This window comes from Streptomyces sp. NPDC045955 (assembly GCF_056430805.1).
Genome location: NZ_JBWKKY010000001.1, coordinates 443362 through 555166, shown reverse-complemented (window position 1 = coordinate 555166; position 111805 = coordinate 443362). Strand labels below are relative to the sequence as shown.

Genomic DNA, 111805 nt, shown 5'->3' with positions numbered 1-111805 from the left:
AAGACAGGGGATCGGCCGACAAAGCCGACTGGCATGATGTCCACCATCGGGCTCGGCGCCGTGTTCAGCCTGGGGGTCGTCTTCACGACGTTCATGCTCATGGACAGCTGGGGCGGCGCCTCCGGGGTGTTCGGTTCCGCCGTCTCGATCATCGTGGGTGGCCTCGCGCTGATGCGCGAGCGGCAGAGGATGCAGACCGCGATCGCGGGCCTGGCCGTGACGGCCGTCGCCGTGTCCCTGATCGCCGGGGACGACCTGCCGCAGGAACCCGCGCCCATCACGGCGCTCGCTCTGTCGGTGCTCGTCGGCTCCGCGATCAGGACGCTGCCGAGGGGGCCGGCTGCCGGGATCGCCGTGGGCGGCGTCGTGGTGACCGGGGTCACCTGGTTGAACGGGTGGACCGGCGTGACCCTGGCCACGACGGGGATGATCGCCGCCCTCGTGACGGGGCTGGTGCTGCGCGGTCACGCCCGCAACGAGCGCGCCAACGCCCCGGCTCCGCAGTGCCTCCGGGCCAAACCGCCGCGACCGGGGCAGCCGTCGGCGCGGACGACCGGGAGGACCAGGGCGGACACGCCGTGCATGGGCGGTCCGTCGGGCTCCAGGTCCCAGCGGTCGAGGAAGCCGGCCGTCAGGTCCGGCAGTTCCTCGATGAAGGCGCGGCCCGCCTCGCCGTTGTACTTCTCCTGTGACGCTGCCAGGTCCCGGGGGATGTCGATCACTTTCGGCACGGTAGTGGGGTGCGCCCGGGCGCGGCATGCGATTTACGCGGCATGCGATTCAACAGGCGTGACCTCGCCTCAGGGCTCCAGGACCACCTTTCCGATCGTCCCCCGGCTCTCCAGCGCGCGGTGCGCGGCCGCGGCCTCGCGGAGCGGGAAGCGTTGTACGGCCGGGGTCAGACGGCCGGCGGCGGCCTCGGTGAGGGCGCGCAGTTCGAGGGTGCGTACCGGGTCGGGACCGCCGGCCTTCTGGAGCATCACGGGGCCGAGGACCTGCTCGGAGACGCCCTCGACGAGGTAGGGACCGCCCTCGTGGATGCCTTCCGCGGACCAGCCGAAGACGACGTGCTTGCCGCCGGGGCCGAGCAGGGCGACGGCCTCGCGGGCCACGTCGCCGCCGACGCCGTCGAAGACCACGGTCGCGGCCCGGCCGCCGAGGTGGGCCCGGACCTTCGCGGGCCAGGACGGGTCCTTGTAGTCGACGGCGAGATCGGCGCCGCCCGCCTGCACGCGGGCGACCTTCTCGGGCCCGCCGGCGAGGCCGACGACCGTGGCGCCGGCGTTCCTGGCGTACTGCACGAGGAGCGTGCCGATGCCGCCGGCCGCGGCCGGGACGACGACCACCGAGTCGGGGCCGAGTTCGGCGAACTGCAGGATCCCCATCGTCGTACGGCCCGTGCCGATCATGGCGACGGCCTCGGCGAAGTCCAGGTTCCGCGGGATCTCGTGCAGGCGCTCGACCTCGGTGACGGCCAGTTCGGCGTAACCGCCCGGGACGAACCCGAGGTGGGCGACGACCCGCTTGCCGAGCCACAGGTCCGCGACGCCCTCGCCGAGCGACTCGACGACGCCGGCGACCTCGCGGCCGGGGATGGTGGGCAGGGGCGTCGGCTCGGGCGCCGGACCCTGCCCGCCCTCGCGCAGGGCGGTGTCCAGGAGGTGGACGCCCGCCGCCCGTACGGCGACACGGACCTGGCCGGGGCCCGGCCGCGGGTCCTCGACCTGCTCGTAGGTGAGGTTCTCGGCCGGGCCGAAGGCGTGCAGGCGGATGGCGTGCATGGGAGCTCCTTGGTCGGGTTGTCCGGTGTCCCAGTGGGGTCGTGCGGTGCGCCCAGCCTTCAACCTCAAGCTTGCTTGAGGTCAAGCTCCCGCCGGCCGAGTGCCAACGACACCGCCGTCAGGGCGCTGTTGAAGGAGACCTCCGACAGCACACCCGGGGCCGCGACCTGGTCGCCGGCGAGGTAGACACCGTCGCCCCGGTCCACGGAGGGCCGGTCGCGCCAGCTGGTGCCGGGCAGGTCGACCGCGCCCGTACGGCCGTTCGCGACGGCCTCGCGCCGCCAGGTGACGCGCTCGCGCCAGCCCGGGAAGCCCAGGTCGAGCAGCTGCTCGCCACGGGCGGTGCCGTCGGCCTTGGACTCGTGCGGGGCGATGGGGATCTGCCCCTGGATGAGCTGCTGACCGGCCGGGGCGAGGCTGCGGTCCTGGGCGGTGAACCGTTCGAGCCAGCCCGGCGCGTCGAGGTCGGACACCGCGAACGCGTCCCCGCGCCGCGTCCGTACGGCGAGGTCGACGAGGACGGTACGGCCGCTCGGCCAGGTCAGGGAGTCGTCGCCGAGCAGGCGCCGGGCGGCGTCGAGGGAGGTGGCGACGACGACCGGCGTGTCGGTGGGGAGCGTGTCGACGCGGGAGAGGGTCTCCATCCGGACGCCCAGGTTCCAGGCGCGGGCGGCCATCCGGTCGATGAGGGTGGCCCAGCCGCCGCGCGGGTAGTGCGCCTCGGGCGGCAGCTTGGTGGCGCGGCGCAGCCGCTCCTGCACGAACGCGGCCGACAGGGAGCCGGGGTCGTGGTGGAAGAGGGCGACGGCCGAGTAGTGGGCGGCGGCCCGGGCCCCCTCCTCGCCCGCGATGCCGGTCGCCCAGGTCAGGAAGTCGACGTCCACGGGCGCCTGTTCGGAGGTCCGGCGCAGCAGCTTCAGCATCGGGAAGGGCGGGGTGCGGCGCAGCACGCCGTGGTGCCGCAGCCGTAGCCGGGCGGCTTCCAGGGGTGGGATCGGGGCGAGCGGCCCGATCAGGTCGCGCTGCTTGAGCCAGGCCCAGTGCGGGCCGCCGTTGTAGAGGGCGTGCGGGCCCTCGTTCGTGCGGTAGGGGCCCTCGGCGGTGCGGGCCCGTCCGCCGAGGGTGTGGTGGGCTTCGTGGATGGTGACCTTGGCGCCCGCCTCGGCGGCGGTGATGGCGGCGGTCAGTCCGGCGAAGCCGCCGCCGATGACGGTGATGCGGTGCATGGCTGGGGGTCTCCTTGGACTCGACGACACTCTTCGGCACGCTTCTGGGAGTACGACCGTTCGACGGCCCCGGAATGTGACATGGCCCCTTACCGGGCAGGTCAGAGGCTGTTGTCAGTGGGGTGATGCAGCATGGGCGCATGGCGAGGAGTGCGGCGGGCGGCAGGGGTCCGGGCGGTACGGGAGCGGGCCGTACGCGGGTGAAGGCGGCGCGACGACCGGAGATCCGGCTGCCCGCGCTGGAGCCCTTCACAGGCGGCGGGCTGGAGCCGGACGGGGACTACGACGGGCTGGAGTTCCGGGAGGCGGATCTCGCGGGGCAGGACGGGGCGGGGGCCCGCTTCCTTGACTGCGCCCTGACGGAGTGCGCGCTGGACGAGGTCCGGCTGCCGCACGCCTCCGTCCTGGACTCGGTACTCACGGGCGTCCGGGGCGTCGGCACGCATCTCGCCGAGGCGACCCTGCGCGACGTCGAGCTGATCGACGCCCGCCTCGGGGGCACGCAGATGCACGCGGCGGTGCTGGAGCGGGTGCTGATCCGCGGCGGCAAGATCGACTGTCTGAACCTGCGCATGGCCCGGCTCAGAGACGTCGTCTTCGAGGGCTGCGTCCTGGTCGAGCCGGACTTCGGCGGTGCCCGCCTGGAGCGCGTGGAGTTCGTGGACTGCGCGCTGAAGGGTGCGGACCTGCACGCGGCGACCCTCAAGGACGTCGACCTGCGCGGTGCCGTGACACTGGAGATCAGCCGCGGCCTGGACCGGCTGGCCGGGGCGGTGATCAGCACGGGCCAACTGCTGGACCTGGCACCGGTGCTGGCGACGCAGTGGGGGATCAGGGTGGAGGGCTGATCACCCGCTCAACTCCCGTACCAGCCCCAGGTTCCCGCCCGTTCCGGGCAGTCGTAGGACTGGTGCAGTGCGATCAGGGCGTTGATCAGGCGCGGGTCCACCTCGTGGCTCAGCAGCCGGTAGTCCTCGGCCACCGCGCGGAAGACGAGATGGGCGCGGCGTGAGGTGTCGCGCCAGATGATGCGGCGTGGCGGTCCGAAGCCGTCGCCGTCTCCCGCCAGAAGGGCCCAGATCAACAGCAGCAGGTACACCGGAAAACCAACAGGCCACCACAGCGCCCACCACACCAGACGGCCCTCGTACCCCTGGAGGGCGGGGCCGGTCACCGGTTCGACGGTCCAGCGCCTGCGGCCCCAGCGGAAGGCGCGGCGGCGCCGCAGCGTGATCCGCCCGAGCGGCGCGCCGTGGGGATCCTGCACCTGGTACACCGCCGGACGCCCGCTCAGCCGGGACCCCAGGGCCTGCTCCGTGACCACGCGGGCGACCGGCGTGCCGTCCTCGGCCCGCAGATGGAAGGCCCGCAGCGAGCGGAGCCGGTCGGGAGCGGGGCTGTCGGGGTCACGGCACAGCCGGACGGAGGTGCCCTGCCCCATTCCGTCGCCGCTGACGACGGCCGGTGGGTGCACCCTGTAGTCCAGCCCGTAGGTCACACGCCCCGGCGTCATGCTCCCGCTCTCCCCGTGTGTGTCAGGTACCGATCACGGCCAAGGGTGTCACCGCGGTCGTCGGCTCCGTCAGGAGACCCTGGGGAAACGCGCCTGGAGCGTCCAGATCGCCGGGTTCTCGGCGAGGTCGTCATGCAGGTCGGTGAGGTCGGCGATCAGGTCGTGCAGGAAGTCGCGGGCCTCGCGGCGCAGTTCGGAGTGGGAGACGGTGAGCGGGGGCTCCTCCGCGCGCATCCAGTCGGCCTCGATGTCCACCCAGCCGAAGCGGCGCTCGAACAGCATCCGGTCGGTGGACTCGGTGAAGTCCAGCTCCGCCCGCTGCGGCCGGGACGCCCGCGAGCCCGCCGGGTCCCGGTCGATCCGCTCCACGATGTCGCACAGCGCCCACGCGAAGTCGAGTACCGGCACCCATCCCCAGGCTGTGGACACCTCGTGGTCGGTCTTGGTGTCCGCCAGGTAGACGTCACCGCAGAACAGGTCGTGCCGCAGGGCGCGGACGTCCGCGCGGCGGTAGTCGGTCTGCGGCGGGTCGGGGAAGCGGTTGGAGAGGGCGTAGCCGATATCGAGCACGGAGGTGATGGTGTCACGCGGCCGTAGGATCGCGATCGTGGCCCGATCTGTACGTCTTGTCCCCGCGCTGACCGCCGTTCCCGTCGCCCTGGCCCTCACCGCGTGCGGCGGAGTCCACGGCGGCCCGGGCGGCTCCGGCGTGCGCGACCCGTACCTCCCGAAGGCCGGCAACGGCGGCTACGACGTCACCCACTACAACCTGCGCCTCGACTACGCCCCGGACGCACACCGCCTCACCGGTACGGCCACCCTGACAGCCCGGGCCACCGAGGCCCTCTCCGCCTTCAACCTCGACCTGCTCGGCCTGGAGGTCGGGAAGGTCACGGTCGGCGGCGAGACCGCCCGCTGGAACCGTGCCGGGCAGGAGCTCACCGTCCGGCCGCGCGAGGATCTCGACCGGGGTGAGACGTTCCGCGTGACCGTCGCCTACTCCGGGGCGCCCGAGACCGTCACCGACCCGGACGGCTCGCAGGAGGGCTGGCTGCGCACGAGAGACGGGGCGCTCGCGCTGGGCGAACCCACCGGGTCGATGGCCTGGTTCCCCGGCAACCACCACCCCTCCGACAAGGCGGCGTACGACCTCACGGTGACCGTGCCGCGCGGGCTGCGAGCCGTGTCCAACGGGGAGCTGCGCGGCGAGACGACCGCGCGGGGCCGGACGGCCTTCCGCTGGCACACCGCCGAGCCGATGGCGAGCTACCTCGCCACGCTCGCCATCGGCCACTACGACATCTCCCGCTCCGCCGCCCGGAAGGGCCTGCCCGCGTACACGGCCGTCGACCCGGCGGAGAAGGAGGCAAGCCGCCCGGTCCTCGCGCGCCTCCCCGAGGTCCTGCGCTGGGCGGAACGGCGATTCGGCCCGTACCCCTTCTCCTCGACCGGCGCGATCGTCGACCGCGCGCCCGGCATCGGCTACGCCCTGGAGACCCAGAGCCGTCCCGTCTTCCCCGGCGCCCCCGACATCACCTTCCTCGTCCACGAACTCGCCCACCAGTGGTACGGCGACTCCGTCACGCCGGAGAGCTGGCGGGACATGTGGCTCAACGAGGGCTTCGCGACGTACGTGGAGTGGCTGTGGGAGGAGGACCACGGCGGCGAGACGGCGCAGGAGACCTTCGACGCGCTGTACGACCACGGGGAGAAGACCTACGAGGATCTCTGGTCCTTCCCGCCGGCGAAACCCGTGGACGCCGCGCACCTCTCCGGAGCCCCCGTCTACCAGCGCGGCGCCATGGTCCTCCACAAGGTCCGCCAGGCGGTGGGTGACGAGGTGTTCGCCGACATCCTCCGGGGCTGGGCGGCGGACCGTCGCCACGGGAACGCCGACACGGCCGACTTCACGGCGTACGTCGAGAAGCGGGCGCCCGGGAAGGACTTCGACGGGATCTGGGAGGACTGGCTGTACGGGGAGGGGAAGCCGGAGCGGGCCTGAGGGCGCGCCAGGGGGCCCTAGGACGCCGGGTCGGGGACGTATCGGGGGCGGGCCGGGGCCGGGGACGGGGAAGCCCCCGGGCCGGTGGACCGGCGCCGGGGGCTTCTGCCCCGTGTGAGGGCGTCCGTCAGACGTTCACGCCGAAGTCCTGGGCGATGCCGACCAGGCCCGAGGCGTAGCCCTGGCCGACGGCGCGGAACTTCCACTCCGCGCCGTTGCGGTACAGCTCGCCGAAGACCATGGCCGTCTCCGTGGCCGCGTCCTCCGACAGGTCGTAGCGGGCGATCTCGGCGCCGCCGGCCTGGTTGACGATGCGGATGTAGGCGTTGCGCACCTGCCCGAAGTTCTGCGAGCGGTTCTCGGCGTCGTAGATGGACACCGGGAAGACGATCTTGTCGATGTCGGCCGGGAGGGCGGCGAGGTTGACGTTGATCGCCTCGTCGTCGCCGGCGCCCTCACCCGTGCGGTTGTCACCGGTGTGGACGATCGAGTTGTCCGGGGTCTGCTTGTTGTTGAAGAACACGAAGTGGGCGTCCGAGTAGACCTTGCCCTGCGTGTTGACCGCGATCGCGGACGCGTCGAGGTCGAAGTCCGTGCCGGTGGTGGTGCGGACGTCCCAGCCGAGGCCCACGGTGACAGCGGTCAGGCCCGGAGCCTCCTTGGTGAGCGAGACGTTGCCACCCTTGGACAGGCTTACAGCCATTGTTGGGAGTCCCTTCCCTCGTTTACGTACGGCAAAGAAGCTACAGCTACCCCCATGAACGTGGAGAGGGGTACGCGAGGTTCCAGGTCCTTTACTTTCTTTACGCGCGATTATTCGGGTGACGTGGACCGGTCAGGAGCGGGAACATGGAGGGCATGTCTGGTCCCCACGTCATCCGCGGCTCCGTCTCCCTGCCCGAGGCCGAGCTCATCTGGCGTTTCTCACGGTCGTCGGGGCCGGGCGGGCAGCACGTCAACACCAGTGACTCGAAGGTCGAGCTCAGCTTCGACCTGGCGAGGACCGAGGCGCTGCCCGAGGTGTGGAAGAAGCGGGCGCTGGAGCGGCTGGCCGGGCGCCTGGTCGACGGGGTCGTCACCGTGCGCTCCTCCGAGCACCGCTCCCAGTGGCGCAACCGCGAGGCCGCCGCCGTACGCCTCGCCGCGCTCCTCGCCGAGGCGACCGCACCCCCGCCCAAGCCCCGCAAGCCGACCCGGATCCCCCGGGGCATCAACGAGCGGCGGCTGCGCGAGAAGAAGCAGCGCTCGGAGACCAAGCGGGGGCGCGGCGCCCAGAACTGGAACTAGACCAGCTCAAGCACCCCTACCGTCTGGCCCCCGCTGGTCTCCCCGTTCGGGCGGAAGCCGAGACCCAGGTAGAAGTCCGCCGGGCCGTCGGGGCCGGGATGCCAGGTGACGTAGAGCTGCTTGGTGCCGCGCCGGCGGAGTTCCTCCGCGACGGACTCGACGGCGAAACGGCCGTAACCCCGGCCCTGCGCCCCGGCCGCGATGTTCAGCCGCCACAGGCCTGAGCGCAGCACGCTGCCGTCCTCGTACCAGTCGATGTCGAGGAAGGCCATGAGGAACCCGACCGGGCGGTCGCCGTCGACGATCAGGCGTGGCCAGGCGACGCCGGGATGCACATAGGCCTCGGCGAGGGACTTCACGACCGGGGCGACCGCGTGTTCCTGGTCGGGGCGAACGCGGATGCCGAGCGCGGCGTCGAGGTTCCTGGCGGTGATCTCTTCGAGGCGAGGGCCCGTCGTTGTCATGCGCGCACCCTAGGCACGCCGATCACCCCGGGCCACCGGATTTCCGCCTCACCCCAGGTGCCGGTACCGCCCCCGGAAGTACGTGAGCGGCCCGCCCTCGGCGCTCGGCACGCGGGCCGTCAGGACGCGGCCGATGACGAGGGTGTGGTCGCCGGCCCGGACCCGCTGCTCGGTGCGGCACTCCAGGACGGCCAAGGCGCCGCCGACCAGGGGCGCGTCGGTGTACTCGCCGCGTGTGTACGGGATGTCCGCGAAGAGCAGACGGTCGCTGACGCGGCCCTTCATGGCGAAGCGGCCCGCGATGTGCCGCTGGCTCTCGGAGAGGACCGAGACCGCCCACAGGGGCTGCTCGTCGAGCAGCTCGTCCATCCGGGAGCCCTCGCGCAGGCTCACCAGCACCAGGGGCGGATCCAGGGACACCGACATGAAGGCCGTGGCCGTCATGCCCACGTCCTCGCTGCCCGGCGCCGAGGGGTCGTCCGGGTCGAGCGGCGGCTCCTGCGCGGTCACCAGGACCACGCCCGAGGCCAGCCGGGACATGGCGGCGCGGAACTCGTCGTTGCTCACCCCCTCAGCATGCCCGGAGGCGGGCGGCGGAATGATCGCGGACGGGACAGTGGGAGTGTTCGGCACACCCGAAACGCTAATCTCCGTCTCCGGCGCCCCGCATCGGGCTCCCGCCCGATCACGGTCTTAGGACCTCCGACGGGCTTCAGGCGGACTCCCCACGGGCTTCCGACTGACTCCTGACGGGTTTCCGGCGGGCTCCCGGCGGGCGCGGGGGAAATATAGGTGCGCTCCTGGCAAAGTTTGCGTTCGGTAGCCGCACGTGAAGAACGCAGAAACTCCACTCAATTGTTCAGGTTTGCCTGTGACTTGAGTCACAAGGGGCAGGAATTGTTGACCCTGTGTACCGAGTGGGCAGCGCGCTGTGATTCAGTGGCTGGGAAGCTGCCAGGACGATACGCCGATGAGAACCCTTGATTCGCTGCGAGGTCTCGGGGGGAGGGCGAGCATGGAGACCGAGTCGGAGCCCTACGTCCGCCTTGCCTCCCTGCGGCAACTGCACCAGGTCATGGCCGACATGAACACGGCCCGCAGCCTGGCGGACACACTGCAGACCGTCGCGGAGGGCGTCGTCGCCGCCCTCGGGTACGAGCTGGCGTGCGTGAACCTCGTACGACCCGACGGCGACCTCGTCGTCGCCGCCTTCGCCGGGAACCCGGCCGCCGAGGCCCTCATCACCGGCCGTGTCGGCTCACGCGAGTCCTGGGAACGCCGCCTCGGCATGGGCGAGCACTGGGGTGACCTGGTGTTCATACCGCACACCGAGGGCTGGGTCCTCGACGACGACGACGTCCCGCAGTGGTACACCGACGGCCCCGCCCCCCGCTTCGAGGACGAGTGGCATCCGGCCGACCGGCTCTTCGCCCCGATGTACGCGCCCGGCCCGCAGGGCAGCGCGGCCTGCGGCGAGCTGATCGGCGTGCTGTCCGTCGACCGGCCGCGCAACGGCCGCCGCCCCGGCGCCTGGGGCCGCGAGGCGCTCCAGATGTACGCCTTCCAGGCCGCCATCGCGATCAGCAACGCCCGGCTGCGCGCCAACATGCAGCGGGCGCTCGTCCGGCTGGAGCGTGAGCAGCAGGCGCTGCGGGCCAGTGAGGAAAGCTTCAGGCAGGCCTTCGAGTACGCCCCGTCCGGCATGGCCATCGCAGAGATGGGCGGCGACCAGCACGGCCGCATCCTGCGGACGAACGACGCCCTGTGCCGGCTGCTCGGCCGCCCCGCCTCCGCGATGCGCCGCTACTCGTTCTCCGACCTGGTCCACCCCGAGGACATAGGCACCCTCCTGCGCACCTCCGCCGAGGGCGGACGGGCCGAGCTGCGCCTCGGCCGCCGGGACGGCACCTACGTCTGGGTCAGCCTGCGCAACAGCGTGGTCGCGGACGCCGCCGACGGCCCGCGCTTCCTCCTCACCCACGTCGAGGACATCGAGGAGCGCAAGCGCCGCGAGCTCCAGCTCGCCCACCGCGCCTCCCATGACTCGCTCACGGGCCTGCCGAACTCCGCCGAGCTGCGCTCCCGCCTGTCCGCCCGGCTGTGCCAGCGCGCCGCGCCGCCGCACCCCGGCATCGTCGAGTCCCATGACGCGGCCTTCGGCCACCCCGCCTTCGACGCGATCGGCCACGCCTTCGACGCCGGGCCGAGCACCGAGCCGTTCGACGCCTACGACCACCATGTGCACACCGTCGCCCCGGACGGCGACCACGACGACGGCACCAAGGGCCTCGCCGTCCTCTTCTGCGACCTCGACGGCTTCAAGTCGATCAACGACCGGTTCGGGCACAACGCGGGTGACGCGGTGCTCATCGAGGTCGCCCGCCGGCTGAGCAACGGTGTCCGCGACGGCGACACCGTCGCCCGGCTGGGTGGCGACGAATTCGTCATCCTCGCCGACGGGCTCGGCCGCGCCGACGCGCAGGACCTCGCGGTCCGCCTGCGCAACGAGATCATCCAGCCCATCCGTGCCGAGGGGCGGGCCGTCCGGGTCGGCGCCAGCTTCGGCATCGGATGGGCACACTGTGGAATGACGGCGGACGAAGTGTTGAAATCCGCTGACGAGCGGATGTACGTCGAGAAACGATCTCGTCCCAAACAACACAGACGCGCCGGGTGATGCCCAGGTCAGCGAGTTGATGCGGTCTGAGTCACCCGTTTGGGTCTCTGGGAGCGGGTAGGCTCGCTTACTCACCCGTGTACCGCATGCACCGCACCTGACTGAGGAGACCAAGGGATGACGCCCGGCAACAACGGCGCGAGCACGCCCGAGGACGACGACCCGTTCGGCTATCTCTACGCCGACGGGCAGGCCAACGGGGCCCAGCCGCCGTCCGGGGGCTACGGCTACCCGAACTCCGTCAACCGGGTGCGGGCGGTCGGCACACGCCAGTACGGCCAGCAGCCGCAGGCGAGCCAGACCGCACCGTACGGCCAGGTCCCGCAGCAGAGCGCTCCCGGCCGGCCGAACGCGCACTACGCGGCACCGGAGACACTGCCCGGCGGCGCGCCCACCGCGCAGCAGCAGGTACCGGGCGGCGGCGGTGGCGGCCGGGGTGGCCGCGGCCCCAACACCAAGGGCCTGCTGATCGGCGCCATCGCGGTGGTCGCCGCGGTCGTCATCGGCATCGGCGTGGCCATGCTGGGCGGCGAGAAGGACAAGGACGAGCCCGACAACCAGGCCAACCCGGGGCCGACCCAGTCCCAGGCGTCGAAGCCGAGCCCGTCGAGCAGCAAGGGCGGCGAGAGCCAGGTCGAGCTTCCGAAGACCGACGCCAAGACGCTGCGGCTCGGGCCCGGCGTTTCGACGGCGTCGGACATCAAGGGCGCGAAGGCCGACGGTGGCGTCTATGTGACGGGCTTCAACCACGTCGGAGCGACCGTCACCTGGACCGTCGACGGCATCAAGAAGGCCGGCACCTACCGGCTGTACGTGCGCTATGGCATCCCGGGCGTGGACGCGAACGCCACGCTGGTCGTCAACGGCAAGCCCCAGGACCGGCCCGTCAACATGAAGAACTTCGGCAACCTGCCCAAGGGCGACTGGGAAAAGGGCTGGCAGGAGACATGGTCCAACGTCAACCTGTCCGAGGGCACCAACACGATCGAGCTCGCCTGCAACGAGGGCAACCAGTGCGACGCGAACCTCGATCAGCTCTGGCTCCAGAAGTGACGGCCCCGCTCAGGCGGCACTGACCTCCCCCGAAACCGTCACCTTCCCCAGCAGCTCCTCGTACACCCCCCGGTCGAACTCCCCGGCCACCGGTGCTGCCACCGTCGCCGCGGACAGCGCTGTTGCCCGGGCCAGGCGGTCCGGCCAGGGGAGGTGTTCGACCAAGCCCGACAGCAGGCCCGCGACCGCCGAGTCGCCCGCGCCCGTCGGGTTGCCTCGTACGGAGGCCGGTGGGGTGGCTCGCCAGCGGCCGTCTCGGGTGGCGGCGAGGAGGCCTTCCGGGCCGAGGGACGCCACGACCGCGGCCGCGCCCCGGCGGCGGGCATCCTGCGTGGCGCGCAGGGGCTCGTGGGAGCCGGTGAGTTCCGCCAGTTCCTCGGCGTTCGGCTTGATGATGTCCGGGCGGGCCGCGACGCCCCGGCGCAGGGCTTCGCCGCTCGTGTCCAGGAGGACCGGGACACCGGCGGCACGGGCCGTACGGACCAGGCCGGCGTACGCACCGACCGGCACGCCCGAGGGCAGGCTGCCGCACAGGGCCACCGCCGAGGCGGATCGCAGCAGGTCCTCGTAGGCCTCCTGGAAGGCCGACCATTCGGCGGGCGTCACCATCGGGCCCGGTTCGTTGAGCTGCGTCGTGTCGCCGGTCCGCTCGTCGACCACGGCGATCGTGCGGCGGGTCGCGCCCGAGACCGGGACCAGCGCGTCCACCACGCCCGGCGCCGCCGCGAGCAGCTCCTGCACGACCCGCCCCGTCGCCCCGCCCGTGAAACCGGTCACCGTCACCTCGTGCCCGAGCGCGGCGAGCACCCGGGCCACGTTGACGCCCTTGCCGCCGGGGCGTTCCGTCACCTCGGAGACGCGGTGGGAGGCGTGCGGCCGGAGGGACCGGACGCGGTACGTGATGTCGAGAGCGGTGTTCAGCGTGACCGTGAGGATCACCTGGGCCGACCTCCCCCGAGAATGCGCTTGCCGCCGAACGTTCAGTTAGTCCGATCATGCCAAAGAGACGGCGGTCGGCCCAGTCCTGGAGTCGGCCACCGTCTCCCTACCGCGGGACGGATCAACGCAGTTGGGGACCGACCACCCATTCGCCGCGGCGCATCACGCCCTTGAGCTCGTAGTCCGCGTCCAGGAGCACCAGATCCGCGTCCTTGCCGGGCTCCAGGGAGCCGATCCGGTCGTCCATGCCGAGGAGCCGGGCCGGGGTGGCCGAGAGGGCCGTCACCGCGTCCTCGACGGACAGGCCGTCGACCGTGACCGCCCGCTTGAACGCGCGGTCCAGGGTGAGCGTCGAGCCGGCGATCGTGCCGTCCGTCAGCAGGCGGGCCACGCCGTCCGCGACCTCCACCTCCAGCGGGCCCAGCCAGTAGCGCCCGTCGCCGAAACCGGCCGCGTCCATCGCGTCCGTGATGAACGCCACCCGGTCCGCGCCCGCGCGGTGGAACGCCAGCTGGAGTGCGGCGGGGTGCAGATGCGTGCCGTCGTTGATCAGCTCGACCGTGATCCGGTCGTCCTCCAGGAGCGCGGCGATCGGGCCGGGGGAGCGGTGGCCGAGCGGCGGCATCGCGTTGAAGAGGTGGGTGGCGACCGTCGCGCCCGCGTCGATGGCCTCGACCGTCTGCTCGTACGTCGCGTCGGTGTGGCCGATCGCCGCGATCACGCCGTGTTCGGCCAGGAGGCGTACGGAGTCGGTGCCGCCGGGCAGTTCGGTGGCCAGCGTGACCATCGCCGCCCTGCCCCGGGCCGCGTCGATCAGTTTGCGGACTTCCGCCGGGTCCGGATCGCGCAGCAGTGCCTCGGAGTGCGCGCCCTTGCGGCAGGGGGAGATGAACGGGCCCTCGAAGTGGATACCGGCGATCTCGCCCTGCTCGGCCAGCTCGCTCAGCAGGCCCGCGCGCTGGGTGAGGAAGTCCATGTCACCGGTGACGGTCGAGGCGACCAGGGTGGTCGTGCCGTGCAGGCGGTGGGTGTGGATGCCCTTGAGGATGTCCTCGATCGACCCGGAGGTGAAGGAGGCTCCGCCGCCGCCGTGGTTGTGGATGTCGATGAAGCCGGGGATGACGTAGTGGCCGTTTACGTCGATGACCTGGGCGTTGTCGGGGGCCGTGTGGGTGATGCGGGTGCCGTCGATGGTCAGCTGGCCGTTTTCGATGGTGCCTGTGGGGAGGACCACGGTCGCGCCGGTGAGGACCGTGGGGTGTCCGGCCGTGGCGGGGTGCGGGTGCGTTGGGGCTGATTGCGCAGTTCCCCGCGCCCCTGGGGGCGTTGCCATCAGGTGGTTACCTCCGAACGGTCGGTCGACAGCAGAAGATCCCAGGCCAGCAGGCCCGCCCCCAGACAACCGGCGCTGTCCCCCAAAGCTGCGGGGACGATCGACGGCTGTTTCTGGAAGGTGATGCGGCGACGGATGGCTTCCCGTAGCGGCGTGAACAACGTCTCCCCCGCCTCCGCCAGCCCGCCGCCGATGATCAGGGTGCGGGGATCCAGCAGGGTCAGGGCCGTGACCAGGCCGTCGGCCAGAGCGTCCACGGCGTCCTGCCAGACCGCCTGAGCCCTCGGATCGCCCGACTCGACGGCCTTCGCGCAGTCCGCCGCGTCCGCGCCCGGGTCGCCGGAGGCCGTCGCCCAGGACTCGCTCACCGCCGCCGCCGACGCGAAGCGCTCCAGGCAGCCGCGCTGGCCGCAGGGGCACGGTGTCCCGCCGGGGCGCACGACGATGTGGCCGATCTCGCCCGCGAAGCCGTGCGCGCCCGCCTCGACCCGGCCGTCGACGCCGATGGCGCCCGCGATGCCGGTGCCCAGCGCCACGAACAGGAACCGGTCCGCGCCCCGGCCCGCGCCGATCCGGCCCTCGGCGAGGCCGCCGGTGCGCACGTCGTGGCCGAGGGCGACCGGGATGCCCAGCCGTTCCGCCAGCAGGTCGCGCAGGGGGACGTCGCGCCAGCCGAGGTTCGCGGCGTAGGCGGCGACGCCCCGCGCCTCGTCGACGATGCCGGGGACGGCCACGCCGGCGGCCGACGCGGGCGTGCCGAACCGCTCGGCGCCGTGGGCGCGCAACTCGGCGGCGAAGCCGAGAATGCCCGCGACCACGGCGTCCGGTCCGTGTTCGCGTCCGGTGGGGCGGCGGGCCCGGTGCAGCAGCTCGCCCTGCGGACCGGCCAGAGCGGCCTTCATCCCGGTGCCGCCCACGTCGAGGGCGATGACATGTCTCACGTGAACAGTGTGACCCGGGGACCCGCGAGAGGTCTAGTCCACTCGCGTGGTGTAGACCTTGTTCCGATTATCGAAAGCTTTCGTCGGCGGTCACGCCAGGGTTGGGGAAGAACAGCGGTGCAGCGGCGGTGGATGGCAGGAACGATCGCGGTGGTGTCCGCACTGGGCATGACGGCGGTCCTCGGCGGCTGTGGCGTGACGGGCGGCTCGGCCGACGTGACCCTGAAGCTGGTCGCCGCGGACTACGGCGACAGTGCGGCCAACAGCTCCAAGAAGTACTGGGACAAGCTCGTCGAGGAGTACGAGGCCGACCACCCCGGGGTGAAGATCGACGTCAGCGTCTACTCCTGGAACGACGTCGACCGCAAGGTCAGGGAGATGGTCGCCGCCGGTGACCCGCCGGACATGGCGCAGATCGGCGCGTACGCCGACTACGCGGCGCAGAACCAGCTCTACAAGGCCGACGACCTGCTCTCCATACCCGTGCAGGCCGACTTCGTCGGGCAGCTGGCCTCCGCGGGACAGGTCAAGGGCGTGCAGTACGGCATGCCGTTCGCCTCCTCCACCCGCGTGCTCTTCTACAACAAGACCCTCTTCGCCAAGGCCGGCATCACCCCGCCCAAGACCTGGGACGACCTGGCCGACGACGCCGAGGCGCTCAAGGACGAGGGGGTGCGGTACCCCTACGCGCTGCCCCTCGGCCCGGAGGAGGCTCAGGCCGAGACCCTGCAGTGGATGCTCAGCGGCGGGGGCGGCTACACCGACAGCGTCGACAGCTACGGCATCGACTCCCCGGAGAACATCGACACCTTCTCCTGGCTGAAGAACGAACTGGTCGCCAAGGACCTGACCGGGCCGGTCGCGCCCGGCGAGCTGAACCGGGCCGCCGCGTTCGCCGCCTTCGCCAAGGGCGAGGTCGGCATGCTCAACGGCCACCCTTCCCTGATGAAGATCGCGGCCAAGCATGGTGTCGAGTACGGCATGGTGCCGACCCCGGGCAAGGAGGGGCCGAGCAAGTCCACGCTCGGCGTCGCCGACTGGATGACGGCCTTCCGGAAGAACGGCCACCGTGACCAGGTCGGCGACTTCCTCGACTTCGTCTACAGCGAGAAGAACGTGCTGGCCTTCTCCCGCGAGTACGACCTGCTGCCGGTCACCAGCTCCGCGTCCGCGACCATGGCCGCCTCCGGCCGGGACCGGCACCTCAGGCCGTTCCTGGAGGAGCTGGTGGCCTCCGAGCTCTACCCGGTCGGCAAGACCTCCTGGGCCGACGTCAGCGCCGAGGTGAAGAAGCAGATCGGCAAGGCCGTCGCGCCCACCGGGAGCCCCTCGGGCGTCCTGGGCCACCTCCAGGCGGCGGCGACGCGGGCGGAGAGCGCGGAGTAGACCCGCTGTCGGTGGCGGGCGTTACGGTGCCTGGCATGGACGAGGACACGGGCGGCGAGGGGCTCGGGCGCAGGGAGCGGGACATCCTGGCGCTCGAACGCCGTGGTTTCTCCGGGCCCGGCGCGAAGGAACGGGCCATACGGGAGGAGCTGGGCCTCGCCCCGGTGCGCTACTACCAGCTGCTCAACGCCCTGCTGGACGACCCTCGGGCCCTGGCCCACGACCCGGTGACGGTGAACCGGCTGCGGCGGATACGGGAGACGCGCCGGGCAGAGCGCTAGGACCCGTCAGCCGAGCCGGTCCGCCAGGTCACGCAGCAGGCGTACGACACCCTCCGGGCCGTTCACCACCACGTCCGCCCGCTCCCTCAGCTCGGTCACCTCGTCGCTGCCGCTGCACACCAGCAGGCCCGGGGTGCCGTCCGAGCGGAGCGTGTCGACGGCCGAGTAGGCGGGCAGATCGCCCAGGTCGTCGCCGGCGAAGAGGACGGACCCGGCGCCGATCTCCCGGGCGAATCCCGTGAGGGCGGCGCCCTTGTCCATGCCGGGCGGGCGCAGTTCGAGGACCATGCGGCCGGGCTCCACGATCAGGCCGTGGCGGCCGGCCAGGCCGGCGAGCGGATCGCGCAGGGAGTCCAGCGTGGCCTGCGGGTCGGCGGCCCGGCGGGTGTGCACCGCCACCGACCGGCCCTTCTCCTCGATCCAGGTCCCCTGCGACGCGCCGAGCCGTTCGAGGAGCTCGGGCAGTTCGGCGCGGACGGCGGCGACGCCGGGATGCGGCTCGGGGGCGCTGACCTCGCCGGTGCGGGCGTCCCAGCGTTCGGCGCCGTAGTGGCCGAGGACCACGAGGTGTTCCAGGCCCGGGACATCCGCGAAGCCGCCGTTGCGAACCGCGACCTCGGCGGGCCGCCCGGTGATCACCGCCACGGCGGCGACCTTCGGCGCGAGCGCGGCCAGCGCGGGTACGGCGTCCGGGTGGGCCCGGGCCTGCTCGGGGTCGGCCACGATCGGCGCGAGCGTCCCGTCGAAGTCGAGGCCGATCAGCGCCTGGCCGGGGCGGGCCAGGAGGGCGTCCAGACCCTCCTGGCCCGCTTTCGTCGTGGGAGGGGGCAGCGGCTGCGACGCCGGCGTGGTGCTGCTCATCCGCCGCTCAGCCCCTCAACGCGTCGAGCTGGTCCAGGAACCACCGCGCCGGCGGCAGCGCGGTCGCCGCCGCTGCCAGCCGCTTGCTGCGCTCGGCCCGTTCCTCCGGGCGCATCGACAGCGCCTCGTGCAGGGCAGCCGCCGTCCCCGTCACGTCGTACGGGTTCACCACGATCGCGTCCTCGCCCAGCTCCTCGAACGCCCCGGCCTCCCGCGACAGCACCAGGGCGCAGCCCTCGTCGGAGACGACCGGGACCTCCTTGGCGACGAGGTTCATGCCGTCCCGGATGGGGTTGACGAGGGCCACGTCGGCCAGCCGGTACGCGGCCAGGGAGCGGGCGAAGTCGTCCTCGAGGTTGAGGACGACCGGGGTCCACCCCGGCGTCCCGAACTCGGCGTTGATCTCCTCCGAGACCCGCTGCACCTCGGCCGTGTACTCCCGGTACACCGCGAGGTCCTGGCGCGAGGGATACGCGAAGGCCACGTGCACCACCCGCTCGCGCCATTCGGCGTGGGTCTCCAGCAGCCGGCGGTAGGCCAGCAGGCCGCGCACGATGTTCTTCGACAGCTCCGTGCGGTCGACCCGGACGATGGTGCGGCGGCCCTCGCCGATCTCCTCCCGGAGCGCGGCCATCCGCTCCTCCACGTCCTGCTCGCGCGACCGCTTCCGCAGGAAGTCCGCGTCGGCCCCGAGCCCGTGCACGCCGATCCGCGTGCCCCCGAGCCCGCCGGCGAACTGCTCGGCGCACGCGGTGAACGCGTCCGCCCAGCGCTGCGTGAGGAAGCCCAGCCGGTCCGCGCCCAGCATGCCGCGCAGCACCTGCCCGGCCACGTCGTCCGGCAGCATCCGGAAGTACTCGGGCGGCGCCCACGGCGTGTGCGAGAAGTGGCCGATCCTCAGGTCCGGGCGCAGCGCGCGGAGCATGCCCGGCACCAGCGTGAGGTGGTAGTCCTGCACCACGACCGCCGCGCCCTGCGCCGCCTCCTCGGCCAGCGCCTCGGCGAACGCCCGGTTGTACGTCTCGTAGGACGCCCACTGGCGCCGGAACTCCGCGTCGAAGACCGGCTCCAGCGGCGTCTGGTAGATCATGTGGTGCACGAACCACAGGACCGAGTTGGCGATGCCGTTGTACGCGTCCGCGTGCACGTCGGCCGGGATGTCCAGCATCCGCACGCCGTCCTCGCCGACGCCCCGCCGGACCGCCTCCCGGTCGCCGTCGGACAGCGCCGAGCACACCCACAGCGCGTCCGCGTCCGAGCCGATCGCGGACAGCCCCGAGACCAGCCCGCCGCCGCCCCGCTTGGCGTTCAGCGAACCGTCATCGCCCACCGCGTACGAGACCGGACCGCGGTTGGACGCCACCAGCACCTGTGCAGAGCCGTACGTCGAAGCCATACGCCACAACCTAGCCCGGCCCGGAAACGCTCAAACGTACGGCCCCGCCCCACCCGGCCGAAAACGACCCCGGTCAGGCCGCTCTCCGCGCCTGGTACTCGGCGATCTCCACCATCGGCGGACGCTCCTCGGTGTCCACGGAGTACGTCCGCGGCTCGAAGCCGTCGCCGCCTCGCTCGAACTGCGTCAGGGACGGCCGGATCAGATGCCCGCGGGCCAGCCTCAGCTGGGCCGTGCGGTAGATCGCGGCGGCCATCCGGCCCAGCGCCTGCCCGTCCTGGTGCCGGTGCTTGCGCACGCCGATGTCCACCTGGGCGAGGGCGTCCAGGCCCACCAGGTGCAGCGCATCGACCAGCATGCCCAGCTCGACGCCGTACCCGACGGGGAACGGCAGCTGCTCCAGCAGCGAGCGGCGGGCCGCGTACTCGCCGCCGAGCGGCTGCACGAACCCGGCCAGCTGCGGCCAGTGCATGTTGAGCAGCGGGCGGGCCATCAGCTCCGTGACCCGGCCGCCCTGCCCGGCTGCCGCGCCGAGCGGACGGTCGTACATGCCCTTCACCAGGGCGACGTCCGGGTCGGTGAGCAGTGGGCCCACGATCCCGGAGACGAAGTCGGACGAGAAGTCCCTCAGGTCCGCGTCGACGAAGCAGACGATGTCCCCGCGCGTGACGAGCAGCGAGCGCCACAGCACCTCGCCCTTGCCCGGGACGGCGGGGATCCGCGGGATGATCTCGTCGCGGTGCACCACCGTCGCACCCGCGGCGGCGGCCACCTCCGACGTGCGGTCGGTCGACCCCGAGTCGACGACGACCAGCTCGTCGACGAGCGGCACCTGCCGCATCAGGTCGTGACGGATGATCGCGGCGATGTCACCGACCGTCTCCTCCTCGTTGAGCGCGGGCAGCACCACACTCACCGTCTGGCCGGTGCGCTGCTTGGCGGCCAGGATCTGGTGGAGCGGACGATCGGTCGCTGACCAGGAACGGGTGCTCAGCCAGCGCTCGACTTCTTCCAGCACCGTGGCGGCTCCTCTGCGTACTCTCGGCGGGACGGACTGTGACCCATCTCGCGGTTCGGACGACTATCTCAACTGTCCTGGTCGTCGGTTACAGTCTTGAACAACGCGGATGACCATCGCATGTCCGGGGTCAGCCGTTGTTTACAACCGAATACAGCTCATCCAGAGGGGCAGAGGGATACGGCCCGATGAAGCCCCGGCAACCCTCCAGCCGATACTCGTAGGTCACTGTCGACCGCTCCGCGAGGCTCCCGGCTCGGGAAGGTGCCAAATCCGTCTCACGGCGAGATGCGTCGTGAGGAAGATGAGGAGAAAGGGCCTCGCCTCACATGGCTGTGCAGACTGTTGCAAGCACCACCGACTCCACCGTAGACCTCGGCCCCGCCGCCGCCCTGAGCTGCCGCGAGTGCGGTCACCGCGTACCCCTCGGCCCGGTCTTCGCGTGCGAGGAGTGTTTCGGCCCGCTGGAGATCGCCTACGACTTCTCGGCCTACGACACCGAGGAACTCCGCAAGCGGATCGAAGCGGGACCCGCGAACATCTGGCGCTACGCCCCGCTGCTGCCGGTCCCGGCCGACGTGGCGACCAAGCCGAACATCAACCCGGGCTGGACCCAGCTCGTCAAGGCCGACAACCTCGCGCGCGAGCTGGGCGTCGAGGCGGGCAAGCTCTTCGTCAAGGACGACTCCGGCAACCCGACGCACTCCTTCAAGGACCGGGTCGTCGCCCAGGCCCTGGAGGCCGCCCGCGCCTTCGGCTTCACCACGCTGTCCTGCTCCTCCACCGGCAACCTCGCCGGCGCCGTGGGCGCCGCGGCGGCCCGGGCCGGCTTCCGCTCCTGCGTGTTCATCCCGCACGACCTGGAGCAGGGCAAGGTCGTCATGGCCGCGGTCTACGGCGGCGAGCTCGTCGGCATCCAGGGCAACTACGACGACGTGAACCGCTTCTGCTCCGAGCTGATCGGCGACCCGGCCGGCGAGGGCTGGGGCTTCGTCAACGTCAACCTGCGGCCGTACTACGCGGAGGGCTCCAAGACCCTGGCGTACGAGATCTGCGAGCAGCTCGGCTGGCAGCTGCCGGATCAGATCGTGGTGCCGATCGCCTCCGGCTCACAGCTCACGAAGATCGACAAGGGCCTTCAGGAGCTGATCAAGCTCGGGCTGGTCGAGGACAAGCCGTACAAGATCTTCGGCGCGCAGGCCGAGGGCTGCTCTCCGGTGTCGACGGCGTTCAAGGCCGGCCACGACGTCGTACGCCCCCAGAAGCCGGACACGATCGCCAAGTCGCTGGCGATCGGCAACCCGGCGGACGGGCCGTACGTGCTGGACATCGCGCGGCGTACGGGCGGTGCGGTGGAGGACGTCAACGACGAGCAGGTCGTCGAGGCGATCAAGATTCTCGCCCGGACCGAGGGCATCTTCGCGGAGACCGCCGGTGGTGTGACCGTGGGTGTGGCGAAGAAGCTGATCGAGAACGGGGTGCTCGACCCCTCGAAGACGACCGTGGTGCTGAACACGGGGGATGGTCTGAAGACGCTGGATGCGGTGGCCGGGACCGGGCTTACTGCGACCATTCGTCCCAACCTTGATTCGTTCCGTGAGGCTGGGCTCGTCTGATCGTTGTCTGCTGCGGGCCGGTGGGGGTTGGTCGCGCCCACGCGGCGGAGCCGCACATCGACACAGCCCCGCGCCCTGGGGCGCGCCCCAGCCGTAGCTGCAAAACAAAACCGGAGGTCACATCCCGATGAGCGTCACCGTTCGTATCCCCACCATCCTGCGCACCTACACCGGCGGGCAGGCCGAGGTCGCCGCCGAGGGAGCGACCCTCGGCGAGGTCATCGCCGATCTGGAGAAGAACCACACCGGGATCGCCGCCCGGGTGCTGGACGACCAGGGCAAGCTGCGCCGGTTCGTCAACGTGTACGTCAACGACGACGACGTGCGGTTCGAGCAGGGGCTGGACACGGCGACGCCGGACGGTGCCGGGGTGTCGATCATTCCCGCCGTCGCGGGTGGCTGAACCGGTCGACCGGCTTGATTATTACCTTCGGTAACGGCGGTCACTGAGAGTTCATCGAATTGCCCCCTCCGTGAGAGAAGCGGAGGGGGCAATTCTGTGTGATTGAGCGCGGTACAGTTGGGGAACGCAGCGCCGATCTCCTGATCGGGAGCCCTTATTTCCTGCCGCACGCCCGACAAGATGTAGCCAAAGTGTGTGCGTCTTTCGCGGCTTTTGTTCTTTTTGTGCGGCCCGACTTGCCCTGAAGTCTGGCGAATTCTCCCCACATTCCGGATCCTGCGCGTCCAGAATTCTCGTCCGATTGACCTGTTGCAGACGGCAGTTGGACAGATACATTCAGCCGCGGTCGACGCGTTCCGGCGCACGCCCCCAACCGTGGGGGGTGAGGTCTGACCCGGGTCCGCGAAGTGTGGATCTGTGCAAGGGCCAGTAATAGGGGAGTTAGGCATGGCTCAGGGCACCGTCAAGTGGTTCAACGCGGAGAAGGGGTACGGCTTCATCGCGGTCGACGGTGGTGCGGATGTTTTCGTCCACTACAGCGCGATCCAGATGGACGGCTACCGCACCCTGGAAGAGGGCCAGCGGGTCGAGTTCGAGATCTCGCAGGGTCAGAAGGGACCGCAGGCCGACATGGTTCGCGTCTCTGCCTGAACGCGCACCACGACCAAGCGCAAGCGACCGGTCTTCTCTGAAGGGCCCGCACCCCCGGGGTGCGGGCCCTTCGGCCTGCTCGGCGTCAGCGCGGTGCCGGGGGCGCCGGTCGCGCTCCGGACCCGCTCGTCGTCGCCCGGCTCGGTCGAGGAAAGACCTCGAGCCACCGGGCCGCGCCCTGCCGATCGGACGTCGCGGCGTCGCTCTCGTCGTCGGCGCGCGCCGTGGGGCCTGGCATTTCTGTGCTCGCCCGGTTCGCCGCGATGCTGCCCGTGGCCTGTGGGCCGAGTCGCGTGCGGCCTGTTCGCCGGAGGCTGAGTGCCCGGCCGAACCGTGGGAGTCGCTTGCACTCGCCATGCCCGAGTGCTAATCATTGCGTTAGCACTCTGAAGGTGAGAGTGACAACGTAAGGACCGGGTCGGTGAGGCCCGCAGGCCGGGTGGGAAGGAACCACGAGGCCGGCGAGCCGTCCGTCGCGGGCGCGGGCGCGGTCCGAAGTAATCACCCCCAGTCCTGGAGGGACCACTTCACATGGCCAAGATCATCGCGTTCGACGAGGAGGCGCGGCGCGGCCTCGAGCGCGGCATGAACCAGCTCGCGGACGCCGTCAAGGTGACGCTCGGCCCCAAGGGCCGCAACGTCGTCCTCGAGAAGAAGTGGGGCGCCCCCACGATCACCAACGATGGTGTGTCCATCGCCAAGGAGATCGAACTCGAGGACCCGTACGAGAAGATCGGCGCCGAGCTGGTCAAGGAAGTCGCCAAGAAGACGGACGACGTCGCCGGTGACGGTACGACCACCGCGACCGTTCTCGCCCAGGCCCTGGTCAAGGAAGGCCTGCGCAACGTAGCCGCCGGCGCCAACCCGATGGCCCTCAAGCGTGGTATCGAGCGCGCCGTCGAGGCCGTCTCCGCCGCCCTGCTGGAGCAGGCGAAGGACGTCGAGACCAAGGAGCAGATCGCCTCCACGGCCTCCATCTCCGCCGCCGACACCCAGATCGGCGAGCTCATCGCCGAGGCCATGGACAAGGTCGGCAAGGAAGGCGTCATCACCGTCGAGGAGTCCCAGACCTTCGGTCTGGAGCTGGAGCTCACCGAGGGTATGCGCTTCGACAAGGGCTACATCTCGGCGTACTTCGCCACCGACATGGAGCGTATGGAGGCCGTCCTCGACGACCCGTACATCCTGATCGCCAACTCGAAGATCAGCAACGTCAAGGACCTGCTGCCGCTCCTCGAGAAGGTCATGCAGTCCGGCAAGCCGCTGCTGATCATCGCCGAGGACGTCGAGGGCGAGGCCCTGTCGACCCTGGTCGTCAACAAGATCCGCGGCACCTTCAAGTCCGTCGCCGTCAAGGCCCCCGGCTTCGGCGACCGCCGCAAGGCGATGCTGCAGGACATCGGCATCCTCACCGGCGGCGAGGTGATCTCCGAGGAGGTCGGCCTCAAGCTGGAGAACGCCACGATCGACCTCCTGGGCAAGGCCCGCAAGGTCGTCATCACCAAGGACGAGACCACCATCGTCGACGGTGCCGGTTCCGCCGAGCAGGTCCAGGGCCGGGTCAACCAGATCCGCGCCGAGATCGAGAACAGCGACTCGGACTACGACCGCGAGAAGCTGCAGGAGCGCCTGGCGAAGCTGGCCGGCGGCGTGGCCGTCATCAAGGCCGGTGCCGCCACCGAGGTGGAGCTCAAGGAGCGCAAGCACCGCATCGAGGACGCCGTGCGCAACGCCAAGGCGGCCGTCGAGGAGGGCATCGTCGCCGGTGGTGGCGTGGCCCTGCTGCAGGCCTCCTCGGTCTTCGAGAAGCTGGAGCTCGAGGGTGACGAGCTGACCGGCGCCAACGCCGTGAAGCTGGCGCTGGAGGCCCCGCTCAAGCAGATCGCCGTCAACGGTGGTCTCGAGGGCGGCGTCATCGTCGAGAAGGTGCGCAACCTGCCCGTCGGCCACGGCCTGAACGCCGCGACCGGTGAGTACGTCGACATGATCGCCGAGGGCATCATCGACCCGGCGAAGGTGACCCGTTCCGCGCTGCAGAACGCCGCCTCCATCGCCGCGCTGTTCCTCACCACCGAGGCCGTCATCGCCGACAAGCCGGAGAAGGCCGCCGCGCCCGCCGGCGGCGGCATGCCGGGCGGTGACATGGACTTCTGATCGACCTGGTCGATCAACGTCCTTGCCGAGGGCGGCACTTCCTGTTCCGACAGGAGGTGCCGCCCTCGGGCGTGTCCCGGATCACAGCGCGGACGGGATGGAGGGGCGGGTCCGGGTGGTTGGACCGTACGTCTTATGCGTATGCACATACTGTCCGGTATCCGAAGAGGAGCACCCCACGTGACCGTCGACGCCTCCGCCGCCTCCCGCGCCGCCGAAATCCTGTCCCGGCCCGTATCGCTGGGCGGCCTGACCGTCCCGAACCGGATCGCGATGGCGCCGATGACCCGCATGTTCTCCCCGGGCGGCGTCCCCGGCGACGACGTCGTCTCGTACTACTCCCGCCGCGCCGCCGCCGGAGTCGGCCTGATCGTCACCGAGGGCACCTACGTCGGCCACGAGTCGGCCGGGCAGAGCGACCGCGTGCCGCGGTTCCACGGTGAGGAGCAGCTCGCGGGCTGGGCGAAGGTCGCCGATGCGGTGCACGCCGCGGGCGGCACGATCGTGCCGCAGCTGTGGCACATCGGCATGGTCCGCAACCAGGGCGAGCCGCCGGTCGCGGACGCCCCGGCCGTCGGCCCCTCCGGCCTGCGCATCGGCGCCACCGAGCCCACCGGCAAGGCCATGACCCAGGCCGACATCGACGCCGTCATCGGCGCGTTCGCCGAGGCCGCGGCCGCCGCCGAGCGCATCGGCTTCGACGGTGTGGAGCTCCACGGCGCCCACGGCTACCTGCTCGACCAGTTCCTGTGGGAGGGCACCAACCGCCGCACCGACGCCTACGGCGGCGACCCGGTCGCCCGTGCCGCGTTCTCGGCGGAGATCGTCGCGGCCGTCCGCGAGACCGTCTCCGCCGACTTCCCCGTCATCTTCCGCTACTCGCAGTGGAAGCAGGACGCCTACGACGCCCGCCTCGCCGAGACGCCCGAGGAGCTGGAGGCCATCCTGACCCCGCTCGCCGCGGCCGGGGTGGACGCCTTCCACGCCTCCACCCGCCGCTACTGGCTGCCCGAGTTCGACGACTCCGACCTCAACCTGGCCGGCTGGACCAAGAAGCTCACCGGCAAGCCCGCCATCACCGTCGGCTCGGTCGGCCTGAACGGCGACTTCATCAAGGCCTTCCAGGGCGAGGGCGCGGAGATCGGCGACCTCGACAACCTCCTGGACCGCTTCGAGCGCGACGAGTTCGACATGGTCGCCGTCGGCCGCGCCCTGCTCCAGGACCCGGAGTGGGCCGAGAAGGTCCTGTCGGGCCGCTTCGACGAGCTGGCGCCGTACGACCCGGCGGCGCTGAAGACGCTCAGCTGACACCCGTCACCTACGGCTCTGGATCTGCTTGCGTCAGTCAAGGACACTGACTGAGCGCCTGTTCACTTCCCGCGAGGAGATCCATATGACGACGACCGAGTCCCGCCCGTCGGCGGGTGGCCCTTCGAACGAGCCCGCACCGGTGGTCCGCACGACCACCGGTGCGGTCCGGGGCCGCAGGGAGACGGGGCTCGCGGTCTTCCGCGGCATCCCGTTCGCCGCACCCCCGGTGGGCGAGGCCCGCTTCATGGCCCCGCGCCCCGCCCCCGCCTGGGACGGCATACGGGACGCCGACGCCTTCGGCCCGCCGCCCCCGCAGGACCTCGGCAACCTCGGCGGCCCGGGCCTGCTCGACGTGCCCGAGGGCGACGAGTGGCTCACGGTCAACGTCTGGACGCCCGAGCCCGACCCGGCGGCCCGCCGCCCGGTGATGGTGTGGATCTACGGCGGCGCCTACAAGCTCGGCCACTCCGGCAGCCCCGGCTACGACGCCCGGCACATCGCGGCCGACGGTGACCTCGTGGTCGTGTCCCTCAACTACCGCGTCGGCATGGAGGGCTTCGCCCACATCGAAGGGGCGCCCGCCAACCGCGGCCTGCTCGACCAGGTGGCCGCCCTGGAGTGGGTGCGGGACAACATCGAGGCCTTCGGCGGCGACCCCGGCCAGGTCACGGTCTTCGGTGAGTCGGCCGGTGCCGGTTCGGTCGCCTCGCTGCTCTCCATGCCGGGTGCGGCCGGTCTGTTCCGGCGGGCGATCGCGCAGAGCGTGCCGGGGACGTTCTTCTCCGACGCACTGGCCCGGGACATCGGTGCCGCTCTCGCCGCGGAGGTGGGCCTGCGCCCCACGGTTGCCGATCTCGCGACGATCGCCCCGCACCGGCTGACGTCGGCCGGTGAGACGCTGAGCGCCAAGATGCTCCAGTACGTCGACCGCTGGGGCCAGGCGGCGCCCACGGTCACGCCCTTCTCCCCGGTGGTCGACGGCGAGGTGCTGCCGACGAGCCCGTGGCAGGCATTGCGGTCCGGCTCGGCGAAGGACGTCGACCTCCTCGTCGGCCACAACCGTGACGAGTATCGCCTCTTCATCGCCATGGCGGGCCAACTGGGCCAGATCACCGACGACAGGGCGGCCTCCGCCCTGCGCCTCTTCGCCCCCGGGGATGAACAGGCGTACCGCGCCGCCTTCCCCGACGCCTCCCCGAGCGAACTCTACGAACGCGTCCAGACGGACTGGCTGTTCAACATGCCGTCCCTGCACCTGGCCGAGGCCCAGTGCGCGGGCGGCGGCAGCGCGCACCTCTACGAACTGACCTGGCCGGCCCCCGGCAACGGCGGTGCGCTCGGTGCCTGCCACGGCCTGGACGTCCCGCTGCTGTTCGGCACCTACGGGGCGGACCTGGGACTTCTGCTGTTCGCGGGCGCGGAGCCGTCCGCCGAGGCGCTTTCGCTGTCCTCCCGTTTCCGCGCGTCCTGGACGTCCTTCGCGAGGACGGGCGACCCGGGCTGGCCGGCGTACGACGACGAGCGGCGGCTGGTGCAGGTGCTGGATGCGGAGCCGGTGGTCACGGCGTATCCGGAGGAGCGGTCGCGGCGGCTGTGGGAGGGGTACGAGTTCCTGCCCCTGCCGCTGCTGTAGGGCCTACAGGTTGCCCATCGGCTCGATGTCGACCCGCACGGGCGTCCCCCACACCCGCAGCACCTCGTAGTCGGTGAACTCGTGCACCAGCCGGTACGCCATGGCGGCCCGGGGAGCCTTGCGCTGGGCGGCGATGTACAGCTCGGCCTCGCGGCGGTCCCGGCGCGGGGTGCCGCACAGCTGCCAGGCCTGGCCGTTCCACAGCTCCGCCAGCCAGCGCTGCTGGGGCTGGGGGCGGTCACCGCTCACGCCGTAGCGGGACTGGACCGGCTCGGTGGGCCGGTGCTGCGGGGCGGGGCCGTTGAACTCCGCCCGGCGGGCGGCCCGGCGCCGTGTCTCGCACAGCAGGCACAGGTCGGGGGCGCCCTCGTCGACCGGGCCGTTCGGATGCTCGGGGCAGCGGGTGCTGGGCGCCGCGTTCGAGACGCTCTCCTCCAGCAGGTCCAGGGCGCGCTTCAGATCCGCCTTGACCTCGTGCAGCTTGGCGTCCGGGGTGTCGGAGGTGAGGACTTCCCCGTGCTCACCGAGGAGACGGAGGGCACGGCCGAGGGCGGTGAGCTGGGCGTGGTTCATGGTGTCCATTGTCGTCAGTCGGCGTAGTCCTTGAGCTTCTCGGTGTCCAGGGTGATGTTCACGGGGGCGGGGAGCTCGACGGTGGCGCCCCAGGGGTGTCGGGAGATCTGCTGGTAGCGGCCGTCCTTCGGTTCGCTGTGGACGGTGAGGGTGTGGTTGTCGCGGTCGATGAGGAGGTAGACGGGGATGTCGGCCGCCGCGTAGCCGACGGGCTTGTCGATGCGGTCGCGTTGGTCGGTGTCGCGGTCGTGGGAGGTGATCTCCACGGCCATCAGGGCACCGTCGGGGTCGGACCACTCACCGTGGCCTCGGAAGTGGTCCACTGGCACCAGAGCTCCGTCCGTGCGAGCGCGGCCCTTGCGGTAGGCCTCGGCCTTGACGCCGGACTCGGGCACGAGGTCCAGCTCAGGCCGGTGCTGCATGCACTGGCGCAGCAGCCACATGAAGATCGAGCGGTGGTTGCCGTCCGGCACAGCCTTGACCTCTACCTTTCCATTGATGTACTCAAGCCGCACCGTCTCGGGCGCTACCGCGGCAAGCTCTTCGAACTCGTCCACGTCGAGTGGGCCGTGCCGGATGCACAGGCGCCCGCCCAGGAACTCCAGCCTGTTGCGGATCTCCCTCGGAGCCCTGCTCACGAGTTCGTCGAAGTCCTCGACATCCATCTGCGGGCGGTCGGTCGTGTCTCGGGTCATGGCGTCGCCTCCTTCCCTCCATCGTGCCCCGGGCTGGTGGCGTCGGACCGTAGGAGCCGTCATGTGCGTGCCTTCTCTTGGCGTCGTCGGGACACCTCGGCGCGGATCTGGGCCGCGCGCTCGTGAACCGTGGGGGCGGACAGGGGTGCAGGGGGTCGCGCGGGGGCGCGCTCGCCCCGGCAGGCGCTGCAACGCCCCCCTGGTAGGGACTCCGGACGCCCCGGAGCACCGCAGTTCGCGCACTCCAGAACCCGTAGGGGCGGACGCGGGGTGGGTGGGGGCGGGAGTTTGCTGGTCAGGCGGTTGCGGACCAGGGCGGCCGGGTGGTGCACGGGGGTCGGCAGGCCGGCCGTGAGCGCACGCAGTACGTCCTCCTCCGAGGCGCCCCGCTCGAACCACTCCGCCACCAGTGGGGCGAGCGTCGCGCAGTCGGCCTGTGAGAGCGACAGGACGGGCGCCGTGCGGCCGAGGGCGGCCAGGAGGATGTGGGCGCGGGATCGGGTGGGGCGTGCTGCCTGCTTCGGTACATCGCCGCGAGTGAAGGCCGCCCACCAGTCGTCGTCCCGGGCGGTACGCGAGAACCACGTTCGGGTGATCCAGCGGGAGCTGCCGTCGTCCGCCGTCACACATTCCCGGCCCCGGCGCAGGTGGCCCGCCTGCTGGATGCGGTTGAGGGCGGTGCCGAGGGCGCACTGTCCGTACGGGAGCTGTCTGGCCAGCGTCTTCACGGAGATGTCCGCGCCGTCGGGGAGCCGGTCGAGGTAGGCGGCGATGGCGGCTTCGCGGGGTGGGAGGTGTGCGAAGTCGTGCTTCGTGCTGGGGAGTTGGTCGGGGGCGGAGCGCTTGCCGTAACCCGGGTTCGCCATTGGGTGCGCGGACGGGGAGGCAGTACTAAGCTGGGCGTCAGCCATGGGATCGAACTTGTCCTTCGATCTATGTGGTCAAGCCCCCGCAGGTGTTGGTAGCACCTGGCGGGGGCTGTTGCGTATGCAGGCACGTTAGAGGCCTGTCACCGTCCGTGGCAAGCCGAACGCGTCAAGTCAACACGCGGGGTGGGAGGGCGGGTTGAGGCCCTCTACCCGTTCCTTGAAAAGAGAGCTCGAAGCCCGGGTCCCGAAGCTCAGGCCGTCTCGTCCTTGAGGTTCGCGACGAACGCGGCCCAGGCCGTGGCCCGGAACACGAGCTTCGGGCCTTCGGGGTTCTTGGAGTCGCGGACGGGTGCGACGGTGGGGAAGTCGTGGGTGACTTCCAGGCAGTTGCCGCCGTCGCCGCCGCTGTAGCTGGACTTGTGCCAGGTGGCCGCGCTCAAGTCGTACTCAGTGATGCTCCTCATGGGCGTAATCCTGCGTCATCGCCTCGATGAGGGCCAGAGACTTCTCGGGGGAGAGTGCGCAGGCCGTGAGCAGTTCGTAGGTGAACCTCTGGTGCTTCACGATGGCCGGGTCGTCCTCCAGCCGCCCGGTGCCGACCCCTTCGAAGTAGACCAACGGCGGGGCGTCCTCGAAGTCCATCAGCTTGATGGCTCCCTGCATCGCCGCATGCGCTCCCGCATCGAAGGGCAGCACCTGCACCATGACCCGGCCCCGGCGGGCCAGGCCGACGACGTGGCGCAGCCCCTCTGCCATCACTTCAGGCCCGCCAGTCACTCGACGCAGGGCAGCCTCGTCAACCACCGCCCACAACAACGGTTCTGTTGGATCGTCGAGGATCCGCGCGCGCTCCACCCGCGCGGCTACCAACTTCTCGATGGTCTCCTCCGGTGCGGTCGGCTGATAGGCGCGGCACACCGCTCGGGCGTAGGCGGGGGTCTGGAGCAGTCCGGGAATCAGAAGCGGCGTGTACTCCCGGATCGCCGTCGCTTGCGCCTCCGCCTCCGCCGCCTCCGAGAAGTGCTCCGGATACTTCGACTTCGCCGCCGCCACACAGTTCCGCTGAAAGAAGTCGTCCGTCCCCAGCACCTCGTCCAGCAGCCGCGCGTACTCCCGCTGCATCCTGCGCGTCCCCGCCTCCAACTGCCCGATGAACGACCCGCTCACGAACAGCCGCTGTCCGAGTTCCTCCTGGCTGAGGCCGGCCTTCTCGCGGGCGTGGCGGAGTTCGGCGCCCAGGAGGGCTCGCGGAGAGGAGGACGGGTCGAGGTCCCTGGATCCGGGCATGGGCAACTCCCTGTCGTACACATCGGGTTGTTGGGTCGCCGTATCTGGCCAGGTTAGAGGCGGCTCGGACACGCTGTGTGGTGAATCACAAACTCAGCGTGGAGGTAGGGAAAGGTGCGTTCGACCGAAGAGATCGTGGAGTCGCTGCGGGACGCGCTCGCCGGAGTGGGCGTCGTGCTGCCGTCGCTGGGCGTCGACCCGGTGACCGGAGCGAGCGACGAGCCGTTCGCCCTGGTCGATCTGGGGCGGTGCAACGTACGGACGGCCGAGCACCTGACCGACGTACTGCGCTCGCTGCCCGCGCGGGAGACGCTGCGGGCTCGCGTGAGGCAGGTCAACCGGGAGCCGAAGTCACGGTGAAGTACTGGTGACCGGCGGGCGTACAACCATTTAACCCCAATCGCCGTCGAACTGGCGTATCGCGCGTACAGCGGCGTACGCCCCACCGCACGCCATCCCGGAAGACACATCCTTTTCTCAGAGGGATCCTGTTCATGACGTTCCGTTGGCTGTGCGGTGTCCTGCGCGTGCGCGGGAAGACCGATCTGTTCCTCGTCCTCCTCCTCGCCGCCGGTTTCGCCGCCCTGCCCGTCTTCGCGTTGCTGCCCTCGCTGTGGGGCTTCGCGGCGGCCTCGGCCGTGACTTACGTCGCGGACGAGGTGCTGCACGCGCGGGCCCCCTCCTTCGTGCGGCGGCTGGCCGCCTTGCAGCTGACGCGCACGATGCGGTTCACCGTGCGGACGGTGATGCTGCTCGCCCTGGCCGACCGTATGAACGCGTCGGACGCGGTGCTGGTGACCGCCCTGGCGGTGTTCAGCGCCCACTTCGCGCTGGTGACGCTGTACACGGCGGTGCATCACGCCATCCGGCGGCGGCGCACGCTCCCCGTGGTGGTGCGCAACCTCGACATGAGCGGGGCGGGCATCCCCGAGGCCCCGCCCGCCTTCCTCTACCGGCGCTTCCTGCGCAAGCTGCTGCACTTGGACCTGCCGGCCCACGCCGGGCTGCTGGCCGCGCTCACGGCGGGGGCGTGGCAGCCCGCCGTCGCCGGTTTCGCGCTGACCGCCGGGCTCACGGTGGCCGCCGTACTGGCGTTGCTGGCGCAGCTGCGCCGGGCCCGCCGGACGCCGTCCGACGACCAGGTGATCGCGGAGGTCAACCGGCAACTCGCTGGATACCGGCCGGAGGTGGCGCTGTACTTCAGCTTCGCGTCCGTGTCCCGGGACTTCATGTACCAGGTCAACATGTGGATCGAGACGCTGGAACAGCTCGACCGGCGGCCGCTGATCATCCTGCGGGAGCGGGCCTCGTTCCGCTACCTGAGCCGTACGTCGATCCCGGTCCTGTGCGTACCGAAGGCCGATGACGTGGCGCAGCTGGAGCTGCCCGAGCTCCGGGTCGTCCTCTACCCCGGCAACGCGGGCAAGAACGTGCACATGCTGCGCGTCGCCGAGGCCAAGCACGTCTTCATCGGGCATGGCGACAGCGACAAGCTCGCCAGCAGCAATCGGGTGAGCAAGGTGTACGACGAGATCTGGGTCGCCGGGCGGGCCGGGCGCGATCGCTACCAGCGGGTGCGGCACGCCATCGACGACGGGGCGATCGTCGAGGTGGGCCGTCCGCAGCTGTCGTCGATCCGGCTGCACGCGGACCATGTGCCCGGGCCGCTGCCGACCGTCCTGTACGCGCCGACCTGGGAGGGCTGGAGCGACGACGACTGCCACACGTCCCTGATCCCGATGGGCGTGACGCTGGTGGAGAAGCTGCTCACGGAGAACGTGCGGGTCCTCTACAAGCCGCACCCTCTCACCGGCAAGCGCTCCCGCGCCGCGGCCGAAGCCGACCGGGTTATCAGGGAGTTGCTGCGCGCCGACAACGAGGGGCGGGACGCCGAGGGGCGGGACGGTGACCGGGGTGAGGCCGCGATCGCCGCCGCCCGGCCGCGGCTCGCGGAGATCCAGGTCCGGCTCGGCGAGTTGTCGGGACGCCTCCGCGGCGACGACGCGCAGCAGACCCGCGAGGCGCGCGTCCCGGACCGGAGCGGCGAGGCCGAGTGGCACGCGCTGCGGGCCGAGTGGCACCGGATCTTCTGGGAGAGCCGGGGCGCCGTCCGGCACCACGTGATCGTCAGGCAACTGCCCACGCTCTACGAGTGCTTCGACCAGGCCGACATGCTCATCAGCGATGTGTCGTCCGTGGTCGCGGACTTCGTGGCGAGCCTCAAGCCGTACGTGCTGACCAACGCGGACGACCTGCCCGACGCGGCGTTCCGGGCCGCGTACACCACCGCCGGGGGTGCCTACCTCCTCGACCGCGAGTGCGTCCGGCTGCCGGAGATCCTCCGAGCGGTCCGCGCACCGCTGCACGACCCGATGGCACCCGAGCGCCGCGTCCTCAAGGAGTACGTCCTGGGCCCGGACCACCCCACCTCCACGGAGCGGTTCAACGCGGCCGTCAACGCCCTGGCCGGCAAGGCCGCGGCGGAGCACGAGCAGTGGCGCGGCGACGGACCGCGGGTCGCTGTGGGGCTCTAAGAGGTGTCTGCCCGAGTGGTGCTCGTGGCCGCTGCCAGGGCCGCGCGCAGGTGGCCGTCGGACTCCGCCAGCAGGCGGGCCGCCGTCGGGCCGTCGATGCCGGCCAGGAGGGTCAGGATCGCGTTCTTCACCTCGCCGTCCGTGGCGGCCAGCGCCCGTTCGATCTCCTCGTCCGCCGCGCCGGTGGCGAGGGCGACGATGCGGTGGGAGCGGGCGCGCAGTTTGTCGTTGGAGGCACGGACGTCGACCATCAGATTCCCGTAGGTCTTGCCCAGGCGGATCATCGTGATCGTCGAGAGCATGTTCAGGACGAGCTTCTGTGCCGTGCCGGCCTTCAGCCGGGTGGAACCGGTGAGCAGTTCGGGCCCCACGACGATCTCGATGCCGTGCTCGGCGGCGGCCCCGAGCGGGCTGCCCGGGTTGCAGGCCAGGCCGATGGTGAGGGAGCCGCGGGCGCGGGCGTACTCGACGGCGCCGATGGCGTACGGGGTGCGGCCGGAGGCCGAGATGCCGACCACCGTGTCGTCCGGGGTCAGGCCGAGGTGCTCCAGGTCGGCACGGGCCAGTTCCCGGGAGTCCTCCGCGCCCTCCACCGAGGTGACCACGGCCTGTGGGCCGCCCGCGATCAGCCCGACGACCCGGTCGGGGTCCGTGTTGAAGGTGGGCGGGCACTCGGAGGCGTCCAGAACGCCCAGCCGGCCCGCCGTGCCGGCCCCCGCGTAGACCAGCCGGCCGCCCCGGGCCATCCGCTCGGCCAGGGCGTCGATCGCCGCGGCGATCTGAGGCAGCCGGGCCGCGACCGCCCCGGCGACGGTGGCGTCCTCGCCGTTCATCAGCCGCGCGATGTCGAGGGTGGGCAGCCGGTCGATGCCGGCCAGCTCCGGCCGGAACGCCTCGGTGGTCAGGGACTCCAGCTCGGCTCTGAGACCACGGGGGTTGGAGGTGGAGGTCATGGACGGCTCTTTCCGTGTCTTTCCGGTGCTGGGCGGGGCGGCCTCAGGAACGGTGCCGGTGGGCCAACGCCTCGTACGACGCCGAGAGCGCCGGCGCCGCCGTCTCGTACGTCCGCTGCGCCACCCCCACGAACAGGCAGTCCACCACAAGAAGCTGTCCGGTCCGCGACGACATCGCCGCGGGACGCAGCTCGCTCTCCCGGGCCGTGGACGTGGTGAGGACGTGGTCGGCGTACTGGGTGACCGGGCCGTCCGGGCGGCCGGTGATCGCCACCGTCGTCGCCCCGCGCTCGAAGGCGACCCGCAGTGGTTCGATGACGTCCCCCGTCGACCCGGAGTGCGTGATGGCGATCGCGACGTCGCCCGCGCGCAGTTGGACGGCGTTGGTGACGGCCAGGTGCGGGTCGCTGTGGGCGTGCGCGACCAGCCCTATGCGCAGCAGCTTCTGCGTGAGGTCCTGGGCGACCAGCCCGGACGCCCCGACGCCGTACACGTCCGTGCGGCGGGCACCGGTCAGCGCGGTGACGGCCGCGCCCAGTTGGACGGTGTCGAGACCGGCGGCGGTGTCGGCGAGGGTCTGCTGCTCGTCGTAGGCGAGCTTCGCGACGACGTCGGCGATCGGGTCGTCGACCGCGATGTCCGTCGTGATGGCGGGGGCGCGGCCGGACTGTTGCTGGGCGGCGAGGCCGGCGAGGGCCAGGCGCAGGTCCCGGTAACCCGGATAGCCCAGCAGCCGGGCGGTGCGTACGACGGTCGCCTCGCTGGTGCCCGTGAGCTCGGCGAGACCGGTGACCGTGAGGGCCGCGCAGCCGGCCGGATCGCCCGCGACGGCCTCGGCGACCCGCTGCATGGAACGCGTCATCGACGGGCCCAGCGTGCGGACCTTGGCCGCGAGGGCGGCGGGCGCCGGCGGGGTGCCGAAACTTTCCTTCACTCTTGAGGTCACCTCTGAAAGATATTTTCGGCTCGGCGTCACGGTCAAGAGTGCGCACAATGGGGGTATGGACCCCATCAGCCCCCTGGAGCAGGCCCTGCACGCCGCGCGCGCACTCGTGCTGGCCGACCTCGTCGCGGGACGCGTCGCCGAGGCGGACGTCGTGTCGCTGGTCGAGGAGTCCGTCGTGCAGCGGCGCTGGTGGGTCGAGCAGTGGCCGGAGGGCGCGCAGTACGTCGCCGGTCTGGTCGCGCAGGACGTGCAGGACGCCCTGCTGGAGCGCTACGGCCGCTGGCCGCTGTGCCCGGTGTGTGGCGCCGGCGAGCCGCACGCGCTGGACGTACAACCGGAGTTGGGGCCCGACCCGCACTGGGTGTGCAGCGAGGCGGGCGTGAAGGTCGCGGCGGTCGGGTCGCTGGGCGAGGCGCTCGGCGGAGCGGCGTCCTCGTGACCGTCTACATCGACCCGCCGACCTGGCCCGGCCACGGCCGCATGTGGTCCCATCTGGTCAGCGACGTCTCGTACGAGGAACTGCACGCCTTCGCCGAACGCCTCGGCGTGCCCCGGCGGGCCTTCGAGCGCGACCACTACGACATCCCCGCCCAGCGGTACGCGGACGCCGTCGAGGCCGGGGCCGTGGAGGTCAGCAGCCGCGAGGTGGTGCGGCTGCTGCACGGGGCGGGGCTGCGCCGGCCGAAGGGGCGGACTCAGCCGCGGGGTTCGCGCAGCTCGTAGGTGACCTGCTCGGTGTCCTGCGCGACGGCCTCGAACCCGGCGCGGGCGAGGACGCGGTGCGAGGGCGCGTTGTCCCGCTCGACGTTCGCGACGACCGTGTGCACCTCGTCCCGGGACAGCGCCCACGCGGACAGCGCGCGCAGCGCCTCGGTGGCGTAACCGTGGCCACGGGCCGCTTCGACCAGGTCGTAGCCGACCTCCACCCGCCCCGAGTCGTCCGGCACGCTGTGGAAGCCCATGGCGCCGAGTGCGCGGCCGTCCTCGCGGCGGACCAGCACGTACGTGCCCCACTCCGGGCGGTGGACGCCGTCCTCGTACTGCTTGAACACCAGGCCGGCGCCGATCCGGGTGCCTTCGAGGGGGCCGCCCTCGATCCACTCGAAGCCGCCGTCGCCGACCGTGGCCAGGTCGTTCGCCGCCGCCGGGGTGACGCCCTCCAGCGTGAGCCGCTCGGTGGGGATCACCAGGTTGTTGCTCCACAGCCACTCCGTGACCGGGGCACGTCCGGGCAGGTCACCGCGGCCGGTGGCCCACAGCAGGGTCCGCCACGGGGTCGGACCAGGCTGCACGTGCGGGAAGATCCGGGTGAGGACGAAGTCGCACAGCTGCGGGTCCGGTTCGTACGCGACCCCCAGCCCCTCGGCGATGTCGCGGGTGTGCAGCAGCACCTCGGCCACGCCCATCGCGGCGAAGCCCTCGGGGTTCGCGCTGCGGAAGGGGAACGGGTGGAAGGCCCGCACCTCGCGGGGGGTGGTGCGGATGGCGGCGGTGAGCAGGGCACCGGTCGTCTCGATCACCCGCAGGACACTGTCGTTGCCGGTGTCCTCCTCCAGGCCGAACGCGAAGGGGATGCGGCCCTCGGCCGCGCGTCCGGCCAGCTGGCCGGCGTACCTGAGCAGCGCCACGGAGACGTGCACCGCCGTCTCACGGCAGCTCCACTCCAGTCCCTCGGCGGGCACCGCCTCCCAGTCCCGGTCCACGGCCGCCCTCAGCGCTTCCACGGAACCCGTCACGGCTTCCTGTACACGTTCCCCGCCCATGTCTCCCATACGGGGCAGGCTATGCGGCGGGGTCCGGTCAGAGCGACAGCATTTCCAGCTCGGCGGTGAGGTTGTAGCGGGCCGTGGCCTCCCACTGAGAGGCTCCATACGGCGTCCTGAACAGCCTCGGCAGGTCGAGGAGTTGGCGCAGGATCGCCGCGCGGCCCGTGCGGAAGGCCTCGTTCGGGACGAAGTGGTACTCCTCGCGGACGGCGGCGGTGTAGGCGGCGTACACCGACGGGGGCGAGGCGAGGATCGCCAGGTCGGCGTCGCACAGCACCTGGCCGTCGGGGTCGTCGTCGGCGGGGTCGTGGCCGGCGGTGAGACGGACCAGGCGGGCCACCTCGGCGGTCGTGGCGGCGGACACGCCGGCCTCGGGCAGGGCGCGTTCGGCCAGACGCGCGGAGCGTTCTTCGTTCTCGGAGCGCTCGGGGAGGTAGACGGCGTCGTGGAACCAGGCGGCCAGCCGGACCACGTCCGGGTCGTGCGCGTACTCCTCCAGTACGTCGATGTGGTCCAGGACCGCCGTGAGGTGCGCCACCGTGTGGTAGCGGCGCTGCGGCTCCTGCCAGCGCCCGAGCAGGTCGTCGGCGTACGGGACCGGGTCCGGGCCGGCGGCAGGGCCCCGGGCCGCTTCCAGCGTGCGGACGAAGCGGGCGCGGAGGGCGTCGATATCGGCCATGGGGGCATTCTCCCGCTCGGCGGGGCGTGGGACCTAGCGTGGGTCCCATGACGACTCCTGCTGATGTGCACGACGTACGGGACCCCGAGCAACCCGGGAGGCTGCTCGCGATCGAGCGTGACGCGCTGATCCCGCTGTTGCGGGGCAGGGCCGAGGAGGACTTCGCGCTGCCTGTGGCGGCGTGTCCGGGCTGGTCGGTGCGGTCGGTGCTGGCGCACTGCTCGGCCGCGCTCACCCGGGTGGTGGAGAACCGGTTCGAGGAGGGGGTGTTCTCGCCCGAGTCGAACGACCGGGACATCGCCGAGCGGGACGGCTGGAGCAATGCCCGGGTGGTCGACGAGCTGGAGCGCGGGATGACCGAGGCCGGGCCGGTGATCGCCGGGGCGGGCGGGAAGCTGGACGGCCTCGCGCTGGGGGAGTGGGTGCACGCCGGGGACGTGCGCGACGCCTTCGGCGAGCCCGGCGCGTACGGCGGGGCCGGGCTGCCGGACGCGCTGGCGCTGCTTGCCCGGATCACCCGCGAGCGGGGCCATGTGCCGCTGCACGCCGACCTGGACGACCTGGACGAACCGCTGCGGCTTGGGGAGAGCGGCGGGGAGCGGCCCCCGGGCCGTTTCATCGGGGACGGGCCGACCCTGGTGCGGCTGTACACGGGTCGGCCGGTCGACGGGGCCGAGTTCGAGCTGGTCGGGGTGGAGGCGAAGGACCTGAACATCTACGGCTGAGTCAGGTCCAGGGGCGTGGAACGCGGCGGAAGCGGGCAGCGTAGTCTTGATTGGACTAGACCTGTTAGGGCTAGACCAGTTGTCGTACGCCGACGCCATGCCGACGAAGGGGCCCCATGAGCAAGCGTGCAGTCCTGGAGGTGATCGCCCTCGGCGTCGAGGACGCGGTCGCCGCCCAGGCCGGAGGCGCGGACCGGCTGGAGCTGGTCACCGACATGGCGGCCGACGGGCTCACCCCGTCGGCCGCCACCGTCGCCGGGATCCGGCGGGCCGTCGACCTCTCGCTGCGAGTGATGCTGCGGCTCGCCGACGGCTTCGCCGCGGGGGACGTCGACCGGCTGGCCGGCGTGGCCGCCGGACTCCGGGAGGCCGGGGCCGAGGAGTTCGTGCTCGGGTTCCTCGACGCGAACGGCGCGGTGGACCTGGCGGCGGTGGAGCGGGTCGTCGGCGTGCTGGACGGCTGCCCCTGGACCTTCCACCGGGCCATCGACCGGGCCGCCGACCGGGACGCCCTGCGCAAGCAGCTGGACGGGATGCCCGGGCTGGACACGTACCTGACGGCCGGGTCGGCGGACGGCGTCGACGACGGGCTTCCCGTGCTGCTCGCGGAGGCCGGGCGTGCCGGGGAGCCGGGATATGAGCAACGGTTGCTGGTGGGGGGTGGGTTGCGGCTGGAGCATGTGCCGGTGTTGCGGGGCGCGGGGGTGGACGCCTTCCACATCGGTGGGGCGGTGCGGCCGGGAGGTTGGGGGGAGCCGGTGTCGGTCGGGGCGGTGGCTGAGTGGCGGGCCGCGGTGGACGGCGGTTGAGCGGCGGGCCGCGGTGGACGGCGGTTGAGCGGTGGCGTCAGCCCGCGGGCAGTCGTGCCGCCCCTGGGGGCACCTCCCGGGCCCTTGAGGCACTGGGTGAGGCACGAATGCCCGCAGACAGGCCCTAGGCCAGTTGCGGCGGCAGCGGGGCCGCGTGCGTCACCGTCAGACCCGACACCGCTCGCGTCAGCGCCACGTACAGGCGCCGCAGACCCGTGCGTTCGTCCGGTTCGCCGTCGACCACCGCCCGGGGCTCGTCCAGGACGACGTAGTCGTACTCCAGGCCCTTCGCGAGCGACGCCGGGACCAAGGTCAGGCGGGTCTCCCGGGTCGTCTCCTCGCCCGGGCCGAGGCAGGGGATCCCGGCCTCCGTCAGGGCCGCCGCCAGCTCCGGGATCCGGGCGTCCGCCGCGATCAGGCCCGTCGAGCCCTCGTTGCGCAGCGACGCGCGGCAGGCGTCGACCACATCGGCGGTGCCGGTGACCTCCCGGACCTCGAAGTGGCCCGGGTTCTCACGGATCGACACGACCGGGGTGAGCCCCGGGGCGATGTACGGCAGCAGCCGGGAGGCGTAGGTGATGACGTCCGTCGGCACGCGGAAACCGGCCGTCAGCTCCTCCACCATCGCGTCCGCCTTGCCCAGGTGGGCCAGCGCCTCCTGCCAGCTGCGGGTCGCCCACGGCGTGGTGCCCTGCGCCAGGTCGCCGAGGACGGTCGCACTGCCGGTCGTGCAGCGGCGGCCGACCGCCCGGTACTGCATGGGGGAGAGGTCCTGCGCCTCGTCGAGGACGACATGACCGAGGGAGTGCGTGCGCTGGATCAGGTCGGTGGCCTCGTCGATGAGGACGGCGTCGGCGGCCGACCACTTGGCGGACCTGACGCTGCGCGCCGGCTTCGCCCACAGCACCGCCTTCTGCTCCTCCTCGTCGAGGATCCCCTCCGCGTGCTCGGCGAGGAAGTCCGCGTCCGACAGCAGGCGCAGCACCAGCTTCGCCGGGTCGACGGCCGGCCAGACCGCCTTGACGGCCGCCTTGACCGCGCTGTTGCGGGCCACCGCGTCCTGCACCCGGTCGTCCGGTGCCTCACCCGAGCGCTCCATCTGCACCAGCACGGCGTGCGCGATGCGCTGCGGCAGGGCCTCGCGGGCGGCGCCGTAGCGGATGTCGCGGTCGAGCAACTCGCGGACGATGTCCTCCAGTTCGTACGCCGCCACACGCCAGCGGCGGGAGCCGCGCACCACCACGACCGGCTCGGTGGGCATCGTGACGTGCGCGTAGAGGGCCCTGCGCAGCACCCGCGCCATGCGGGCGTCGCCCTTGACGACCGCGGCCGTCGCGTCGTCCGTCCCCCTGATCTCCACGTGCGCCACCAGGTCCTCGACGGTGGCCTGCTGCACTGTCAACTCGCCGAGCGCCGGCAGCACTTGCTCGATGTAGTGCAGGAAGGACCGGTTGGGTCCGATGACGAGCGTGCCGGTGCGGGCGAGGCGCTCGCGGTGGGCGTAGAGGAGGTAGGCGACCCGGTGCAGGCCGACGGCGGTCTTCCCGGTGCCCGGGCCGCCCTGCACGCACACCGTGCCGGAGAGCCCCGACCGGACGATCTCGTCCTGCTCGGGCTGGATCGTCGCGACGATGTCCCGCATCGGGCCGACGCGGGGCCGCTCGATCTCCTGCTGGAGCAGCTTGCTGGTGCGCGCCGCCTCGCCCGGGTCCGACAGGTGCTCGTCCTCGTACGCCGTGAGGTCGCCTCCCGTGTAACCGAAACGGCGACGCAGCGCGATGTCCATCGGGTCCTTCTTGGAGGCCCGGTAGAACGGCTGGGAGACCGGGGCACGCCAGTCGATGACCATCGGGTCGCCGTCCTGGTCGTGCACATGCCGCCGCCCGATGTAGAAGCGCTCCCCTTCCGCGCCTTCGGCCTGCTCGGCGCCCGGTGCGCGCAGGTAGTCGAGCCGCCCGAAGAACAGCGGCGTGTCGCTGAGGTCGGCCAGGGCCTTGATGCGCTCCTCGATCTGGTGGGCCAGCACCTCCGCGTTGACCCAGTTCGCGGTGACGTCGCTGATGTCGAGGGCCTCGACGTCCTCGCGCATGGCGCGCAGGGCGGAACGGGACGCGGCGAGGTGGGAGCGCTCACGGGAGAGCGGGTCGTCGACGGGCGTGGACAAGGGGGTGCCTCCGGAGGACCTGCTGAGAGATGGCGGTGAGATGCCGGCCGGTTTCCGTCCGGTCGGCGGCGCTCCGTGAGGGAGGCGGGCAAGAGCGGAGATCCTAGAGGAGCGGGCGAGGCGACCGCCAACGGTTTTTCTCGCCCCCCTTTTCTCGCCCCCGTTTCCTGCTCCCCGTTTCTCTCCCCTCGACTCCCGTCCCCCCTTTCTCGTCCCCTAGGGGACGAGACCCTCCTCCCCGAGGGGCCGGCGTCGGTCCGCAGGCGTACGGGCGGAGCACGCGGGTTCGGCCCTCAGGCCGACGCGGACTTTACGTACGGAAACGCACCATGGAGACATGAGCGCAGCAACCATCTCCCCCGCCCCGGCACCGGGCCGCCCGCCCGGCGCCACCGCCGTGGCAGGCAGCCACCGGCACCGCCTCGGCGATGCCCTGCGCGCCGTCAAGGTGTTCGCGGGCGCCGCCTTCGACGTCATCATCCTCGGCCAGTACGGCGAGGAAGTGGGCGTGGTCCGCCGCAAGTGAGCGGCCCCCGGCCGCGAGCGGTCCGCCCGCCTCAGCTCTCCGTTAGCAGCTCGTCCGCGTCCATGATCCGGTACGCGTACCCCTGCTCCGCCAGGAAGCGCTGGCGGTGCGCGGCGAAGTCCTGGTCGATCGTGTCCCGGGCGACCACCGAGTAGAAGTGGGCCTGGTGGCCGTCGGACTTCGGGCGGAGCACCCGGCCCAGCCGCTGGGCCTCCTCCTGGCGTGACCCGAAGGTGCCGGACACCTGGATCGCGACCGTCGCCTCCGGCAGGTCGATCGAGAAGTTCGCGACCTTGGAGACGACGAGCACGCTGATCTCGCCCTCCCGGAACGCGTCGAACAGCTTCTCCCGCTGCGCGTTCGACGTCTCGCCCTTGATCACGGGCGCCCCGAGGTGCTCACCCAGCTCGTCGAGCTGGTCGATGTACTGGCCGATGACGAGGATCTGCTGCCCGGCGAAGCGGCGGACGATCGCCTCCGTGACCTTCCGCTTGGTGTCCGTCGTCGCGCAGAAGCGGTACTTCTCCTCCGTCTCGGCCGTGGCGTACGCGAGCCGCTCCGCGTCCGTCAGATTGACCCGGACCTCCACACAGTCGGCGGGCGCGATGTAGCCCTGCGCCTCGATCTCCTTCCAGGGCGCGTCGAACCGCTTGGGCCCGATCAGGGAGAACACGTCCGACTCGCGCCCGTCCTCACGCACCAGCGTCGCCGTGAGGCCCAGCCGCCGCCGCGCCTGGAGATCCGCCGTGAACTTGAAGACCGGCGCCGGCAGCAGATGCACCTCGTCGTAGACGATCAGGCCCCAGTCCCGGGAGTCGAACAGCTCCAGGTGCGGGTAGACGCCCTTCCGCCTGGTCGTCAGCACCTGGTAGGTGGCGATCGTGACGGGCCGGATCTCCTTCTTCGTCCCGCTGTACTCGCCGATCTCGTCCTCGGTGAGCGACGTCCGCCGCACCAGCTCGTGCTTCCACTGCCGGGCGGAGACCGTGTTCGTGACGAGGATCAGGGTCGTGGACTTCGCCTGCGCCATCGACCCGGCGCCGACCAGCGTCTTGCCCGCGCCACAGGGCAGGACGACCACGCCCGACCCGCCGTGCCAGAAGTTCTCCACCGCCTGCTTCTGGTACGGCCTGAGCGCCCAGCCGTCCTCGGCCAGCTCGATCGGATGCGCCTCGCCGTCGACGTACCCGGCGAGGTCCTCGGCCGGCCAGCCCAGCTTCAGCAGCGTCTGCTTGATCTGCCCCCGCTCGGAGGGGTGCACGGCGACCGTGTCCGGGTCGATGCGGGCGCCGACCAGCGGCGCGATCCGCTTCGACTTCAGGACCTCCTCCAGCACCGGACGGTCGGTGGTGGTCAGGACCAGCCCGTGCGCCGGGTGCTTGGACAGGGTGAGCCGCCCGTAGCGGTCCATCGTCTCGGCGATGTCGACCAGCAGCGCGTGCGGCACCGGGTAGCGGCTGTACTGCACCAGCGCGTCCACGACCTGCTCGGCGTCATGGCCCGCGGCCCGGGCGTTCCACAGGCCCAGCGGGGTCACGCGGTAGGTGTGGATGTGCTCCGGCGCCCGCTCCAGCTCCGCGAACGGGGCGATGGCCCGACGGCATTCGCCGGCCTGCTCGTGGTCGACTTCCAGGAGCAGGGTCTTGTCGGACTGGACGATCAGCGGACCATTCACGCGTGGCACCCTTTCCCACGGCCGGACGGCTCGGACGGCTCGAACGACTCGGCCAAACGTCCAGTGTGCCTGATCGTCGCCGTCCCGAGGGTGTGAATCTGCGCGGGACCGGACCGGCTCCGGTCCTACTGAATGCCTTTTCATCCCAACGTATGGTGTGAATTCTGCTTTTCCACAGCGCCCCCGAGGCCGCTCAAGGGTGGGAACTCCCCGGCGCGGCGTGCATGAACGGCGGTGTGCACCCGAACGGGTGAGACGACGCCCGGGACGGAACGGGCCGTCAGCCCGCGTCGTCGGCGAGTTCCGCGACGCCGGTGATCCGGTGCAGCGGATACGTACGGACCTCGTCCGCCGTGTGGTCGTACGCCGTGACGAAGCCGCCCTCGACGCGGATCGGGGCGATGACCCGCTGGCTGGCGGCGCCCTCGGCGTTGACGTAGCCGATCCACAGGGCCTCGCCGGTCAGGACGGCGGCCTGCATGGTGGCGAGGGTCTCGGCGGAACCCGTGCGGGGCAGTTCGCCGTTGACCTCGGGAGCCGTGCCGGGCTTGCGCGGCGTGGTGGAGGCGAGGTCGCCGGCCCGGATGGCGCGCAGCGCCGCCGCGAGGAGCGTGTCGTCGGGGACCGGCGGGCCTTCCGGCACCGGCTCGGGTGCCGCACGAGGTGGGGTGCGGTGGGCGTGCGCGCGGGTGATCAGGACATCGCCCTCGGCGGACTCGGCGGCCGGCGCGAACCCCATCGCCCGCAGTCCCTCCAGCAGCCCGGCCGGGTCGGTCTGCGCGGCCAGCACGGTCGGGGCGAGCCGGCGCAGCCCCAGGGCACCGGCCCGCTTGTCGGCGAGGATCTCGTTCAGCACCGCGTCGTCGTCGCAGCGGACGTAGGCGGAGGCGGCGCCCACGCGCAGATGGCCGTGCCTGCGGGCCACGTCGTCGATCAGGTACGTCAGTGGCTGCGGCACCGGCGTACGGGAGTGCGCGGCGAGGAAGGCGTGCAGGTCCGAGGCGCTCCGCCCGGCGTCGAGGGCGCGCCGCACCGAGCCGGGCGTGAACCGGTAGACGGTGGCCCCGCCCTTGGACTCGACGTCCGCCAGCACGCCCAGCATGTCGGCGAGCGGACGCCGCAGGGGCCCGGGCGCAACCGCCGTCAGGTCGGCCTGGAGCAGCACGTGGTCCAGCGGCTCGGGCAGCAGGGGCGTGAGCAGCCGGGCCGCGGCGGCGGAGGCGACGGCCTGCTCGGTCGCGGAGAGAGTGGGGACATGCGTGGGGCGGTGGTGGACCGGGAGCTTGTCGCCCGGCCCGGAGGGCTCCGCTTCCGGGCTCTTCGCGGGAGCGGCGGGCGCCCCCAGCAGGGCCCGGCCATGGGCCGACAGCGCACCCCTGCCCGTGACGCCCAGCAGTTCCGCCTCGGACAGGGCCCACTCGGCGAGCCGGCCGCGCAGATCGTCCTCTCGCTGGGCACCGCGCAGGGGCCGCTCCCAGCGCAGCCGGGCCAGCACCGACTCGGCGGCCGGCGCGGCGCCCTCCGGCAGCCCGGCCAGCAGCGCCAGCACCCGGTGCCGCACCTCGGGCGCCGCCGAACGGTCCAGGCCAGGCCCGAGCGCCGACAACGTACGGTCCTTCGCGTCCCGGCCGCCCACCAGCCCGGCCGTGCGGGTCGCCGGGAGCCATGCCGTGACCAGGCGCGACCAGCGCTCGGCGGCGGGCAGTTCCAGCCACTCGTCGTACGCAGGGGTCGCCGCGTACCGCTCGTCGGCCTCCCCGTCGGAGGCGATCAGGCCGGCCGCGAACGCCAGCTCCACCCAGAACGCGGCGACCGGCTCGGGCACGTCGAGGGCGACGGCGGTCCGCTTCAGGTCCCGCACGCTGAGCCCGCCGGCCCGCAGTACCGCCGGCCCGCCCTCGTCCCAGTCCTTCAGCAGCTCCTCGACGGTCGCGAGGGCGGTGTACGCCTGCCCGGCCGCGGTGCTGTCCACAACCTGTGGACGGTGAACGGCGGCGGCCTCGACCGCCGGCGGCACCGGCTCCGGCGTCCGGTGCGCGAGCCCCCGCCGCAGATGCAGGGCGACCTCGCGCGGCAGCACGACCGTGCCGGGCGCCGTCGGCAGCAGCAGCCCCCGGTCCAGCAGCCAGCGCAGCCGGGGCGCCGGATCGGCCGTGACCTGCCCGTACGGCGGCCCCCACACCAGCCGCTCCAGCACCTCGAGGGAGTCGGCCGGGGCCTCGGCGAGCAGCGCGGCCATCCGGCGCCGGTCCGTGAACAGCACGGTCAGGGACGTCACCGCGGAGACCGAGTCGTGGGTCGAGGGCAGCCCGGCGGCCGTGACGATCTCCTGGATGCGTCCCGGGGACATCCCGGCGGTGGCCTCCTGGACCGTCGGGCCGAGCCCCGTCGGCGAGGGGTGCTGCGGCGAGGGAGCCAGCAGCTCACGGGCCGTGCGGACCAGCCGCAGCCGGTCGTCGCCGCCCCAGACCAGGGCCTGCTCGCGCAGGACGCCCACGGCGTGCGGCAGTGCCTGGGCGACGGCCGGGTCGGCGTCGTCCCCGGCCATGAGTCCGAGCAGTTCGTCGTACGTCGCCGGATCGGCGGCGACGGCCAGCGCCTGAGCCGTCTGGAGCGTGAACCGGTCCAGCCGCTCCAGGGCCCGCACGACCGAGGCCCGGGTGCCGGCGCGGGTCGCGAGCTGCGTGAGGTCGGTGGGGACGGGCGTGATGAGATCCGGACGGCTGCGCAGGAGCGCGCCCAGCGAGACGTCGTCCCGCCCGCGGAGTGCTTCCGCGAGGGAACGGGGTGCCGAAGGCCTGTCCTCGGTGCTCATCCGGTCCACGGTAGCGGGTCGCCTCCGGCGGCCGGCGCGACTGTGCGCGGGCGGGCTGGGCCGGTGCCGGGCGGGCTTGTGGGTCCCCTGCTCGGACTCGCGGTACCGTCGAGCGACGGCGTCAGCCAACGCACACGCCCCGGAGGGGACTTCGTGGGGATTGAGAGCGACCAGGTCGTTTACGAGTATCTGAGCCGCGTCGGCGACGTGGCCCAGCAGCGGCAGTTGTCGTCGGCCACGCGCATGCGTCTGGTCGCGGACCTGCGCAACGAGATCGACAAGCGCCGCGCGAAGGCCACCGTCGACTCGCCCGCCGCCGTCCGCCGCATCCTGTCCCGCCTCGGCAGCCCCGACGAGATCGTGGCGGCGGCCGCGGACGGCACGGGCGCGGGCAACGGCGGTACGACGTGGAGCGCCCCGGCCGCCGTGCCCGTACAGCGCGAGGTCCACGAGCCGCAGGAGACGGGCGAGCGGCCGAAGGGTGTCCTGCGGCGCGTCGTACCGCGTCCCCGCCCGGCCCGGCCCGCCGAGGAGTCACACCCCGCCGCCGGGGGCGCGGCCCCGCCGCACCTGGCCGCCGGGCACGAGCTCGGGGACAGCGCCGTCCAGCCGGACTGGTGGCGGGTGGACAGCAGCCCCTTCGGCGTCGGCGACGAAGTGCCGGGCTTCGTGGGTGGCGTGGAGCTGCCGGACCTGCTGAAGCAGCCGAAGCCGAGGAAGCCGGACCTGGAGAAGCCGGCGGCCGACGAGGAGACCGCTCCGGCCGTCGAGGTGGCCGGGGAACCGGACGAGACGGCAGGGACGGCGACCCGCCGGCGTCTGCCGCGCCTGCCCGAGGGCGGCTGGAGCAACCCCCTCCTCCTCGTCGCCGCCGGTCTGCTCGTCGCGGGCGCCGCGCTCGGCAACTGGTTCGTGCTGATCCTCGGCTGGCTCATCGCGTACGCGTCCCGCCGCCTCACCCAGGCGGAGACCAAGTGGGCGGTCGTGATCCTGCCGAGCCTCGCCGTGGCGGGGGGCCTGGTCTGGCTCTGGGGCAGGACGGACGGCCGCTGGGGCACCCCCATCGCCGAGGGCCACATGAACGACGCGGTGGCGGAGACCTGGCCGTGGGTGGTGAGGGCCGCGGCCGTGACATCGGCCTTGTTCCTGGTCTGGCGCTCGCAGCGCCGGCGGTAAGTACTCAGCTGCGGGCAGTCGTGCCTCAGCTGCGGGCGATCGTGCCTCCCCCAGTGCCTCAAGGGCCTGGGAGGTACCCCCAGGGCGGCACGGGTGGGCGCAGCGGCACCCCGCGCCGCCGGGTTGCGCAACGCCCCGTCCTCAGCCCCACACCCCGGGCAGGACGTCTGCCGGCAGGACAGCGGGGGCACAATGACCCACATGGCGATCACCGTCGGCTTCGACCTGGACATGACCCTCATCGACTCCCGCCCCGGCATCCGCGCCTGCTACCAGGCGCTGTCCGAGCGGACGGGGACGTACATCGACGCCGACCTGGCGGTCACACGGCTCGGGCCGCCGCTGGCCGAGGAGCTGGTCAACTGGTTCCCGGCCGAGGAGGTCGAGACCGTGGCCGACGTGTACCGGGAGATGTACCCCGCCATCGCGATCGCCGAGGCCCCCGCGCTGCCCGGCGCCCGGGAGGCCATCGCGGCCGTACGGGAAGCCGGCGGACGCGCGATCGTCGTCACGGCCAAGTACGAGCCCAACGCCAAGCTGCACCTCGCCCACCTCGGCATCGAGCCCGACGCCGTCATAGGCGACCTGTGGGCCGAACAGAAGGCGGAGGCGCTGCGCGAGCACGACGCGGGCGTCTACGTCGGCGACCACGTCGGGGACGTGCGCGGCGCCCGGACGGCCGGCGCGCTGTCGGTCGCGGTGGCCACCGGCCCCTGCCCCGCGGAGGAACTGCGCGCGGCGGGCGCGGACGTCGTCCTCACCGACCTGGCGGAATTCCCCGGGTGGTTTTCGGACTACCGTCCCGCACGCGCCTGACGCCGACCGGCCGCCACGGAACGCAGTACTCCCGCGCCGGCGATCAGGAATCCGACCGCCATGAGCATGCTCAGGCCGAACATGTACGTCGGAAAGGGCGTCGTCCCCAGGAACAGCGGGGCGACCGTGACCAGTGTGGCCACGGCGCCGATGAAGAAGACGATGGCACCGGCACGGACCAGACGGTCACCGGGAGCGGCGGAATTCGTTTGGGTTTTGTCACGCACCCGACCAGGGTAGTTCCCAGCGCGAAGGAACAACCGGGTGACGTCTTGTCACCGGCCTGAAGAGCATTAGCCTTGGTACCGGCGGGTCGTACGACCCGCCCGAGTGCTATCAAGAGCCGTTTCCAGAAGCAGTTTTCCGACGAGTACGAGGACGAGGACAGACGTGCCTACCGGCAAGGTCAAGTGGTTCAACAGCGAGAAGGGCTTCGGCTTTCTCTCCCGCGACGACGGCGGTGACGTCTTCGTCCATTCCTCGGTCCTCCCCGCCGGAGTCGAGACGCTCAAGCCGGGACAGCGGGTGGAGTTCGGTGTCGTCGCCGGACAGCGCGGCGACCAGGCGCTGTCCCTGACGATTCTGGACCCGACCCCCTCGGTCGCGGCCGCGACCCGCAAGAAGCCGGATGAGCTCGCCTCCATCGTCCAGGATCTGACGACGCTCCTGGAGAACATCACGCCGATGCTGGAGCGGGGCCGCTACCCCGAGAAGACCGCCGGCAAGAAGATCGCGGGACTGCTGCGCGCGGTCGCCGACCAGTTGGACGTGTAGACCGCCTACGGGAATCGCAGCGCGTTCGGGCCGAGGGGTGGCACCAGTCCCTCGGCCGCCGCGCGTGTCAGCAGACCGCGTACGGCGGCGTAGCCGTCCTCGCCGAGGTCGGCGGTGAACTCGTTGACGTACAGCCCGATGTGCTGGTCGGCGACGGCCGGGTCCATCTCCTGGGCGTGCTCCATGACGTACGGGCGGGATGCCTCGGGGTCGTCCCAGGCGGCGCGCACGGACGTCCGGACGGAGTCGGCCAGCAGCCGCAGCTTCTGCTCGCCCAGCGACCGCTTGGCGATGATCGCGCCCAGCGGGATCGGCAGCCCGGTGGTGTTCTCCCAGTGCTCGCCCATGTCGGCGAGCTTGTGCAGGCCGTAGGTCCGGTACGTGAAGCGCGCCTCGTGGATGACGAGCCCCGCGTCGACCTTCCCGTCCCGTACGGCCGGCATGATCTCGTGGAACGGCATGACGACGATCTCGACCCCGTCGCCCAGCGTGTCCGCGGCCCACAGCCGGAACAGCAGATAGGCGGTGGACTTCTCACTGGGCACGGCGACCGTGCGACCGGTGAGGTCGACGTCCGGCTCCCGCGTCAGCACCAGCGGCCCGCACCCCCGCCCCAGCGCACCCCCGCACGGCAGCAGGGCGTACTGCTCCAGCACGTACGGCAGCACGGCGTACGACACCTTCAGCACGTCGAACTCGCCGCGCTCGGCCATGCCGTTGGTGATGTCGATGTCGGCGAAGGTCACGTCGAAGGCGGGGGCGCCGGGGACGCGGCCGTGGGCCAGGGCGTCGAAGACGAAGGTGTCGTTCGGGCAGGGGGAGTAGGCGATCTTCAGCTGTTCACTGGTCATGCCGGTTCCAACTCTCCAGTACGGGCACGAGCTTCCCGAAGCCCTCGGTGAGGGCCGCCAGGGCATCTGGGATACGCCAGGCGGCGCGGTCGCGCGGCCCGACGGGATTGGAGATCGCCCGCACCTCCAGCACGGGCACCCCGTGCACGGCGGCGGCCTCGGCCACCCCGAAGCCCTCCATGGCCTCGGCGAGGGCGCTGGGGTGACGTTCCCGGAGCGCGGCGGCCCGCTCGGCGGTCCCGGTCACGGTGGAGACGGTGAGCACGGCCCCGGTACGCGCCCCGACGGCGTCGCGGACCAGCCGTACGAGGTCCGCGGGCGGCCGATGCCGAACGCTCCCGAACCCGAGCTCGGTGACCGACACGAACCCGTCGGGCGTCTCGGCCCCCAGATCGGCCGCGACGATCTCATCGGCGACGACGAGCGATCCCACGCGCGCCTCCGGCAGGAACCCCCCGCCGATCCCAGCGGAAACGACGAGGTCGTAGGGGGTGCCTTCGAGGGCGGCGGCGGTCAGGGCGGAAGCGGTGGAGGCAGCGGCGAGGGCGGGCCCCACACCTGCGGCGATCACATCGAGTGTCGTTCCAACAGACCCTGGCGACAGCTCCCCAAGCGCCTCTGCCACCGCGTCCCGTTCAACAGAAACGGCGGTGGCGACAAGCACCCTGCCCAGCCCGGCGGCAGCGATTACGCGTTCTTCTCCAGCTTGAAGTTCCACAGCCCCGACGCGTCCTTCTCGCCCTCCTTGATGGACACCAGCGTCGAGTTGCCCTGCGCCCCGTACTGCGCGTTGAAGAACACGCTGCCCGGAATGGTGCGGTACGTCTTCGTGCTGGAGTCGGTCAGCGGCTGACCGTTCATCAGGATCGTCCAGCCCTCGTCCGCGATCTCCGGGTCGACCCCGATGCGCACGGTCTCGTCAGGGTCGACGGAGATGCTCTTGATGCCCTTGTCCTTCAGGCACTGGTTGAGATCGGACGGCTTCAGGACATCGCCCTCGCCGCCACACGTGGCCTCGGAGTTCACCGAGTCGTGGCCCACGGTGACCGTGGCCATCGGCGTCGGCTTGTCACAGGCCGAGAGGACGAGCAGTCCGGCGGACACGACGCCGGCGGCGGCGACGGCGCGGCGGCGTCGCACAGCGGATTGCAACCTGGTCATGGGCGAAGGCTATCTGGCCCACCGGCAGGACCGCCCACGCGGGGTACGGCGTGCCCGTACGGCGATGCCGGGCGCAGCCGTACCGCTACGCCACGCGCGGCCGTGCCGCACCCCCGTGCCGGGCCGAGACGATCAGCCCCCGTACGGTCGTCAGCCACCCCGTGCCGACGATCGCGGCGCCCACCGCCAGCCCGAGCGTGCCGTTGAGCGGCATCGCGATGCCGACCGCCCCGCCCAGCACCCAGGCCATCTGCAGCAGCGTCTCGGAGCGGGCGAAGGCCGACGTGCGGACCAGTTCGGGCACGTCCCGCTGGATCAGCGCGTCGAGCGACAGCTTGGCCAGGGCCTGCGCGAAACCTGCGATCGCGGCCAGGCCGGCCACCAGGACCGCTCCGAAGAACAACGCGGCCGTGATCGCCGCGCCCAGCACGCACGCCACGACCGTCACGATGATGATCTCCGGCGCGCGGGACCGCAGCCACGCCCCCACGGCCGTACCGAGCGCGTTGCCCGCGCCCGCCGACACGCCCACTATCCCCAGGGACACGGCGGCGCTCTGGCCGGAGATCGGGTGCTCACGCAGCAGGAAGGCGAGGAAGAAGATCAGGAAGCCGGTGAGGCAGCGGATGGCGGCGTTGGCGGCCAGGGCGTGCGTGACGGCCGGGCCGACCGTGCGCAGCCCGGGGCGCTTCACGGGCCGGCGGTGCGGTCCGTGCAGGTGCTCCTCGTCCGCGGCCAGCAGCGCGGTGTCCTCGCCTTTCGCGGAGTCGACCTTCCCTGGCAGCGTGAACGACAGAAACGTCCCTGCCACGAAGATCAAGAAGGCGCCGTAGAGCGGCCAGCGCGGTCCGACCTGCTGGAGTCCGGCACCGATCGGCGCGGCGATGCCGGTGGCGAGGAGCCCGCCGAGGGTCACGCGCGAGTTGGCCTTCACCAGGGAGAAACCCGGCGGCAGCAGCCGGGGCACGACGGCGCTTCTGACCACCCCGTACGCCTTCGACGCGACGAGGACGCCGAGCGCCGCCGGATACAGCTGGAGGCTGCCGCTGACGACCGCGCCGGACAGGATCAGCGCGAGCAGCGCCCGGGCCAGCATCGCCCCGGCCATCGCGGCCCGGCGGCCGTGCGGGAGGCGGTCGAGGAGCGGGCCGACCACCGGCGCGAGGAGGGTGAAGGGCGCCATGGTGATCGCGAGGTACAGCGCGACCCGGCCGCGGGCCTCGTCGGTCGGTACGGAGAAGAACACCGTCGACGCGAGGGCGACGGTGATCATCACATCCCCGGCGCCGTTCACACCGTGCAGCTCGATCAGTTTGCCGAGGCCGGACTCGCCGGCGCCGTGCGCGTGGGTGGCCTTGCGGATGCCGCGGGCGGTTCCGGTGAACGGGAGGTGTAGGGCACGGCCGACCGCGCGGAGGGAGCCGCCCGGACGGCCCGGCCCGCTCAGTCGTCTGCTTCCCTTGACCCCTTTCGACCCACCGGTCCCGGTGGCGCCCTGGGGCGTCCTCGCGGCTGCCACGACGTCATAGTGCCCCGAGATGGCAGTGGGTAGTGCCATTACCGCTTGTATAGGGCCTGTGGGGTGACTGTCCGGGTTGCGGGGACCCGGTCGGCGCGGTGGTCCGGGGCGTCGGTCAGGACCGTCGGTGTACGCGAAGTGGGGCGGAAGGGTAGCGTGCGTATCTCAGCCATCCCGCAAAATGGATGAAGGACGTCGACGCGGTCCCCTGGTCCGCTCCGTCCGCCCCCTGCGCTGGGAGTGGCGCACACGTGAGACGGCGTATGGAGAGAAGCGATACCTGTGAGCGCAGCGACAACGCGAAGCCGCACCCCTGACCGTCTGTGCGCCGAGGCCGTCGACCTCGCCCGCGCCGCAGCCGAGGAGGCCGCGGCACCAGGAATCGTCGGCGAGCACGTGGAGCTGGTCTCCGAAGGGGATCGCGTTGTCACGCACTTCTTCGAGTGCAAGGAGCTCGGGTACCGGGGCTGGCGCTGGGCGGTGACGGTGGCCCGGGCGTCCCGGGCGAAGATCGTCACGGTGGACGAGGCGGTGCTGCTGCCCGGCCCGGACGCGGTGCTCGCGCCCGAGTGGGTGCCGTGGAGCGAGCGGCTGCGCCCCGGTGACATGGGCCCGGGGGATCTGCTGCCCACGGACGCCGAGGACCTGCGTCTGGAGCCCGGCTGGACCGGCGAGGACGAGCCGCCGCCGAACTCCGTCGTCTCCGACGAGATGGCCGCCCTGGCGGAGGCCGAGGACGCGGAGGTCACGGCGGGGCCCCTGGCCGTCCCCGCCCGCGGTTCGATCGCGGCGGTGGCCGAGGAACTCGGCGTGCGCCGTGCCCGGGTGCTGTCCCGCTACGGCCTGCACATCGCCGCCGACCGCTGGGAGGAAGCCTTCGGCCCCAAGACCCCGATGGCGCAGGCGGCCCCCGCCGCCTGTGTGAGCTGCGGCTTCCTGCTCCGTATCGGCGGTTCCCTGGGCCAGGCCTTCGGCGTCTGCGCCAACGAATTCTCGCCGGCCGACGGCCGCGTCGTCTCCCTGGCCTACGGCTGCGGCGGCCACTCCGAGGCGGCGGTCATGCCCAAGCCGCCCCAGCCGGCCCCGCCGGTCATCGACGAGACCCGCGTGGACCCGTTCCCGCTCCGCCCCGCCTCGGACTCGGGCTCGGTCCCGGCGACGGCGGACGAGGACACGGAGGAACTGGGCCACTCGTAGCCGCAGCCGCATCGCCTACTCGTCCTGCTCGTCCGTGAAGATCTCTTCAGCAGCCGGGACGGTGGCGGCACGGATGAGCCACTGGTCCAGAAGCTCGGGGTCGTCGCAGTTGGTGATCCGCTCGCGGACCTGGTGGGGGACGTGGATGCCGCGCGCGTTCAGGACGGTCAGCACGTCTTTGGCCGCACGCCGCATCTCACCCTCCGCGCGGATTTCTTCCGAGATGTACGACTTGTAGAAGGAGAGGTCCACGGCCACCAGGTTCCTCCACATTTCCGCGGCCGGGTGCTTGCCCAGGCCTTGTGCGATGAGTTCGACGATCGGGTCGGCGATCGGTGCGGTGTGTCCCGCAGGACGGTTGTCACTGCTTTGAGTATGGCCCCGATGTCCGGATGCGAGACGTGGGTGATGGCGGACAGTGTCGCGAGCGCGAGGTCTTTTCGGACCTCGGCCGGGTCGGTGAGTACCGGCATGTTGTGCGGTCCCGCTACCAGCGGGCGCAGGGTGAGCAGGGGCCACTGGCGAGGGCCGAAGTGGACCGGGCGCGCCGCCCATTCCGCGGTGGCGCGGTCCTGGCAGACGACCAGGAACAGCGGCTGGAGCCGGTATTTCGTGAGCAGGTACGAGGCGTAGTACGCCCAGCTCGCGGGCTTGTCCGGGTCCTTCTTGCCCTGCGCCTCGACCCCGAGCAGTAACGGCTCGTCGTCCTCGGTCTCCAGCCGGAGCAGGGTGTCGACGCGGCGTTCCAGGGGGCGGACCTCGGTGAGGTCGGTGGGCAGGACGGTGACCGAGGTGGGCGGGGCGAAGTCGATGCCCAGCACTTCGGCGACCCGGGAGAACAGCCCGGGGTGGTCCTGGAAGATGCGGTGCATCGCCTCGTGGGGCGAGCTGACCATGGGGGTGTGAGGCCTTTCGTCGGGGTCGCGCCGAGAGTAGGGCCGACAACCAGGCGCCACGCCAGCCGAGTTGGTGGTGTTCGCCCGGGCGGGTGAGCGGGCGCCAGGGGTGGGGATGGGTGCGGTTCTTTCACCGTTGTGGTCCTTGGGAGAACGGCGACGGTCGAGGCGGAGGCGGGGCGGCTCAGGACCGAGGCGGACGAGCCGGGGTGGGACGTGGATCCCGACGACGAGTGGGGCGTCGCGGTCATCGCGTCCGCGACTCCAAGCACACCGAAGGCCCCCGGCTCGCCGTCGCCCCCCGCCGCATGGGCGGATTTCGTGACGTTCGCCTCCGGGAGCTGAACCGGGGCCGGACGGCGCGCACGGTCCCGCGCCCCAGGCGGTACCTTCGTCCTCTCGTCGATGAGGAGAAGGAACGTGAGCAGCAAGTTCGTGCGGCCCGCCGCCGAGGGTGCCGATCCGTTCGGTACGGCACGTCTGCGGCGTGGAGTGCTGGACGCCTGGGCCACCAGCCCCGCCCGGTTCCGTGAGGACGCCAACGCCGAGGAGGATCTCGTCCTCGGCGGGTACCGGGACCGGCTCGTCGTCGAACTCGCGCAGAACGCCGCCGACGCGGCGGCCCGGGCCGGGGTGCCCGGGCGGCTTCGGCTCACCCTGCGTGACGGTGTGCTCGTCGCCGCCAACACCGGGGCGCCACTGGACGCGGCCGGAGTCGAGTCGCTGTCCACCCTGCGCGCGTCCGCGAAGCGGGAGACCCACGAGCAGGCCGTCGGGCGGTTCGGCGTCGGGTTCGCCGCCGTCCTCGCCGTGACCGACGAGCCCGCCGTCGTCGGCCGGCACGGCGGTGTGCGCTGGTCGCTGGCCGAGGCCCGGGAGCTGGCCGCCGACACCGCCCGGCACAGCCCCGGTCTCGGGGACGAGGTCCGGCGGCGCGACGGTCACGTACCGCTGCTGCGGCTGCCGTTCGCCGCCGAGGGCACCGCCCCCGACCCGTACGACACCGCCGTCATCCTGCCGCTGCGGGACGCGGCCGCCGCCGACCTCGCCGAACGGCTGCTGCGGGCCGTCGACGACGCGCTTCTGCTCACCCTCGCCGGTCTCGAAGAGGTCCTCGTCGAGATCAACGGCGAGAGCCCCCGGACGCTCTCCCGCCGCACCGACGGCCCCTTCACCGTCGTCGACGACTCCGGCGACGGCGTCACCTACTGGCGCACCGCCGCCGCCCACGGCCCCCTCACCCCCGAGCTGCTCACCGGTCGCCCCGTCGAGGAGCGGCTGCGCCCCCACTGGTCGGTCACCTGGGCCGTGCCCGTGGACTCCGACGGCAGCCCGGCCCGGCCCCGCACCAGCCCGGTCGTGCACGCCCCCACCCCCAGCGACGAGCCGCTCGGCGTCCCCGCCCTGCTCATCGCCTCGTTCCCGCTGGACTCCACCCGCCGGCACGCCGCCCCAGGCCCGCTGACCGACTTCCTGATCCAGCGCGCGGCCGACTCCTACGCCGGACTCCTCGGCGAGTGGCGGCCGGTGACGGCCGGGCTCATCGACCTCGTGCCCGGCCCGCTCGGCAAGGGCGAGCTGGACGGTGCCCTGCGCCGGGCGATCCTGGAGCGGCTGCCGCGCACGTCGTTCCTGCCGCCCGCCGTCGAGCGCCGCGAGCACGACGGCGACGAACTGCCCGAGTCGCTGCGGCCCCGGGACGCCGAGGTCGTCGAGGGCGCCGGCACGGACACGGTGCGGGTGCTCGCCGAGGTGCTGCCCACGCTGCTGCCCGCCGGACTGGAACGCCGGGCGGAGCTGCGCACGCTGGGCGTCGCCCGGGTGCCGCTGACCGACGCGATCGACCGGCTGGCCGGGCTGGAGAAGGAGCCCGGCTGGTGGCGGCGGCTCTACGACAGCCTGGCCGGGGTCGACCCGGATCGGCTGTCGGGCCTGCCCGTGCCGCTCGCCGACGGTCGTACGACGATCGGCCCCCGGCAGGTCCTGCTGCCCGGTCCTGACACCACCGGTATCGACCCGGAGACCCTGGCCCGGCTCGGTCTGAAGGTCGCCCACCCGGACGCCGCGCACCCGATCCTGGAGAAGCTGGGCGCCCTGGCCGCGACCCCGCGCGCCATCCTCACCACCCCGCAGGTCAGGGCCGCCGTCGCCGCGTCGCTCGACGACGAGGGCGGCGCGCTGTGGGAGGAGGACACCCTCGACGCGGAGGAACTGGCCGACACCGTGCTCGCGTTGGTGCGGGACGCCGGTCTGGAGCCCGGTGAGGAGCCCTGGCTCGGCGCGCTCGCGCTGCCCGACGAGGACGGCGAACCGGCCCCGGCCTGCGAACTCGTCTTCCCCGGCGGCCCGTTCGCCCAGGTCATGCGCGAGGGTGAACTGGCCGCGGTGGACACCGAGCTGGCCTCGAAGTGGGGCGAGCAGCCGCTGGCGGCCTGCGGGGTCCTGGTGAACTTCGCGCTCGTCCGCGCCACCGACGTCGTCCTCGACCCCGACGAACTGGAGCCCCGCGAGGGCGATTTCGCCGAGCCCGACGACCCGGGCCTGCTGGACGCGGTCGACGTGTGGGCGGAGGACATCCTCGACCGTTTCCCGGACAGCCCGGTGCCGCCGGTCGCCACCGAGATCGTCGCCGTACGGGATCTGGACCTGGTCGACGAGGACAAGTGGTCCCAGGCCCTGTCCCTGCTGTCGCAGCCGCCCCTGCGGGACGCGATCGTCCAGCCCGTGCGCGTCCTGCTGCCGGACGGCACGCACGAGGTCGTACGGCCGTACACGGCGTGGTGGCTGCGCGGGAACCCGGTCCTCGACGGCCGCCGTCCCGCGGGCCTCCGCGCCGCCGGCGGCGACCCGCTCCTGCGCGGTCTCTACGAGGAGGCCGACGCGACCGGCTTCGAGGACGAGCAGGTGCTGCGGGCGCTGGGCGTACGGACGTCCGTCGCCGCGCTGCTGGACGAGCCCGGCGGTGCCGCCGAACTCCTCGACCGGCTCGCCGATCCGGGGCGCGAGGTGACGGACGCCCAACTGCACGCGCTGTACGGGGCGCTGGCCGATCTGGACCCGGAGCAGGTGACCCTGCCGGACGAGCTGCGTGCCGTCATCGACGGCCGGGTGGAGGTCGTGGACGCGGCCGATGCCGTGGTGTGCGACTCACCGGACCTGCTGCCCTTCACGGAAGGCGTCCCGCTGCTCCCTGTCCGCCCGTCCCGGGCCGCCGACCTGGCCGAACTCTTCCAGGTACGGCGCCTGAGCGAGTCGGTCACGGGGCAGGTCACCTCCGAGGGCACGGAGCACGAAGTCCCGGACGCGGTAAGGGTTCTGCTCGGCCCGCGCACCCCCTCCTCCTACATCGAGCACGAGGAACTCGTCGTCGACGGCGTGGAGATCGACTGGCGGCTGACGAACGACGGTGCCCTGCACGCCTCGACCCTGGAGGGCGTGGCGGCCGGGCTCGCCTGGGCAGCCGGGCAGTGGCCGCGGCGGTTCGAGGTGGCGGCGCTGCTGGAGGATCCGTCGAGGACGGAGGAGCTGGCGCGGGATCGATGGTTCGACTGAGTGGCTGACTGGCCGGGCGCCCGAGTGCCCGGTCTCCTTTCCGCATCCTCACGTGACCAGGGCTGTCCTCACCGGACGGCCCTGGTCGCTTTCAGTTCTTCCTCAGCCCCACCGCGTTCGCCCCGCGCAGGCGTGTCAGCAGCGGCGGCAAGCCGTTGTCGCGCGTCGTCCCACGCCACAGCGCGCAGGTCAGAAGCAGCAGAACGCCCCACCGCCACCGGGACGCGGGAAATTCGGGGGTGAACAGCTCGGCGAACAGGGACAGCCGGTCCGGCAGGAAGGCCGCGCCCAGAACCAGAAGCACCAGCAGGGGCACAGCCGCGACTCCGCCGGTGCTCTCACCCCTGCGTCCCGTGGCCGCCGCCGCGGCAGTCAGCGTCCACGCGGTGAGTGTCAGCGGTTCGAGAAGCAGACCCATGAGGGGCAGCGGCTGGCCGGGTGCCGTGATCAACGGGGCCAGTGCGTACTGCGCAGCGCAGGAGAGCGCCACCGCCGCCAGTGCCACAGCGGCTCGCAGGGTGATGACGCGCGTCCGCGGGTAGGGCAGCGCCCGGGTCATGTCGTCGGCCGGGTCGTCCAGTGCGAACGCCGCTCCCACGACGGCGACCATCACTCCCGCACGCAGTGTGAGTGTGGTGTCCTGGAGAGCGAACTGGGCCCCGGTCAGCAAGGGGATGACCACGACCAGGACCCCGATGCCGGAGAAGATCGGCAGGGGCACCCAGCGCATGCTCCGTATCACGGAGATCGCTACGTCCCATCGGCCGGTGTCCGAGGTGACCGGGGCGTACGGGGAACTCGCGGTGGCCCCGTGGTCCACGGCCCCGCCGGGCCCGTCGCGCCTCATGAGGCGCACGTCGCTTCGTCGGCCGGTGCCGCGGGAGGCTTGGGGAGACCCAGCAGCCGCGCCGCGTCGTCCACCGACGTACCGGGAGCCGTAAGTTCGTCCCATTCGGCGACGACCCGCCGGACCAAGGCCTGGCGGTCCTTCTCCGACTCGGCGAGCATCGCCTTGCCCAGCGCCAGCTCACGCGACCCGAACTGCGGTCCGGAGGCCGCGCTCAGCTGTGGCATGGAGAACCCGTAGCCACCGGTGGTGTGATTCTCGATGGTGCGCAGGGCGAGCCTCGTGTCCTCCGTCGCCTGCGTCGCGAGCCAGAAGACGACCGCACCCCGCCCACCACACGTCTGGGTGAGTCCGTCCCCGCCGATGGGTTTCCCCGTCACGACCCGGAAGGCGAAGGCGGCTGAGAACCCCAGCACCTCGTTCTCGGCGAAGTCGTCCTGTCCACCCGCGGACCAGGAAGTGGCGGCCGAGACCGCCTTGGGGGTGCCCGACCTGCTGTCCAGCTCGTTCCACTGTGTCGTGGGCGCCGCGCCGGACGTGCCGGACTCGTCGGCAGCAGGCACGGAGAGGCGCTGCCGCACCGCGTACCGCTGGGCCGCGGCATCCTTCGACACCGAGCGGAGCTGAGCCGAGGCGACCCGGTGCCAGGCGTCGATGTAGGGGACGAACTCGGAGAATGCGCAGTAGGTCACCTGCCCGCGCCGCTCGCACCGCTGCTCACCGTCGGGAGCGAGGAGAAGCCGTTCCCGCGCCGTCTCGATCCGCTCGGGCACCGGCCGGGTCTGCATGGCGGCAGCCGGTACCGCCAGGGCGAGGCCCACGACCAGGGCGGAAAACCCCCAGCGGCGCGGAACTCCGGTCAGGAGCAGGGTGATGGAAAGGACCGTCAGTGCGAGAGCGGAAAGCCACACCAGGTGCCAGCCTGCGGGGCGGTACACCAGGTCGGACGGCAGGGGTGGCCCGAAGCTGTCCTCCCCCGCGACCAACGACAACCAGCGCATAGGCGAATCCGTGGAGACCAGACCCACCAGGACCAACACGCCCAGCACGGCGATAGCGACGGGGGCCAGGACGACCGAGTGCACCAGTTGTGCCCCGAGCACCCCCAGCCATCCGGCCAGCACGACCACCACGGCGGGGGTGGCGACCTCAGCGATCTCGACGCGGCCGACCGCGCCGTCGGCGGTGGCGAACTGCCCTATGCGCAGGGCGGAGAGCAGAAGGACCACGACCGCCGGCGGCACGCAGGCCAGCAGCAGCGCCAGCGACCGGCGCCACGCCGGCAGACCCAGCGCCTCGTAGGAGCTGATGGTGCCGTACCGGTAGGGCCGCAGGGCGGCGAGATTGGCAGCGAGCATCACGCCTGCCGCGGGCGCTAGCAGCGGTGCCTGCAGTTCGTACGACTGCACGTGCAGGACGGCGTAGTACGCCGACTCGCGCGAGAAGACCGCCTCCCATCCCCACAGGGCGGTGATGAGCAGGAGCGACCCCGCCACCGCAGGGTGCCGGATCATGCGCAGACATTCGGCTCCCGTCATCGCCCGCTCACCCCGCTGCTGACGAACGAGCCCATGGCGAGGAGGTAGCCGTCCTCCAGGGTCGGCTCGACGAGCCTGGCGCCCGGGGGAGGGGAGCCGATGTTGCGGTACTCGCCCTGTCCTATGAACCAGCCGGCGACAGCGCCCGCGCCCCGCTCCGGGCTCAGCCACACCTTGCCCTCGGCAGTACGGGTGAGATCCGCCGGTTCCCCGGTGAACCGGACGCGGCCTTCGTCCAGTACGACGACGCGGTTGCAGAGCCAGGACACGTCGTCCGTCTGGTGGGTGGAGAGCAGCACGGAGTGGTGGCGGCCGAGGTCAGCGATCAGCTCTCGGAATCCCATGCGCTGTTCCGGATCGAGGCCCACGGTGGGTTCGTCGAGGATCAGCAGATCCGGGCGGCCGATCATGGCACAGGCCAGTGCGAGGCGTTGCCGCATGCCTCCTGACAGCGTCTTGATCTTCACGGTCGCCCGGTCGCCGAGGCCGACTGCCTGCAGCACACGGTCGGCCTCGGCCTGGCGCGCGTGGCGGCCCGCGATCTCCTTGAGCGCGGCGAAGTGCAGCGCGAAAGCCCGCACGGTGAAGTTCGGGTAGAGGCCCGGGTTCTGCGGAAGGTAGCCGAGCCGACGCCGCGTCTCCCGCAAAAGCGTCCGGGTCTGAGGCGTACTGCCGAACAGTTCGATTCGGCCCCGGGTGGCGACCTGTACCGTCGCCAGGACGCGCAGAAGGGTGGTCTTGCCGGCACCGTTCGGGCCCAGCAGCCCGGTGACACCCCGGCCGATGTCCATGCTCACATCGCTCAGAGCCGTTCTGTCCCGGTACCGCACCGTCAGATCGACAGTCCGGGCCGTTGGCTGCTTTCCCTCTGGCCCGTCGGTGGACCGGGGATTGAGGTGGGCTTTCATGGGGGCGGCTGATCCTTCCGCCGAACGCCTCTGGGACGGCGTCAGCGATTAGAGTGAGGGAAGTTCCGCTTCCGCGCGCCCATCATGCGCGCGGAAGCGGAACGTTGTGGTTCGTGACTGGTTCAGCAGTTCACCAGGCCACGGAAGTTCGCCTGACGCACGCGCCCCTCACTGCGCCAGTAACCCGCCCTGAGCGTCTTGCACTCACCGTCGACCGCCCAGTCCCACTCGAAGTAGAAGGTCTTCGCGGACGAGCAGGTGTTGTTCGCCTTGGCCCACGTCGTCAGGCCTTCCGTCCAGGTGGACCGCTCGACACAGCTCGGGGGAGCTGCGGCCGCGGCCGGTGCCACGTTGACGCCCGTCACGAGCAGCGCCGCTGCCCCGGCAACGGTCGCTGCCTGGCGGGCGGCGATCTTGACTCTTCGCATGTTGCCTCGCATGTCGGATCGTTTTCCCCCACCGGTTTCGGCGGAGGTGACGTGAGCATGTCCTGCCGACAGCGGGCAGCGCACCGGCCACATGGCCAATACTTCACCGGCGCGACTCGGTGAAGTTCGCCGGAAAACGGTCGAGCCCCCAGGACCGGCTTGGTGTTATGTTCACGGCAATAAGCAGGCTGACCACCTGTATCTGGGGGAATCTTGTTGCACATCCATGTCGTGTGCGGCGCGCGCGCACGAGCGCAACAGCTGATCAGATCATTGACACCGTATGCCTCTGTCATATCTCCGCACGACGCATCCACCAGGAGCGGTCCCGAACCGGGGGCCCTGCTCTTCCTCGCAGACGACCTGGCGCTTCCGACCTCCTTGTTCTCCCATGACGAGTTGGACCGGCTGCCGGCCGTCCTGATGGCTCCCGACGAGTGGCTCTCCCGCTGGCGGCCGTCCCTGGTCGCCCTTCCGCTCAGGGCTACGGTCTCCTCGGGTTCCCCGACACAGGCCGTCGCGGGAGTCCTTCTGGCCGTCGCACACGGGTATGAGGTGCGGCGGCACAGCGACCCGGCCGGCACTCCCGCGTCGGACCTCGCCGATCTGCCCACCCGGGCCTGGGACGTCTTTCGCCTGATGCACCTCGGTTACACGAATCGGGAAATCGCGGCTGAACTGAAACTGAGCACGTCGACGGTCAAGCACTACGTCAGCAGGGTTCTCTGTCTGCTGGGGACACGGAATCGTGTGGAGGCGGCCAGGCTCTACCCCTCGACCGTGCCGGGCGAGCGCCTGGCCCACCGTCCCTGAAGCCACCCGCGATGGGCCATCGCCTCGCCGATGGCCCATCGCGGGTGTTCTCACGCCATGGTCCCTTCGTGGCGGAACGTGTCCGACACCGGGCCGGCCGCCTTGTGAGCCCTTCCGCTCGATTCACTGGTGGCGTTGAAGAGCAGGTACCCCACGGTCGCGAGAACCACGAGAACGACGGCCAGGATGATGACGGACTTCTTACTCTTGATCATGTGACGTTCCTTTCAGAGCGTATGTCTTGGTGTCCGCTGCGGGAGCTGTACGAACCGGTCACTCCTTGCGCTTCGGGGACGGGTCCCTGAACAAGGCGGTCACGGCCACGGCAGCCGCGCACAGCAGCGCGGCCCACAGCCAACGTGAGGGGTTCCAGCCCGCCGACAGCGGCTGCGCGAACGGCTGCAGTCCGGCCGGCAGGGGGAGCAGTGCGGCAAGCAGGACGCACAGCACCGCACCCGGAGCCGCCAGTGTTCCGCCTCCGGTGCCCGAGGTGAGGCGGAGCCCCAGCGCGGCGAGTGCGAGCACCGTGGCGAACAGGGCCGCCGCTTCCAGAGTGAGGCCCGGTCCGGGCAGCAGCTCCCGTGTCTCCGGGGCCACTGCCCAAGTGCCCATCACCAGTACGCCGGTCCAGCCCACCGCCACCGCCACCAGTGCGATGGCGACGCGCAGAGCGCGCGGCACCCAGCGCGGCACGGGCACCACCTCGGTCGTGGCGGCGGCGGGATCGTCCAGCATGAACGCGGTGCCCAGGGCGAGCAGTACGGCGCAGGCCCGGATCAACAGCACCGCGTCGGTGAGCCGCAGACCACCTGAGACTGTCGCGGGGACGCCCACCAGCAGAAGGGCGAGCGCTCCCGACACGAGCAGCGGTGTCGTCCGGGAGGAGCGCAGCGCGTAGGGGAGGAGCTGCGGCCACAGCCGCCCGGCGCTCATCGGCAGCCGCTCTCGTCAGCGGGGAGCCGGGCGGGCGCGCTTACGCCGAGCAGGTCCGCGGCCCGGTCGGTGGAGGTGCCCGGTGCGGTCAGTTCGCTCCAGGCAGCCCTGACACGCGCACCGATCCTCTCGGCGGGCTGGGCGAGCAGGTCCTGCGCGAACTGCGTCTCCCTGCTCTCGAAGTCGAGGCCGGCGGCGGACCCCAGCACCAGCAGGACCGGCCCGCCCGTGCTGCGGGATTCGAGGTCCCGCAGGGCGGCGGCGGATTCGCCGGTCGCCTGAGCGGCGAGCCACAGCGTCAGAACGGCCCGGGAACCGCAGACGGTGGTCAGACGGGGCTCGTCCGGCACGGATCCGGTCACCACGCGGTAGGCGAACAGCACCGAGAACTCGGCCACCGCATCGCTCTCGGCGTCCATGCCCGCACTGCCCGCACTCCACCACGTGCCGACGGGAACGGCCTTGGGCGTGCCCGCCCTGCGGTCATCGGCGTCCCAGGCGGCGTGGGGCAGCGGGACGGCCTTCTGTTCCTCCACGCCCGCACGGAAGACACGCTGCCGCACCGCGTACGGCGCCTTCGCGACGTCGTCCGGGGTGCGTTCGAGGACACCCCTCACCACGCCGTCCCACTGCCTCACACGGCCGGTGAACTCCGGGAACGCGCAGTAGGTCACACCCCCCTGTTTCTCGCACTTCTGTTCCCGGGCCGGGTGCTCGGTGGCCGCGGCCCTGGCACGGGCGACGGCATCGGGCAGCGGCCGCGTCTGCAGCACGCCCGAGACCAGGGCGAGTGCGGCGGCGGCGGCCGTGCATGCCCACAGCGTCCCGGTGCCGTGGCGCGGGCCGTCGGGTACCCCGTCCGGCCTGCCACGCAGCAGGGCGGCACAGGCGAACACCGCGGTCAGCGCGGTGAGCCAGAGCAGGTGCCAGCCGACCGGGCGGCCGAGGAGCGCCGACGGGAGCGGCTGTGCGGACTCGTTCTCGATGGCGACGACGGCGAGCCAGCGCCAGTCGGCGGAGTTCTGCACCGCGGCGACGAGGGTGAAAACCGCGAGCACCGCCAGCACCAGGGGTGCCGCGGCGGCTGAGGAGATCAGACGCGCGGTCAGCACACCCAGGACTCCGGCGAGCAGCACCACGGCCGGCCCGGTCGCCACTTCGCCCCACTGAATGGTGCCGACGGCACCCGGCCGGGCCGCGAGATAGCCGATGCGCGCACAGGCCACCAGCGCGGACAGCACGGCGGCGGGCACCACCGCCAGCAGGTGGGCGAGGGTGCGGGCCCGGATGCCGAGGACCATGACCGCGTACACCGGCTCCACTCCGTGCCGCCGGCTGCGCAGCACACCGAGATTGGCGGCGAGCAGGGTGCCTGCGGCCAGCAGCAGCAGGTGCCCCTGGATGGAGCGGGAACTGTCCTGCAACACCGGGTAGCGGTTGGCGGCGTCACCGGTGACCAGGGCATAACCCCACAGGGCGAGATAGGCGGCGAGCCCGCCGAGCATGACCGGGTGGCGCAGCAGCCGTGCCGATTCGACGCGGGCCAGGGCCAGCACCCCGCCGGGTGCCGGGCCCCGGTCGCCACGCGCGGGAGCGGGTGCGGCCACCCCGGGACCCTCACTGATGGTGGTCACGCGGTTCCCTCTTCCCCGGTCATGGCGCCCAGCAGCAGTAAGTAGCCGTCCTCCAGCGTCGGTTCGACGAGCGTGGCGCCCGGCGGGGGTGTGCCGATGTTGCGCACGGTCCCCACCCCGGTGCGCCAGCCGGCGAGAGCCTGCGGATCCCGTTCGGCACTGCTCCACACCCGGTCCGCCGCGACACCGGCGAGCGCCGACGGCTCACCGTCGAACTTCACGACGCCGTGATCGAGCACGACGACCCGGCGGCACAGCGCGGCGACGTCCTCGGTCTGGTGAGTGGAGAGCAGCACGGTCCTGCCCTCGCCGAGGTCGGCGATCAGCTCGCGGAAACGCAGCCGCTGTTCGGGGTCGAGGCCGACCGTCGGCTCGTCCAGGATGAGGAACTCGGGGTCGCCGACCAGAGCCGCCGCCAGCGCCACCCGCTGGCGCATGCCTCCGGACAACTGCTTGATCTTCTTGCCCCGGCGGTCGGCCAGCCCCACCGCGTCGAGCACCCGGAGGACCTCCTTGTGCCGGGCGGTGCGGTCGGTCATCTCCTTGAGGATGGCGACGTAGTCCACGAACTCGAAGGCGGTGAAGGAGGGATGGAATCCCGGGTCCTGCGGCAGATAGCCCAGGCGGCGGCGGATGGCGAGCCGTCCCTCCGGGGTCCGCGGATCCACGCCCAGGACGACTATGTCCCCACCACCGGGCGGGTGAGCCGTCGCCAGGGTGCGCAGCAGCGTGGTCTTGCCCGCGCCGTTGGGCCCGATGAGTCCTGTGACACCCGGTTCGAGGCTGAGCGATACACCCCTCAGCGCTCGGAAGTTCCTGTAGTCGACGGTGAGTTCGCGGACCGTGACCGCGGCTGCGCTCGTCGGGCTCAGCGGATTCGTCAGGCTCATCGGTATAAGTCCCCCATGGGTGGTTGGTGTGTGCTGATGAGGTCGGGTCGAGTACGCGCCGGGATTCGGGTCAGCGAGCCGGCAGGGTGTAGCGCACGCGCATCACGGCGACCGCGAGCGCGGCAGCCGCCAGTACCGTGGCGGCGCACACCTGCCCCTCGGCGGTGAGCAGGGCATCCTGCACGGGACGGAAGGCCAGCAGCAGACAGCACGTCCAGGCGCCGCCGACGGATCCGGCGGCGACGGCCGGATCGAGGCGTGCGGACAGGGCCAGTGTGAGCGTGGTGAGCGCGAGCGACGGCAGGAGCCAGCCGAACGCCTGAAGGGCCGGTCCCGGCATGGCCACGGCGGTCACCGTGGTGGGCACCAGCGCGGTGGCGACCACCGTGACGGTACGCAGGAGCAGCAGGCGCAGGCCGTGCATCGGAGCAACAAGCGTCATCTCGTACATCGGATCGGCACGCGGCCCGAAGGACGCGGCCACCCCGACGACGGGCAGGGCGGGTGCCACCACCAGGAACGGCAGCGTGGCGGAGGCGGCGTGACCGAGACGGGCCACCACGAGCGTCAGGAGCAGGGTGACCACGGTTCCGACGAGCCACGAGCGGCGCAGCGCCGGAGTCGCGGAGATCAGGCGTGCCGTGTGCTCGGGGATCCGCAGCCACAGCAAGGTGCGTTCGATCATGCCGGGCAGTGGGACGTCCTTGGCGGCGTCGAGCCGGGCCCATCCGGCGTCGGTCCTCGCGCGGTCGCCATAAGGGGCGAGCCGACTCCGGCAGGCCGTGCAGCGTGCCAGATGGGCGTCTGCCTGGGCGAGACCGGGCGAGCCCGGCCGCCCGGCCGCATAGGCCTGGAGTACCGAGTCCGGGACATGGGGGCCGTGCCTCGCCGGAGACGGCTCGCTGGGTGAAGACCTGGAGGTCATGGGCTGCTCCTTTCCTGCAACCGCCCGCTGTGTGTTGCGCATGCCAACTCCCTGCGGAGCTGCCGACGGGCTCTCATGGCACGGGTCTTGACGGTGCCCACGGGGATCCGCAGTGCCTTGGCGGCCTCCGCGGTGGACAGGCCCTCGACCACGGTGGCCTGCAGCACCGCCCTCAGCTCGGCGGGTAACTTGCTCATTGCCTCGGCCAGTTCACCGTGGGGCAGGTCGTACAGCGCCTCGTCCTCGGCGGAGGGGTGCTCCTGGTGCCGGAACCGGCTGAGAGCCTGCACGAGCCGTGCCCTGGCTCCGTGCCCGCGCTGTGCGTCGATGAGCCGGCGCGAAGCGATGCGCCACAACCAGCCGCAGGCGTCCGCGCCCTCCTGTTCGCGATAGCGGGCGCTGCCGCGCCACACCGCGAGGAAGGTCTCCTGCACCACGTCGTCCACGAGGGCGGCGTCGGGGCACCGGTACTGCAGTCGTGCCACCAGCCATGGCTCATGGCGCCGGTAGAGCAGTTCGAAGGCACGGCTGTCGCCGTCCTCCACCGCGCGCAGCAACTCTCCGTCGCTGCGGCCCTGCCTCTCCATGTACGCCACACTCCCTCATCGGACCGGGAGGGGCGATCGGTTCACGGTTCCGCGCATTTTTCAGGCGGCCCCTTGATCAGGCCGGAGAGCAGCGGTCGAACCCACTGCCACAGGGCGGCCCGGCAGTGGCCGCGGTGGTTCGAGGTGGCGGCAGTGCTGGAGGATCCGTCGCGGACGGAGGAGCTGGCACGGGATCGGCGGTTCGACCGAAGCGTGCGGTGGCGTTTGGTCGATCAGTGAAAACGTCTACACAAATTTTTCACCTGCCGTACAACCAAGCCCCTTGCTCGCGAATCTGACCACGTGAGTCAACAGACTCCACGATCACTTGGGCCTCAGGAGCCGACGACGAGCGCCGGGCCCCTCTCCACCTGGAGAACGCATGCGCATCCGAGCCACCGTTGCCGCCGTCACCGGCGCCCTGGCCCTCTCCGCCCTGGCCGTTCCCGCCGCGCAGGCGGATGGCGGGATCGGCGACACCACGATCACCAAGGTCGTGGTCGACGGCGACAACAAGGTGTCCGTGGGTACGAGCGCCGCGAAGACCATCAAGGTCAGCGTGACGGCCCAGGACGACTCGGGCATCGCGGGCGCCGACGAGTTCACACTGAGCGGCCCCGACTACGGCTTCTTCACGACCTCCAAGCCGACGTGCACGGCCGTCAGCTCCACCACCTCCACGTGCACGGCCTCGGTGCTGGTCGATCCGAAGGTCGACTACCTCAGCAACGCCAATGCCGGGACCTGGTACGTCGACGCCCTCGTCAACGCCAAGGACGACGACTTCGTGTGGAAGGAGAAGGCCGGATCCTTCAAGTTCCAGCGCGCCTCCCAGCTGACGGTCAACGCCTCGCCGGAGCCCGTGTACAAGGGCAAGACCATCACGGCCACCGGCAAGCTGTCCCGTGCCAACTGGGAGACGCTCAAGTACGCGGGCTACACCAACCAGCCGGTGAAGCTCCAGTTCCGCAAGGCGGGCACCAGCACGTACACCACGCTCAAGACGGTGTACTCCGACCAGTACGGCAACCTGAAGACCACCGTCACGGCCTCCACCGACGGCTACTTCCGCTACTCCTTCGCGGGCACGACGACCACGCCGGCCGTCAACGCCGCGGGCGACTTCGTCGACGTGCGATAACTCCCTTCCCGCGACGACGACACCGCCGGACCCGGAGCCGTTTTGGGGCCGGCGGTGGCGTCTTCGCGCCGGGCATTGTTCATGCGCGTGTCAAACATGGCGAATGACACGGCAAAACCCGGACCGCGCCGTACAACCTGTCCGGGGTCTCGTGGATCTGATCATCGAGTCAACAGACTCCTAGATCACTTCTCCACCCTGGGGAACACATGCACATGCGAGCCACCGTGGCCGCCGTCGCCGGCGCCCTGGCCCTCTCCGCCCTCGTCGTTCCGGCCGCGCAGGCCGCCGACGCGCCGTCCGGCAAGGCGGCCTTCAGCTCCGCCTCGGCCGACGCCGAATCGGGCACCACCGCGTCGACCCTCGACGTCACCTTCTCCGACATGAAGGTCAACAGCGGCAAGAACATCGTCGTCGGCACCACGAACGTGGTCAGCTTCCCCGTCACCTACACCGTGACCCACGCCGCGGACCTCGACACCAGCTCGGACAACTTCGCCACCGGCCCGCTGATCTACCACGGCTCCTCGATGGACACCGCGGACAACGTCTTCATCAGCGACGACCCGGCCACCTGCACGGCCGCCTCGTCGACCGTCCTCAACTGCAAGGGCGTCATCTTCATCCGCCCGGCCGACGGCGACCTGTTCAACTCCGACGCCGGCACCTGGGGCGCCGGTGCCCTCGCCGTCACCAGCAACGGTGACGAGAAGATGCAGGACGGCCTGGCCAGCACCAAGGTGCAGCGCTACTCCAAGCTGACCGTCAACGCCGGCCCCGAGCCCGTGTACAAGGGCAAGACCATCACGTCCACCGGCAAGCTGTCGCGCGCCAACTGGGAGGACAACGCCTACCACGGCTACACCAACCAGCCGGTCAAGCTCCAGTTCCGCAAGGCGGGCACCAGCACGTACACCACGATCAAGACGGTGTACTCCGACCAGTACGGCAACCTGAAGGCCACCGCCACCGCCCAGTACGACGGCTACTGGCGCTTCAGCTTCGCCGGCACGACGACCACCCCGGCGGTCAACGCCACGGGCGACTACGTCGACGTGAAGTAAACCCCGGCTACGCCGGGAAGCGGCGGTCCACCCACCTCCACAGGAGTTCCAGGGTGGCCGCCGCCACCACCGCGATGCCGACCGCCAGCCACGGCATCGTCACCCCGACCAGCTTGAGCGCGAAGAAGTGCTGGAGCCAGGGCACGACCAGCACCAGCAGGAACGCCCCGCCCATCGCCGCCACCAGGGCGATCCGCCACCAGGTGTAGGGGCGGGCGATGATCGCCAGGACCCAGATCGAGATGAGGAACAGCGTGAGCGTCGCGGCACTGGTCTCCGCGTCCAGCGCGTCCGCGCCCGTGTAGTGCTCCCGGGCGATCAGATACATCGCGAAGGTCGCCAGCGCGGCCACCGCCCCGCCCGGGATCGCGTACCGCATCACCCGCCGCACGAAGTTCGGCTTCGCGCGTTCCTTGTTGGGCGCGAGCGCGAGGAAGAAGGCCGGGACGCCGATCGTCAGGGTCGACAGCAGCGTCAGATGCCGGGGCAGGAACGGGTACTCGACCTGGGAGCAGACCACCAGGATCGCCAGCAGCACCGAGTAGACCGTCTTGACGAGGAACAGGGTCGCGACCCTCGTGATGTTGCCGATGACGCGGCGGCCCTCCGCCACCACCGACGGCAGCGTCGCGAAGCTGTTGTTCAGCAGCACGATCTGCGCGACCGCCCGGGTCGCCTCCGAGCCGGATCCCATCGCTACGCCGATGTCGGCGTCCTTCAGGGCGAGGACGTCGTTGACCCCGTCGCCCGTCATCGCGACGGTGTGCCCGCGGGACTGCAACGCGCCCACCATGGTCCGCTTCTGCTGCGGGGTGACCCGCCCGAACACGGTGCCGTCGTCGAGGACCTCGGCCATCCCCTCCCGCTCGGCGGGCAGCCGGCGCGCGTCCACCGTGGCGCCGGACAGTCCCAGCTTGGCCGCGACGGCGCCGACCGACACCGCGTTGTCGCCGGAGATCACCTTGGCGGCCACGTTCTGGTCGGCGAAGTAGCGCAGCGTGTCGGCCGCGTCCGGCCGCAGCCGCTGCTCCAGGACCACCAGCGCGACGGGCTTCGCTCCCTCGGCGACCTCCGGGTCGTCCAGGTCGCGGTCGACCCGGGCGAGCAGCAGCACCCGCAGACCCTGCTCATTCAGCCGCCCCGTCTCGGCGAGGGCCGGGTCGTCGTCGGGCAGCAGCACGTCCGGCGCCCCGAGCAGCCAGGTGCTGCTCTGCCCGTCGGCCTCGGCGAACGCGGCGCCGCTGTACTTCCGGGCGGAGGAGAACGGCAACGCCTGGGTGCACCGCCAGTCCTCGCCGTCCGGGTAGGCGTCGATGATCGCCTTGAGCGAGGCGTTCGGCCGGGGGTCGGACTCGCCGAGAGCGCCGAGCACCCGGCGTACGTACGTCTCGTCGGCGCCCTGCAGCGGCCGCAGCTCGGTGACGTCCATGCCGCCCTCGGTGAGGGTGCCGGTCTTGTCCAGGCAGACCGTGTCGACCCGGGCCAGCCCCTCGATCGCGGGCAGCTCCTGGACCAGGCACTGCTTGCGGCCGAGACGGATGACGCCGATGGCGAACGCCACCGAGGTGAGCAGGACCAGCCCCTCGGGGACCATCGGGACGATGCCGCCGACCGTGCGGGCGACGGAGTCGTCGAAGGCGTTCTCCTTCACGATCAGCTGGCTGATGATCAGCCCGATCGCGGTCGGGACCATCATCCACGTGACGTACTTGAGGATCGTGGAGATGCCGGAGCGCAGCTCGGACTGGACGAGCGTGAACCGGGAGGCTTCCTCCGCGAGCTGCGCGGCATACGCCTCACGGCCGACCTTCGTCGCCTGGAAGGCCCCGCCGCCCGCGACCACGAAGCTGCCGGACATCACTTGGTCGCCGGGCCGTTTGACGACCGGGTCGGCCTCGCCGGTGAGCAGCGACTCGTCGATCTCCAGCCCGTCGGCCTCGGCACAGACGCCGTCGACGACGACCTTGTCGCCGGGCCCGATCTCGATCAGGTCGTCGAGGACGATCTCGGAGGTGCTGACCGGGCCGGAGGCCCCGTCCCGGCGGACGGTGGGACGCACCTCGCCGATCAGCGCGAGCGAGTCCAGCGTCTTCTTCGCCCGCCACTCCTGGACGATGCCGATCCCGGTGTTGGCGAGGATCACGAAGCCGAACAGGCTGTCCTGGATCGGCGCGACGAACAGCATGATCAGCCACAGCACGCCGATGATCGCGTTGAAGCGGGTGAAGACGTTCGCGCGGACGATGTCGACGGTGGAGCGGCTGCTGCGCACCGGCACGTCGTTGACCTGGCCGCGCTCCACCCGCTCCGCGACCTGAGCCGAGGTCAGGCCGGTCTCGCGTGAGGTGACCGTCGCCGGCCGCGCGGAGTCGGGCCGGGCACCCGCGTCGAGATGCGTCATGCATTCGACGGTACGTGCGGATTTGCCACTTCACCTGCCGAATGCGGGGAAGATCCGACCTGGGAACGACGGACGTCGTGCCCTGGTCGTACGGCAGTTGTACGCCCTCCGAGCCCCGTCGGACCCTGGTGCCACCCGCGGTGTCAGCTCGCCCGGCGCGCGGTGAACAGCAGGTATTCCCACTCCAGGACGGTCCCGCCCCCGTCCGTGCTCAGATCGCCCTCACGGGCGAGGCCCGCCAGGTCGCGGTCCAGGGCGGCGGTGCGCTCGGGATCGCCGGCGATGTTCTTGTAGACGGTGATCGTGGGGCCGTAGCGCTCCTTGAAGTAGTCACGGAACGCCTCGGGTGTCTCGAAGCGGTCGACCCGGACGGTCCGGCGCTCGGCCCGCACGTTCGTGATCCGGTCGCCGAAGAGGGCGCGCACATGGTCCTCGTCCCCCCACAGCGGGGGCGGCTGGGCACCCGGCGGGGGCGGCGGCGCGTACGGCTTCATCGTGGCGAACATCCGCCCAATGAAGCCCTGCGGCGTCCAGCTCAGCAGGCCGATGGTGCCGCCCGGACGGCAGACCCGGGCGAGTTCGCCGGCGGCCTGCTGGTGGTGCGGTGCGAACATCACCCCGACGCAGGACAGCACGGTGTCGAACTCCGCGTCATCGAAGGGCAGGGCCTCGGCGTCGGCCTCCTGCCAGCTCAGTTCCACGCCGTGCTTCCCGGCCGCGCGCCGGCCGGCCTCGAACAGCTCCGGGGTCAGGTCCGAGGCGACCACGTCCGCGCCGGCCAGGGCCGCCGGGATCGCGGCGTTGCCGCTGCCGGCGCCCACGTCCAGCACCCGTTGGCCGGAGCGGACCCCGCACGCCTCGACCAGGACCGCCCCGAGATCGGGGATGACCTCTGCGGCCAGGGACGGGTAGTCGCCCTGCGCCCACATCGCCCGGTGTTTGGCCTTCAGGGCCCGGTCGGCCTCTGCCGCGCTGTCCTGCGTCGTCATGGCTGCGCTCCTCACCGGTGGGGCGGCGGCCGCGACGATTTCGGGCGTTTCGCCGCCTTCCTCCGAGAGTAGGGAGGCGGCGGCTGCGTGTCTCGCCGGGAAGCGGGCAGGAACGTGCCTATTCGGCCGGCGGTGTCGCCGTCCCTCCGGCCGGCGGAGTGGCCGTCACCTCCTGCTGGGCCGCCGCCCGCTTGATCGCGGCCTCGCGCCTGCGGACGTACCAGATGCCGATCAGCCCCAGACCGCCGCCGGCCAGGCAGGTCCACACCCACCAGGTGTGGCCGTGGTCGTCGAACCAGCCGTAGAAGGGGAGCTGGACCAGGAAGAGGACGAACCACAGGATCGTGCCGCCGGTGACGGTGGCGACCACGGGGCCCTCCAGGGGCTCCGGCGCCTCGTGTCTGGGGGTCCATTTCGCCATGGGGACAGCTTACGAGGCGATCAGGTCTACGCGCGCAGATGTGCGATCCAGGCCTTATATGTTCATACTGAAACGGTTTGTGTCTGACCGCTTCTCTTCGTAGGAAACACCAAACACATGTCCTCCTCGGCTCCCGCCAAGGTCCCCGCCCCTGAACAGCCGGGAGCCGGGCCCACGTACGGCGCACTCGACCGCTTCTTCCGGATCTCCGAGCGGGGCAGCACGCTGTCCCGTGAGGTCCGGGGCGGCCTCGCCACCTTCTTCGCGATGGCCTACATCATCGTGCTGAACCCGATCATCCTCGGCAGCGCCAAGGACATGTACGGTCACCAGCTCGACAACGGGCAGCTGGTCACCGCGACGGCTCTCACGGCCGCGCTCGCCACCCTCCTCATGGGCGTCATCGGCAACGTGCCGATCGCGCTCGCCGCCGGCCTCGGGGTGAACTCCGTCGTCGCCCTCCAGCTCGCCCCGCGCATGTCCTGGCCGGACGCGATGGGCATGGTGGTCCTCGCCGGGTTCGTGGTCATGCTGCTGGTCGCCACGGGGCTGCGCGAGCGCGTGATGAACGCCGTCCCCTACGGGCTGCGCAAGGCCATCTCCATCGGCATCGGCCTGTTCATCATGCTGATCGGTCTCGTCGACGCCGGTTTCGTCTCCCGTATCCCGGACGCCGCCCGGACCACCGTCCCGCTCCAGCTCGGCGGCGACGGCCACCTCAACGGCTGGCCGGTGCTGGTCTTCGTCCTGGGCGTGCTGCTCACGCTCGCCCTGATCGTGCGCAAGGTCTCCGGCGCGATCCTGATCTCGATCGTCGCCATGACCGTCGTGGCCGTGGCCATCGAGGCCGTGGCCAAGGTGCCGAGCTGGGGTCTGACCACCCCGAAGTGGCCCGGCAACCCGGTCGCGAGCCCCGACTTCGGGCTGGTCGGGCAGGTCAGCCTGTTCGGCGGCTTCGAGAAGGTCGGTGTGCTGACCGGTGTGCTGTTCGTCTTCACCGTGCTGCTGTCGTGCTTCTTCGACGCGATGGGCACGATCATGGGCGTCTCCGACGAGGCGAAGCTGACCGACGCGCAGGGGCAGATGCCCGGCATCAACAAGGTGCTGTTCGTCGACGGTCTCGCGGTCGCCGCCGGCGGTGCCGGCTCCTCCTCGGCGACCACCGCCTTCGTCGAGTCCACGGCCGGTGTCGGCGAGGGCGCCCGGACCGGTCTCGCGAACGTCGTCACCGGTGGCCTCTTCGCCGCCGCCCTCTTCCTGACGCCGGTCGCCACGATGGTGCCGTCCCAGGCGGCCACCCCCGCCCTGCTCGCGGTCGGCTTCCTGATCCTGGCCGGCTCGGTCAGGGAGATCGACTGGGCGGACCACACGATCGCCATCCCGGCCTTCGTGACGATGCTGATGATGCCGTTCACGTACTCGATCACCAACGGCATCGGCATGGGCTTCATCACCTTCGTGGTGCTGCGGGCGGCGGCCGGGCGGGGCAAGGAGGTGCCGACGGCGATGTACGCGGTGGCGGCGGTGTTCGCGTTCTACTACCTGATGCCGGCGCTGGGTCTGACCTGATCCTGGTCCTCGTCGCCCGAGTCGGGTGACCCGTAGAACCTCTCCGTCTCCTCGACGGCGGCCTGGAAACGCTGGTCGAAGTCATCGCGAATGAGCGTCCGGACGACATAGTCCTGGACGCTCATTCCCCTTTTCGCGGCTTGGTGGCGGAGCCGCTGAAGCAGCTCGTGGTCTATTCGCAGGCTGAGCACGCTGGTCCCCATGCCCATGAGGGTCGCGGCACCGTTCGGTCCGGTGTGTCCTCTTCCGCGGCCGGATCACCCATATGAGTGATGTCACGGTTCAGTGGCCAGGGTCACGGGCATCTAGGTGCACCCCGGGTGGTACTTAGCGAGAGTAATGAGTTACGCTAAAGAACATGCCGGACCTCAGCCATGGCGACGACGTAGCCGCCGTGAACTCCCTCCGATCCGCCGTGATGCGGCTGTCCCGTCGGCTCAAGCACCAGCGGGTCGACGAGTCGCTCAGCCCCACCGAGATGTCGGTGCTCGGCACCCTGTCCCTGTGCGGCAGGGCCACCCCGGGCGAGCTCGCCCGCAAGGAGCATGTCCAGCCGCCCTCGATGACCCGCATCGTGGCGCTGCTGGAGTCCAAGGGACTGGTCCGTCTGGAGCCGCACCCCGAGGACCGGCGCCAGAAGGTCGTGACGCGCACCGAGCAGGCCGAAGCGATGCTCGAGGAGAGCCGCCGCAAGCGGAACGCGTTCCTGGCCTCGCTGGTCGAGAACCTCGACGAGGACGAGTGGGCCAAACTGCGCGCCGCCGCCCCCGTGCTGGAGAAACTCGCGCATCTGTGATCCGTAGTCGTCGCCGCGAGTGAGCCGTAGGGGCGCGACGGTGTCGAGGGGCCGAGCGCGCGGAGGCCCGAAGGGGTGAGCACGGTCGGCCCCTCGACACCGGCTCCAGCGCCCCGAAGGCGAACGAGCAGAGAAAGAGGAGGCGAACCCTTTTGAGTTCGGGACCCGGAGCAGCTTCCGCCCCCGCACCTGATCCCCACGACTCCCCGCCCACCTCCGACCCCCGCCCCTCCGACGCCACCCGGCCGGTCCGCAAGTCCTCGATGTTCTCCTCCCTGAAGGTCAGGAACTACCGCCTGTTCTTCATGGGACAGGTCGTCTCGAACATCGGCACCTGGATGCAGCGCATCGCCCAGGACTGGCTGGTGCTCAGCCTCACCGGCTCCTCCGCGGCCGTGGGCATAACGACGGCACTCCAGTTCCTGCCGATGCTGCTCTTCGGCCTCTACGGCGGTGTCCTCGTCGACCGGCTGCGCAAGCGGCCCACCCTGCTCGTCACCCAGTCGGCGATGGCCCTCACCGCCCTCGCCCTCGCCGCCTCCGTCCTCACCGGCCACGTCCAGGTGTGGCACGTGTACGTCGCCGCCTTCGCGGTCGGTCTCGCCACGGTGGTCGACAACCCGGCCCGGCAGTCCTTCGTCTCCGAGCTGGTCGGCCCGGGGCAGCTGCAGAACGCGGTCAGCCTGAACTCGGCGAACTTCCAGTCCGCCCGCCTGGTCGGCCCCGCCGTCGCGGGCATACTGATCACCGGCGTCGGCACCGGCTACGCGTTCCTCTTCAACGGCCTGTCCTTCGTCGCGCCGCTCACCGGCCTGCTGCTGATGCGCGCCCGCGAGCTGCACGTCGTCGAGCGCGCCCCGCGCGGCAAGGGGCAGCTGCGGGAAGGCGTGCGGTACGTCACCGGCCGCCCGGAGCTGATCTGGCCGATCGTCCTGGTCGGGTTCGTCGGCACCTTCGCCTTCAACTTCCCCGTCTACCTCTCGGCCTTCGCGGACGACGTGTTCCACGCGGGCGCGGGCGCCTACAGCATGTTCAACACGCTGATGGCGGTCGGCTCCGTCGCCGGCGCACTGCTCGCCGCCCGGCGCGGCACGGCCCGGTTGCGGCTGCTGATCGCGGCGGCCATGGTCTTCGGCGCGCTGGAGATGCTGGCGGCGACCACCCCCACCCTGTGGATGTTCGCCCTGCTCATGGTCCCGCTGGGCCTGTTCGGCATGACGGTCAACGTCACGACGAACACCAGCATCCAGATGTCCACGGACCCGGCCATGCGCGGCCGTGTCATGGCCCTCTACATGATGGTCTTCCTCGGCGGCTCCCCGGTCGGCGCGCCGATCGTCGGCTGGATCACCGACACGTACGGCGCCCGGGTCGGCCTCGCGGCCGGCGGTGCCGTCGCGGCCGTCGCCGCGGCCGTGATCGGCCTGATCCTGGCCCGCGTCGGCAACCTCCGCCTGTCGGTCGGCTGGCACCACGGCCACCCACGGGTGCGGTTCGTCCCGCGGGAGCGCCAGGAGGCACTGGCTCCGGCGGCGTAGGGCGGCATGGGCGCGAGCCCGGCCGGGAGGCTCACACCCGTTTGGCCGGCAGCCGGCCCGGCCGGCTGTTCTCGCCGACCGTGAAGGCCTCGGTCCGGGTGAAGCCGTTGGCCTCGTAGGAGCGGACGAGCCTGCCGTCGTCACCGGCGTAGCAGTCGACCCGCAAGGGGCCCACCCCTGCCCGCCGGGTCACCTTCTCTGATGGTGATCTCCATGGCCGCATGGTGCCAGGCTGGAGCCATGAGACTCTTCGCCGCCGTGCTTCCCCCTGACGGGGTGGTCCGCGAACTCGGTGCCGTGGTGAACGCGTTGCACAAGCTGCCCGGGGCGGACGGGCTGAGGTGGACCGGCCGCCCGGGCTGGCACTTCACCCTCGCCTTCTACGGCGAGGTCGACGACGGGCTCCTGCCGGAGCTGTCGGCCAGGCTGGAGCGTGCGGCCCGCCGTACCGATCCGTTTCCGCTCGCCGTGCGGGGCGGCGGTCAGTTCGGACACGGGCGTGCCCTGTGGGCCGGGGCGGAGGGGGACCTGGCGACCCTGCGGCTGCTGGCCGAGCGGGCGGAGGCGGCGGCGCGCCGGGCGGGCGTGGCGATGGGGGAGCACCGGCGGTACAAGCCGCACCTCACGCTGGCGCGCAGCCGGGACGCCTTCGACGTCCGGGCCTGCGTCGAGGCCCTGGACGCGTTCGCGAGTCGCACCTGGACGGTGGAGGACCTGGTGCTGGTGCGGAGTAATCTGCCGACCTCGGGGGTCGCGGGCGAGCAGCCCCGCTATGAGGCGGTCGCCCGCTGGCCCCTCGGCGGCGCCGGTTAGGCTCGGGGCGTGGACCCGAAGACCCGGAACCGGATCATGGCCGGTGTGCTCGTGCTGATGTTCCTTGTTGTCGCCTTGGCTTCCGTGCTCGGGAGGTAGGGCGGCGGCCGGGGAACTGCGGACGGATGCTTTCCGGCTGCGGGCCGGTGGGGGCTTGCCGCGCAGTTCCCCGCGCCCCTTGATAAGGAGGGCGTCTTCTACCAGGCGAAGGCCTCCGGGCTCGGCCCCGGCCCCGGGAAGATCTCGTCCAGGCCCGTCAGGAGCTCCTCGGACAGGTCCAGCTCGGACGCGCGGACCGCGGAGGCGAGCTGTTCGGCCGTGCGGGGGCCGACGATCGGGCCGGTCACGCCGGGGCGGGTGAGCAGCCAGGCCAGGGCGGCCTCGCCGGGCTCGACGCCGTGCTTGTCGAGCAGGTCCTCGTAGGACTGGATCCGCGTGCGGGTGGCGGGGTCGTTGAGCGCGTCGGCCGCGCGGCCGGAGGCGCGGCGCTTGCCCTCGACCTCCTTCTTGAGGACACCGCCCAGCAGACCGCCGTGCAGCGGCGACCAGGGTATGACGCCGAGGCCGTAGTCCTGCGCGGCCGGGATGACCTCCATCTCGGCACGCCGCTCCGCGAGGTTGTACAGGCACTGCTCGCTGACCAGCCCGATGGTCCCGCCCCGCCGGGCGGCGATCTCGTTGGCCTGGGCGATCTTGTAGCCGGGGAAGTTCGACGACCCGACGTAGAGGATCTTGCCCTGCTGGACCAGGACGTCGATCGCCTGCCAGATCTCCTCGAAGGGCGTGTTCCGGTCGATGTGGTGGAACTGGTAGACGTCGATGTAGTCGGTCTGGAGCCGCTTGAGGCTGGCGTCCACGGCCCGCCGGATGTTGACCGCGGAGAGCTTGTCGTGGTTGGGCCAGGCCGGGCCGTCGGCACCCATGTTGCCGTACACCTTCGTGGCGAGGACGACCTTGTCGCGCCGCCCCTCGCCCTTGGCGAACCAGGTGCCGATGATGCTTTCGGTACGGCCCTTGTTCTCGCCCCAGCCGTAGACGTTGGCGGTGTCGAAGAAGTTGATGCCCGCGTCCAGTGCCGCGTCCATGATGGCGTGGCTGTCGGCCTCGTCGGTCTGCGGGCCGAAGTTCATGGTGCCGAGGACGAGCCGGCTGACCTTGAGTCCCGTGCGTCCGAGCTGCGTGTACTTCATGCTGCCCAAGCCAACGTCTTGAAGTGCGCTCCAAGCAAGCGGCTTCTCACGTCGGCGTGCGGTCCCACTGCGAGGCGTGGTCAGTCGCGGGGGAAGGTGTCGGTCTTGAGGGCGAGGTCGACCATCGTGCCGGTCAGGTCGATGTCGGTGCCGAAGTCCACAGGAGTCCTTGTCTCGTAGTCGCCGTCCTTGGGGTCGGTGTAGACATAGCACCTCCCCTGGTAGGGATCGGCGATGACGTAGACGGGGACCTTGGCCTCTGCGTACGCGAGCTTCTTCGGGCCGTAGTCATTGTGGGCCGTACCCTCGGAGATGACCTCGGCGACGAAGTCGACGTCCTGGTAACGCCAGTGGCCCGTGTCGTCCTTCTTCGCCGATTCCTTGAGCAGCGCGATGTCCGGGCAGAAGCCGTTCTCGTGGCCCGGGAAGTCGATCCGGACGTCCGAGAACACCTTGACCTCCCTCCCGAACCTGTCCTCGAGAGCCCAAAGGAACGCGCGGATGATCAGCCAATGAGTGTCCCGCTGCGGCGTCATATGGACGTTGCCCCCGACGATCTCGACCCTGTATCCCTCGGGGACGGGCATCCGCTCAAGGCGCTCGAACCACTCGTCGAGGCGCTCGGTGTTCGCGTCGGCCATCTTGATCCTGTCTTCAAGGACGGTCATCGTGGCGCTCCTCCCCGGCTGCCCCACGGACAGGCGCAGCCGCGCAGTACAACGATACGCACGGTGACCACGACACGGGGAAGAGCGCATATGCCAGAGCAGCCCGGCACCGACCACCTCGTCGAGCTCCTCCGCACCACCCTCGGCGACTGTGTCCTCGGCATCTACCCGCACGGCTCCGCCACCCTCGGCGGCCTCCGCCCGCACAGTGACATCGACGTCCTGGCCGTCGTACGGGAGCCCACGACACACGCCCAACGCCGGGCCCTGGTCGAGGAGTTGCTCAAGGTGTCCGGCGTGGACGGGCGGCGGCACGTGGAGCTGATCGTCGTCGTACAGGACGACGTACGGCCCTGGCGCTACCCACCCACCTGCGACTTCCTCTACGGCGACTGGCTACGGGACGACTACGAGCGCGGAGTGACCCCGGCCCCCGAGCACAGCCCCGACCTCGCGCCTCTCCTCACGATGGTCCTGCGCGCCGACGCCCCGCTCCACGGGCCGCCGCCCGCCGAGCTCCTCGACCCCGTCCCGCACGACGACCTCCGGCGCGCCCTCGTCGCCGGCGTGCCGGAGCTGATGGCCGACCTGGACTCCGACACCCGCAACGTGCTGCTCACCCTCGCCCGGATCTGGACCACGCTCACCACCGGGACCATCCGCTCGAAGGACGCGGCAGCCGCGTGGGCGCTCGACCGCCTCCCCGCCGAGCACCGGCCCGTCCTCGCCCGCGCCCGGGCCGTCTACCTGGGGGAGGAGACGGAGCGCTGGGACGACCTGGCGCCCCGGCCCTGCGCGGAGTTCCTGACCCGGATGATCACCGAGAGTCACCGCTCGTAGGGCTCGCCCAGGTCCCAGGCCTGGTACATCGCCTCGGCGAAGGCCGCCGCGATCTTGTGCTCGCCGCTGTCGTTGGGGTGGGTGCCGTCGTAGGTGTCCGCGTCGATGTCGTACGACGGTGGGGGCGAGGCCAGGAGGACGGGCGAGCCGGCCTCGTCGAGGTCCGCGGCCGTCTTCGCCAGCAGTTCGTTGAAGCGGGCGACCTCGGCGGCGAAGGGCGGGTCGGACTGGGCCCGCACGTTCGGGGTCACCGGCAGCCACACCATCCGCACCCGCCGGTTCGCCGCGCGGGCCTCGGCGGCGAAGGCCCTCACGTTCTCGGCGGTCTGCTCGGCGTTGGTGTAGAAGCCCAGGTCGATCAGGCCGAGGGAGACCAGGAGGACATCCGCGCGGCACGACCGCACCGCCTCGCCGATCAGCGGCGCCATGTGCAGCCACCCCTCGCCCCAGCCGGCCAGGTGCGCACGCGGGAAGTCCGGGTCGGCGTACGCGTACGAGGTCGGGGCGTCGGCGAGTTTGTCGTGCAGCGTCTCGCGCGGGCCGACGAGGGTGAAGGGGCCGCCGTAGGAACGGCACAGGTGCTGCCACATCCGGTAGCGCCACGTGTGTTCGCCCGCGCTCCCGATCGTCATGGAGTCACCGACGGGCATGAACCTGAGCACCCGCTCATCATGAACGATCAGACGGCCGGACGGGGTGTGAGTCGGGCCACGCACCGGTCTCCGGCGCCGCGGCCGCCTCGAACGCGGTGCCCTCGAACCAGGCGAAACGATGGAGACCGCGGCTCAGGCGATGCGCCACGACCTCGGGGTGTCTCAGTCCGCTCGCGGGCCGGTGGCAGAGTGAGCTGGATGATCGGCCGCCTGTACACCGTTGTCATCGACTGCCCCGACCCGGATGAGCTCGCCGGTTTCTACGAGAAGCTGCTGTCGCTCTCACGGCAGGCGGACACCGGCGACTTCGTCGTGCTCCAGAATGCGGCGGGCGCCCCGGTGGTCGCCTTCCAGCGGGTGGACGACTTTCGCGCGCCGCGGTGGACGGATTCCGCGCGCCCTCCGCACATGCACCTCGACGTGATGGTCGCGAACCTCGATACGGCTGAGGCCCAGGTGCTCGCCCTCGGTGCGAGGCTGCTGGATGGTTCGGACAGGCCGATCGGCTACCGCGTCTACGAGGACCCCGTCGGCCATCCCTTCTGCCTGATCACCCCCGAGGGAGCCTGACCGCCACTGCCTGTCCCAGCTGCCGGCCTGCAACGGTCAGCTCAGCTCCTGAGGGCGTCGTCCGCTGTGCCCGTGATCCGTTACCGGCGATGAACCGCGCAGCGGGATGGCAGGCTTGAGGGCATGCGCCGACCGTTCGCCACCCTCGCCGCGGCCCTTCTCATAGGCGCCTTCGCCGTGCCCGCCTCCGCCGCCGACGGCGACGAGGACTTCACGATCAAGGATCCGCGCATCACCGAGTCCAGCGGTCTGGCCGCGTCCCGGCTCCACCCCGGCATCTACTGGACGCACAACGACAGCGACGACGGCCCCTACATCTACGCCGTCGACAGCAGGACCGGCGAGACCGTCGCCCGCCTCACCCTCACCGGCGTCGGCACGCCCCGGGACGTCGAGGCCATCTCCGTCGGCCCGGGCAACCGGATCTACGTCGGCGACATCGGCGACAACCTCGGTGGCAGCTGGCCCCACGTGTGGATCTACGAGCTGCCCGAGCCGAAGACGCTGAAGGACCAGACGATCCGGGCCACGCAGTACGTCGTGAAGTACTCCGACGGGCCCCGCGACGCCGAGTCCCTGGTCGTGCACCCGAAGACCGGCCGGGCCTACATCGTCGACAAGAACGAGAAGGGCGGGCACCTGTACGAGGGGCCCGCCGAGCTCTCCGCCTCGGGCACGAACGTCTTCCGGCCCGTGGCCGCCGTGCCCGACCTGGAGGCCACCGACGCCACGCTCTCCCCGGACGGCGAACACCTCGTCGTACGCAGCTACTTCGGCGCGATCGCGTACGACTGGAACGGCGGGAAGATCAAGCGGAAGGAGCGGCTCGGCGTGCCGTTCCTCGGGCAGGGCGAGTCCGTCACCTACACCGCCGACGGGAGGCGGCTCATGTACGGCGCCGAGGGGGCCGACAGCTCGGTGGAGGGCCAGGACGCGCCCGGTGGCTCCGGATCCTCGTCCGAGGCAGGGAGTTCGTCCGCACGCAGCGACGGTGGCAACGGCGACGGGCTCGGCGGCGATCTCAAGACCGGCGCCATCGCCGTGGCCGTCGTCTGTGTCGCCCTGCTCGGCCTGCGCGGGCTGAGGCGGCGCAGGTAGCAGCCGGACACAAAGCCGGACACAGAGACGGAGACGGAGACGGAGACGGCGGCGGCCTACGGGGAGGCCGGCGTGCCTCGGAGTTGCGCCACCAGCACCTCCAACCCAACGGGAACCGGATCACCTGGCGACGAAAGCCACCCGGAACATCTTCGGCCACCACTTGCCGGTGAGCAGGAACTCATCGGTGCCCGGGATGGCGGCGATGCCGTTCAGCACCTCGGCGGGCTGCCGCTCCTTCGAGGACAGCAGCCCCGAGGCATCGATCTGAGCGGTGACCGCGCCGGTGCCCGTGTCGACGCGCACGATCCGGTCGGAGGGCCAGACATTGGCGTACACACGGTCGCCCACGCATTCCAGCTCGTTGAGCTGCGGCACCGGACGGCCTCGGAGAGTAACGAGGAGCTCACCGGTCGCGGCCAGTGTGCGCGGGTCCCGGAAGGTCAGCCGAGCGGAACCGTCACTGGTGACCAGCCGCCCGCGCCCCGGCTGGTGGCATACGCCCCAGCCCTCCGCCGGGTAGGGGAGACGACGCAGCTCGGCCAGGGTTGCGGCGTCCCGTTCGATCGCGATGTGGTCCCGCCAGGTCAACTGCCACAGCGTCGGTCCGAGGACGGTGACCCCCTCCCCGAACAGCGGTGCCGGCAGGCCGACACGGACGGTGGGACGCCGGCCGGGCGGCCCCCGGCGGATCGACGACTCACCGGCCATGCCCGTCCCCTCGTAGAGGGTTCGCCCGGCCATCTCGAGGCCCTGCGTATAGGCCTTCGGGTCGTGGGGCAGGACGTCGAGGACCCTGACCCCGAGTTGCTCGACCGGTCCCGTGGCAGGCCCGGCCGCGACCCGCGCTCGCGCTGGTGAGCGATCGTCGGCCTGGCACGAGGTGAGCAGTGTCGCGCCTGCCAGGGCCGCGGCCGCGATGGCCGGTAGCGCCAGCAGCGCACGCGTCCGCGCGGACCGGACCGTCGGCCGGGAGAGGCGAACCGCCGCGCCGGGTCCCCGATGCCCGCGCACGCCGGGCCGGCGACGCGGCGCCTGCCCGGAGAGGCCCGGGCCGGTCGTACGGCCCGGGCAGGCCACGGCGTCCCCCCTTCGCTCAGTGATGGTCTCCCCCCTCGTTGGCAGCCGCCGGGGTGGTGTCCTTCGCCGTCGGCACGGCCGGCGCGGGGAAGGTGTCGATCGTCGCGGGCTTCCCGCGGCGGCGGAGCCGGAGCCGTGGCCGGGGCGTGAGCCGGGCCAGGAGCCGGAGCCGGTCCCGGCGTCCCGAGGTCGTGGGCCGGTAGTCGTACCCGTAGCCGTACTGCTCGCTGTCGCGCTTCGCGGGCACCATGTTGAGGACGCTGCCGAGCACGGTGGCGCCGACGTCCTGCAGGGCGCGCACGGCGTCGGTGACTTGGCCCCGGGAGCTCTTCGCGTACCGGGCGGCCAGCAGGTAGCCATCGACCGCCGCGGACATCGCCGGGGTGTCCGCCACCGGGAGCACCGGAGCGGTGTCGATCACCACATGGTCGAACCTGTCGGCGAGCGAGCGCACCACGGCGCGGAACTGCGCCGAGCCCAGCATCTCCGCCGGGTTCGGCGGCAGCACCCCGCTGGCCAGCACCGAGAAGGAGCCCGCCGACTGCATCACGTCCTCGGCGTTCGCCTGGCCGATCATCACGGTGGTCAGACCGGCGTCCTGCACCAGGCCGAGCGCGCCGGCCACGCGGGGGCGCCGCAGGTCCGCGTCGACCAGGCAGACCGAGGAGCCGAACTCGGCCAGGGAGGACGCCAGGTTGATCGAGATACTCGTCTTCCCCTCGGCGGGCACCGCGCTGGTCACCGCGATGACCTTGGGCGGAGCGTCGATGTCCACGAACCGGAGGTTGGTGCGCAGCCGTCTGAAGTCCTCCGCCCGCCGGCTGAACGCGTCGTCGTCCGTCGCCACCGCGTGCCGGGAGGCGCTCTGGTCGAGGACGACGCTGCCGAGTACGGCCGGTCCGCCGGTGTCGGCGAGACACCGGGCGAGGTCACCGCGGCTGCGTACCGAGGTGTCCAGCGACTCCCGCGCGACCGCCAGGCCGGTGCCGAGGCCCAGACCGGCCATGAGCCCGAGTGCGAGGTTGAGCACCAGATTCGGGGAAGCCGGCTTCTTGGGCTTGCTGGCGTGCTCGGTGATGCTCAGCCGGACGGGCGAGTGCCGGGCGCCCTCCGGTTGTTCGATCCTGGCGATGACCTCGGCGAAGCGGTGGGCGACCGCGTCGCTGATCCGGGCCGCCCGGGACGGCTGGGTGTCCGTGACGGTGATCTTGAGGAGGACCGTTTCCAGCGGTACCTCCGTAGTGATCTTCCGGGCCAGTTGCGAGGGCGACATGTCCAGGCGCAGAAACTCGATGACCGGTTCGGTCACGCGGGGGCTGGTGGCCACTTCCGCGTAGGAGCGGACGCGAGCCTGGGCGAAGGTGTTGCCCTGATTGAGCTTGACCGTGTCGTCCCAGTCCTGCAGAGACACGAAGAGCGTCGAGGTGGCGCGGTACTGCGGTGTGATGGTGTGGGTGACGAACGCGCCGACCGCTGTTCCCAGCAGACCCAGTGCCACGATGGCGCGCCAGCGCCTGACCAGGAATCGAAGATAGTCGGACAGATCCAAGGTACCCATCCCAAAGTGTGCAGGGAGCGACAATAGCGACATTCATTAGCTGAGTGATCGTATCCGTGATATGCGGTGAAAACGTGCATGAGTGACCGTCTTCCGCCGAGTCGGCCGGACCGGGTCAGCCCCCGCACGGACCACTCGGGAGCACCCTGGCGTGCAGGGGAAGCACCAGCGGCTGACGCAGCACGAAGGGAGAACGGTCCTCAGGGCGCTCCAGCAAGTGGAGTACGAGGGTGCGTGTGGCGCCCGCGGGCAGCTCGACGCCGAGTGAGAAGACCGGGTGGCCCCGCTCGGCGCCGTGACTCAGCTGAGCGGGGCGGCCGTCCAGGGTGGCACCGGAGAGGGTGGCCTCCGAACTGGCGTAGTAGGACACCAGCAGGCGGTTGTCACCCGGCCGGGTGTCGTAGGGCGGGTCGTCCACCCGCTGGACGACGTACGGCGGGAGTCCCGACACCGGGGCCCGGTTGGTCAGGCGCACGGTCACGGTGACCTCGCGCCGGCCATCGACGCACCGGCCCGGTGCCCACACGAGTCGGCGGTCGAGGTAGTAGTCGAGCTTCGTACCCGCCGCGTTGTTGACGACCAGTCCGGCCAGCGGAACGGATCTTCCGGGCAGCGCTCCGCCGAACGACCGCGCCAGGAGCTCGCGCTGCTCCGCCGAGTGCCCACTCCACACCTTGATCCGTCCCTCTTCCAGCTGCCGGTGCAGTGCCGAGAAGAGGGCGGTCCGGCGTGCGGGTTCGGCCGAGGCGCCGAGCAGCCGGATGGCCACCGCACGCGCCACGTCGAGGAAGTACGCCTTGCGCTGCCTGAAGTTCGGGTGGCGCGCGTAGCTGGCGCGCTCGCTGACATCCACGACGTTGTGGGCGGTGATGGCGCTCCCGTCGCGCGTCCGGGCAGGGCCGGAGGCGGCGAGCAGCCCGGAGACCGCACCCGGGTCCAGGCCGAAGGCGCCGTCCACGCGCTGGCCGCTGTGCCGCTGCCACGCCGCGGCCCAGATCCGCGCCGCGTACGGGAAGTGCGGGCTCATGTTGGAGTTCACCCAGGTCCGGGTCGGGGCGCTGGGGCCGTAGAGCCCGTGGAACTCCGCTCCCAGGTCCACGTCCGCGTACGCCTCGCTCAGTTCGGTGTCGTTCCCGAAGTGCTCGAAGCCGAGTCGGCCCCGGTCCGCCCTGAGCACCGCGAAGGCTCCGGGCAGCCCGCCCGTGCCACGAGCCTCGGCGGTGTTCTCGAACACCACCAGATACCGCCGCGGTCCGTCCGCTCCGAGCATCGTGGGCATCAACCGGGCCGCCGCGGCGGCATCGTGCGTGAGAGGGGCGATCCGATCGAGCTGTCGTGCGAGTCGGGTACGCGCCCGGTCGGTGGCCGGCAGCCAGGTGCCGTGCGGGAGGGCGTCGACATCGGTGCGTACCCCCGACGCGCTGCGCGAGGCCTGTCCGAGAAGGGGAGCCACACGGCGCAGCGCGGAGAGGTTCAGGTGCCCTCCGTCGTCCGTCCCGGTGGATTCCAGCTCCGCGACGGCGTGCGCCAAGGGGGAGAGCACGTCGTGGGTCAGCCGGTCGGAGGCCTCCGCGATACCGCGTACGGTACGGACAGGGCCGCCGAGGAGGGGCAGATGGGCCGCCGGGAACCAGGCGGGGCCGGTCGTGAGCCGATGCGCTCGGGCGGTGTGGCCGGCGGCGTCGCGTACCGCGTCCCGCGCTGCCGCGGTCAGCGTCGCCGACGGGGCGGCCGCGGCGGCCGGACCCGCTGCCGGCTGCGCGAGGTGCTGCCCGCGCAGTGTCTCCAGACTTCGCTGTGCGGCCAGCAGCTCGTTCCGGGCGAGCATTCCGGTGACCGCGATCCAGACGGCACCGGCCAGGAGCAGTCCGGCCGCGGCGTACAGCGGCATCCTGACGCGACGGTCGCGCAGTCGGCGGACGATGACGGCGGGCAGGGTCCACTCCTTGCACCGGCGTGGAATCCACCGGCCCCGCTCCGTACCGAGCGGGGGTTCCTGCCTCCACGGCGCACCCCGGTGAGTCCTGGACATCTGATGTCACTCCCTGGCTGATCTCGTTCGCTGGGGTCCGGGGCTCCGCAACGCCCCGCGGGGGCGCCGGATGTGGAGGTGAGTCGCACCGCGCGACGCGCGGGCGCCGGCTCAGTAGGCGCCGTCACCGCGCAGCACGGCGGGGAGGGTCCGGCAGAGGATCGCCAGATCCAGCCTGATCGACCAGGTGTCGACGTACTCGAGATCCAGACGCAGGGCGTCCTCCCAGGAGAGGTCGGACCGTCCGCTCACCTGCCAGAGTCCGGTGATCCCGGGCCGGACCAGCAGACGGCGGCGGGCCTCCCCGGTGAACGCCGAGTCCACGACCGGGAGCGGACGCGGACCCACCAGCGACATCTGCCCCCGCAGCACATTGACCAGCTGCGGCAGCTCGTCCAGGGAGTAACGGCGCAACCAGCGCCCGGCCGCGGTCACCCGCGGGTCCTCACGGATCTTGAAGAGGTGCCCGTCCGCCTCGTTGCGTTTCTCCATGGCGGTGCGCAACCGCTCCGAACCGACGTGCATCGTCCTCAACTTGAGGACATCGAACTCCTTGCCGCGCCAGCCGGTGCGGCGCTGGCGGAACAGCAGCGGGCCCGGGCTGTCGAGCTTCACCGCGACGGCGGCGGCGAGCAGCACCGGCGCCACGCACAGGAGCAGGACGGCGGCCCCCACGCAGTCGATGAACCGCTTGGCCGCCCGGACTCCGCCGCGCGCCCGCCCACAGGGAGTCGGCCGGTGAGGAGCCGTCTTCTCAGCGGATACCGGCATCGCGCATCCCTTCGTCTTCTGCGGCAGAACGGGTGAAACGCGCCCTGGCTGGGGGCATTGGGGCCCGCCTGACGTATCAAACGGTCTATTTCTGACTAATGAATAGAAACACGACATCGATCTGAGCTTCGGCAATGACACCGAAGCTCGCCCTCGTCCACCTGCTTGGACGGGGCGGCCGAGAGGACCTGCATGCGTGCAGTAGTGACGGGTGGGGCTGGGTTCCTCGGCTCCCATCTGTGCGAGCGGCTGCTTCAGGAGGACCACGAAGTCGTCTGCGTGGACAACTTCCTGACGTCCAGCCCCGAGAACATCGAGCACCTCATGGGCGACCGGCACTTCCAGTTCCGCCACCGGGACATCACCCAGGGCGTGGACGAGCCCGGGTCGGTGGACGCCGTCTTCCACATGGCGTCACCAGCCTCGCCCGCCGACTACCTGAAGCTGCCCCTGGAGACACTCCGGGTGGGCTCGGCCGGCACCTGGCACGCCTTGGACCTGGCCGCGGCCAAGGGCGCCCGCTTCCTGCTGGCCTCCACCTCCGAGTCGTACGGCGACCCGCTGGTCCATCCTCAGCCGGAGAGCTACTGGGGACATGTGAACCCGGTGGGCCCGCGTTCGGTGTACGACGAGGCGAAGCGCTTCGGTGAGGCACTGACGATGGCGTACCGCAGGAGCCGCGGTGTGGACGCCAAGATCGTGCGCATCTTCAACACCTTCGGGCCGAGGATGCGCCCGGACGACGGACGGGCGATCCCCACCTTCATGCGCCAGGCGCTGAGCGGGGAGCCGATCACGGTCACCGGTGACGGCAGCCAGACCAGGTCCCTGTGCTACGTCGAGGACGTGGTCGAAGGCCTGTTGCTCATGATGGCCGGCGACCACGGCGGACCCGTCAACCTGGGCAATCCCCACGAAGTCACCATGCTGGAGCTGGCGCAGTGGATCGGCAAGCTCACCCGGTCGCGCTCCGAGATCACCCTCATCCCCCGTCCCCAGGACGACCCCGAGCGACGGCGTCCGGACATCACCCTGGCCCGCGAGCTGCTGAACTGGGAGCCCACGACTCCTCTGGAGCGTGGCCTGGGCGAGACCGTCACGTACTTCCGCCGACGTCTGTCCGTCGGGGAGTGCGCCGGGAGCGGCCCGCGGCCCGCCGGATCCACGCCGAGCTCCGCCGCCGCCTCATGACCGCCCCTCCGAGCAGTCGAACGATGCCGGTGACCGCTCCCGTGGTCGAGTGCCTCGGTGTGCCCATCACCGCGCACACCCGCGACAGTGCGGCCCGCCATGTCGTGCACCTGGCCGGCCGGATGCGCGAGGCACGGCAGGGACTCACCGACGAACCCGGCGCCTCCGGCGGCCCGCGCGGCAGTGACGTTCACCTGTCCAACGCCTACACGCTCGCCCTGGCCGACCGGGACCCCGAGCTGCGCGGCATCCTCCGCTCAGCCTCCCTCAACCTCCCTGACGGGCAGCCGGTCGTGTGGGCCAACCGGCTGCTCTACCCGAGCACCGCCCTGCCGGGCACACGGGTCTACGGCCCCGACCTCCTCACGGACGTCTTCGCCCTGACCGAGCACACCGACCTGAACCACTACCTTCTCGGCTCCACGCCCCAGGTCCTCGACGCACTCCACCGGGAGCTGCGGCGGCGCTATCCCGGGGCGCGGATCGCGGGCACCAGTTCCCCGCCCTTCCGTCCCCTGACCGCCCACGAACGGCGGCAGCAGGTGGAGCAGATCCGCTCCGCCGCGGCCGACATCGTCTGGGTCGGACTCGGCACCCCCAAGCAGGACCGCTGGGCCGCCGAACTGTGCGACGCACTGCCCGTGGTGGCCGTGGCCGTGGGCGCGGCCTTCGACTTCGTCGCCGGCAACAAGCCGCAGGCACCGCACTGGATGCGGCACAACGGACTGGAATGGCTGTTCCGGTTCGGCTGCGAACCCCGCCGCCTGTGGCGCCGGTACCTGTTCGGCAACGCGCGCTTCGTCCACGGGGTGGTGCGCCAGGCGACACAGCCGGTGCGAGCGGACAGCGGTGCGGTGATCGAGGCACCCGGTCGCCTGAATTCGGGCCGCCTCGCCCGCCGTGGCCGAAAGACTCCCGCCAGGGTTCCCGAGGTGCGGTCATGACGATCACTCCGGTGAGCCCCCGAGACGCCCGGCGGCGCGTCGTCGTGGTGCAGCCCTACGTCCCCGGTTACCGGACATCGTTCTTCAATCACCTGCAGGAACGGCTGAACTCCGAGGGTGTTGCCCTGGAAGTGCTGTACGGGCTCGTACCGCCGCAGCAGGCGGCCCGGCGCGACGCCGCTCCCTGCGCCTGCGCGGTACAGGTACCTTCGCGACGGCTGCCCGCTCCCGGCGGACGGTCTCTTCTCTGGCGTCAGGTGACGGACCGGGCCGCTTCCGCCGATGTGGTGGTACTGGAGCAGGCACTGCGGAATCTGGAGGCCTACCCGCTGTTGTTGCGCCAGATGGTCCGACGGGCCGGGGGACACCCGCCGCGGATCGCGTTCTGGGGCCACGGGCGCACCTACACCAAGAAGACGAGCCGGTTCCAGGAGGTTGCCAAGGACGCCCTCACGAGGCAGGCCGCCTGGTTCTTCGCCTACACGGAAGGGGGAGCCTCGTACGTCAGCTCGCGGGGCTTCCCCCGCGAAAGGATCACCGTCCTGCGCAACTCCGTGGACACCACGGAGCTGACCGTCACGCGTGACCGGGCGGACATCCAGGGCACGCCCGAACATGCCGCAGCCGCCGCGCTGCGCGAGCGCCACCGTCTCCAGCCGGGACGAACAGCACTGTACGTGGGGGGACTTGACGCCCCCAAGCGAATCCCCTTCCTGCTCCAGTGCGCGCGGCGGGTCGCGGCCGGGCTGCCGGGCTTCAAGCTGCTGGTGGCGGGAGACGGTGTCGACCGGTCCCTGGTGGAAGCCGTGGCCTGCGCACCGGACAGCCCGGTGGTGGCTCTGGGCCACCGTGCCGGCCAGGACGTCGCACTGCTCGGAGCGGTGTCGGACGTCATGCTGATGCCCGGGCGGGTGGGCCTGTGCGCGGTGGACTCGTTCGCCCTCCGGACACCCATCGTCACCACCGACTGGCCATGGCACGCGCCCGAGTTCGAATACCTGGAGCACGGACGAAACGCCGTTGTCAGCCGAGACGATCCGCAGGCCTACGCGGTGGCGGTGCAACAGGTGCTGAACGACCGTTCCCACCTGGAATCTCTACGCGAAGCGTGCCGCAAGGACGCCGCCACCTACACGGCGGACGGCATGGCGGAGCGCTTCTGTGGCGGGTTGCTGCATATTCTCGGGAGCAGTGTGTGACCCGACTTGAGGAACTTCACGGACCGGCGAGCGAATCAATGAAGGGTGTCAGTGAAATGACGGTTCCAAGGTCGCCGGACAGATGGACGAATTCGCGCGCATACGGTGTCCTGCCCGTTCGGCTCCGGCGCTCGATCACCAAGCCTGTCCGCACCATGCGGCCATGGCTCTACGGGCCATGGCCCGCCGCCCTCAACGGGCAGCGATTCCGTCAGAACCTGTTCCGCTCCCTGGTGCGCGAACTCCAGCCCCGGGCGGTCTTCGAATCCGGAACCTACTGCGGAGGGTCGACGCAGTTCCTGTGGCACCTGTCCGGTGCTCCCGTGTTCACCGTCGAAAAGAATCGCGGATTCGCGCGCTGCGCCGCGATGCGTTTCCGCGGAAATCCAGACGTCCGGGTGCTCAACGAGGACTCCCGGGATGCTCTGCGGACGCTGCGTGACTCCGCCCGGTTTCCCCGGTCGCGCGTCCTGTTCTACCTGGACGCCCACTGGGAGAAAGATCTTCCCCTCCGGGAGGAAGTCGACATCATCACCAAGGCGTGGACGGACTCGGTCATCGTCATCGACGACTTCAAGGTCCCCGACGACGCCGGGTACGCATTCGACACCTATGGCGACCTGCAGCTGTCGATGGAGTATCTCGGGGACACCGTCGCGCCCTACGACACGTTCTGGCCGAACTGCCCGTCCGGCATGGAGAGCGGGCGCCGGCGCGGGTGCGTGGTGCTGGCCGCCCCGGGCGTAGCGCAGCAGGTGTCCGAGCTCCCTGAAGTGCGTCGCGCCGATGCTCTCGCAGTGCCCGAGCGGTGAGGCGAGGACCGGGAGGGAAGGCCATGGGGCAGTCGGCGGCACCCGTGACGCGGGTGGTCGTGCTGATCGCCTGTCACAACCGTCGCGAGACCACGGTCCGGTGCCTGCGGTCGCTGATCGGGCAGGGCGGACCCGAGGTCTCGGTGCGTGTCGTTCTCACCGACGACGGCAGCACCGACGGCACCGCACGCGCTGCCCGCGAGGCATGGCCAGGCATCCATGTGCTCCAGGGCAACGGCAGGCTGTTCTGGGCGAAGGCGATGGCACTCGCGGCGTCGGCCGCGGGCGACTACGACTTCCTCCTCTGGCTCAACGACGACGTGATCTTGGACCCCGGAGCGCTGTCGGACTTGCTCCGCACCCACGGGTCGCTCTCCGGTTCGGACAAGGGTGACCTGATCGTCGTGGGCGCTCTGCGTGATCCGCACTCCGACGCGGTGACGTACTCGGGTGTTCACCGGCGCAGCCGTCTGCGCCCGGTGCACTTCACCACGGTCGCTCCGGCCGAAAGGCCGGTTCGCGCCGAGACCATGAACGGGAACCTGGTACTGATCCCCCGCCCTGTGGCCGAACGTGTCGGGCAGATCGACGCCGGCTTCAGCCATGGGCTGGCCGACTTCGACTACGGTCTGCGCGCCGGGCGCCTCGGATGTGCCGTCTGGGTCGCAGCCGGAACGCTGGGCACCTGTGCGCGCAACCCCACAGCGGGGAGCTGGACCGATCCCGCTCTGACCGTCCGGCAGCGGATGCGTCTGGCGTGCGCCCCGAAGGGCCTTCCGCCGGGCAGCTGGTTGCGGTTCACGCGGCGGCACGCCGGTCCCGTATGGCCGCTGTACTGGCTCTCACCGTACGCGCGGCTCCTCGCCGGTGCGGCTCTCGTCCGAATGCGCGGTGGAGCGCAGGTCCTCGGCAGGTAGTTCCGAAACAGCCCGGGAAAATCCGAACGCCATACGGCAGGAAATCCCGACTTCATGTCCATGTGGCTCTGCGGCGCGTGCGACGGGTTCGTTCCATACAGCCATGGCAAACTGATCCGGCGTGGGCTGCCACGCGCGGCGGAGGAGGAACCGTGACAAGCGGAGTGGATATGCAGCGCGCCGCGACTGCGGATATCTGCGGCAACCGGGATGACTGGTCCTTCCATGTCACCAGCGATCCGCTGACTCGTTTCCTGCGCGATCGTCGTTTGCGGATCGCTCTGCACATGCTGCGCGGGCGGGGACTTCTTGATCCGGCAGGGCAGAGTGTTCTGATCGTGTGCGGTGGTGTGGGCGGGGAAGGGGTCTTCCTCAGCCGTTGCGGGTTCACTGACGTGACGGTCAGCGATCTGTCCGAAGAGGCACTCGAGGTCTGCCGCAGCCTTGATCCGAAAATTCGGACATTGCCTCTGAACGCGGAGAACATGGCCGAGATTCCCGACTCCAGTTACGACCTGGTACTGGTCCAGGACGGTCTGCACCATTTGCCGCGGCCGGTCCTGGGTTTCACGGAGATGCTTCGGGTGGCCCGGAAGGCCGTCGTCGTGATCGAGCCGCACGAGGGTCTGGTGGGCAGGCTCATCGGCACCGAGTGGGAGCGGCAAGGGGAATTCGTCAACTATGTCTTCCGGTGGAATCGCTCGCTGGTGAACCAGGCCACCCGAAGTTATCTCCTGTGCCCGCAGGCCGTCGTGCTGCTCCGCAGGCTGTGGGACCACAGCCTCGCCGTCGGCAAGGTGGCGGGCCGCTTCCCGGAGCGTTGGCGCCTGACGGCGGCCAAGGCTGTCTACCAGGCGCTGCGGCCGGTGAACCGGCTCGGCAACATGATGGTCGCGGTGGTGGTGAAGGCGGACGGCGGCCCGGCACACCGGAGCGGACGGTGAACCTCGCACACGAACCGCGCCCGGAACTGATGGCGATGTACGCGCCGGCCTGCCGGTCAGTTGTACCGCGATGATCCGAGGCGCGCCGCCCGAGAGGTCCACATCGAGGGCGACCAAAGGGCTGCGATGGACGCTTTTCGGGACGTTCGCAACATTCGTAGCCCAGTTGGCGTACACCGCGGTGATGAGCCGGCTGCTCACACCGGGAGACTTCGGGTTGCTCGCGCTCGCCCTGTTCGTGCTCCGCTTCGTGAGCCACTTCGCGCAGGGAGGTCTGAGCTCGGCCATCGTGCAGCGTCCCGTACTGGAAGCACGTGACCTCCGGGCGACTTTCACCCTCAGTATCACAACCGGACTCGTCGCCTATGCGGTGCTCTGGCTGCTGGCGCCGTACGCCGTCACGATCCTGGGCGCCCCCCCGGCGCTGACATCCGTGTGCCGAGCGCTGGGGCTCACCTTGGTGATCTCCGCCGTGGGCTCGACCGCCACCGGGCTCCTCCGCAGATCCATGCGCTACCGGACCATCGCCCTGATCGAGCTCGGCTCCTATGTGGCCGGGTACTGCGGTATCGGCCTCATGTCCGCGCTGACGGGGAGTGGGATCTGGAGCCTGGTGTACGCAGCCATCGGCCAGTCCGCACTGATGACGCTCGGGAGTTACACGTTCGCGAGGCACGACCTTCGACTGCTGGTCGCCGGCGTTCCGATGAGGAAGATGTCATCGTTCGGCGCGAAAGTGTCACTCGTGGGATTCCTTGAGTTCCTGACGATCGGCATCGACAACCTCCTTGTCGGCAGATACGCGGGCATTGAGGCGCTGGGGCAGTACAACCGGGCCATACTGATCGCCGTGCTGCCGTTGCAACAAATCGCCACGGCGGTCGGGAAGGTGCTCTTCCCGATCTTCAGTCGTATGCAACTCGACCATGAGCGGCTCAGGAGCGCGTACCTCGACAGTATGGCGCTGTCCACTCTTCTCTTTCTGCCGATGGCGGCCGCCATCGGTGCCGGCGCCAGCAGTTTCGTGCTCGTTCTGCTGGGTGGAGGCTGGCACTTGGCCGCCCAACTCGTTCCCGTTCTGGCGGCAGCAGCAGCGCTGCATGTCGTCGTGTATTTCCCGGCATCGATGGCGGAGGCGATCGGGAAAGTACCGATGAAGGCGTTGATCGAATGCCTGCATCTGGCAACCCTGTTGCTGGGTGCCGGCCTCGTGGTGGTGTGCGATGGCGGACTCCTCGGCTTGGTCATCGCCGTGCTGGTGGGCCGCCTCCTCCAACACACCCTGTACCTGTTGTGGATGGACCGGGTGATTCCGAGATCTCTGCGGCAGGTACTGAAGGTCTATGCGCAGTCCGTCGCTGTCGCAGTGGCCGTCGGCCTGGCCGTTGCCGGTGTCGGCCGTGCGATCGGGGAGTTCGCGCCCACGCCGGTGACGCTGATCGCCCAGGTCGCCACGATGGGACTCGCTGGCGTCTCGGTTGTCCTCTGGGGCGGTTGTCTCGACGGTACCCGGGTCGCGCGAGAGCGTGCACTGATCCCGACATCACTCGTGACGAAGACCAGGAAGGCTGCCGCATGCGAGTAGCGATCGCTGCACCCATCGACCTCCGGCACTTGTCGCGGATGCTCGACCCAGCCATCGAAAGCACGGTCCCCGAGGGGATGGTGGCGCCGGTGGCCACTTCCTTGGCTGTGGAGCTGTGCCGCAGCGACCACGAGATCACGGTCGTCACACTCAGTACTGACGTGACGGTCCCGGTGCAGCGGCGTATCGGGGCCGCGCAGGTCCTGGTCGGTCCTTATCGTGCGCGGCACCGCGCCAGGGACGCATTCCGGCACGAGCGGAACACCGTGCGGGAGCTGCTCGATTCAGTGGACACAGATCTGATCCACGCCCACTGGACGTACGAGTTCGGGTTGGGTGCGCTCGCGAGCAGGCACCCCTGCCTCATCAGCGTGCACGACTGGGCCCCGGCGATTCTGCGTCATCATCCTGATCCCTATCGGTTGGTCAGACTACTGATGCAGGTTCGTTGCCTGGGAAAGACGCGGGAACTCGCCGCGGTCTCGCCCTATATTCAAGACCGACTCCGGGGCATCGGCCGACGTTCTGCATATCTCCTACCCAATGGACTTCCCTCCAAGTTCTTTGCGAACAGCCCGCCGATGCGCGACGCGCCGGTACATCAAATCCTCTCGGTGAATTCGCATTTTTCTTCGCTGAAGAATGTGGGTGCTCTGCTTCAAGCTTTTCAGACGGTTCGCGAACAACTTGGTGATGTCGAACTGATGCTGGTGGGCCGGGATTTTGAAGCCGGCGGCCCGGCAGAGACCTGGGCACGCGCGCGTGGTCTTGCCGTCGGAACCGTATTCGCTGGTCCCATGCGGGCCGAGGACATCCTCACGGCCATGGATCGTGCTGATATCTTCGTGGCCCCCACGCTGGAGGAATCATTCGGCATGACGGTCCTCGAAGCCATGGCGCGAGGGTTGCCGATCGTGGCGGGCCACGCCTCAGGCGCGGTCCCGTGGCTGCTCGGGTTCGGCAGCGCGGGAGAGCTGGTTGACGTCCGGCAACCGGATGAGATCGCTGCCGCGGTTGTCCGCATGGCTCGCGACCCTGAGCGCAGGATGCTGCTGAGCGGCCAAGCGCTACGTCGTGCCCGGCGTTTCGCTTGGCCCAGCCTGGTGCGCTCCTATGAAGCCCGGTACCGCCGTGTCGCCACGGCCAGCGGTGGGCACCGCTGATTCCCTCGGACACGGCCAGGTACCGGCCCTCACCGCTGAACAAGCCGATCGAGGCCCTGGATCACCTCGGAGACACCACGTTCGGCCTACCGTCGCACCAGGGCGCAGAAGTGGCCCGCGCTCTCAGGGCCGACAACCAGTTCGTAGCGATCGTCCTCGGCGAGAAAATCTCGGACGGCCTGTTCCGGGCCGGAGGAGAAGTATCGGTAGTCGTCGACCATCAGGACGGAGCCAGGTCGCGTCTTCGGCCCGAGGAGCCGTAGGCCCGTCAGGATGGGCTTGTACAAGTCGAAGTCGAGATATCCGAACGCCACGACCTCCGGCAGCTCCCGAACGTCTGGGGTGATGAAGCCGGCGACGATGTGGGTGCGCTCGGTGGGGAAACCCACCGAGGCGAGATGCTGCCGGACAAGCTGCTGTGGGAACGACATCGCGGACTCGTAGCTGTCCATCGATCCCCGGTTTTCGATGTCGTCGAGGAGTCTGTCTTCGGCGGTGGGACGAGACAGGCCCTGAAACGAGTCGTACAGCCACAAGTCCCGACCGTCATTCAGAATTTCGTTCGCCAGCAGCGCCGAGGTGGCGCCCTGAGCGACGCCCATCTCGACGACATCACCCTCACCACTGTCCCGCGCGGACTGCAGCCAGTGCAGAAGGAACATCGCCTCACCGATCTCTGTCCCGACAAGCTTCGTCAGCAGTGGGAGTCGGCCTTCCCGGTCCCGCAGGTCAGGAAAGACGCGCTCGACGTAGACGTCATACAGGCTCCGCACCGCGCGGGCGTATCGCCTTCGGCCGGCCTCTTCCTCCCCCATCGTGATCACGCGAGCCCCGGCAACACCGAGGAAGCGGTCGAGAGTGGACCGTGTCACTGTCCTTACATTGGGCATGTAACGACTCTATCCATCAAAAATCGGGTGACCCAGTCTCCTGCTTGGCGAGTTGTGGGCCGAAGTCGACGCCTCCGCTGCATCCGCACGACCTGATTCCTGCTGAAGAGAATCATGAATTCTGTCGCGGAAGAGCAGGACATCGCATTGGAGCATCTGACCTGTTCTTCGATCTGCAAAGCCAGGCACCACACCCATCAGTGTCAGGCCATATCGGCGTTGGGCAAGGTCAAGTGCCTCGGCCAACTGCAGGCCACCTTCGTACAGAGGAACACAGGAGACCTCCATCTGGAGTCCTACGCAATCATGGATACGGTCTCCCGCCCCGCGCAGGACTGCCTCCTCGTATCCCTGCACATCGAGCTTGAGGAAGACGCGGTCTCCCGGGCGCGTCACCTCGGGCCACAATGCCTCCAGACGACGCTGCGTGATCTCCTGCCGGTCCACATAGCCAGATTCCGGACAGGCATCGAGGTGTTTCGGGAGCATCGGCAGGATGGAACTGCTCGCCGCGTCATTTCCGGACACGTTGATGACGACAGTGGCATCCTCGTGGCCCAGCGCGTAGGGGAACACTGTCCACAGCGCATCCGTGGCCGCACGGCGGTGCAGGGCCTCCAGCGGTCTGCTCAGTGGTTCGAAAGAGACGATGCGCCCCCGGTACCCGAATCGACGGAGCATGGCCCCGTACTGTCCGCGGTTGGCCCCCACATCGATGACCACATCGATGTCGAAGTGGGACAGCAATTGCACAAGGCGGTTCTCGAGAGAACCCGCGGGGAACCGACTCACATCGATACCGAAGTGCTGAGCAATCGTACGGGCTCGTCGAAGAAAGGTCACCCCGACATTGTGGCTCTTCTCTTCGTAAGTCCGTGGAACGCGGGCTCGCGCGTCGCCATGTCAGCCGGAGGCGCGGTGGAACGCCGTGCAGAGCCGTCGGTCCCGGACGCGGCCGGTGTGGACGACAAGGACGCCTTATCACCTGGCGGTCGATGTTCCTGGGCCGAGAGCAGGACGGCCCAGTTGAGAGCCAGGAGCATCAAGTTGCACGAGAGGCCGCCCAATCTCTCCATCGGAGACTCGGTAAGACAACGGATCAGAATCATCACCTGGAGAGCGAGAAGCAACCCCCCAGTTTCTCGGGAGAGTCGCTTACTGTGCACCAGCATGACCGAAAGAAATGAAATGAGCCCGATAAAGCCAATGACTCCATAGGCTCCCAGCGTTTGGAGTGCTTGGTTGTGCGCTTGTCCTACCCAGAAGAGAGACGGGTCACGCATGACCTCCATGCGATATTCAATGGAGAAGAGAGTGGGGCCGTACCCGGTCAGCGGATTCTGTCGAAGTTCCGCCATGGCGTAGTTCCACGCCAGCGTGCGCCCGTTCAGCGTACCGATCTCGCCGTCACTCATTGCGTCGGCAAGGAGCATCTGTGTCTTTTCCATGAGAAGCGCTGCAGCGAGCAAGGAAACGCAACTCATGAACAACGCGAACTTGGGGATGCCATGTCGTTGACGTTGGTGAACTCGCTGGAAGCACAGCAACGCAATGAGGCAGAGCCAGGCTGTACGCGACTGGGTCAGAAGAAGGACGGCACCAGCAGCAAGTGCGTGAAAAATCCACCCGCGCCGCCGGAACAGGGAGTGCGCCTCCAGGGCCAGGGAAACTGCGGCCACCGGCCCCAGGAAGTTCGGGTGCGTCGTAAGTCCAATAAGCCTCCCCATGCCGAGCCCCAGATAATCTCTGAAGATCGCCAGGTCTGCCGCGGTTGTGAGTTGCTCAAAAGCCCATTCAGGGGCAACGATGACCGACAGCAGACTGCCCCACACATAGACGCGGGCGATACGACGGACGTCGGAAATTGTACGCTCTATCGGTGGCGGCTGCCCCAGGCAGAATGCCGCGAGCACGAGCGGAGCTGTCAGGAGTTCTTGCCAGGAGCTGCTGAATGCATCAAGGGCTGCCGAGATGATCGGTCCTGCGAAAAACAGAAACCCGACGACCAGCAGAACTCCACGATTCCGGCTCAGAAAACCCTTCCGCCATGATGTGAGAATCGTGATGATCGAAAGTGCGACGAGCATTGCTGTGAGCGATTGCGCCACAGTCAATCGCCATCCGACATACGGGTTCATCTCGGCAGTGATGTCCCGTGAGGCGTCACGCCGCACCAGGAGAGAATTTACCGCCGGTCCAATTCCTGCCAGATACAGCAGCATACGTTTGGAAATTGCGCCGACGCCGTCCAAAATTCCCTCCGTATGGTAGGAGCAGGTCAATGATGTGCGGCGCGGAATAATGAGACACATAACCCCGCATGCTGCTGGAACCGGACCGATGAGTGATCCGCAGAGCGTCCTACTGCTTGGCCAGCTCTCGGAACGAATGGCTCCGGCCCGACGTGTTCGGCAGCGGAAGGGCACTCAGCTCGGCGTCGACCATCAGCCGGGCCAGTTCCGGGGCTCGCACCGTCGGGCGCCACCCCAGGATCCGCTCGGCCTTCGATGCGTCTCCCACGAGGTCGTCCACCTCGGTCGGCCGCAGGTATCGCTCGTCGAACCGCACGTGGTCCCGCCAGTCGAGGCCGACATGGGCGAAGCACTGCTCGACGAAGTCGCGCACGCTGTAGCTGACGCCGGTGGCGACCACGTAGTCGTCCGGTTCGTCCTGTTGCAGCATCCGCCACATCGCCTCGACGTACTCCGCCGCGTATCCCCAGTCCCGCCGGGCGTCGAGGTTGCCCAGATAGACCACGTCCTCCAGGCCGGCCTTGATGCGCGCGGCGGCCGTGGCCACCTTGCGGGTGACGAAGGTCGGGCCGCGGCGAGGAGACTCGTGGTTGAACAGGATGCCGTTGACCGCGAACATCCCGTACGCCTCACGGTAGTTGCGCGTCGCCCAGTACGCGTAGACCTTGGCGACCCCGTACGGGGAGCGGGGGTGGAAGGGGGTGCCCTCGTGCTGAGGCGGCGGGGAGGCACCGAACATCTCGGAGCTGGACGCCTGGTAGAACCGGCAGGGCAGGCCCGTCGTCCTGATCGCCTCCAGCAACCGCGTGGTACCCAGTCCGGTGGCGTCCCCGGTGAACTCGGGCTCGTCGAACGAGACCCGCACATGGGACTGGGCGGCCAGATGGTAGACCTCGTCGGGGCGCAGCCGCTCCAGCAGCCCCGCGATCCGGGTTCCGTCGGTCAGGTCGCCGTAGTGCAGGAAGAGACGCGCCCCGGGGTCGTGCGGATCCCGGTAGAGATGGTCGATGCGTTGCGTGTTGAAGGTCGAGGCGCGGCGGACGATTCCATGCACCACGTACCCCTTCTCCAGCAGCAGTTCTGCGAGGTAGGAGCCGTCCTGGCCGGTGATGCCGGTGATGAGCGCGGTCTTGTCCGTCACGCGGATTCCTTTGCTGGGCTGTGCGGGCTGGAAAGCGCACCTGAGCGGGGCGGGAAGCGGCGGGCGCGGCTCACTTCCTGGCGACCAGGGACTTGGGAAGTCCTGCGAAGCGTTCGAACCAGATGGTGGAAGCGGGGAAGTAGGACCGCATCTCGGCCGCGGACAGCAGCTCGACCTCCTGGACGTCGCGGGTGGCCTGCGCACGCCCCGCGCGTGGGATGTGCCCGTGCCCCCAGTGCCGGGAGACGGCGACGCGAGCCGGGAACGGGAGCCATTGAAGCCCTGGGAACAGCCAGTGGGGTTCGACGGGGAAGTAGCGGTAGGGGGTCTGCACCCAATGGTGGTCCGCGTGGCTGTGCACCGTGTCGGCGAACTGCTTCCGCCGGTGGTGCCCTCCCACGTGCTCCAGGACGGAGTTCGAGTACACCAGGTCGAATCGCCGGGTGACCATGTGCGTCGGCAGCGAGAGGCTGCACGCGTCCGCGACGACGGGCGTGATTCCGGACTCGGCATGCCGGGCCGTGCGCGGGTCGAGATTGACGGTCACCACGTGGGCCGGCCGAACGGGCGCGTCACGCCAGGCGGCCGGGGTGCCGCCGAGGTCGAGAACATGCATGTCGGCCAGGGCGGGAAAGCATCGCAGCAGTTCGTCCCAGCGCTTGGCGCGAGCCGAGTGGGCAAGGGTCCCGGGCCTCCTGGGGTCGGCGATCTTCGTCTTCAGCATGCTGCTCCCTCTCGGCCCGAACTCCGGCACCTCTGGCACCCGGCAAGAATACGGAAATCGGCGCTATAGTCCGCTTCATGACGTTGTGTCGCGTTTTCAGTGGTTGTACCATTTCCATCCAGCTCGTGGACGTTCCGTCGTCACAGCGCGCGGAGTCGGCGGCCCTTGACGCACCGTCCGCGAAGGAGGGCAGCGAAGCCCATGGCCGCCTTCACTGATGCCGGTGCCACGGTTCGGGACGCCTCGGGGGCTCCGGTGGCGGACGGGAGGGTGCACCGCCCCCTCGACCGCTCGGCGCGCGTGTTCGTGGCCGGGGGCTCCGGGCTGGTCGGTTCGGCGGTGCGCAGGGAACTCGGCCGTGAACGGTTCGCCGATGTGGTCGCGCCCGGCTCGGCGGAGCTGGACCTGAGGGAGCGGCGAGCGGTGTTCGACTGGTTCGCGGCCAGGCGCCCGGACGTGGTGGTACTGGCCGCGGCGCGCGTGGGCGGGATCAAGGCGAACGCCACCCGGCCCGCGGAGTTCCTCTCCGACAACCTGCGCATCCAGGTGAACGTGCTGGACGCGGCCCTGGAGCACGGCGTGGAGCGGCTGCTGTTCCTGGGGTCCAGCTGCATCTACCCGAAGTTCGCCGAGCAGCCGATCCGCGAGGAAGCGCTGCTGACGGGCCCTCTGGAGCCGACCAACGACGCCTACGCCATCGCCAAGATCGCCGGCATCCTGCACGTGCAGGCGGTACGTCGCCAGTACGGGCTGCCCTGGATCTCCGCCATGCCGACCAATCTGTACGGGCCGGGTGACAACTTCCACCCCGAGCACTCCCACGTGCTGCCGTCCCTGATGCGGCGCTTCCACGAGGCGAAGAAGTCGGGTGCGCGACGGGTCGTGAACTGGGGCAGCGGCACGCCCCGTCGGGAGTTCCTCCATGCGGACGATCTGGCACGGGCGTGTCTGCACCTGATCGAGCACTACGACGCGGACAGTCCGGTCAACGTCGGCACCGGCACGGACCTGACCATCCGGGAGCTGACGGAGCTCGTCGCGGACATCACGGGGTACCGGGGGAGCGTCGAGTGGGACACGAAGCAGCCGGACGGTACTCCCCGCAAACTGCTCGACGTGTCCCGGCTCACCGCGCTCGGCTGGGCTCCTCGCGTCGGCCTGCGGGAAGGCATTGCCCGGACCTACGCCTGGTACGTGGAAAACCTCGAGTCCGGCACGCTGCGGAACTGACGGTCTCCGCGGCGGCCGGACCCGGAGCCGGGGGCGAATCGCCAGCGGCGCCGGTCCTCCCGCGGCGCACGGGTCGTCCTGGCCGGCGTGTGTGAGGGGCAGGACAGCAGGGCGCCGTCCGGCACGAACTCAGTGACGCCACCCAGCCCTGGAGGGTGAGAACGAGCGCCTTCCCGCAGAGCCCTGCTTCGGGCGGCCGGGGACCGCAACGGCCGACAGCAGGACTCCGGCGGCGACCTGAGTGGCGCCGCCGGAGGACCCGCTGTCGGCCGCCGGTATCGCACGGGCAACGGTCGGATCGGCAGGGGTGGTCAGTTGTGCTGGCGTCGCCGGACGGCCACCATCGTGCCGACCCCGAGAGCCAGCAGCGCCGCCGTTCCGCCCAGCATGACGAGCGAACGGTCCTCACCGGTGTCGGCGAGGTGAGGCTTGTGCGGGCGTACGAAGATCTTGGCCTTCAAGGACTTGTTCGATTCCAGGCCCTTGAGGCGGAAGATGTGCTTGCCCGGGTCCGTCCACTTGGGGATGGTGACGGTGCCCTCCACCGTGCCGTTCGCGTCGGCGGTGAAGCGGCCCAGCTTGACCGGCTTCGAGAACAGGACTGCGGCTACCCCCTCGTTCGGATCGAACCCGGTCCCTGTGAAGCCGAGGTCGTCTCCTGCGTCGACGGTGGTGGCGGTGAGGGTCAGCTCCGGAGGGCCGGGTGGATAGGGCTGGGCGTGGGCGGGTTGGGCCCCGATGACTGGAACTGCGGCCAGGACAGCGGAGGCTGCCGCGGTCGCGAAAGCGGCACGACACTTCGATGACGCCGTCATCGCATTCACGCTCCTCAAGTGGATATAGGCGACGGCATGGTCCGACCCCGAGTACGGTATGTGCATAGTTAGCCTTGGGTGGGGCTTGTTAAGCGACTTAGGAGGGTATGACGCCTTTTGGCGTAGGTAGATCACCGGACTGGCCGCCAGTCCTCCGGATTCGAGGCCCCGATTTGCTCGATATGTGCTATTCGGTTGGTCGGCGCCTGGCGGCCGCCCCGACCGGCGAGGCCGTGCTTCGACACGTGTCGCTCTTTCGGGGGCGCTGATGTCGCCCGGCGGAGACGCCGATGACGGACCCGCGCCAGATGTCCTGATCTCCTCTTCTTCTCTTCCTGGAGGGTGCGTGCCCCTGTTCCGCGTACTTGTGGTGTGCACCGGCAACGTCTTCCGCTCCCCGCTTGCCGAGTGCCTGCTCAGGCACCGGTTGCTCGATCATCGGCAAGACATCCGAGTGAGCAGTGCCGGCACCCGGGCCGTCGTGGGTGTGCCGATGGCGGCCGCCGTCACCTCCTTCCTCGTCGCGCGCGGTGTGGAGCCCTGCGGGGTGGGCGCCCGCCGACTGACCAAGGACATGGTCGAGAACGCGGACTTGGTGCTGGGCGCTGCGCGGGAGCATCGTGAGGCCGCTGTGCGGCTCTCTCCTGTGCGTGCGTTGTCCCGTGCGTTCACCTTCCTCGAGTTCGCCCGGCTGGTGCGGTCGGAAGACGCCGCAGGCGCGGTGGATCCGGCCGCACGGTTTGCTGCCCTTGTGCAGGGCGCGGCCGCTCGCCGTGGTGCCGTATCGGCGCGTAGAGGTGGTGTGGACGTGAAAGACCCTCTTGGGGCGCCCCCGCCGCAAGTGCACGAGTGCCTGGTTCAGATCGAGGGGACCGTGGAGCGGATCGCCGCACCCATGCGGACCGGATGGCATGCGTCTTCGTCGGCTGTGGGCCGGGCCGAGTCCGAGATGTGAACGCTCACCTCCTTGACGTGCTCATGGTGCCTCAGTTTCCTGGTAGGTGCGCGGCGCACATGGGAGCGCTCCCATAACTGTTCCGGGGCCGCGCCTCCCCGAGAGGAAGCAGCCATGTTCCGCACTCTGCGAAGAGCGCTGTGCGTCGCCGCGGCGCTCCTGTTACCCCTGGCCGGTACCCAGTCGGCACGGGCCGACGCCGATGTCGACGCGCAGGCCGGCGCCGGCTACTGGCACACCAGCGGCCGGCAGATCCTGGACGCGGCCGGGCAGCCGGTCCGTATCGCCGGCGTCAACTGGTTCGGCTTCGAAACCGACATCCACGTCGTCCACGGCCTGTGGGCCCGCGACTACAAGAGCATGATCGACCAGATGAAGTCGCTGGGCTACAACACCATCCGCATGCCCTACAGCGACGACATCCTCAAGCCCGGCGCCATGCCCGGGAGCATCAACTACGACGGCAAGAACACCGACCTGCGGGGCCTGACGTCGCTGCAGGTCCTGGACCGGATCGTGGCCTACGCCGGTCAGGCCGGCCTCAAGATCGTCCTCGATCGGCACCGCCCGGACGCGGCCGGCCAGTCGGCGCTCTGGTACACGGCGTCGGTCCCCGAGTCCACCTGGATCGCGGGCCTCAAGTCCCTCGCGACGCGCTACAAGGGCAACCCCACCGTCGTCGGCATCGACCTGCACAACGAGCCCCACGACCCCGCCTGCTGGGGCTGCGGCGACCCGGCCCGGGACTGGCGGCTGGCCGCCCAGCGCGCGGGCAACGCGGTGCTGTCGGTCAACCCCGAGCTGCTGATCATGGTGGAGGGCGTGCAGTCGCACAACGGCGTCAACGGCTGGTGGGGCGGCAACCTCATGGGCGTCGCCCAGTACCCGGTCCAGCTGGACGTCCCGAACCGGCTGGTGTACTCGGCTCACGACTACGCCACGTCCGTGGCCCAGCAGTCGTGGTTCGGCGACCCGTCCTTCCCCGCCAACATGCCGGGGATCTGGGACAAGTACTGGGGTTACATCTTCAAGCAGAACATCGCGCCGGTCTGGCTCGGCGAGTTCGGTACGACGCTGCAGCCGGCGGTGGACCAGAAGTGGCTGGCCGAGCTGGTGAAGTACCTGCGCTCGACGTCGGGGTACGGCGCCGACAGCTTCCACTGGACGTTCTGGTCCTGGAACCCCAACTCGGGTGACACGGGCGGCATCCTGAAGGACGACTGGCAGACCGTGGACACCGCGAAGGACGGATACCTGGCGGCGGTCAAGGCGCCGGGCTTCGAGGGCGGCGGTTCCGGACCCGGCCCGGGCGGCCCGGGTGACCCCGGCGGTACGGCCGCCTGCTCCGCCGCCTACACCGTCAGCAGCGACTGGGGCGGCGGTTTCAACGCCGAGGTGAAGGTGACCAACACCGGAATCGTGCCGCTCAAGTCCTGGAAGGTGAGCTGGACATGGTCCGGCTCGCAGAAGGTCACCAGCATGTGGAACGCCTCGCACACCCAGAGCGGCGCGACCGTCACGGCGGTGAACGCCGCGCACAACGGCAGTGTGCCCGCGGGAGGTTCGGCGAGCTTCGGCCTGGGCGGTGCGCCCGGGGGCGGGAGCGTGCCGGGCGTGAGCTGTACGGCGACCTGACCGCGAGTGAGGTGGGAGGGGAGAGGCGTTCCGGAAATCGCCAGAACGCCCCTGTTTCTGAAGGCGCTTGAACAGATGTGATGACTCGATTCGGTCAAGTCTTGGTCGAATACGTACGTGCAGGGCGCGCTCTTCCGAAACGATGCGGGACGGACCGTGGGACCCACGGTCCTGACCCCCCTCACCGTTCTGAGAGAACTTCATGAGAAGAAGCGCAGCCGTCCTGTGCGGCGCGACCGTCGTCCTGGCCGGGACGCTCACCGCCGTCCCCGCCAGCGCCAGCGCGCCGCAGTCCGCGAACACTGCCCAGGCCGCGAAGGTCACGTGGAAGAAGTGCGGCACGGAGGACTCCCCGACGCTCCAGTGCGCGTCGGTGAAGGTGCCGCTCGACTACGCCAAGCCGCAGGGGAAGCAGATCACGCTGGCGCTGTCCCGCGTGCCGCACACCGCCAAGACGTTCCAGGGCCCGCTGCTGGTCAACCCCGGCGGCCCCGGCGGCAGTGGCCTGTCGCTGGCCGGTTTCGTCGCCTCCTCCCTGCCGAAGGAGGTCGCAGCCCAGTACGACGTCGTCGGGTTCGACCCGCGCGGCGTGGGCAAGAGCCAGCCCGCGCTGGACTGCAAGCCGGGCCACTTCGACCCCGTGCGCCCCGACTCCGTGCCCAGCACGCCCGCGCTGGAGAAGGCCAACCTCGACCGCGCCAAGTCCTTCGCCCAGGCCTGCGGCAAGAAGTACGCCGACGTCCTGCCGTACATCAACACGGTCAGCGCCGTGAAGGACATGGACTCGATCCGCAAGGCCCTCGGTGCCAAGAAGATCAACTACTTCGGCTACTCGTACGGCACCTACCTCGGCTCGGTCTACGCCAAGCTGTTCCCCGAGCGGGTGCGGCGCCTGGTGCTGGACTCGATCGTCGACCCGACCGGGGTCTGGTACGACGACAACATCCAGCAGGACTACGCCTTCGACAAGCGTCACAAGGCGCTCATGGCGTGGATCGCCAAGTACGACTCGACGTACAAGCTCGGCACCGACCCGAAGAAGGTCGAGGCCAAGTGGTACGCGATGCGGGCGGCCCTGGCCAAGAAGCCGGCGGGCGGCAAGGTGGGCGCCTCCGAGCTGGAGGACATCTTCATACCCGGCGGCTACAACAACGCCTACTGGCCCACCCTCGCCCAGACGTTCGCGGCGTACGTCAACAAGAAGGACACCGCCGCGCTGGTGAAGGCGTACGACAACATCGCCGCCATCGACGCCTCCGGCGACAACGGCTACAGCGTCTACACCTCGGTGCAGTGCCGTGACGCGTCCTGGCCGCGCGACTGGAAGCAGTGGCGCAAGGACAACTGGGCGGTGTACGAGAAGGCGCCGTTCATGACCTGGAACAACGCCTGGTACAACGCACCGTGCGCGTTCTGGCCGACGAAGTCGCTGAAGCCGGTCAACGTGGCCAACGCCAAGCTCCCGCCGGTGCTGCTGTTCCAGGCGACGGACGACGCGGCCACCCCGTACCAGGGCGGTGTCACCATGCACCGGCTGCTGAAGGGCTCCAGCCTGGTGGTGGAGCAGGGCGGCGGCAATCACGGCATCTCGCTGAGCGGCAACGCCTGCCTCGACAAGTACCTGGCGACGTACCTCACCAGCGGCAAGGTGCCGCACGGCAGCGGCGTGGCCGACGCGGTCTGCAAGAAGCTGCCCGACCCGAAGCCGCAGGCCACGGCCGGGAAGACGCCGAGCACGGGCCAGTCGGCCCTCGCGACGGTCGGCGACACCCTGCGCGGGATCCTGGGGTCCGGGGTCTGAGCGCGCCTGCGTGAGCACTGCCTGACGTGAGATGAGGGGCGCCCGGTACCTGCCGGGCGCCCCTTGCGTGGTCACGCGCGACCGCTGCCTCCGTACGAGGCGATCAAACGCGCCAGATGCCGCCCCGCCACCTCCAGCGGGGTCTCGCTGCGGGCGACCTGGGACGCCAGTTCGGCCCCTTCCAGCGTGGCGATCACCGTGTGGGCCAGATCCTCCGCGTCCGCTTCGGCGAACCCCGCGGCGACCAGCTTCGCGGCGACCACGGCCCGCCAGCGGGCGAACGCCTCGGCCGCCGCCTGCTGGATGCCGGGTGCGCCGGCCGCCGTGCCGACGACAGTCGAGGTGACCGGGCAGCCGTCGAGCCAGTCGGACTCGCGCAGGCCCTGGGCGAGGGAGGCGGTGAGCGCGACGAGGGCCCGCGCCGGGTCCGGCTCCGCGTCGAGCGACTCGCGCAGCAGCTCGGTGAACTCCTCGTCGCCGAGCCGCACCGCGGCCGTGCCGAGCTCCTGCTTGCCGCCGGGGAAGAAGTGGTAGACCGAGCCGAGCGTCGCCCCGGCCTCGCGGGAGATCTGCTTGATGCCGGTGCCCTCGTAGCCCTGGCGCTGCATCAGCCGTGAGGCGGTACGGACGATCCGCTCGCGGGTGCCGGCGGTCTCGAGGTCGTGCGGGGCCTTGGTCTTCACGCCGCCACCTTACCGAGTTGGAGCGATCGCTCTAGTCATCGTGCTAGGTTCCTCTCTGGATAGAGCGTTCGTTCTAGTCGCCGTTTCAGTGATCCCAGGGAGATTTCTGTGAGTCCGTCCGCTGTGAGTCCCTCTGCCGCGCAGTCCTCGTCCGGCATCTCGTCAGTCACCGTCATCGGTCTCGGCCCCATGGGCCGCGCGATGGCCGGTGCCTATCTGGACGCCGGCTACGACGTCACCGTCTGGAACCGCACCGCCACCCGCGCCGACGAGCTGGTGGCCAGGGGCGCGGTGCGCGCCGCCACCGTGGAGGAAGCGCTGGCGGCAGGCGAGGTGGTGGTGCTGAGCCTCACCGACTACGCCGCGATGTACGCCATCCTGGAGCCCGCCGCCGCGGCACTGGCCGGCAGGGTCCTGGTCAACCTCAGTTCGGACACGCCGGAGAGGGCCCGCGAGGGGGCGGCCTGGGCGGCCAAGCACGGGGCGCGTCACCTCACCGGCGGAGTCCAGACACCGCCGTCCGGCATCGGCTCGCCGGAGTTCGACACCTTCTACAGCGGACCCCGGGACCTCTTCGAGCGGTACGAGGACGTTCTGAAGGTCATCACGGGCACCGACTACCGCGGGGAGGACCCGGGCCTGGCCGCGCTCTACTACCAGCTCCAGATGGACCTCTTCTGGACCACCCTGACCGCCTGGCTGCACACTCTGGCGCTGGCGGACGCGAACGGCATCAGCGCCTCGGAGATCACGCCGTACGCGGCGCAGACGCTGGGCGGGATGGGTCAGTTCCTCGACTTCTACACGCCGCGGATCGAGGCGGGGCGGCACTCGGGCGACGTCGAGCGGATCTCCATGGCCGTGGCGAGCATGGAACACGTCGTGCACACGGCGCGGGACGCGGGCGTGGACCCGGCCCTGCCCGCCGCGGTGCTGGAGGCGTTCCGGCGCGCGTCGGCGGAGGGCTACCCGGAGGACAGCCTGACCCGGCTGTTCGAGGTGTTCGGGAGGGGCGCGGCTGCCTGAGTACGAGCGAGGGCGCCCCGCACCGGCGGGGCGCCCTCGCTCTCGTCGAACGCGAGAGGGATCAGAGCTTCTCGATCACGTAGTCGACGCACTTCGTGAGGGCCTCGATGTCCGCCGGGTCGATCGCCGGGAACATCGCGACGCGCAGCTGGTTGCGGCCGAGCTTGCGGTAGGGCTCGGTGTCGACGATGCCGTTGGCGCGCAGGACCTTGGCGACGGCGGCGGCGTCCACCTCGTCCGTGAAGTCGATCGTGCCGATGACCTGGGAGCGCTTGGCCGGGTCGGTGACGAACGGGTTCGCGAACTTGACGTCCTCGGC

108 protein-coding genes, 3 pseudogenes and 1 riboswitch (1 of these 112 cut by a window edge) are annotated in these 111805 nt (G+C 70.7%); of the genes and pseudogenes, 49 read left to right on the top strand and 62 right to left on the bottom strand.

The window, feature by feature from the left end; all coding sequences use genetic code 11:
* Positions 1–530 precede the first annotated feature (530 nt).
* The 3 genes and pseudogenes from AC07F0_RS02565 to AC07F0_RS02555 form a co-directional block, all read right to left on the bottom strand.
* Positions 531–722, bottom strand: a pseudogene (locus AC07F0_RS02565) (hydroxyurea phosphotransferase); the annotation flags it as partial.
* Positions 723–800: 78 nt separating this feature from the next.
* Positions 801–1781 (bottom strand): zinc-binding dehydrogenase, encoded by a 981-nt coding sequence (locus AC07F0_RS02560; protein WP_478973264.1) that lies wholly within the window; start codon positions 1779–1781, stop codon positions 801–803.
* Between the two features lie 65 nt (positions 1782–1846).
* Positions 1847–3007: an FAD-dependent oxidoreductase gene (locus tag AC07F0_RS02555; protein WP_478973261.1), complete on the bottom strand. Its 1161-nt coding sequence runs from the start codon at positions 3005–3007 to the stop codon at positions 1847–1849.
* A gap of 140 nt (positions 3008–3147) precedes the next feature.
* Here AC07F0_RS02555 and AC07F0_RS02550 point away from each other — a divergent pair, with 140 nt between their 5' ends.
* Complete coding sequence (locus AC07F0_RS02550) at positions 3148–3855, top strand: pentapeptide repeat-containing protein (RefSeq protein WP_478973258.1); 708 nt, start codon at positions 3148–3150, stop codon at positions 3853–3855.
* 8 nt (positions 3856–3863) lie between these two features.
* Here the strand turns inward: AC07F0_RS02550 and AC07F0_RS02545 are convergent, their stop codons facing one another.
* Positions 3864–4520, bottom strand: a complete 657-nt coding sequence (locus AC07F0_RS02545; protein ID WP_478973255.1) for a hypothetical protein — start codon at positions 4518–4520, stop codon at positions 3864–3866.
* A 69-nt stretch (positions 4521–4589) separates the two neighbouring features.
* On the bottom strand, positions 4590–5090 hold the full coding sequence (locus tag AC07F0_RS02540; protein ID WP_385657589.1) for a hypothetical protein: 501 nt from the start codon (positions 5088–5090) through the stop codon (positions 4590–4592).
* Between the two features lie 37 nt (positions 5091–5127).
* On the opposite strand from AC07F0_RS02540, the gene AC07F0_RS02535 reads away from it, so the two are divergent.
* The gene (locus tag AC07F0_RS02535) at positions 5128–6522 is read left to right on the top strand and encodes a M1 family metallopeptidase (RefSeq protein WP_478973252.1); all 1395 of its coding nucleotides are present in this window, start codon (positions 5128–5130) and stop codon (positions 6520–6522) included.
* A 127-nt stretch (positions 6523–6649) separates the two neighbouring features.
* Here the strand turns inward: AC07F0_RS02535 and AC07F0_RS02530 are convergent, their stop codons facing one another.
* On the bottom strand, positions 6650–7225 hold the full coding sequence (locus tag AC07F0_RS02530) for a TerD family protein (protein WP_010035999.1): 576 nt from the start codon (positions 7223–7225) through the stop codon (positions 6650–6652).
* A 146-nt stretch (positions 7226–7371) separates the two neighbouring features.
* On the opposite strand from AC07F0_RS02530, the gene arfB reads away from it, so the two are divergent.
* Positions 7372–7809: an alternative ribosome rescue aminoacyl-tRNA hydrolase ArfB gene (gene arfB, locus AC07F0_RS02525; RefSeq protein ID WP_478973249.1), complete on the top strand. Its 438-nt coding sequence runs from the start codon at positions 7372–7374 to the stop codon at positions 7807–7809.
* Here arfB and AC07F0_RS02520 read toward each other — a convergent pair.
* Positions 7806–8273, bottom strand: a complete 468-nt coding sequence (locus tag AC07F0_RS02520; RefSeq protein WP_478973246.1) for a GNAT family N-acetyltransferase — start codon at positions 8271–8273, stop codon at positions 7806–7808. The genes arfB and AC07F0_RS02520 overlap by 4 nt on opposite strands.
* Before the next feature lie 48 nt (positions 8274–8321).
* The gene (locus AC07F0_RS02515; RefSeq protein ID WP_436726625.1) at positions 8322–8906 is read right to left on the bottom strand and encodes a flavin reductase family protein; all 585 of its coding nucleotides are present in this window, start codon (positions 8904–8906) and stop codon (positions 8322–8324) included.
* Positions 8907–9288: 382 nt separating this feature from the next.
* On the opposite strand from AC07F0_RS02515, the gene cdgB reads away from it, so the two are divergent.
* Together cdgB and AC07F0_RS02505 are read left to right on the top strand one after the other, a co-directional pair.
* Positions 9289–10950, top strand: a complete 1662-nt coding sequence (cdgB, locus tag AC07F0_RS02510) for a diguanylate cyclase CdgB (protein WP_436726626.1) — start codon at positions 9289–9291, stop codon at positions 10948–10950.
* Positions 10951–11067: 117 nt separating this feature from the next.
* Positions 11068–12003 (top strand): carbohydrate-binding protein, encoded by a 936-nt coding sequence (locus tag AC07F0_RS02505; protein WP_478973243.1) that lies wholly within the window; start codon positions 11068–11070, stop codon positions 12001–12003.
* Positions 12004–12012: 9 nt separating this feature from the next.
* Here the strand turns inward: AC07F0_RS02505 and AC07F0_RS02500 are convergent, their stop codons facing one another.
* The 3 genes from AC07F0_RS02500 to AC07F0_RS02490 all read right to left on the bottom strand — a co-directional run bounded on the left by AC07F0_RS02500 (position 12013) and on the right by AC07F0_RS02490 (position 15216).
* Positions 12013–12942 (bottom strand): 1-phosphofructokinase family hexose kinase, encoded by a 930-nt coding sequence (locus tag AC07F0_RS02500; RefSeq protein ID WP_478973241.1) that lies wholly within the window; start codon positions 12940–12942, stop codon positions 12013–12015.
* A 121-nt stretch (positions 12943–13063) separates the two neighbouring features.
* Positions 13064–14275, bottom strand: a complete 1212-nt coding sequence (gene nagA, locus AC07F0_RS02495) for an N-acetylglucosamine-6-phosphate deacetylase (RefSeq protein ID WP_478973238.1) — start codon at positions 14273–14275, stop codon at positions 13064–13066.
* Positions 14275–15216 carry an ROK family protein gene (locus tag AC07F0_RS02490; RefSeq protein ID WP_478973236.1) on the bottom strand — a complete coding sequence of 314 codons (942 nt, stop codon included), beginning with the start codon at positions 15214–15216 and terminating at the stop codon, positions 14275–14277. Before AC07F0_RS02490 ends, nagA begins: the two co-directional genes overlap by 1 nt.
* Before the next feature lie 132 nt (positions 15217–15348).
* Between AC07F0_RS02490 and AC07F0_RS02485 the strand changes: the two genes are divergently transcribed.
* Positions 15349–16602, top strand: a complete 1254-nt coding sequence (locus tag AC07F0_RS02485; protein ID WP_478973233.1) for an ABC transporter substrate-binding protein — start codon at positions 15349–15351, stop codon at positions 16600–16602.
* 35 nt (positions 16603–16637) lie between these two features.
* Entirely contained in the window at positions 16638–16883 is a 246-nt protein-coding gene (locus AC07F0_RS02480) for a DUF3263 domain-containing protein (protein ID WP_436726632.1), read from the top strand.
* Positions 16884–16889: 6 nt separating this feature from the next.
* Here AC07F0_RS02480 and otsB read toward each other — a convergent pair whose 3' ends face one another.
* The 3 genes from otsB to AC07F0_RS02465 form a co-directional block, all read right to left on the bottom strand.
* On the bottom strand, positions 16890–17744 hold the full coding sequence (gene otsB / locus AC07F0_RS02475; RefSeq protein WP_478973230.1) for a trehalose-phosphatase: 855 nt from the start codon (positions 17742–17744) through the stop codon (positions 16890–16892).
* 7 nt (positions 17745–17751) lie between these two features.
* Positions 17752–19140 (bottom strand): alpha,alpha-trehalose-phosphate synthase (UDP-forming), encoded by a 1389-nt coding sequence (locus tag AC07F0_RS02470; protein ID WP_478973228.1) that lies wholly within the window; start codon positions 19138–19140, stop codon positions 17752–17754.
* 73 nt (positions 19141–19213) lie between these two features.
* Positions 19214–20158: a glucosyl-3-phosphoglycerate synthase gene (locus tag AC07F0_RS02465; protein WP_478973225.1), complete on the bottom strand. Its 945-nt coding sequence runs from the start codon at positions 20156–20158 to the stop codon at positions 19214–19216.
* Positions 20159–20313: 155 nt separating this feature from the next.
* A riboswitch (SAM riboswitch) is annotated at positions 20314–20469 on the top strand.
* A gap of 18 nt (positions 20470–20487) precedes the next feature.
* Between AC07F0_RS02465 and thrC the strand changes: the two genes are divergently transcribed.
* From thrC to AC07F0_RS02435, 6 genes are all read left to right on the top strand, one after another.
* Entirely contained in the window at positions 20488–21774 is a 1287-nt protein-coding gene (gene thrC / locus AC07F0_RS02460; RefSeq protein ID WP_478973222.1) for a threonine synthase, read from the top strand.
* A gap of 127 nt (positions 21775–21901) precedes the next feature.
* On the top strand, positions 21902–22177 hold the full coding sequence (locus tag AC07F0_RS02455; protein WP_208032903.1) for a ubiquitin-like small modifier protein 1: 276 nt from the start codon (positions 21902–21904) through the stop codon (positions 22175–22177).
* A 447-nt stretch (positions 22178–22624) separates the two neighbouring features.
* Positions 22625–22828, top strand: a complete 204-nt coding sequence (locus AC07F0_RS02450) for a cold-shock protein (RefSeq protein ID WP_010035953.1) — start codon at positions 22625–22627, stop codon at positions 22826–22828.
* A gap of 531 nt (positions 22829–23359) precedes the next feature.
* Positions 23360–24982, top strand: a complete 1623-nt coding sequence (gene groL, locus AC07F0_RS02445; protein ID WP_356926237.1) for a chaperonin GroEL — start codon at positions 23360–23362, stop codon at positions 24980–24982.
* A gap of 180 nt (positions 24983–25162) precedes the next feature.
* The gene (locus AC07F0_RS02440) at positions 25163–26290 is read left to right on the top strand and encodes an NADH:flavin oxidoreductase (RefSeq protein ID WP_478973219.1); all 1128 of its coding nucleotides are present in this window, start codon (positions 25163–25165) and stop codon (positions 26288–26290) included.
* Between the two features lie 85 nt (positions 26291–26375).
* A complete protein-coding gene (locus tag AC07F0_RS02435) occupies positions 26376–27926 on the top strand; it encodes a carboxylesterase/lipase family protein (RefSeq protein WP_478973216.1) in 1551 nt (516 codons plus the stop codon).
* 3 nt (positions 27927–27929) lie between these two features.
* Here AC07F0_RS02435 and AC07F0_RS02430 read toward each other — a convergent pair whose 3' ends face one another.
* The 5 genes from AC07F0_RS02430 to AC07F0_RS02410 form a co-directional block, all read right to left on the bottom strand.
* Complete coding sequence (locus AC07F0_RS02430; protein WP_436726639.1) at positions 27930–28499, bottom strand: hypothetical protein; 570 nt, start codon at positions 28497–28499, stop codon at positions 27930–27932.
* Positions 28500–28513: 14 nt separating this feature from the next.
* Entirely contained in the window at positions 28514–29194 is a 681-nt protein-coding gene (locus AC07F0_RS02425) for a Uma2 family endonuclease (protein ID WP_478973213.1), read from the bottom strand.
* A gap of 59 nt (positions 29195–29253) precedes the next feature.
* Positions 29254–30060 (bottom strand): hypothetical protein, encoded by an 807-nt coding sequence (locus tag AC07F0_RS02420; protein ID WP_478973211.1) that lies wholly within the window; start codon positions 30058–30060, stop codon positions 29254–29256.
* Positions 30061–30314: 254 nt separating this feature from the next.
* Entirely contained in the window at positions 30315–30527 is a 213-nt protein-coding gene (locus AC07F0_RS02415; protein ID WP_478973208.1) for a DUF397 domain-containing protein, read from the bottom strand.
* Positions 30511–31350, bottom strand: coding sequence for a helix-turn-helix domain-containing protein (locus tag AC07F0_RS02410; protein WP_478973205.1), 840 nt, complete (start codon positions 31348–31350; stop codon positions 30511–30513). Before AC07F0_RS02410 ends, AC07F0_RS02415 begins: the two co-directional genes overlap by 17 nt.
* A gap of 114 nt (positions 31351–31464) precedes the next feature.
* Between AC07F0_RS02410 and AC07F0_RS02405 the strand changes: the two genes are divergently transcribed.
* Both AC07F0_RS02405 and AC07F0_RS02400 read left to right on the top strand, forming a co-directional pair.
* Positions 31465–31710 carry a hypothetical protein gene (locus AC07F0_RS02405; protein WP_478973589.1) on the top strand — a complete coding sequence of 82 codons (246 nt, stop codon included), beginning with the start codon at positions 31465–31467 and terminating at the stop codon, positions 31708–31710.
* A 134-nt stretch (positions 31711–31844) separates the two neighbouring features.
* The gene (locus AC07F0_RS02400; RefSeq protein WP_478973202.1) at positions 31845–33884 is read left to right on the top strand and encodes a hypothetical protein; all 2040 of its coding nucleotides are present in this window, start codon (positions 31845–31847) and stop codon (positions 33882–33884) included.
* Here AC07F0_RS02400 and murQ read toward each other — a convergent pair.
* On the bottom strand, positions 33881–34837 hold the full coding sequence (murQ, locus tag AC07F0_RS02395; protein ID WP_478973199.1) for an N-acetylmuramic acid 6-phosphate etherase: 957 nt from the start codon (positions 34835–34837) through the stop codon (positions 33881–33883). The genes AC07F0_RS02400 and murQ overlap by 4 nt on opposite strands.
* Before the next feature lie 43 nt (positions 34838–34880).
* Positions 34881–35783, bottom strand: coding sequence for a MurR/RpiR family transcriptional regulator (locus tag AC07F0_RS02390; protein ID WP_436731264.1), 903 nt, complete (start codon positions 35781–35783; stop codon positions 34881–34883).
* A 55-nt stretch (positions 35784–35838) separates the two neighbouring features.
* On the opposite strand from AC07F0_RS02390, the gene AC07F0_RS02385 reads away from it, so the two are divergent.
* Entirely contained in the window at positions 35839–36222 is a 384-nt protein-coding gene (locus tag AC07F0_RS02385) for a hypothetical protein (protein ID WP_436731265.1), read from the top strand.
* Positions 36219–36506 (top strand): DUF4031 domain-containing protein, encoded by a 288-nt coding sequence (locus AC07F0_RS02380; RefSeq protein ID WP_478973195.1) that lies wholly within the window; start codon positions 36219–36221, stop codon positions 36504–36506. The genes AC07F0_RS02385 and AC07F0_RS02380 overlap by 4 nt, the downstream gene beginning before the upstream one ends.
* Here AC07F0_RS02380 and AC07F0_RS02375 read toward each other — a convergent pair.
* Together AC07F0_RS02375 and AC07F0_RS02370 are read right to left on the bottom strand one after the other, a co-directional pair.
* The gene (locus AC07F0_RS02375) at positions 36479–37546 is read right to left on the bottom strand and encodes a GNAT family N-acetyltransferase (RefSeq protein WP_478973578.1); all 1068 of its coding nucleotides are present in this window, start codon (positions 37544–37546) and stop codon (positions 36479–36481) included. The genes AC07F0_RS02380 and AC07F0_RS02375 overlap by 28 nt on opposite strands.
* A 37-nt stretch (positions 37547–37583) precedes the next feature.
* Complete coding sequence (locus AC07F0_RS02370; protein WP_478973192.1) at positions 37584–38228, bottom strand: HD domain-containing protein; 645 nt, start codon at positions 38226–38228, stop codon at positions 37584–37586.
* 47 nt (positions 38229–38275) lie between these two features.
* Here AC07F0_RS02370 and AC07F0_RS02365 point away from each other — a divergent pair, with 47 nt between their 5' ends.
* Complete coding sequence (locus tag AC07F0_RS02365) at positions 38276–38953, top strand: maleylpyruvate isomerase family mycothiol-dependent enzyme (RefSeq protein ID WP_478973189.1); 678 nt, start codon at positions 38276–38278, stop codon at positions 38951–38953.
* A 116-nt stretch (positions 38954–39069) separates the two neighbouring features.
* Positions 39070–39762, top strand: a complete 693-nt coding sequence (locus AC07F0_RS02360; RefSeq protein WP_478973187.1) for a copper homeostasis protein CutC — start codon at positions 39070–39072, stop codon at positions 39760–39762.
* Positions 39763–39886: 124 nt separating this feature from the next.
* Here AC07F0_RS02360 and AC07F0_RS02355 read toward each other — a convergent pair whose 3' ends face one another.
* Positions 39887–41926, bottom strand: coding sequence for a HelD family protein (locus AC07F0_RS02355; RefSeq protein ID WP_478973184.1), 2040 nt, complete (start codon positions 41924–41926; stop codon positions 39887–39889).
* A 337-nt stretch (positions 41927–42263) separates the two neighbouring features.
* Between AC07F0_RS02355 and AC07F0_RS02350 the strand changes: the two genes are divergently transcribed.
* The gene (locus AC07F0_RS02350; RefSeq protein WP_307175948.1) at positions 42264–42452 is read left to right on the top strand and encodes a hypothetical protein; all 189 of its coding nucleotides are present in this window, start codon (positions 42264–42266) and stop codon (positions 42450–42452) included.
* Positions 42453–42483: 31 nt separating this feature from the next.
* Here the strand turns inward: AC07F0_RS02350 and AC07F0_RS02345 are convergent, their stop codons facing one another.
* Positions 42484–44127 carry a DNA repair helicase XPB gene (locus AC07F0_RS02345; RefSeq protein WP_478973181.1) on the bottom strand — a complete coding sequence of 548 codons (1644 nt, stop codon included), beginning with the start codon at positions 44125–44127 and terminating at the stop codon, positions 42484–42486.
* 280 nt (positions 44128–44407) lie between these two features.
* Positions 44408–46942, bottom strand: a complete 2535-nt coding sequence (locus AC07F0_RS02340; protein WP_478973179.1) for a helicase-associated domain-containing protein — start codon at positions 46940–46942, stop codon at positions 44408–44410.
* Between the two features lie 153 nt (positions 46943–47095).
* On the opposite strand from AC07F0_RS02340, the gene AC07F0_RS02335 reads away from it, so the two are divergent.
* Together AC07F0_RS02335 and AC07F0_RS02330 are read left to right on the top strand one after the other, a co-directional pair.
* Positions 47096–48118 (top strand): hypothetical protein, encoded by a 1023-nt coding sequence (locus tag AC07F0_RS02335; RefSeq protein ID WP_478973176.1) that lies wholly within the window; start codon positions 47096–47098, stop codon positions 48116–48118.
* 192 nt (positions 48119–48310) lie between these two features.
* Positions 48311–48934: an HAD family hydrolase gene (locus AC07F0_RS02330; RefSeq protein ID WP_478973173.1), complete on the top strand. Its 624-nt coding sequence runs from the start codon at positions 48311–48313 to the stop codon at positions 48932–48934.
* On the opposite strand, the gene AC07F0_RS02325 is transcribed toward AC07F0_RS02330, so the two are convergent.
* Complete coding sequence (locus tag AC07F0_RS02325; protein WP_399415329.1) at positions 48913–49161, bottom strand: hypothetical protein; 249 nt, start codon at positions 49159–49161, stop codon at positions 48913–48915. The genes AC07F0_RS02330 and AC07F0_RS02325 overlap by 22 nt on opposite strands.
* A 163-nt stretch (positions 49162–49324) precedes the next feature.
* Between AC07F0_RS02325 and AC07F0_RS02320 the strand changes: the two genes are divergently transcribed.
* Positions 49325–49708 carry a cold-shock protein gene (locus tag AC07F0_RS02320; protein WP_010035896.1) on the top strand — a complete coding sequence of 128 codons (384 nt, stop codon included), beginning with the start codon at positions 49325–49327 and terminating at the stop codon, positions 49706–49708.
* Between the two features lie 5 nt (positions 49709–49713).
* On the opposite strand, the gene AC07F0_RS02315 is transcribed toward AC07F0_RS02320, so the two are convergent.
* From AC07F0_RS02315 to AC07F0_RS02300, 4 genes are all read right to left on the bottom strand, one after another.
* Positions 49714–50559, bottom strand: a complete 846-nt coding sequence (locus AC07F0_RS02315; RefSeq protein ID WP_478973171.1) for a 1,4-dihydroxy-6-naphthoate synthase — start codon at positions 50557–50559, stop codon at positions 49714–49716.
* On the bottom strand, positions 50549–51223 hold the full coding sequence (locus tag AC07F0_RS02310; RefSeq protein WP_478973168.1) for a futalosine hydrolase: 675 nt from the start codon (positions 51221–51223) through the stop codon (positions 50549–50551). The genes AC07F0_RS02315 and AC07F0_RS02310 overlap by 11 nt, the downstream gene beginning before the upstream one ends.
* 23 nt (positions 51224–51246) lie before the next feature.
* Positions 51247–51720 carry a DUF2771 domain-containing protein gene (locus tag AC07F0_RS02305; RefSeq protein WP_478973166.1) on the bottom strand — a complete coding sequence of 158 codons (474 nt, stop codon included), beginning with the start codon at positions 51718–51720 and terminating at the stop codon, positions 51247–51249.
* A gap of 85 nt (positions 51721–51805) precedes the next feature.
* Positions 51806–53239 (bottom strand): MFS transporter, encoded by a 1434-nt coding sequence (locus AC07F0_RS02300; RefSeq protein WP_478973163.1) that lies wholly within the window; start codon positions 53237–53239, stop codon positions 51806–51808.
* 282 nt (positions 53240–53521) lie between these two features.
* Here AC07F0_RS02300 and AC07F0_RS02295 point away from each other — a divergent pair, with 282 nt between their 5' ends.
* On the top strand, positions 53522–54436 hold the full coding sequence (locus tag AC07F0_RS02295) for a DUF3027 domain-containing protein (protein ID WP_478973160.1): 915 nt from the start codon (positions 53522–53524) through the stop codon (positions 54434–54436).
* A gap of 15 nt (positions 54437–54451) precedes the next feature.
* Here the strand turns inward: AC07F0_RS02295 and AC07F0_RS02290 are convergent.
* Positions 54452–55332: pseudogene (locus AC07F0_RS02290) on the bottom strand (hypothetical protein).
* A 138-nt stretch (positions 55333–55470) separates the two neighbouring features.
* Between AC07F0_RS02290 and AC07F0_RS02285 the strand changes: the two are divergent.
* Entirely contained in the window at positions 55471–55677 is a 207-nt protein-coding gene (locus AC07F0_RS02285) for a hypothetical protein (RefSeq protein WP_478973587.1), read from the top strand.
* Positions 55678–55737: 60 nt separating this feature from the next.
* The gene (locus AC07F0_RS02280) at positions 55738–58884 is read left to right on the top strand and encodes a sacsin N-terminal ATP-binding-like domain-containing protein (protein ID WP_478973157.1); all 3147 of its coding nucleotides are present in this window, start codon (positions 55738–55740) and stop codon (positions 58882–58884) included.
* Positions 58885–58975: 91 nt separating this feature from the next.
* On the opposite strand, the gene AC07F0_RS02275 is transcribed toward AC07F0_RS02280, so the two are convergent.
* The 4 genes from AC07F0_RS02275 to AC07F0_RS02260 all read right to left on the bottom strand — a co-directional run bounded on the left by AC07F0_RS02275 (position 58976) and on the right by AC07F0_RS02260 (position 62605).
* Entirely contained in the window at positions 58976–59731 is a 756-nt protein-coding gene (locus AC07F0_RS02275; RefSeq protein ID WP_478973154.1) for a hypothetical protein, read from the bottom strand.
* Positions 59728–61245 carry a hypothetical protein gene (locus AC07F0_RS02270; protein ID WP_478973151.1) on the bottom strand — a complete coding sequence of 506 codons (1518 nt, stop codon included), beginning with the start codon at positions 61243–61245 and terminating at the stop codon, positions 59728–59730. The genes AC07F0_RS02275 and AC07F0_RS02270 overlap by 4 nt, the downstream gene beginning before the upstream one ends.
* Positions 61246–61265: 20 nt before the next feature.
* Positions 61266–62177, bottom strand: a complete 912-nt coding sequence (locus tag AC07F0_RS02265) for an ATP-binding cassette domain-containing protein (RefSeq protein WP_478973148.1) — start codon at positions 62175–62177, stop codon at positions 61266–61268.
* A 122-nt stretch (positions 62178–62299) separates the two neighbouring features.
* Entirely contained in the window at positions 62300–62605 is a 306-nt protein-coding gene (locus AC07F0_RS02260) for a hypothetical protein (RefSeq protein WP_478973145.1), read from the bottom strand.
* Between the two features lie 399 nt (positions 62606–63004).
* On the opposite strand from AC07F0_RS02260, the gene AC07F0_RS02255 reads away from it, so the two are divergent.
* Positions 63005–63418, top strand: coding sequence for a helix-turn-helix transcriptional regulator (locus AC07F0_RS02255; RefSeq protein WP_478973142.1), 414 nt, complete (start codon positions 63005–63007; stop codon positions 63416–63418).
* Positions 63419–63468: 50 nt separating this feature from the next.
* On the opposite strand, the gene AC07F0_RS02250 is transcribed toward AC07F0_RS02255, so the two are convergent.
* From AC07F0_RS02250 to AC07F0_RS02225, 6 genes are all read right to left on the bottom strand, one after another.
* Entirely contained in the window at positions 63469–63633 is a 165-nt protein-coding gene (locus tag AC07F0_RS02250) for a hypothetical protein (RefSeq protein ID WP_478973139.1), read from the bottom strand.
* Between the two features lie 58 nt (positions 63634–63691).
* Positions 63692–64351, bottom strand: coding sequence for a hypothetical protein (locus AC07F0_RS02245; RefSeq protein WP_478973136.1), 660 nt, complete (start codon positions 64349–64351; stop codon positions 63692–63694).
* On the bottom strand, positions 64348–65985 hold the full coding sequence (locus AC07F0_RS02240; protein WP_478973133.1) for an ABC transporter permease: 1638 nt from the start codon (positions 65983–65985) through the stop codon (positions 64348–64350). Before AC07F0_RS02240 ends, AC07F0_RS02245 begins: the two co-directional genes overlap by 4 nt.
* Positions 65982–66875 carry an ABC transporter ATP-binding protein gene (locus AC07F0_RS02235; protein ID WP_478973130.1) on the bottom strand — a complete coding sequence of 298 codons (894 nt, stop codon included), beginning with the start codon at positions 66873–66875 and terminating at the stop codon, positions 65982–65984. Before AC07F0_RS02235 ends, AC07F0_RS02240 begins: the two co-directional genes overlap by 4 nt.
* Positions 66876–66945: 70 nt before the next feature.
* Complete coding sequence (locus AC07F0_RS02230; protein ID WP_478973128.1) at positions 66946–67800, bottom strand: cupin domain-containing protein; 855 nt, start codon at positions 67798–67800, stop codon at positions 66946–66948.
* Positions 67797–68387, bottom strand: coding sequence for an RNA polymerase sigma factor (locus AC07F0_RS02225; protein ID WP_478973126.1), 591 nt, complete (start codon positions 68385–68387; stop codon positions 67797–67799). Before AC07F0_RS02225 ends, AC07F0_RS02230 begins: the two co-directional genes overlap by 4 nt.
* 382 nt (positions 68388–68769) lie before the next feature.
* Between AC07F0_RS02225 and AC07F0_RS02220 the strand changes: the two genes are divergently transcribed.
* Together AC07F0_RS02220 and AC07F0_RS02215 are read left to right on the top strand one after the other, a co-directional pair.
* Positions 68770–69528 carry a calcium-binding protein gene (locus AC07F0_RS02220; RefSeq protein WP_478973123.1) on the top strand — a complete coding sequence of 253 codons (759 nt, stop codon included), beginning with the start codon at positions 68770–68772 and terminating at the stop codon, positions 69526–69528.
* A gap of 209 nt (positions 69529–69737) precedes the next feature.
* Positions 69738–70592, top strand: coding sequence for a hypothetical protein (locus tag AC07F0_RS02215; protein ID WP_478973120.1), 855 nt, complete (start codon positions 69738–69740; stop codon positions 70590–70592).
* Between the two features lie 7 nt (positions 70593–70599).
* Here the strand turns inward: AC07F0_RS02215 and AC07F0_RS02210 are convergent, their stop codons facing one another.
* The 3 genes from AC07F0_RS02210 to AC07F0_RS02200 form a co-directional block, all read right to left on the bottom strand.
* On the bottom strand, positions 70600–72993 hold the full coding sequence (locus AC07F0_RS02210; protein WP_478973117.1) for an HAD-IC family P-type ATPase: 2394 nt from the start codon (positions 72991–72993) through the stop codon (positions 70600–70602).
* Positions 72994–73136: 143 nt separating this feature from the next.
* On the bottom strand, positions 73137–73982 hold the full coding sequence (locus AC07F0_RS02205; protein WP_478973114.1) for a class I SAM-dependent methyltransferase: 846 nt from the start codon (positions 73980–73982) through the stop codon (positions 73137–73139).
* A gap of 118 nt (positions 73983–74100) precedes the next feature.
* Positions 74101–74403, bottom strand: coding sequence for a DUF2530 domain-containing protein (locus AC07F0_RS02200; RefSeq protein ID WP_478973111.1), 303 nt, complete (start codon positions 74401–74403; stop codon positions 74101–74103).
* A 117-nt stretch (positions 74404–74520) separates the two neighbouring features.
* On the opposite strand from AC07F0_RS02200, the gene AC07F0_RS02195 reads away from it, so the two are divergent.
* Positions 74521–75972 (top strand): NCS2 family permease, encoded by a 1452-nt coding sequence (locus tag AC07F0_RS02195; protein ID WP_478973108.1) that lies wholly within the window; start codon positions 74521–74523, stop codon positions 75970–75972.
* Here AC07F0_RS02195 and AC07F0_RS02190 read toward each other — a convergent pair.
* On the bottom strand, positions 75942–76175 hold the full coding sequence (locus AC07F0_RS02190; protein ID WP_307175929.1) for a ribbon-helix-helix protein, CopG family: 234 nt from the start codon (positions 76173–76175) through the stop codon (positions 75942–75944). The genes AC07F0_RS02195 and AC07F0_RS02190 overlap by 31 nt on opposite strands.
* A 155-nt stretch (positions 76176–76330) precedes the next feature.
* Here AC07F0_RS02190 and AC07F0_RS02185 point away from each other — a divergent pair, with 155 nt between their 5' ends.
* Together AC07F0_RS02185 and AC07F0_RS02180 are read left to right on the top strand one after the other, a co-directional pair.
* On the top strand, positions 76331–76768 hold the full coding sequence (locus tag AC07F0_RS02185) for a MarR family winged helix-turn-helix transcriptional regulator (RefSeq protein ID WP_010035858.1): 438 nt from the start codon (positions 76331–76333) through the stop codon (positions 76766–76768).
* Positions 76769–76920: 152 nt separating this feature from the next.
* Entirely contained in the window at positions 76921–78306 is a 1386-nt protein-coding gene (locus AC07F0_RS02180; protein WP_478973105.1) for an MFS transporter, read from the top strand.
* Between the two features lie 31 nt (positions 78307–78337).
* Here AC07F0_RS02180 and AC07F0_RS02175 read toward each other — a convergent pair.
* Positions 78338–78499 (bottom strand): annotated as a pseudogene (locus tag AC07F0_RS02175) (GNAT family N-acetyltransferase); the annotation flags it as partial.
* 47 nt (positions 78500–78546) lie between these two features.
* Here AC07F0_RS02175 and thpR point away from each other — a divergent pair.
* A complete protein-coding gene (thpR, locus tag AC07F0_RS02170) occupies positions 78547–79119 on the top strand; it encodes an RNA 2',3'-cyclic phosphodiesterase (RefSeq protein WP_478973103.1) in 573 nt (190 codons plus the stop codon).
* Between the two features lie 197 nt (positions 79120–79316).
* Here the strand turns inward: thpR and AC07F0_RS02165 are convergent, their stop codons facing one another.
* Positions 79317–80309 carry an aldo/keto reductase gene (locus AC07F0_RS02165; protein WP_478973100.1) on the bottom strand — a complete coding sequence of 331 codons (993 nt, stop codon included), beginning with the start codon at positions 80307–80309 and terminating at the stop codon, positions 79317–79319.
* 80 nt (positions 80310–80389) lie between these two features.
* Positions 80390–80977: a Uma2 family endonuclease gene (locus AC07F0_RS02160; RefSeq protein ID WP_478973097.1), complete on the bottom strand. Its 588-nt coding sequence runs from the start codon at positions 80975–80977 to the stop codon at positions 80390–80392.
* A 90-nt stretch (positions 80978–81067) separates the two neighbouring features.
* Between AC07F0_RS02160 and AC07F0_RS02155 the strand changes: the two genes are divergently transcribed.
* Positions 81068–81817 carry an aminoglycoside adenylyltransferase family protein gene (locus AC07F0_RS02155; RefSeq protein ID WP_478973094.1) on the top strand — a complete coding sequence of 250 codons (750 nt, stop codon included), beginning with the start codon at positions 81068–81070 and terminating at the stop codon, positions 81815–81817.
* On the opposite strand, the gene AC07F0_RS02150 is transcribed toward AC07F0_RS02155, so the two are convergent.
* Positions 81805–82479, bottom strand: coding sequence for a GDSL-type esterase/lipase family protein (locus tag AC07F0_RS02150; protein ID WP_478973091.1), 675 nt, complete (start codon positions 82477–82479; stop codon positions 81805–81807). The genes AC07F0_RS02155 and AC07F0_RS02150 overlap by 13 nt on opposite strands.
* 189 nt (positions 82480–82668) lie before the next feature.
* Here AC07F0_RS02150 and AC07F0_RS02145 point away from each other — a divergent pair, with 189 nt between their 5' ends.
* Together AC07F0_RS02145 and AC07F0_RS02140 are read left to right on the top strand one after the other, a co-directional pair.
* Positions 82669–83040 (top strand): VOC family protein, encoded by a 372-nt coding sequence (locus tag AC07F0_RS02145; protein WP_478973088.1) that lies wholly within the window; start codon positions 82669–82671, stop codon positions 83038–83040.
* 123 nt (positions 83041–83163) lie between these two features.
* The gene (locus tag AC07F0_RS02140; protein WP_478973085.1) at positions 83164–84138 is read left to right on the top strand and encodes a WD40 repeat domain-containing protein; all 975 of its coding nucleotides are present in this window, start codon (positions 83164–83166) and stop codon (positions 84136–84138) included.
* 120 nt (positions 84139–84258) lie between these two features.
* On the opposite strand, the gene AC07F0_RS02135 is transcribed toward AC07F0_RS02140, so the two are convergent.
* The 4 genes from AC07F0_RS02135 to AC07F0_RS02120 all read right to left on the bottom strand — a co-directional run bounded on the left by AC07F0_RS02135 (position 84259) and on the right by AC07F0_RS02120 (position 89579).
* Entirely contained in the window at positions 84259–85218 is a 960-nt protein-coding gene (locus tag AC07F0_RS02135; RefSeq protein WP_478973082.1) for a glutaminyl-peptide cyclotransferase, read from the bottom strand.
* Between the two features lie 16 nt (positions 85219–85234).
* Positions 85235–86776, bottom strand: a complete 1542-nt coding sequence (locus AC07F0_RS02130) for a tyrosine-protein kinase domain-containing protein (RefSeq protein WP_478973079.1) — start codon at positions 86774–86776, stop codon at positions 85235–85237.
* 115 nt (positions 86777–86891) lie between these two features.
* The gene (locus AC07F0_RS02125; protein ID WP_478973077.1) at positions 86892–88808 is read right to left on the bottom strand and encodes a DUF4012 domain-containing protein; all 1917 of its coding nucleotides are present in this window, start codon (positions 88806–88808) and stop codon (positions 86892–86894) included.
* A gap of 111 nt (positions 88809–88919) precedes the next feature.
* Positions 88920–89579 carry a sugar transferase gene (locus AC07F0_RS02120; protein WP_478973074.1) on the bottom strand — a complete coding sequence of 220 codons (660 nt, stop codon included), beginning with the start codon at positions 89577–89579 and terminating at the stop codon, positions 88920–88922.
* 192 nt (positions 89580–89771) lie between these two features.
* On the opposite strand from AC07F0_RS02120, the gene AC07F0_RS02115 reads away from it, so the two are divergent.
* From AC07F0_RS02115 to AC07F0_RS02080, 8 genes are all read left to right on the top strand, one after another.
* The gene (locus tag AC07F0_RS02115) at positions 89772–90770 is read left to right on the top strand and encodes a UDP-glucuronic acid decarboxylase family protein (protein WP_478973071.1); all 999 of its coding nucleotides are present in this window, start codon (positions 89772–89774) and stop codon (positions 90768–90770) included.
* Positions 90771–90799: 29 nt separating this feature from the next.
* On the top strand, positions 90800–91714 hold the full coding sequence (locus AC07F0_RS02110) for a WecB/TagA/CpsF family glycosyltransferase (RefSeq protein WP_478973068.1): 915 nt from the start codon (positions 90800–90802) through the stop codon (positions 91712–91714).
* On the top strand, positions 91711–92913 hold the full coding sequence (locus tag AC07F0_RS02105) for a glycosyltransferase family 4 protein (RefSeq protein WP_478973065.1): 1203 nt from the start codon (positions 91711–91713) through the stop codon (positions 92911–92913). The genes AC07F0_RS02110 and AC07F0_RS02105 overlap by 4 nt, the downstream gene beginning before the upstream one ends.
* Positions 92910–93725, top strand: coding sequence for an O-methyltransferase (locus tag AC07F0_RS02100; protein WP_478973062.1), 816 nt, complete (start codon positions 92910–92912; stop codon positions 93723–93725). The genes AC07F0_RS02105 and AC07F0_RS02100 overlap by 4 nt, the downstream gene beginning before the upstream one ends.
* A gap of 23 nt (positions 93726–93748) precedes the next feature.
* Positions 93749–94642: a glycosyltransferase family 2 protein gene (locus AC07F0_RS02095; protein WP_478973059.1), complete on the top strand. Its 894-nt coding sequence runs from the start codon at positions 93749–93751 to the stop codon at positions 94640–94642.
* Positions 94643–94794: 152 nt separating this feature from the next.
* Positions 94795–95586 (top strand): class I SAM-dependent methyltransferase, encoded by a 792-nt coding sequence (locus AC07F0_RS02090; RefSeq protein ID WP_478973056.1) that lies wholly within the window; start codon positions 94795–94797, stop codon positions 95584–95586.
* 70 nt (positions 95587–95656) lie between these two features.
* A complete protein-coding gene (locus AC07F0_RS02085; protein WP_478973053.1) occupies positions 95657–97171 on the top strand; it encodes a lipopolysaccharide biosynthesis protein in 1515 nt (504 codons plus the stop codon).
* Entirely contained in the window at positions 97162–98334 is a 1173-nt protein-coding gene (locus tag AC07F0_RS02080; protein WP_478973050.1) for a glycosyltransferase family 4 protein, read from the top strand. Before AC07F0_RS02085 ends, AC07F0_RS02080 begins: the two co-directional genes overlap by 10 nt.
* Positions 98335–98420: 86 nt before the next feature.
* On the opposite strand, the gene AC07F0_RS02075 is transcribed toward AC07F0_RS02080, so the two are convergent.
* From AC07F0_RS02075 to AC07F0_RS02055, 5 genes are all read right to left on the bottom strand, one after another.
* Positions 98421–99206, bottom strand: a complete 786-nt coding sequence (locus tag AC07F0_RS02075; RefSeq protein WP_478973047.1) for a TylF/MycF/NovP-related O-methyltransferase — start codon at positions 99204–99206, stop codon at positions 98421–98423.
* Between the two features lie 27 nt (positions 99207–99233).
* A complete protein-coding gene (locus tag AC07F0_RS02070; RefSeq protein WP_478973044.1) occupies positions 99234–100067 on the bottom strand; it encodes an FkbM family methyltransferase in 834 nt (277 codons plus the stop codon).
* On the bottom strand, positions 100064–101476 hold the full coding sequence (locus tag AC07F0_RS02065) for an O-antigen ligase family protein (RefSeq protein WP_478973041.1): 1413 nt from the start codon (positions 101474–101476) through the stop codon (positions 100064–100066). The genes AC07F0_RS02070 and AC07F0_RS02065 overlap by 4 nt, the downstream gene beginning before the upstream one ends.
* Positions 101477–101585: 109 nt before the next feature.
* Positions 101586–102617, bottom strand: coding sequence for a GDP-mannose 4,6-dehydratase (gene gmd, locus AC07F0_RS02060; RefSeq protein ID WP_478973038.1), 1032 nt, complete (start codon positions 102615–102617; stop codon positions 101586–101588).
* Positions 102618–102687: 70 nt separating this feature from the next.
* On the bottom strand, positions 102688–103341 hold the full coding sequence (locus tag AC07F0_RS02055; protein WP_478973036.1) for an SAM-dependent methyltransferase: 654 nt from the start codon (positions 103339–103341) through the stop codon (positions 102688–102690).
* A gap of 201 nt (positions 103342–103542) precedes the next feature.
* On the opposite strand from AC07F0_RS02055, the gene AC07F0_RS02050 reads away from it, so the two are divergent.
* Positions 103543–104571, top strand: coding sequence for a GDP-L-fucose synthase family protein (locus tag AC07F0_RS02050; RefSeq protein ID WP_478973033.1), 1029 nt, complete (start codon positions 103543–103545; stop codon positions 104569–104571).
* Positions 104572–104882: 311 nt separating this feature from the next.
* Here AC07F0_RS02050 and AC07F0_RS02045 read toward each other — a convergent pair whose 3' ends face one another.
* Positions 104883–105386, bottom strand: a complete 504-nt coding sequence (locus tag AC07F0_RS02045) for a hypothetical protein (RefSeq protein ID WP_478973030.1) — start codon at positions 105384–105386, stop codon at positions 104883–104885.
* A 346-nt stretch (positions 105387–105732) separates the two neighbouring features.
* On the opposite strand from AC07F0_RS02045, the gene AC07F0_RS02040 reads away from it, so the two are divergent.
* The 3 genes from AC07F0_RS02040 to AC07F0_RS02030 all read left to right on the top strand — a co-directional run bounded on the left by AC07F0_RS02040 (position 105733) and on the right by AC07F0_RS02030 (position 109777).
* Positions 105733–106341 carry an arsenate reductase/protein-tyrosine-phosphatase family protein gene (locus tag AC07F0_RS02040; protein WP_478973027.1) on the top strand — a complete coding sequence of 203 codons (609 nt, stop codon included), beginning with the start codon at positions 105733–105735 and terminating at the stop codon, positions 106339–106341.
* 114 nt (positions 106342–106455) lie between these two features.
* A complete protein-coding gene (locus AC07F0_RS02035) occupies positions 106456–107976 on the top strand; it encodes a cellulase family glycosylhydrolase (protein WP_478973024.1) in 1521 nt (506 codons plus the stop codon).
* Positions 107977–108178: 202 nt separating this feature from the next.
* On the top strand, positions 108179–109777 hold the full coding sequence (locus tag AC07F0_RS02030; protein WP_478973021.1) for an alpha/beta hydrolase: 1599 nt from the start codon (positions 108179–108181) through the stop codon (positions 109775–109777).
* A 71-nt stretch (positions 109778–109848) separates the two neighbouring features.
* On the opposite strand, the gene AC07F0_RS02025 is transcribed toward AC07F0_RS02030, so the two are convergent.
* Positions 109849–110460 carry a TetR/AcrR family transcriptional regulator gene (locus tag AC07F0_RS02025; RefSeq protein WP_478973018.1) on the bottom strand — a complete coding sequence of 204 codons (612 nt, stop codon included), beginning with the start codon at positions 110458–110460 and terminating at the stop codon, positions 109849–109851.
* 108 nt (positions 110461–110568) lie between these two features.
* Between AC07F0_RS02025 and AC07F0_RS02020 the strand changes: the two genes are divergently transcribed.
* A complete protein-coding gene (locus AC07F0_RS02020) occupies positions 110569–111486 on the top strand; it encodes an NAD(P)-dependent oxidoreductase (RefSeq protein WP_478973015.1) in 918 nt (305 codons plus the stop codon).
* Positions 111487–111547: 61 nt separating this feature from the next.
* Here AC07F0_RS02020 and serC read toward each other — a convergent pair whose 3' ends face one another.
* Positions 111548–111805: the 3' portion of a phosphoserine transaminase gene (gene serC, locus AC07F0_RS02015; protein WP_029180894.1), read on the bottom strand. 861 nt of this gene lie beyond the right edge of the window; the window shows 258 of its 1119 coding nt (coding positions 862–1119); its start codon lies beyond the right edge, outside the window; the stop codon is at positions 111548–111550.

Bases quoted from the DNA above. Each gene is read 5' to 3' on its own strand.
- AC07F0_RS02560 (WP_478973264.1), bottom strand. From the start codon at position 1,781: ATGCACGCCATCCGCCTGCACGCCTTCGGCCCGGCCGAGAACCTCACC.
- AC07F0_RS02555 (WP_478973261.1), bottom strand. From the start codon at position 3,007: ATGCACCGCATCACCGTCATCGGCGGCGGCTTCGCCGGACTGACCGCC.
- AC07F0_RS02550 (WP_478973258.1), top strand. From the start codon at position 3,148: ATGGCGAGGAGTGCGGCGGGCGGCAGGGGTCCGGGCGGTACGGGAGCG.
- AC07F0_RS02545 (WP_478973255.1), bottom strand. From the start codon at position 4,520: ATGACGCCGGGGCGTGTGACCTACGGGCTGGACTACAGGGTGCACCCA.
- AC07F0_RS02530 (WP_010035999.1), bottom strand. From the start codon at position 7,225: ATGGCTGTAAGCCTGTCCAAGGGTGGCAACGTCTCGCTCACCAAGGAG.
- arfB (WP_478973249.1), top strand. From the start codon at position 7,372: ATGGAGGGCATGTCTGGTCCCCACGTCATCCGCGGCTCCGTCTCCCTG.
- AC07F0_RS02520 (WP_478973246.1), bottom strand. From the start codon at position 8,273: ATGACAACGACGGGCCCTCGCCTCGAAGAGATCACCGCCAGGAACCTC.
- cdgB (WP_436726626.1), top strand. From the start codon at position 9,289: ATGGAGACCGAGTCGGAGCCCTACGTCCGCCTTGCCTCCCTGCGGCAA.
- AC07F0_RS02505 (WP_478973243.1), top strand. From the start codon at position 11,068: ATGACGCCCGGCAACAACGGCGCGAGCACGCCCGAGGACGACGACCCG.
- nagA (WP_478973238.1), bottom strand. From the start codon at position 14,275: ATGGCAACGCCCCCAGGGGCGCGGGGAACTGCGCAATCAGCCCCAACG.
- AC07F0_RS02485 (WP_478973233.1), top strand. From the start codon at position 15,349: ATGGCAGGAACGATCGCGGTGGTGTCCGCACTGGGCATGACGGCGGTC.
- AC07F0_RS02480 (WP_436726632.1), top strand. From the start codon at position 16,638: ATGGACGAGGACACGGGCGGCGAGGGGCTCGGGCGCAGGGAGCGGGAC.
- otsB (WP_478973230.1), bottom strand. From the start codon at position 17,744: ATGAGCAGCACCACGCCGGCGTCGCAGCCGCTGCCCCCTCCCACGACG.
- AC07F0_RS02470 (WP_478973228.1), bottom strand. From the start codon at position 19,140: ATGGCTTCGACGTACGGCTCTGCACAGGTGCTGGTGGCGTCCAACCGC.
- thrC (WP_478973222.1), top strand. From the start codon at position 20,488: ATGGCTGTGCAGACTGTTGCAAGCACCACCGACTCCACCGTAGACCTC.
- AC07F0_RS02455 (WP_208032903.1), top strand. From the start codon at position 21,902: ATGAGCGTCACCGTTCGTATCCCCACCATCCTGCGCACCTACACCGGC.
- AC07F0_RS02450 (WP_010035953.1), top strand. From the start codon at position 22,625: ATGGCTCAGGGCACCGTCAAGTGGTTCAACGCGGAGAAGGGGTACGGC.
- groL (WP_356926237.1), top strand. From the start codon at position 23,360: ATGGCCAAGATCATCGCGTTCGACGAGGAGGCGCGGCGCGGCCTCGAG.
- AC07F0_RS02435 (WP_478973216.1), top strand. From the start codon at position 26,376: ATGACGACGACCGAGTCCCGCCCGTCGGCGGGTGGCCCTTCGAACGAG.
- AC07F0_RS02430 (WP_436726639.1), bottom strand. From the start codon at position 28,499: ATGAACCACGCCCAGCTCACCGCCCTCGGCCGTGCCCTCCGTCTCCTC.
- AC07F0_RS02425 (WP_478973213.1), bottom strand. From the start codon at position 29,194: ATGACCCGAGACACGACCGACCGCCCGCAGATGGATGTCGAGGACTTC.
- AC07F0_RS02420 (WP_478973211.1), bottom strand. From the start codon at position 30,060: ATGGCGAACCCGGGTTACGGCAAGCGCTCCGCCCCCGACCAACTCCCC.
- AC07F0_RS02415 (WP_478973208.1), bottom strand. From the start codon at position 30,527: ATGAGGAGCATCACTGAGTACGACTTGAGCGCGGCCACCTGGCACAAG.
- AC07F0_RS02410 (WP_478973205.1), bottom strand. From the start codon at position 31,350: ATGCCCGGATCCAGGGACCTCGACCCGTCCTCCTCTCCGCGAGCCCTC.
- AC07F0_RS02400 (WP_478973202.1), top strand. From the start codon at position 31,845: ATGACGTTCCGTTGGCTGTGCGGTGTCCTGCGCGTGCGCGGGAAGACC.
- murQ (WP_478973199.1), bottom strand. From the start codon at position 34,837: ATGACCTCCACCTCCAACCCCCGTGGTCTCAGAGCCGAGCTGGAGTCC.
- AC07F0_RS02385 (WP_436731265.1), top strand. From the start codon at position 35,839: ATGGACCCCATCAGCCCCCTGGAGCAGGCCCTGCACGCCGCGCGCGCA.
- AC07F0_RS02375 (WP_478973578.1), bottom strand. From the start codon at position 37,546: ATGGGCGGGGAACGTGTACAGGAAGCCGTGACGGGTTCCGTGGAAGCG.
- AC07F0_RS02370 (WP_478973192.1), bottom strand. From the start codon at position 38,228: ATGGCCGATATCGACGCCCTCCGCGCCCGCTTCGTCCGCACGCTGGAA.
- AC07F0_RS02365 (WP_478973189.1), top strand. From the start codon at position 38,276: ATGACGACTCCTGCTGATGTGCACGACGTACGGGACCCCGAGCAACCC.
- AC07F0_RS02360 (WP_478973187.1), top strand. From the start codon at position 39,070: ATGAGCAAGCGTGCAGTCCTGGAGGTGATCGCCCTCGGCGTCGAGGAC.
- AC07F0_RS02350 (WP_307175948.1), top strand. From the start codon at position 42,264: ATGAGCGCAGCAACCATCTCCCCCGCCCCGGCACCGGGCCGCCCGCCC.
- AC07F0_RS02340 (WP_478973179.1), bottom strand. From the start codon at position 46,942: ATGAGCACCGAGGACAGGCCTTCGGCACCCCGTTCCCTCGCGGAAGCA.
- AC07F0_RS02330 (WP_478973173.1), top strand. From the start codon at position 48,311: ATGACCCACATGGCGATCACCGTCGGCTTCGACCTGGACATGACCCTC.
- AC07F0_RS02315 (WP_478973171.1), bottom strand. From the start codon at position 50,559: ATGACCAGTGAACAGCTGAAGATCGCCTACTCCCCCTGCCCGAACGAC.
- AC07F0_RS02305 (WP_478973166.1), bottom strand. From the start codon at position 51,720: ATGACCAGGTTGCAATCCGCTGTGCGACGCCGCCGCGCCGTCGCCGCC.
- AC07F0_RS02280 (WP_478973157.1), top strand. From the start codon at position 55,738: ATGAGGAGAAGGAACGTGAGCAGCAAGTTCGTGCGGCCCGCCGCCGAG.
- AC07F0_RS02275 (WP_478973154.1), bottom strand. From the start codon at position 59,731: ATGAGGCGCGACGGGCCCGGCGGGGCCGTGGACCACGGGGCCACCGCG.
- AC07F0_RS02270 (WP_478973151.1), bottom strand. From the start codon at position 61,245: ATGATCCGGCACCCTGCGGTGGCGGGGTCGCTCCTGCTCATCACCGCC.
- AC07F0_RS02265 (WP_478973148.1), bottom strand. From the start codon at position 62,177: ATGAAAGCCCACCTCAATCCCCGGTCCACCGACGGGCCAGAGGGAAAG.
- AC07F0_RS02260 (WP_478973145.1), bottom strand. From the start codon at position 62,605: ATGCGAAGAGTCAAGATCGCCGCCCGCCAGGCAGCGACCGTTGCCGGG.
- AC07F0_RS02250 (WP_478973139.1), bottom strand. From the start codon at position 63,633: ATGATCAAGAGTAAGAAGTCCGTCATCATCCTGGCCGTCGTTCTCGTG.
- AC07F0_RS02245 (WP_478973136.1), bottom strand. From the start codon at position 64,351: ATGAGCGCCGGGCGGCTGTGGCCGCAGCTCCTCCCCTACGCGCTGCGC.
- AC07F0_RS02235 (WP_478973130.1), bottom strand. From the start codon at position 66,875: ATGAGCCTGACGAATCCGCTGAGCCCGACGAGCGCAGCCGCGGTCACG.
- AC07F0_RS02230 (WP_478973128.1), bottom strand. From the start codon at position 67,800: ATGACCTCCAGGTCTTCACCCAGCGAGCCGTCTCCGGCGAGGCACGGC.
- AC07F0_RS02225 (WP_478973126.1), bottom strand. From the start codon at position 68,387: ATGGAGAGGCAGGGCCGCAGCGACGGAGAGTTGCTGCGCGCGGTGGAG.
- AC07F0_RS02220 (WP_478973123.1), top strand. From the start codon at position 68,770: ATGCGCATCCGAGCCACCGTTGCCGCCGTCACCGGCGCCCTGGCCCTC.
- AC07F0_RS02215 (WP_478973120.1), top strand. From the start codon at position 69,738: ATGCACATGCGAGCCACCGTGGCCGCCGTCGCCGGCGCCCTGGCCCTC.
- AC07F0_RS02210 (WP_478973117.1), bottom strand. From the start codon at position 72,993: ATGACGCATCTCGACGCGGGTGCCCGGCCCGACTCCGCGCGGCCGGCG.
- AC07F0_RS02205 (WP_478973114.1), bottom strand. From the start codon at position 73,982: ATGACGACGCAGGACAGCGCGGCAGAGGCCGACCGGGCCCTGAAGGCC.
- AC07F0_RS02200 (WP_478973111.1), bottom strand. From the start codon at position 74,403: ATGGCGAAATGGACCCCCAGACACGAGGCGCCGGAGCCCCTGGAGGGC.
- AC07F0_RS02195 (WP_478973108.1), top strand. From the start codon at position 74,521: ATGTCCTCCTCGGCTCCCGCCAAGGTCCCCGCCCCTGAACAGCCGGGA.
- AC07F0_RS02190 (WP_307175929.1), bottom strand. From the start codon at position 76,175: ATGGGGACCAGCGTGCTCAGCCTGCGAATAGACCACGAGCTGCTTCAG.
- AC07F0_RS02185 (WP_010035858.1), top strand. From the start codon at position 76,331: ATGCCGGACCTCAGCCATGGCGACGACGTAGCCGCCGTGAACTCCCTC.
- thpR (WP_478973103.1), top strand. From the start codon at position 78,547: ATGAGACTCTTCGCCGCCGTGCTTCCCCCTGACGGGGTGGTCCGCGAA.
- AC07F0_RS02165 (WP_478973100.1), bottom strand. From the start codon at position 80,309: ATGAAGTACACGCAGCTCGGACGCACGGGACTCAAGGTCAGCCGGCTC.
- AC07F0_RS02160 (WP_478973097.1), bottom strand. From the start codon at position 80,977: ATGACCGTCCTTGAAGACAGGATCAAGATGGCCGACGCGAACACCGAG.
- AC07F0_RS02155 (WP_478973094.1), top strand. From the start codon at position 81,068: ATGCCAGAGCAGCCCGGCACCGACCACCTCGTCGAGCTCCTCCGCACC.
- AC07F0_RS02145 (WP_478973088.1), top strand. From the start codon at position 82,669: ATGATCGGCCGCCTGTACACCGTTGTCATCGACTGCCCCGACCCGGAT.
- AC07F0_RS02140 (WP_478973085.1), top strand. From the start codon at position 83,164: ATGCGCCGACCGTTCGCCACCCTCGCCGCGGCCCTTCTCATAGGCGCC.
- AC07F0_RS02130 (WP_478973079.1), bottom strand. From the start codon at position 86,776: ATGGGTACCTTGGATCTGTCCGACTATCTTCGATTCCTGGTCAGGCGC.
- AC07F0_RS02125 (WP_478973077.1), bottom strand. From the start codon at position 88,808: ATGTCCAGGACTCACCGGGGTGCGCCGTGGAGGCAGGAACCCCCGCTC.
- AC07F0_RS02120 (WP_478973074.1), bottom strand. From the start codon at position 89,579: ATGCCGGTATCCGCTGAGAAGACGGCTCCTCACCGGCCGACTCCCTGT.
- AC07F0_RS02115 (WP_478973071.1), top strand. From the start codon at position 89,772: ATGCGTGCAGTAGTGACGGGTGGGGCTGGGTTCCTCGGCTCCCATCTG.
- AC07F0_RS02105 (WP_478973065.1), top strand. From the start codon at position 91,711: ATGACGATCACTCCGGTGAGCCCCCGAGACGCCCGGCGGCGCGTCGTC.
- AC07F0_RS02095 (WP_478973059.1), top strand. From the start codon at position 93,749: ATGGGGCAGTCGGCGGCACCCGTGACGCGGGTGGTCGTGCTGATCGCC.
- AC07F0_RS02085 (WP_478973053.1), top strand. From the start codon at position 95,657: ATGATCCGAGGCGCGCCGCCCGAGAGGTCCACATCGAGGGCGACCAAA.
- AC07F0_RS02080 (WP_478973050.1), top strand. From the start codon at position 97,162: ATGCGAGTAGCGATCGCTGCACCCATCGACCTCCGGCACTTGTCGCGG.
- AC07F0_RS02055 (WP_478973036.1), bottom strand. From the start codon at position 103,341: ATGCTGAAGACGAAGATCGCCGACCCCAGGAGGCCCGGGACCCTTGCC.
- AC07F0_RS02050 (WP_478973033.1), top strand. From the start codon at position 103,543: ATGGCCGCCTTCACTGATGCCGGTGCCACGGTTCGGGACGCCTCGGGG.
- AC07F0_RS02045 (WP_478973030.1), bottom strand. From the start codon at position 105,386: ATGACGGCGTCATCGAAGTGTCGTGCCGCTTTCGCGACCGCGGCAGCC.
- AC07F0_RS02035 (WP_478973024.1), top strand. From the start codon at position 106,456: ATGTTCCGCACTCTGCGAAGAGCGCTGTGCGTCGCCGCGGCGCTCCTG.
- AC07F0_RS02030 (WP_478973021.1), top strand. From the start codon at position 108,179: ATGAGAAGAAGCGCAGCCGTCCTGTGCGGCGCGACCGTCGTCCTGGCC.